The 115,343-nt window shown below is 44.9% G+C and carries 99 protein-coding genes and 2 pseudogenes (2 of these 101 cut by a window edge); 50 read left to right on the plus strand and 51 right to left on the minus strand.

Features of this window, described 5'->3' with window-relative positions; genetic code table 11:
• The 6 genes from BW947_RS08850 to BW947_RS08875 form a co-directional block, all read right to left on the minus strand.
• A protein-coding gene (locus BW947_RS08850; RefSeq protein WP_076498617.1) for a catalase crosses the window boundary here: on the minus strand, positions 1-1,012 show its 5' portion. The gene continues 446 nt to the left of window position 1, outside the view; 1,012 of the gene's 1,458 nt are visible here — the first part of the coding sequence; it begins with the start codon at positions 1,010-1,012; its stop codon lies off the left edge, out of view.
• 456 nt (positions 1,013-1,468) lie between these two features.
• Positions 1,469-2,356: a radical SAM protein gene (locus tag BW947_RS08855; RefSeq protein ID WP_076498619.1), complete on the minus strand. Its 888-nt coding sequence runs from the start codon at positions 2,354-2,356 to the stop codon at positions 1,469-1,471.
• 29 nt (positions 2,357-2,385) lie between these two features.
• A complete protein-coding gene (locus tag BW947_RS08860; protein WP_076498622.1) occupies positions 2,386-2,712 on the minus strand; it encodes a putative quinol monooxygenase in 327 nt (108 codons plus the stop codon).
• Positions 2,713-2,786: 74 nt separating this feature from the next.
• Positions 2,787-3,242, minus strand: coding sequence for a GNAT family N-acetyltransferase (locus tag BW947_RS08865; protein ID WP_076498624.1), 456 nt, complete (start codon positions 3,240-3,242; stop codon positions 2,787-2,789).
• Between the two features lie 168 nt (positions 3,243-3,410).
• The gene (locus BW947_RS08870) at positions 3,411-5,015 is read right to left on the minus strand and encodes a DHA2 family efflux MFS transporter permease subunit (RefSeq protein WP_076498626.1); all 1,605 of its coding nucleotides are present in this window, start codon (positions 5,013-5,015) and stop codon (positions 3,411-3,413) included.
• A 1-nt stretch (position 5,016) separates the two neighbouring features.
• On the minus strand, positions 5,017-6,075 hold the full coding sequence (locus BW947_RS08875; RefSeq protein ID WP_076498629.1) for an HlyD family secretion protein: 1,059 nt from the start codon (positions 6,073-6,075) through the stop codon (positions 5,017-5,019).
• 94 nt (positions 6,076-6,169) lie between these two features.
• Here BW947_RS08875 and BW947_RS08880 point away from each other — a divergent pair, with 94 nt between their 5' ends.
• Together BW947_RS08880 and mscL are read left to right on the plus strand one after the other, a co-directional pair.
• Positions 6,170-7,114, plus strand: coding sequence for a LysR family transcriptional regulator (locus BW947_RS08880; protein ID WP_076498632.1), 945 nt, complete (start codon positions 6,170-6,172; stop codon positions 7,112-7,114).
• A gap of 193 nt (positions 7,115-7,307) precedes the next feature.
• The gene (gene mscL, locus BW947_RS08885) at positions 7,308-7,718 is read left to right on the plus strand and encodes a large-conductance mechanosensitive channel protein MscL (RefSeq protein WP_076498634.1); all 411 of its coding nucleotides are present in this window, start codon (positions 7,308-7,310) and stop codon (positions 7,716-7,718) included.
• A 71-nt stretch (positions 7,719-7,789) separates the two neighbouring features.
• On the opposite strand, the gene BW947_RS08890 is transcribed toward mscL, so the two are convergent.
• From BW947_RS08890 to BW947_RS08920, 7 genes are all read right to left on the minus strand, one after another.
• Complete coding sequence (locus BW947_RS08890; protein ID WP_076498637.1) at positions 7,790-8,113, minus strand: antibiotic biosynthesis monooxygenase family protein; 324 nt, start codon at positions 8,111-8,113, stop codon at positions 7,790-7,792.
• Positions 8,114-8,284: 171 nt separating this feature from the next.
• A complete protein-coding gene (locus tag BW947_RS08895) occupies positions 8,285-11,491 on the minus strand; it encodes an efflux RND transporter permease subunit (protein ID WP_076498640.1) in 3,207 nt (1,068 codons plus the stop codon).
• Positions 11,492-11,521: 30 nt separating this feature from the next.
• Positions 11,522-12,793, minus strand: coding sequence for an efflux RND transporter periplasmic adaptor subunit (locus tag BW947_RS08900; RefSeq protein ID WP_076498643.1), 1,272 nt, complete (start codon positions 12,791-12,793; stop codon positions 11,522-11,524).
• Between the two features lie 10 nt (positions 12,794-12,803).
• Positions 12,804-14,282, minus strand: a complete 1,479-nt coding sequence (locus tag BW947_RS08905; protein WP_076498646.1) for a TolC family protein — start codon at positions 14,280-14,282, stop codon at positions 12,804-12,806.
• Between the two features lie 328 nt (positions 14,283-14,610).
• Positions 14,611-15,054: a hypothetical protein gene (locus BW947_RS08910; RefSeq protein WP_076499051.1), complete on the minus strand. Its 444-nt coding sequence runs from the start codon at positions 15,052-15,054 to the stop codon at positions 14,611-14,613.
• Positions 15,055-15,277: 223 nt separating this feature from the next.
• Positions 15,278-15,487: a DUF3012 domain-containing protein gene (locus BW947_RS08915; RefSeq protein ID WP_076498649.1), complete on the minus strand. Its 210-nt coding sequence runs from the start codon at positions 15,485-15,487 to the stop codon at positions 15,278-15,280.
• A 36-nt stretch (positions 15,488-15,523) separates the two neighbouring features.
• On the minus strand, positions 15,524-15,889 hold the full coding sequence (locus tag BW947_RS08920) for a SpoIIAA family protein (protein ID WP_076498652.1): 366 nt from the start codon (positions 15,887-15,889) through the stop codon (positions 15,524-15,526).
• A 151-nt stretch (positions 15,890-16,040) separates the two neighbouring features.
• Between BW947_RS08920 and arfB the strand changes: the two genes are divergently transcribed.
• The 4 genes from arfB (at position 16,041) to BW947_RS08940 (ending at position 18,400) form a co-directional block, all read left to right on the plus strand.
• A complete protein-coding gene (gene arfB, locus BW947_RS08925) occupies positions 16,041-16,457 on the plus strand; it encodes an alternative ribosome rescue aminoacyl-tRNA hydrolase ArfB (RefSeq protein WP_076498654.1) in 417 nt (138 codons plus the stop codon).
• A gap of 220 nt (positions 16,458-16,677) precedes the next feature.
• Positions 16,678-17,118 (plus strand): type II 3-dehydroquinate dehydratase, encoded by a 441-nt coding sequence (aroQ, locus tag BW947_RS08930; protein ID WP_076498656.1) that lies wholly within the window; start codon positions 16,678-16,680, stop codon positions 17,116-17,118.
• 36 nt (positions 17,119-17,154) lie between these two features.
• Entirely contained in the window at positions 17,155-17,634 is a 480-nt protein-coding gene (gene accB, locus BW947_RS08935) for an acetyl-CoA carboxylase biotin carboxyl carrier protein (RefSeq protein WP_076498659.1), read from the plus strand.
• Positions 17,635-17,722: 88 nt separating this feature from the next.
• The gene (locus tag BW947_RS08940; protein ID WP_076499052.1) at positions 17,723-18,400 is read left to right on the plus strand and encodes an SDR family NAD(P)-dependent oxidoreductase; all 678 of its coding nucleotides are present in this window, start codon (positions 17,723-17,725) and stop codon (positions 18,398-18,400) included.
• Between the two features lie 86 nt (positions 18,401-18,486).
• Here BW947_RS08940 and BW947_RS08945 read toward each other — a convergent pair whose 3' ends face one another.
• Together BW947_RS08945 and BW947_RS08950 are read right to left on the minus strand one after the other, a co-directional pair.
• Positions 18,487-19,728: an MFS transporter gene (locus BW947_RS08945; protein WP_076498661.1), complete on the minus strand. Its 1,242-nt coding sequence runs from the start codon at positions 19,726-19,728 to the stop codon at positions 18,487-18,489.
• A gap of 140 nt (positions 19,729-19,868) precedes the next feature.
• Positions 19,869-20,660 carry a hypothetical protein gene (locus BW947_RS08950; RefSeq protein ID WP_076498663.1) on the minus strand — a complete coding sequence of 264 codons (792 nt, stop codon included), beginning with the start codon at positions 20,658-20,660 and terminating at the stop codon, positions 19,869-19,871.
• A gap of 159 nt (positions 20,661-20,819) precedes the next feature.
• On the opposite strand from BW947_RS08950, the gene ubiD reads away from it, so the two are divergent.
• Together ubiD and fre are read left to right on the plus strand one after the other, a co-directional pair.
• Positions 20,820-22,301: a 4-hydroxy-3-polyprenylbenzoate decarboxylase gene (ubiD, locus tag BW947_RS08955; RefSeq protein WP_076498666.1), complete on the plus strand. Its 1,482-nt coding sequence runs from the start codon at positions 20,820-20,822 to the stop codon at positions 22,299-22,301.
• A gap of 111 nt (positions 22,302-22,412) precedes the next feature.
• Positions 22,413-23,123 (plus strand): NAD(P)H-flavin reductase, encoded by a 711-nt coding sequence (gene fre / locus BW947_RS08960; protein WP_076498668.1) that lies wholly within the window; start codon positions 22,413-22,415, stop codon positions 23,121-23,123.
• Positions 23,124-23,512: 389 nt separating this feature from the next.
• On the opposite strand, the gene BW947_RS08965 is transcribed toward fre, so the two are convergent.
• Positions 23,513-24,181: a hypothetical protein gene (locus BW947_RS08965; RefSeq protein WP_143562222.1), complete on the minus strand. Its 669-nt coding sequence runs from the start codon at positions 24,179-24,181 to the stop codon at positions 23,513-23,515.
• Positions 24,182-24,756: 575 nt separating this feature from the next.
• Between BW947_RS08965 and BW947_RS08975 the strand changes: the two genes are divergently transcribed.
• From BW947_RS08975 to BW947_RS08985, 3 genes are all read left to right on the plus strand, one after another.
• Positions 24,757-26,313 carry a cryptochrome/photolyase family protein gene (locus BW947_RS08975; protein WP_076498674.1) on the plus strand — a complete coding sequence of 519 codons (1,557 nt, stop codon included), beginning with the start codon at positions 24,757-24,759 and terminating at the stop codon, positions 26,311-26,313.
• Positions 26,314-26,424: 111 nt separating this feature from the next.
• A complete protein-coding gene (locus BW947_RS08980; protein ID WP_076498676.1) occupies positions 26,425-27,132 on the plus strand; it encodes an SDR family oxidoreductase in 708 nt (235 codons plus the stop codon).
• Between the two features lie 460 nt (positions 27,133-27,592).
• Positions 27,593-29,929 carry a M4 family metallopeptidase gene (locus BW947_RS08985; protein ID WP_076498679.1) on the plus strand — a complete coding sequence of 779 codons (2,337 nt, stop codon included), beginning with the start codon at positions 27,593-27,595 and terminating at the stop codon, positions 29,927-29,929.
• 181 nt (positions 29,930-30,110) lie between these two features.
• Here BW947_RS08985 and BW947_RS08990 read toward each other — a convergent pair whose 3' ends face one another.
• The 6 genes from BW947_RS08990 to BW947_RS09015 all read right to left on the minus strand — a co-directional run bounded on the left by BW947_RS08990 (position 30,111) and on the right by BW947_RS09015 (position 35,416).
• A complete protein-coding gene (locus BW947_RS08990; RefSeq protein ID WP_076498681.1) occupies positions 30,111-30,662 on the minus strand; it encodes a response regulator transcription factor in 552 nt (183 codons plus the stop codon).
• A 47-nt stretch (positions 30,663-30,709) separates the two neighbouring features.
• Positions 30,710-31,972, minus strand: a complete 1,263-nt coding sequence (locus tag BW947_RS08995) for a sensor histidine kinase (protein ID WP_076498683.1) — start codon at positions 31,970-31,972, stop codon at positions 30,710-30,712.
• Positions 31,973-31,980: 8 nt separating this feature from the next.
• Positions 31,981-32,895, minus strand: coding sequence for a dTDP-4-dehydrorhamnose reductase family protein (locus BW947_RS09000; protein WP_076498685.1), 915 nt, complete (start codon positions 32,893-32,895; stop codon positions 31,981-31,983).
• 383 nt (positions 32,896-33,278) lie between these two features.
• A complete protein-coding gene (locus tag BW947_RS09005) occupies positions 33,279-33,716 on the minus strand; it encodes a hypothetical protein (protein WP_076498686.1) in 438 nt (145 codons plus the stop codon).
• 148 nt (positions 33,717-33,864) lie between these two features.
• Positions 33,865-34,782: a pseudouridine synthase gene (locus BW947_RS09010; protein ID WP_076498688.1), complete on the minus strand. Its 918-nt coding sequence runs from the start codon at positions 34,780-34,782 to the stop codon at positions 33,865-33,867.
• A 58-nt stretch (positions 34,783-34,840) separates the two neighbouring features.
• Positions 34,841-35,416 (minus strand): LON peptidase substrate-binding domain-containing protein, encoded by a 576-nt coding sequence (locus tag BW947_RS09015; RefSeq protein WP_076498690.1) that lies wholly within the window; start codon positions 35,414-35,416, stop codon positions 34,841-34,843.
• Positions 35,417-35,889: 473 nt separating this feature from the next.
• Between BW947_RS09015 and BW947_RS09020 the strand changes: the two genes are divergently transcribed.
• From BW947_RS09020 to BW947_RS09035, 4 genes are all read left to right on the plus strand, one after another.
• Positions 35,890-38,283 carry a TonB-dependent receptor plug domain-containing protein gene (locus BW947_RS09020; RefSeq protein ID WP_076498692.1) on the plus strand — a complete coding sequence of 798 codons (2,394 nt, stop codon included), beginning with the start codon at positions 35,890-35,892 and terminating at the stop codon, positions 38,281-38,283.
• 136 nt (positions 38,284-38,419) lie between these two features.
• On the plus strand, positions 38,420-38,881 hold the full coding sequence (locus BW947_RS09025; RefSeq protein WP_076498694.1) for a NanQ anomerase/TabA/YiaL family protein: 462 nt from the start codon (positions 38,420-38,422) through the stop codon (positions 38,879-38,881).
• 134 nt (positions 38,882-39,015) lie between these two features.
• Positions 39,016-39,936, plus strand: a complete 921-nt coding sequence (locus BW947_RS09030; RefSeq protein WP_076498696.1) for a manganese-dependent inorganic pyrophosphatase — start codon at positions 39,016-39,018, stop codon at positions 39,934-39,936.
• Between the two features lie 213 nt (positions 39,937-40,149).
• On the plus strand, positions 40,150-40,767 hold the full coding sequence (locus BW947_RS09035; protein ID WP_076498697.1) for a DedA family protein: 618 nt from the start codon (positions 40,150-40,152) through the stop codon (positions 40,765-40,767).
• 11 nt (positions 40,768-40,778) lie between these two features.
• On the opposite strand, the gene BW947_RS09040 is transcribed toward BW947_RS09035, so the two are convergent.
• From BW947_RS09040 to BW947_RS09050, 3 genes are all read right to left on the minus strand, one after another.
• Complete coding sequence (locus BW947_RS09040) at positions 40,779-41,000, minus strand: DUF6500 family protein (RefSeq protein WP_076498699.1); 222 nt, start codon at positions 40,998-41,000, stop codon at positions 40,779-40,781.
• Between the two features lie 185 nt (positions 41,001-41,185).
• A complete protein-coding gene (locus tag BW947_RS09045; RefSeq protein ID WP_076498700.1) occupies positions 41,186-42,628 on the minus strand; it encodes a thioesterase in 1,443 nt (480 codons plus the stop codon).
• Between the two features lie 155 nt (positions 42,629-42,783).
• Positions 42,784-43,029, minus strand: coding sequence for a YgjV family protein (locus BW947_RS09050; protein WP_076498702.1), 246 nt, complete (start codon positions 43,027-43,029; stop codon positions 42,784-42,786).
• Positions 43,030-43,329: 300 nt separating this feature from the next.
• Between BW947_RS09050 and rraA the strand changes: the two genes are divergently transcribed.
• From rraA to hemB, 12 genes are all read left to right on the plus strand, one after another.
• Positions 43,330-43,815: a ribonuclease E activity regulator RraA gene (gene rraA / locus BW947_RS09055; protein ID WP_076498704.1), complete on the plus strand. Its 486-nt coding sequence runs from the start codon at positions 43,330-43,332 to the stop codon at positions 43,813-43,815.
• Positions 43,816-43,944: 129 nt separating this feature from the next.
• Positions 43,945-45,009, plus strand: a complete 1,065-nt coding sequence (locus BW947_RS09060) for a formimidoylglutamase (protein WP_076498707.1) — start codon at positions 43,945-43,947, stop codon at positions 45,007-45,009.
• 244 nt (positions 45,010-45,253) lie between these two features.
• Positions 45,254-46,009, plus strand: a complete 756-nt coding sequence (ubiE, locus tag BW947_RS09065) for a bifunctional demethylmenaquinone methyltransferase/2-methoxy-6-polyprenyl-1,4-benzoquinol methylase UbiE (RefSeq protein ID WP_076498710.1) — start codon at positions 45,254-45,256, stop codon at positions 46,007-46,009.
• Complete coding sequence (locus tag BW947_RS09070) at positions 46,009-46,629, plus strand: ubiquinone biosynthesis accessory factor UbiJ (RefSeq protein ID WP_076498712.1); 621 nt, start codon at positions 46,009-46,011, stop codon at positions 46,627-46,629. The genes ubiE and BW947_RS09070 overlap by 1 nt, the downstream gene beginning before the upstream one ends.
• A complete protein-coding gene (gene ubiB, locus BW947_RS09075) occupies positions 46,626-48,275 on the plus strand; it encodes a ubiquinone biosynthesis regulatory protein kinase UbiB (protein WP_076498715.1) in 1,650 nt (549 codons plus the stop codon). The genes BW947_RS09070 and ubiB overlap by 4 nt, the downstream gene beginning before the upstream one ends.
• Positions 48,276-48,334: 59 nt before the next feature.
• Positions 48,335-48,574 (plus strand): Sec-independent protein translocase subunit TatA, encoded by a 240-nt coding sequence (tatA, locus tag BW947_RS09080; RefSeq protein WP_076498716.1) that lies wholly within the window; start codon positions 48,335-48,337, stop codon positions 48,572-48,574.
• A gap of 6 nt (positions 48,575-48,580) precedes the next feature.
• Positions 48,581-49,054 carry a Sec-independent protein translocase protein TatB gene (gene tatB / locus BW947_RS09085; protein ID WP_076498718.1) on the plus strand — a complete coding sequence of 158 codons (474 nt, stop codon included), beginning with the start codon at positions 48,581-48,583 and terminating at the stop codon, positions 49,052-49,054.
• A gap of 3 nt (positions 49,055-49,057) precedes the next feature.
• Complete coding sequence (gene tatC, locus BW947_RS09090) at positions 49,058-49,810, plus strand: twin-arginine translocase subunit TatC (RefSeq protein WP_076498720.1); 753 nt, start codon at positions 49,058-49,060, stop codon at positions 49,808-49,810.
• 46 nt (positions 49,811-49,856) lie between these two features.
• Complete coding sequence (locus BW947_RS09095) at positions 49,857-50,369, plus strand: hypothetical protein (protein ID WP_076498722.1); 513 nt, start codon at positions 49,857-49,859, stop codon at positions 50,367-50,369.
• Positions 50,369-51,172, plus strand: coding sequence for a TatD family hydrolase (locus BW947_RS09100; protein ID WP_076498724.1), 804 nt, complete (start codon positions 50,369-50,371; stop codon positions 51,170-51,172). Before BW947_RS09095 ends, BW947_RS09100 begins: the two co-directional genes overlap by 1 nt.
• Positions 51,165-53,036: a sensor domain-containing diguanylate cyclase gene (locus BW947_RS09105; RefSeq protein ID WP_076498726.1), complete on the plus strand. Its 1,872-nt coding sequence runs from the start codon at positions 51,165-51,167 to the stop codon at positions 53,034-53,036. The genes BW947_RS09100 and BW947_RS09105 overlap by 8 nt, the downstream gene beginning before the upstream one ends.
• A gap of 9 nt (positions 53,037-53,045) precedes the next feature.
• Positions 53,046-54,053, plus strand: a complete 1,008-nt coding sequence (gene hemB / locus BW947_RS09110) for a porphobilinogen synthase (protein ID WP_076498728.1) — start codon at positions 53,046-53,048, stop codon at positions 54,051-54,053.
• Positions 54,054-54,217: 164 nt separating this feature from the next.
• On the opposite strand, the pseudogene BW947_RS09115 reads toward hemB, so the two are convergent.
• Positions 54,218-54,565 (minus strand): annotated as a pseudogene (locus BW947_RS09115) (transposase); the annotation flags it as partial.
• Positions 54,566-55,253: 688 nt separating this feature from the next.
• On the opposite strand from BW947_RS09115, the gene BW947_RS09120 reads away from it, so the two are divergent.
• Positions 55,254-55,652: a hypothetical protein gene (locus BW947_RS09120; protein ID WP_076498733.1), complete on the plus strand. Its 399-nt coding sequence runs from the start codon at positions 55,254-55,256 to the stop codon at positions 55,650-55,652.
• Between the two features lie 92 nt (positions 55,653-55,744).
• On the opposite strand, the pseudogene BW947_RS09125 reads toward BW947_RS09120, so the two are convergent.
• A pseudogene (locus BW947_RS09125) lies at positions 55,745-58,308 on the minus strand (putative bifunctional diguanylate cyclase/phosphodiesterase).
• A 350-nt stretch (positions 58,309-58,658) separates the two neighbouring features.
• Positions 58,659-59,723 carry a uroporphyrinogen decarboxylase gene (hemE, locus tag BW947_RS09130; protein WP_076498735.1) on the minus strand — a complete coding sequence of 355 codons (1,065 nt, stop codon included), beginning with the start codon at positions 59,721-59,723 and terminating at the stop codon, positions 58,659-58,661.
• A gap of 458 nt (positions 59,724-60,181) precedes the next feature.
• Between hemE and rsd the strand changes: the two genes are divergently transcribed.
• Positions 60,182-60,667, plus strand: a complete 486-nt coding sequence (gene rsd, locus BW947_RS09140; protein WP_115406853.1) for a sigma D regulator — start codon at positions 60,182-60,184, stop codon at positions 60,665-60,667.
• 129 nt (positions 60,668-60,796) lie between these two features.
• On the opposite strand, the gene acnB is transcribed toward rsd, so the two are convergent.
• Positions 60,797-63,394 carry a bifunctional aconitate hydratase 2/2-methylisocitrate dehydratase gene (gene acnB, locus BW947_RS09145; protein ID WP_076498739.1) on the minus strand — a complete coding sequence of 866 codons (2,598 nt, stop codon included), beginning with the start codon at positions 63,392-63,394 and terminating at the stop codon, positions 60,797-60,799.
• Between the two features lie 429 nt (positions 63,395-63,823).
• On the opposite strand from acnB, the gene hxpB reads away from it, so the two are divergent.
• Positions 63,824-64,489, plus strand: coding sequence for a hexitol phosphatase HxpB (hxpB, locus tag BW947_RS09150; RefSeq protein WP_076498741.1), 666 nt, complete (start codon positions 63,824-63,826; stop codon positions 64,487-64,489).
• 137 nt (positions 64,490-64,626) lie between these two features.
• Here the strand turns inward: hxpB and BW947_RS09155 are convergent, their stop codons facing one another.
• From BW947_RS09155 to ampD, 9 genes are all read right to left on the minus strand, one after another.
• Positions 64,627-66,669, minus strand: a complete 2,043-nt coding sequence (locus BW947_RS09155) for a M13 family metallopeptidase (protein WP_076498743.1) — start codon at positions 66,667-66,669, stop codon at positions 64,627-64,629.
• A 237-nt stretch (positions 66,670-66,906) separates the two neighbouring features.
• The gene (locus BW947_RS09160) at positions 66,907-69,120 is read right to left on the minus strand and encodes a patatin-like phospholipase family protein (RefSeq protein ID WP_076498746.1); all 2,214 of its coding nucleotides are present in this window, start codon (positions 69,118-69,120) and stop codon (positions 66,907-66,909) included.
• A gap of 225 nt (positions 69,121-69,345) precedes the next feature.
• Complete coding sequence (locus BW947_RS09165; RefSeq protein ID WP_076498749.1) at positions 69,346-73,791, minus strand: EAL domain-containing protein; 4,446 nt, start codon at positions 73,789-73,791, stop codon at positions 69,346-69,348.
• A 140-nt stretch (positions 73,792-73,931) separates the two neighbouring features.
• Complete coding sequence (lpdA, locus tag BW947_RS09170; RefSeq protein WP_076498752.1) at positions 73,932-75,359, minus strand: dihydrolipoyl dehydrogenase; 1,428 nt, start codon at positions 75,357-75,359, stop codon at positions 73,932-73,934.
• Between the two features lie 147 nt (positions 75,360-75,506).
• On the minus strand, positions 75,507-77,507 hold the full coding sequence (aceF, locus tag BW947_RS09175) for a pyruvate dehydrogenase complex dihydrolipoyllysine-residue acetyltransferase (RefSeq protein WP_076498755.1): 2,001 nt from the start codon (positions 77,505-77,507) through the stop codon (positions 75,507-75,509).
• 12 nt (positions 77,508-77,519) lie between these two features.
• A complete protein-coding gene (gene aceE / locus BW947_RS09180) occupies positions 77,520-80,186 on the minus strand; it encodes a pyruvate dehydrogenase (acetyl-transferring), homodimeric type (protein ID WP_076498758.1) in 2,667 nt (888 codons plus the stop codon).
• An 82-nt stretch (positions 80,187-80,268) separates the two neighbouring features.
• Entirely contained in the window at positions 80,269-81,021 is a 753-nt protein-coding gene (gene pdhR / locus BW947_RS09185) for a pyruvate dehydrogenase complex transcriptional repressor PdhR (protein ID WP_076498761.1), read from the minus strand.
• A 325-nt stretch (positions 81,022-81,346) separates the two neighbouring features.
• Positions 81,347-82,198 carry a beta-lactamase regulator AmpE gene (gene ampE / locus BW947_RS09190; RefSeq protein WP_076498764.1) on the minus strand — a complete coding sequence of 284 codons (852 nt, stop codon included), beginning with the start codon at positions 82,196-82,198 and terminating at the stop codon, positions 81,347-81,349.
• 78 nt (positions 82,199-82,276) lie between these two features.
• On the minus strand, positions 82,277-82,840 hold the full coding sequence (gene ampD / locus BW947_RS09195) for a 1,6-anhydro-N-acetylmuramyl-L-alanine amidase AmpD (protein ID WP_076498768.1): 564 nt from the start codon (positions 82,838-82,840) through the stop codon (positions 82,277-82,279).
• A gap of 249 nt (positions 82,841-83,089) precedes the next feature.
• Here ampD and nadC point away from each other — a divergent pair, with 249 nt between their 5' ends.
• From nadC to BW947_RS09245, 10 genes are all read left to right on the plus strand, one after another.
• Positions 83,090-83,971: a carboxylating nicotinate-nucleotide diphosphorylase gene (nadC, locus tag BW947_RS09200; RefSeq protein WP_076498771.1), complete on the plus strand. Its 882-nt coding sequence runs from the start codon at positions 83,090-83,092 to the stop codon at positions 83,969-83,971.
• Positions 83,972-84,493: 522 nt separating this feature from the next.
• The gene (locus tag BW947_RS19040; RefSeq protein ID WP_076498774.1) at positions 84,494-84,925 is read left to right on the plus strand and encodes a pilin; all 432 of its coding nucleotides are present in this window, start codon (positions 84,494-84,496) and stop codon (positions 84,923-84,925) included.
• A gap of 66 nt (positions 84,926-84,991) precedes the next feature.
• Positions 84,992-86,704, plus strand: coding sequence for a type IV-A pilus assembly ATPase PilB (gene pilB / locus BW947_RS09210; RefSeq protein WP_076498777.1), 1,713 nt, complete (start codon positions 84,992-84,994; stop codon positions 86,702-86,704).
• Positions 86,705-86,881: 177 nt separating this feature from the next.
• Entirely contained in the window at positions 86,882-88,150 is a 1,269-nt protein-coding gene (locus BW947_RS09215; RefSeq protein WP_076498780.1) for a type II secretion system F family protein, read from the plus strand.
• 43 nt (positions 88,151-88,193) lie between these two features.
• Complete coding sequence (locus BW947_RS09220; RefSeq protein WP_076498783.1) at positions 88,194-89,120, plus strand: prepilin peptidase; 927 nt, start codon at positions 88,194-88,196, stop codon at positions 89,118-89,120.
• 162 nt (positions 89,121-89,282) lie between these two features.
• Complete coding sequence (gene coaE, locus BW947_RS09225; RefSeq protein ID WP_076498786.1) at positions 89,283-89,900, plus strand: dephospho-CoA kinase; 618 nt, start codon at positions 89,283-89,285, stop codon at positions 89,898-89,900.
• Positions 89,893-90,627 (plus strand): cell division protein ZapD, encoded by a 735-nt coding sequence (zapD, locus tag BW947_RS09230; protein ID WP_076498788.1) that lies wholly within the window; start codon positions 89,893-89,895, stop codon positions 90,625-90,627. Before coaE ends, zapD begins: the two co-directional genes overlap by 8 nt.
• A gap of 90 nt (positions 90,628-90,717) precedes the next feature.
• Positions 90,718-90,927 (plus strand): DNA gyrase inhibitor YacG, encoded by a 210-nt coding sequence (yacG, locus tag BW947_RS09235; RefSeq protein WP_076498791.1) that lies wholly within the window; start codon positions 90,718-90,720, stop codon positions 90,925-90,927.
• A gap of 79 nt (positions 90,928-91,006) precedes the next feature.
• On the plus strand, positions 91,007-91,399 hold the full coding sequence (mutT, locus tag BW947_RS09240) for an 8-oxo-dGTP diphosphatase MutT (protein ID WP_076498794.1): 393 nt from the start codon (positions 91,007-91,009) through the stop codon (positions 91,397-91,399).
• Between the two features lie 212 nt (positions 91,400-91,611).
• On the plus strand, positions 91,612-92,148 hold the full coding sequence (locus BW947_RS09245; RefSeq protein ID WP_076498797.1) for a thioredoxin family protein: 537 nt from the start codon (positions 91,612-91,614) through the stop codon (positions 92,146-92,148).
• Positions 92,149-92,206: 58 nt separating this feature from the next.
• On the opposite strand, the gene BW947_RS09250 is transcribed toward BW947_RS09245, so the two are convergent.
• On the minus strand, positions 92,207-93,133 hold the full coding sequence (locus BW947_RS09250) for a Ppx/GppA phosphatase family protein (RefSeq protein WP_076498800.1): 927 nt from the start codon (positions 93,131-93,133) through the stop codon (positions 92,207-92,209).
• A complete protein-coding gene (gene rhlB / locus BW947_RS09255) occupies positions 93,134-94,450 on the minus strand; it encodes an ATP-dependent RNA helicase RhlB (RefSeq protein ID WP_076498803.1) in 1,317 nt (438 codons plus the stop codon).
• Positions 94,451-94,604: 154 nt separating this feature from the next.
• Here rhlB and trxA point away from each other — a divergent pair, with 154 nt between their 5' ends.
• The 5 genes from trxA to BW947_RS09280 all read left to right on the plus strand — a co-directional run bounded on the left by trxA (position 94,605) and on the right by BW947_RS09280 (position 100,385).
• The gene (gene trxA, locus BW947_RS09260; protein ID WP_076498805.1) at positions 94,605-94,931 is read left to right on the plus strand and encodes a thioredoxin TrxA; all 327 of its coding nucleotides are present in this window, start codon (positions 94,605-94,607) and stop codon (positions 94,929-94,931) included.
• Between the two features lie 208 nt (positions 94,932-95,139).
• Positions 95,140-96,405 carry a transcription termination factor Rho gene (gene rho / locus BW947_RS09265; protein ID WP_076498808.1) on the plus strand — a complete coding sequence of 422 codons (1,266 nt, stop codon included), beginning with the start codon at positions 95,140-95,142 and terminating at the stop codon, positions 96,403-96,405.
• A 476-nt stretch (positions 96,406-96,881) separates the two neighbouring features.
• On the plus strand, positions 96,882-97,607 hold the full coding sequence (locus BW947_RS09270) for a fumarate reductase cytochrome b subunit (RefSeq protein WP_076498810.1): 726 nt from the start codon (positions 96,882-96,884) through the stop codon (positions 97,605-97,607).
• A gap of 40 nt (positions 97,608-97,647) precedes the next feature.
• Complete coding sequence (locus BW947_RS09275; RefSeq protein ID WP_076498812.1) at positions 97,648-99,654, plus strand: fumarate reductase flavoprotein subunit; 2,007 nt, start codon at positions 97,648-97,650, stop codon at positions 99,652-99,654.
• Positions 99,654-100,385, plus strand: a complete 732-nt coding sequence (locus BW947_RS09280) for a fumarate reductase iron-sulfur subunit (RefSeq protein ID WP_076498815.1) — start codon at positions 99,654-99,656, stop codon at positions 100,383-100,385. The genes BW947_RS09275 and BW947_RS09280 overlap by 1 nt, the downstream gene beginning before the upstream one ends.
• Before the next feature lie 88 nt (positions 100,386-100,473).
• On the opposite strand, the gene BW947_RS09285 is transcribed toward BW947_RS09280, so the two are convergent.
• The gene (locus BW947_RS09285; RefSeq protein ID WP_076498817.1) at positions 100,474-101,040 is read right to left on the minus strand and encodes a phosphoribosyltransferase; all 567 of its coding nucleotides are present in this window, start codon (positions 101,038-101,040) and stop codon (positions 100,474-100,476) included.
• Positions 101,041-101,394: 354 nt separating this feature from the next.
• Between BW947_RS09285 and BW947_RS09290 the strand changes: the two genes are divergently transcribed.
• The gene (locus BW947_RS09290; protein WP_076498820.1) at positions 101,395-101,820 is read left to right on the plus strand and encodes a CBS domain-containing protein; all 426 of its coding nucleotides are present in this window, start codon (positions 101,395-101,397) and stop codon (positions 101,818-101,820) included.
• Positions 101,821-101,883: 63 nt separating this feature from the next.
• Here BW947_RS09290 and BW947_RS09295 read toward each other — a convergent pair whose 3' ends face one another.
• The 3 genes from BW947_RS09295 to BW947_RS09305 all read right to left on the minus strand — a co-directional run bounded on the left by BW947_RS09295 (position 101,884) and on the right by BW947_RS09305 (position 105,068).
• Complete coding sequence (locus BW947_RS09295) at positions 101,884-103,245, minus strand: MATE family efflux transporter (protein ID WP_076498822.1); 1,362 nt, start codon at positions 103,243-103,245, stop codon at positions 101,884-101,886.
• Between the two features lie 340 nt (positions 103,246-103,585).
• Positions 103,586-104,365, minus strand: a complete 780-nt coding sequence (gene lgt, locus BW947_RS09300) for a prolipoprotein diacylglyceryl transferase (RefSeq protein WP_076498825.1) — start codon at positions 104,363-104,365, stop codon at positions 103,586-103,588.
• A gap of 217 nt (positions 104,366-104,582) precedes the next feature.
• Positions 104,583-105,068 (minus strand): cupin domain-containing protein, encoded by a 486-nt coding sequence (locus tag BW947_RS09305; RefSeq protein WP_076498827.1) that lies wholly within the window; start codon positions 105,066-105,068, stop codon positions 104,583-104,585.
• 329 nt (positions 105,069-105,397) lie between these two features.
• Here BW947_RS09305 and BW947_RS09310 point away from each other — a divergent pair, with 329 nt between their 5' ends.
• The gene (locus BW947_RS09310) at positions 105,398-106,306 is read left to right on the plus strand and encodes a GGDEF domain-containing protein (protein WP_076498830.1); all 909 of its coding nucleotides are present in this window, start codon (positions 105,398-105,400) and stop codon (positions 106,304-106,306) included.
• Between the two features lie 133 nt (positions 106,307-106,439).
• Here the strand turns inward: BW947_RS09310 and BW947_RS09315 are convergent, their stop codons facing one another.
• The gene (locus tag BW947_RS09315) at positions 106,440-108,629 is read right to left on the minus strand and encodes an OsmC domain/YcaO domain-containing protein (protein WP_076498833.1); all 2,190 of its coding nucleotides are present in this window, start codon (positions 108,627-108,629) and stop codon (positions 106,440-106,442) included.
• Positions 108,630-108,871: 242 nt separating this feature from the next.
• On the opposite strand from BW947_RS09315, the gene BW947_RS09320 reads away from it, so the two are divergent.
• Entirely contained in the window at positions 108,872-109,057 is a 186-nt protein-coding gene (locus tag BW947_RS09320) for a DUF6435 family protein (protein WP_076498836.1), read from the plus strand.
• Between the two features lie 57 nt (positions 109,058-109,114).
• On the opposite strand, the gene BW947_RS09325 is transcribed toward BW947_RS09320, so the two are convergent.
• The gene (locus tag BW947_RS09325; RefSeq protein WP_076498838.1) at positions 109,115-110,281 is read right to left on the minus strand and encodes a methyl-accepting chemotaxis protein; all 1,167 of its coding nucleotides are present in this window, start codon (positions 110,279-110,281) and stop codon (positions 109,115-109,117) included.
• A 489-nt stretch (positions 110,282-110,770) separates the two neighbouring features.
• Positions 110,771-111,001 (minus strand): hypothetical protein, encoded by a 231-nt coding sequence (locus BW947_RS09330; RefSeq protein WP_076498840.1) that lies wholly within the window; start codon positions 110,999-111,001, stop codon positions 110,771-110,773.
• Positions 111,002-111,552: 551 nt separating this feature from the next.
• On the opposite strand from BW947_RS09330, the gene BW947_RS09335 reads away from it, so the two are divergent.
• Complete coding sequence (locus BW947_RS09335) at positions 111,553-112,359, plus strand: sulfite exporter TauE/SafE family protein (protein WP_076498843.1); 807 nt, start codon at positions 111,553-111,555, stop codon at positions 112,357-112,359.
• A 173-nt stretch (positions 112,360-112,532) separates the two neighbouring features.
• Here BW947_RS09335 and BW947_RS09340 read toward each other — a convergent pair whose 3' ends face one another.
• Positions 112,533-112,940 (minus strand): ribosome recycling factor family protein, encoded by a 408-nt coding sequence (locus BW947_RS09340; protein ID WP_076498845.1) that lies wholly within the window; start codon positions 112,938-112,940, stop codon positions 112,533-112,535.
• Between the two features lie 206 nt (positions 112,941-113,146).
• On the opposite strand from BW947_RS09340, the gene BW947_RS09345 reads away from it, so the two are divergent.
• Positions 113,147-113,392, plus strand: a complete 246-nt coding sequence (locus tag BW947_RS09345; protein ID WP_076498848.1) for a DUF3297 family protein — start codon at positions 113,147-113,149, stop codon at positions 113,390-113,392.
• 174 nt (positions 113,393-113,566) lie between these two features.
• On the opposite strand, the gene BW947_RS09350 is transcribed toward BW947_RS09345, so the two are convergent.
• The 3 genes from BW947_RS09350 to BW947_RS09360 all read right to left on the minus strand — a co-directional run.
• Entirely contained in the window at positions 113,567-113,758 is a 192-nt protein-coding gene (locus BW947_RS09350) for a CsbD family protein (protein ID WP_076498851.1), read from the minus strand.
• Positions 113,759-114,201: 443 nt separating this feature from the next.
• Entirely contained in the window at positions 114,202-115,254 is a 1,053-nt protein-coding gene (locus tag BW947_RS09355; protein WP_076498853.1) for an alpha/beta hydrolase, read from the minus strand.
• Between the two features lie 10 nt (positions 115,255-115,264).
• On the minus strand, positions 115,265-115,343 hold the 3' end of the coding sequence (locus tag BW947_RS09360) for a cyclophilin-like fold protein (RefSeq protein ID WP_076498856.1). 401 nt of this gene lie beyond the right edge of the window; 79 of the gene's 480 nt are visible here — the last part of the coding sequence; its start codon lies off the right edge, out of view; it ends in the stop codon at positions 115,265-115,267.

Below are 115,343 nucleotides of genomic sequence, written 5' to 3' on the forward strand. Positions count from 1 at the left end.
AAGAGAACAAACGCCCTTGCAGCATTTTATCGGGCGAAAAACCGATGCCTGGTACAATGTTAGCGGGGTTAAATGCGGCTTGTTCAACTTCAGCAAAATAGTTATCTGGGTTACGGTTAAACTCGATTTCACCGACCTCAATTAAAGGGTAATCGCCGTGCGGCCACACTTTAGTTAAATCAAATGGGTTGTATGGTACGGTAGCCGCATCTTTCTCTGGCATGACTTGCACATACAAGGTCCATTTCGGAAACTCACCGCGCTCAATCGCTTCATACAAATCGCGTTGATGAGTTTCGCGACATTCGCCCGCTGCTTTTGTGGCTTCAGCATCGGTCATATTCTTAATGCCTTGCTGAGTACGCCAGTGGAATTTCACCCAAAAGCGCTCATTATTGTCATTGATAAAGCTAAAAGTATGCGAGCCAAAACCGTGCATATGGCGATAGCTGCTAGGGATACCGCGGTCACTCATCACCACTGTTACTTGATGCAGTGCCTCTGGTAACGATGTCCAAAAATCCCAGTTATTTTTTGCACTACGCATATTGGTGCGTGGATCGCGTTTTACAGCATGATTAAGATCGGGAAATTTTAGCGGATCACGTAAAAAGAAAACTGGCGTGTTATTACCCACTAAATCCCAGTTGCCTTCTTCTGTATAAAATTTCAGGGCAAAACCACGAATATCACGCTCAGCATCGGCGGCGCCGCGCTCGCCAGCAACGGTAGACATACGGCTAAATAGTGCGGTCTTTTTACCGACTTGGCTAAATAACTTGGCGCGTGTGTATTGGGTAATATCCTTGGTGACGGTAAAAGTGCCATAAGCGCCAGAACCTTTGGCGTGCATACGTCTTTCAGGGATTACTTCTCGGTCAAAATGCGCCAGTTTTTCCAGAAACCAAACATCCTGCAATAGCTGCGGACCGCGTGGCCCGGCCGTCATAACGTTCTGGTTATGCGCAACAGGACAACCAGCATTAGTGGTTAATTTTTTCTTGTCAGTCATGATTTTCTCCTGTGGGGTGGTACATCTTGGCTAAGTTTTTTTGGAGCGGTGTTAATCCGTCCTAAGTGCTCACCGCAAACCAGTTGAACTCACTGTTTTAATTGAAAAATAACACTAGCTACAATGACAAGCCTCAGTTTTTGATAAAACGGACTCTCTGCTTTGATTCGCTGTAATAGATATCAAACGTCAACTTTGAAGGGGTATTTATGCGAGATATAAATAACCATTAATATAAACAATAACGTTCATAGCCCTATTTCGCTACACACTTATTTACTGAGTTAGTTATCCTGCGATGGTTATTTCGCAAGATAGCGGCGATCAATATGCACCACCTGTAGACAATTCATATCTTTTTTAATGAGTTATGTGAAGGTCGTCCATAATTCACAGCCCCTTTACCTAGATTAACGTTTGATTTAGCTGACAGTGCTAGGGTTAAACTGCCGCCCCTTAAAGCCCACGCTGCCATTCTTGTCTTAAGGGAATGCTGAGTGGTGTATTAATGGCAAGTTCGACCTGAGCCAGTAATTTCGCCTTGTCCTTACCGAGCACGCCTTTGAGCACTAAATAATTGGAGGCATGGTCTGATCTAAAAATCGTCTGTTCTAATTCTAAATGACTGAGCAGAGTATGCATTTCTTGGAACAAGCCCTGTTGATCTGGCAACTGAAATTTACCGCCAAATACTGCGTCCATTCGCTCTGTGCCTAGTGGTAAAGTGACCACTAAGGTAGAAAGATAATCCGGCTGAGCAGCATTCATTAGCTTAGCTGAATTAATCGCATGTTGATGGGATAACTCAATGCCGCCTAAGCCATTGAGGATCATTACCGATGACTTCATCCCCGCCGCACGTAACTTAAGTAATGCCGCGAGTGATGACTCAAAAGTTTCACCTTTTTGGATTTTATCTAGCACTAGATCATCGCCACTTTCACAGCCAATATAGAGTAAAGACAGCCCACGCTCGCGTAGACGTGCAAGTTGTTCTGGGGTTTTATTATTCAGATTACGCGGCAAACAATAACTGCTAATACGCGTAACCTGCGGCAAGTGAGTGTTGATCAACTCACAAATAGCTTCGAGGCGAGCAAAGGGCAAGCTCATGGCATCGCCGTCGGCCAAAAATATCCGCGAAACGGGGGCGCCAGAACGTGCCACGGCCAGAATATCCTGTTCAACCTTGTCAAACTTTTGCGCTCGAAAGGCTTTTTGCGGTTGGGTATACATGTCACAAAAGCTGCATTGGTTCCAACTGCAACCATTAGTCACTTGCAGTATCAATGACTTCCATTCAGATGGAGGTCTAAATACTGGCTCAATATAGTTAATCAACACTGCAAGTTCCTTATATTTTTATCGCATGGTTAAACAATGATTTGGTGATAGGTTTCCACATGGAAGGATTCAACCAACTCGGGCATAATTTGGTGAAAATAGTGCTGAATCGCGTCTTTAGCGCAGTGCTCATCAAAAGCAGCAATATCGACAAACTTTTCTACAAACGTCATGCGGCGTGGTTCATCACGGCTCACATTGAGCTCGTAACGAATACAACCCGCTTCGCGGCGCGTGTCAGGTATAAGGCTCGCGAGCGCCGCTATCAGCGCTTCGGTTTTACCCTCTTTAGCCAAAAAACTCGCCACGCAGACAATTTGCTGTTGATTGATTTTATAATCCGTTGAAGTCGACATCTCGGTTCCTTATTGGGTTTAACGTTGAATGCTTAGCGCATAGCTTATGTTGATAGCTCATATTGATAGCTGACTTAAATACCTTGATAGCGCATATCTAAATGGGGGATACCATCTTCTAAATACATTTGCGAGCAGGCTTTAAACCCCAGCTTTTGATAGAAAGCTTTAAGGTAATCTTGGGCACCAATTTGAATACCCGCATCGGGCCAAGTCGCCAGTGCCGATTCGATGGAGTGTTGCATTAAAGGCATAGCCAGCCCTTTACCTCGCGCTGATGGCGATACTACCACGCGGCCAATACTCGCCTCAGGATAACTCAGCCCCGGCGGTAAAATGCGCGCGTAACTAAGGAGTTCACCCGCTGGCGACAAGCCAATTAAATGCTGGGTTTGTGGGTGCCTATCCTTATCATCAAGCTCAGGGTACGCGCAGGCCTGCTCCACCACAAACACATCAACTCTTAGTTTTAATATGTCGTATAGCGTATTAGCATTTAATTGATTAAATGTAAGATTTTGCCACTGCAAGCGTTTACCCTCCGCACATCATTGAAAAATGACCTTGAGTCTACCACAGCATAAAGACCATGAAAAAGCGCCTTAATCCACTAGGACTGAGGCGCAAAACTTGTTGAATGGATTAAATAAATTTGGGGGATTTATGCTATTCAACAAGATCAACTAACAACTTCGTCTTTATTCGACCATAGCATCGTGGGATGCAGGTTCTGTGGGTTTACGAATGAGCAATACCGCAAATACGGCAATGAGTAATAGCGCGCCCATAATATAGAACACATCGTTATAGGCCTGAATATAGGCTTGCTGGCTCATGGTTTTAGCTAATAAGGCTTTTGCTTGTAAAGCCGCAGTGTAAGGGTCTGAACCTCCCGCTTGCAACATACTAGCGCTTTGAGCTAAATAATCCTGCGCTTGTGTGCTCACTGCGGGTAAAGATTCTTTAATATGCGCCAAATGTGCGCGCGACAAGGTATCAGACAGGGTCGCAACTAACGCAATACCAAAAGCGCCACCTAAGTTACGCATCACATTTAATACCGTTGATGCCGAGGCATTTTCATGGGGTTTTAAATGCATGGTCGCGAGCATCCCAATCGGCACTAAGATAAACGGCTGGCCCAGAGCTCGTACTATTTGCGAGGCGATCATCTGCGGGCCGGCATAATCTGCGGTCATCTGACTATTCATGTAATAGCTAATGGCGAACATTAAAAAACCAAACGCGGCAAGATAACGGCTATCGAAACGCTCCATTAATTTGGGCACTAAGGGCAAGACTAATAACTGCGGAAATCCCATCCACATAATTACGCCACCGATTTCTAACGGGGTGTAATCATGCACTTGCGATAGATACAGCGGGATTAAATAGATAGCACCAAACAGTGCCGTACCAAGTAAAAAATAGGCCACGGTGGAGAGCAAAAAGTCACGCTTACCGAGTAGACGCAAATTGACTAATGGCTCTTTACGCCTTAGCTGGATCCACACAAACAACACTATATTAATAGCGGCAATAATCGTTAAATTACGAATAAGCTCCGAGCCAAACCAGTCTTTACGGTTACCTTCTTCGAGCACTACTTCAAGGCAACCCATGCCTAATGCCATAGTGACGATGCCCGCTAAATCGACATTTTTCAGTTTATCCCAAACAACCGATTTTTTTTCTAAACCGTAGGCCAACATCGCCATCACCAACAAACCTGGTGGCACGTTGATATAAAACAGATAATGCCAGCTAAATTGCTCGGTCAACCACCCGCCTAAGGTCGGGCCGATTGAAGGGGCAAAGGTAGCGGTAACACCAAATAACGCCATGCCGACGGCACGTTTGTTATCGGGTAAAAACTCCAGAATCAGCCTAAAAGCCAGCGGAATAAGCGCGCCACCAAAGAAACCTTGCAGCGCCCGAAAGGCGATCATCGCCTCTAAATTCCACGCTAAAGAGCATAAAATTGAAGCAAAAATAAAAGCGGCGGTAGTCCACAGTAAATAACGTCTGACCGACAATCCAGTACTGAGCCAACCCGAGAGCGGGATAGCAATCATTTCAGCCACCAGATACGCGGTTGAAATCCAACTGCCTTCTTCGAGTGTTGCGCCTAGGCTGCCTTGAATTTCCTTCAACGATGCGTTGGTAATTTGGATATCGAGGATCGCCATAAAGGCGCCAATCAAACCACCAAATACAGCAATCCATGAGCGGCGACTACCGCGCTCATAATCAACAGGCTTAGGTATATCAACAGGCGCAGCGATAGAGCCAGTAGCGCTCATTTTAACGACCTGTATTTGTAGCGATTGCCGATGTAACTGGGCCTGACGCCGTATCCACTTTCACGACCGCACTTAACCCCGGTAGCACATGCGTTTCTTCCGCAGACAAGTCTAAGCGAATACGCACAGGAATACGTTGCACGATTTTAGTAAAGTTACCGGTGGCGTTTTCTGCTGGCAATAAACTAAATTTGGAGCCGGATGCTGGTGACAGACTGTCGATAACACCGATGAAGGTTTTATCAGGAAACGCATCAAGACTGACCTGTACCGACTGCCCTGCTTGCATATGTTGGATTTGGGTCTCTTTAAAATTCGCCGTGATCCACACAACCCCATCCGGAACCAAACTATACAGTGCTTGGCCGGGCTGCACATATTGCCCCACCATAGCGCCACGTTTACCAATCACCCCAGAAAATGGCGCGGTAATGCGAGTATCATTTAATTGGATTTTCGCCAGTTCTAAGGTGGCATTAGCCTGTTCAACCACAGAGTCCACTTGATTTAACTGGGCATTAAAAACCGCTAACTCACGTTGTTTTGCCACCAGCACGGCTTTAGCTTCATCGAGGCGGGCAGCAGCAGAATCAAATCCGGCTTGCAGCTGGTCAACATCATCTTGGGAGCTGTAATTACTGATTTTAAGCTTTTGCGAACGGCTCAATTGTTGCTGTGCCCGTATTTTATCGGACTGAGCTGCCACAACACCCGCACTGGCTTGGGTGATTAACGCACGTTGCAGCTCAACCTTAGCAGCTAAGGTTTGCAGGTCCGCCTTTGAACTGGCAAGTGATGCTTCGGCCTGGCTCACTTTAGCAGTAAATTGGTTATCTTCGAGCTGCGCTAATAGCTCACCCTTTCGCACATGTTGGTTATCGGTTACGCCACTTAACACCACGTAACCAGGCACTTTCACACTAACATGGGAAATATCCGCATCGACATAGGCGTTATCTGTGGTTTCAAGAAAACGAACCTGTGTCCACCAGTAATAACCGCACGCCGCAACTGCGACAAGTAATAGTGGGGCGGCGATAATGAGTTTACTTTTGGACATGAATGGCTCCTTGATTAGTGATATCTAGTGTACTACTGTCTCACTAAGTTTATTAGTCAGTAAGAAATCAACTCACTGTTTCACAGGTGTAACAATGATAGACCTCAATCGTGTGCAAATTTTCGCTCAAGTGGTCGAGCAAGGCAGCTTTACTGGCGCCGCAAAGGCCCTTGGGATCACTAAAGCTACCGTCAGTCGTAAAATTGCTGAACTCGAGGCCGATACTGGTACACAACTGCTATTTCGTACTACTAGAGCCCTAAAACTCACCGAGGCGGGTTCAAGTTATTACAATCGTATTAATAAGATCCTTACCGATTTGCAAAGCGCCGAACATCAACTCAGCGACCAACAAAAATTGATCAAAGGTAATCTTAAAATTGTCTGCCCGATTGAGTTAGGTCAACTGTTTTTAGGGCCAATTTTCGCCCAGTTTTTAACACGTTATCCTGATATTACTATAGACGCCGAGCTGACAAATCGTAAAGTCGATGCAATAGAAGAAGGTATCGATTTGTTATTTCAAATTGCCGATTCAAGCGATACGCGCCTGCAAAGCTATGCCTTAGTTAATGCCCATAAATCACTCATGGCAAGCCCAGCTTATTTAGCCCAGCACGGCACCCCCAAAGTGCCACAGGACTTAACCCTGCATAAAGCTATCCGTTTGCAGTCGGCGCACATTGAAGGAGCATGGAAGTTATTCGATGGTAAAAGTTGGATTATTGCTGAGCCCATGACGCAACTGACGGTCAACAATGTCACTCTAGCCCGCGAGGCCGCCATCGCAGGGCTGGGGATAACTGCTGTGCCCTCAATCATCGCTCAAGTCGCATTAGAAAAAGGCTACTTAATCCCGCTACTTGATGACTATCCTATGGTCCAAACTAAGGTCGTGCTCAGCTACCCACAACGGGCATATTTACCGCGAAAATACCGCGTCTTTATTGAATTTATCTATGCTGCTTTATTTAAGCGTTGGGGATCACAAGTATTAGAGGTACCCGATTTTATCGGCCAAACCGATGCTAGCATGTAAAAACTTAACCGTTATTGGTAACAATTATAACTTTTCGGGCTTTAAAACACGGAATAGCTCAAGCTCATAATTGCCTTAATCCACAAGCCACTATAAGCTTACTAAGGTAGCAAACAGCAAAATTTATTCGGCTTTGCAGATACAGTTTTTATAATAACATTTAACATTTAATCTTAATTTTGGAGAAACACCGATGAGCTTACTTAAAGAGTTCAAGGCTTTTGCGTCACGCGGCAATGTTATCGACATGGCTGTAGGTATTATCATTGGTGCCGCATTCGGAAAAATCGTGTCGTCTTTTGTAGCCGATATCATCATGCCACCGATTGGTATTATCCTAGGCGGGGTTAATTTTAGCGATTTGAGCATAGTGCTGCAGGCCGCTCAAGGTGATGCACCATCAGTTGTTATTGCTTATGGTAAATTTATTCAAACTATTATCGACTTTACGATTATCGCCTTCGCCATTTTCATGGGTGTTAAAGCGATTAACCGCTTAAAGCGCAAAGAAGAAGCGGCGCCTACTGCACCGCCAGCACCAACCAAAGAGCAAGAGTTACTGTCTGAAATCCGTGACTTACTGAAAGCTCAGCAAGAAAAATAATCTACAATCTTAACGCTGATATAAAAAAACCATCGATTTCGATGGTTTTTTTATGCCCGTTAGATACGCAATTACTCAGCTTCAATGTGTATCGTTTCACTGTAATCTTGTACCACTTCGGCAACACGAATACGGTAAGAGTTAAACAAGCAAGGCATTATGCCCGCTTGCTCAGCAATGCTGTGTGCCATTTGATTACGCCACTGGGTAATAGACGCTTGGTCTTCCCAAAACGACAGACTCAGCACTTTGCCATCGTCAGTTAAACTCTGAAAACGTTCGATCGAAATTAATCCCTTGCGGCCTTCTAAATATTGGCGCATTTCAGCCGCCACGTGCAGATACTCATCCTTCCCTTCTTTGGTAGGGATGACTTCAAAAATTACAGCGATCATAACGCTCTCCAGAAATTAACGTCCTTAAATGTCGACTTTAAGATTAGCCTAACCACGGCGCGATAGCTCGCTGATTTTTAGACTTTTAGTCAATGTGATAACTCTGTCTAAAATGTGGGCAATAACCCGAAATATAACAAGTTATTGCCCACGATAACGGCTTATCTGAGGTTAATCGAGTTCATCGATGCGCTTGTCGCCACGATATAGCCAGCGATATAAGGTCGGCAAGACCAGCAAGGTCAGCGCCGTCGAGCTAAACAAGCCACCGATAATCACCACTGCCAGCGGCTTTTGGATCTCACTGCCAACCCCCGATGACAATAAAATCGGGATCAAGCCTAAGGCTGAGGTCAATGCCGTCATCAACACAGGGCGCAAACGCCCAACCGTGCCCTCATAAACACAATCATAAAGAGCTTCGCCGCTTTGCCTGCGCTGATTAATCGAATCTACCAGCACCACGCCGTTGAGCACGGCCACTCCAAATAAGGTGATAAAACCAATTGAGCTAGGCACTGACAAATAAGTGCCACTGACATACAGGGCCACTATGCCGCCAATCAAGGCTAAGGGCACGTTCGCCATGATGAGTAACACTTGCTTGAATGACCCAAAGGAGAAGTACAACAGCAAGGCAATCAAGGCGATAGAAATCGGCACCACTAGCATCAGCTTTTGCTGCGCCCGCTGCTGATTCTCATACTGGCCGCCAATGATCACTGTATATCCCGCGGGTAAACCCGCCTGTGGCACTAAAGCATAAATGTCTTTCACCACAGAGCCCATATCGCGTCCCGCCACGTTGGCCTGCACTACAACACGGCGCTGCACATCGTCACGGCGAATATTTGGCGGCGCCATTTCCACTTCGACGCTGGCGACTTCGCCTAAGCGCACAGTGGCGCCATTCGTGCCGCTGAGTAACAAGTCCTTAATCGCATCAGGACTAGTGCGAAACTCGGCCGCGAGGCGCACATTGATGTCGTATCTAGCGTTGCCGTCGATCACTTGACCTGCACTCCCGCCGCCAATGCCTTGGCTGACAAGGCTCATCACTTGATCGACACTAATGCCGTAGCGTGCCAATAACTCGCGTTTTGGCCGCACAACCAATTGCGCTTCTCCACTCACTTGCTCTAATGAGACATCCACGGCACCGGGAATTTTCGCGACAAGATCGGTGAGCGCTTGGCCTTTCTGTGACAATACTGCTAAATCTGGGCCGAAGATTTTGATCGCTAACTGGGCTTTTACCCCCGAGAGCAATTCATCTACCCGAGTCGCAATCGGTTGCGAGAAAGTCAGCAAGAGTCCGGGGAACACACTGAGTTTTTCCTCCATCAGGCGTTGCAGCTCTAAGCGCGAGCTTGCCGATTGCCATTCAGATATTGGCTTAAGTCCAATATAAACCTCGATATTACTCACAGGCTCAGGATCGCCACCAAGCTCAGGCGCACCAATGCGGCTCAGGGCATATTCCACCTCGGGAAACTCCAGCAAGATAGCTTCAAGCTTGGGCGCGACCGCTAAAGACGTGCCCAAACTCGCGGTTGGTGCCAGCGTGACCCTGAGGTTAATCGTGCCTTCCTCCAGCTCGGGCACAAATTCAGTGCCAAGCCTTGGCAGTAACAATAAACTTAAAGCAAACATCAATAAGGCACTGAGCATCACTACCTTTGGCCTAGCAAGTGTTGCCGTCAGTAGCTTACGATAAGCGGCATCCAGCGGCGCTAAGACCACGCTTTGTTTGAGTACCACACCCCGCTTGAACAGATACACAGCAAGGGCTGGCACGGCAATCAAGGCCACCAGCAGCGCTGATATCATAGCCAGAATGATACTGACCGCCATCGGCTGGAACAGCTTGCCTTCAACGCCTTCGAGGGCAAACAAGGGCGCAAATACCACTATGATGATCGCCGTCGCAAAGAAGATTGGGCTACACACCTCTTTGGCCGCGAGCATGATGCGCACAGCCATATTGGCCTGCTGACCACCGTCATCATCGCTATGATATGGGTCTGCCTCACCATCGGCGCGCGTTCTCGCCTCCAACAAATGTCGACGATCCGGCTGAGTTAAGTGTTTGAAAATGTTCTCCACCATCACCACAGAACCATCGACTAACATACCAATCGCCACCGCTAAACCACCGAGCGACATCAGGTTTGCCGACAATCCATAGTAGGACATCACCATGAGCGCGAGTCCGATAGACACAGGAATAGACAAGAGCACCAGCAAGGTCGCACGGATATTGACGAGGAACAGCGCCAAGATCACTACGATAAACACAAAGGCCATTAACAACGCATCGCGCACTGTGGTCACGGCCTTATCGACCAGTTCCGCTTGATCGTAAAACACTTCAAAAGACACGCCATCGGGCAAGGCCTGCTCGATAAGACTCACCCGCGCGCCGATATCATCGATAGTCGCTTTAGTGTTGGCGCCCATGCGTTTAAGCACGACCCCCGCCACCACTTCGCCGAGGTTTTGTACGTTGCCAGCCTCATCGCGGCGCGTCATAGTCACAGCGCCAACACGGATTTCACTGCCAAAATCCACCTGAGCGATATCGCCCACCCGCACGGGCGTGCCTTTATCCTCCGTAAGCGGGATCTGCGCTATCGCCGCTAAGCCTTGTTCTCCTGCGGGCAACATGCCGTAGCCGCGTACCACAAGTTGCTCTTGGCCTTGGTCCATAAACCAACCGCCAGCGTTGCGGTTATTGCTCTCTAATGCCTCGGTAACTTGCGCCATCGACAAGCCATAGGCGCGCAGTTTATTCGGGTCTACCTGCACTTGGTATTGGCGCACATCGCCACCAAAAGACAAGACTTCAGTCACGCCGCCAACGGGCATCATGATAAGTTTCACAAGGTAATCGTTCAAACTGCGCAGCTCGGCGGCATCAATACCTGAGCTAGGTTCAGCGCGCAGAATGTACTGATAAATCTGTCCTAATCCCGAAGTATTCGGGCCGATCTCGGGCACACCGACGCCGCTTGGGATCATCTCCCGCGCCGCTTGCAACTGCTCAAACACTTGCTGACGGGCGAAGTAAATATCCGTCCCTTCGGCAAATACCACAGTCACAATCGACAAGCCAGTGCGCGACAAGGAACGTACCTCTGTCACCGCCGGCAAGGCGTACATGGCCGATTCCACCGGATAACTGATGAGTTTTTCCACCTCTTCTGCGGCTAACCCTTCGGCCGCAGTATTGATGGTCACTTGTACGTTAGTCACATCGGGAAAGGCATCGAGATTCAATTTAGGCAGCATCACCACGCTTGCCACTATCATGGCGAACAAGGCCAACACCACTAACAGCCGATTTTTAATCGCGGCTTCGATTAACTTTTGCAACATAGAAAATTCCTCAAGCGTTCAGTGGCGACATTAATGGTTATGGATATCAAAGCCTGCTTTCGCCTGCTCGGACGCCAAGAAAAATGCACCAGCCACCACCACCTTGAGCTTTGCCTGCTGGGCTTTTTCAAGCTCAGCGCCGCGCACTAAACTCAAGCCGCGCTGACGCTGCACCACTTCTACCTCAATGGACTCGAAGCCATCTTCATCTTGAATAAAAATCTGCCAGTCGCCATCGCCGCTGCGGGTGAGCGCCGCATCGGGCAACACGATTCCACCAGCCTTATCAGCAGAGTTGGCGACAGTATTGGCAAAGTAGAGTTCGGCAAATTGCCCCGCATGCAGCACATGATCAGGATTGGGCATACTCACCAGCACTTGCTCGGTGCGCGTCACGCTATCGAGTTCATGGGAGCGGCCTATGATCTTGCCCGCCAGCGTTTTATCCTCCACTTGCACTAAGGCCGCACTGCCGACAGTGATATGCGCGGTTTGGGTGGGCGTTAACTGCGCCTCAACCCATAAATAAGACTCGTCGGTCAGCTGCATTAACGGCGTGCCCGCACTAAATACTTGGCCTAACATGGCGATATCTTGCTGCACTCGTCCGTCAATCGGCGCTAAAAGTTGATAACTGCCGATGGCTTCGGGCGTCAATTCCAGTGCGCGAATTTGTGTTGACGTCATCTTAATCGCCTCTAAAATCGCGCGTTTAAGTTCGGCATCCACCTGCGCCTGCATACGGCGGCTGACACTCACGGCGCCTTCGCTCATGCGCTTAACTCGGCTCCATTCGGCAGCGGCATTGATGTAATCCGCCTGTGCCTGCGCAACGGCTGAGCCGCCCAAGGTCAGTAAAGGCTCACCTTTTTTGACTTCTTGTCCCGGCACCACGTGGCGCGCCAACACGCGCACATCGAGCTGTGGTGCAAGGGTGGCAGTTCTATCGCGATCCACCACTAAGGTTGCCGTCGCCCTAATATCGAGATTCAAATTGGCGAGGTTCAAGCTATCGCTCGACAAAGGTAACAAGCTAATCCCCGCCAAGGCTTGCTGCGCTTCGGTCAATTTCAACGCCTGTTCGCCGTGTGCATCCGTCGGCGCCGTTTGCGTTACCGAATCCCCGCTTTCCTTAACGACAGGAGCGTGATCACCGCCAGCCAATACGGGCTGAGCGAGAAATGCCAGCGTGCTCAGCACGAATAATGCGAGCGCAATTTTTGATAGGTTAAACCGACGCTTTTCAGACGTCGTTACAGCATCCAGTTGAAGGACATTTTCGTGGTGAGTATTTGAATTCATTATTGTGACCTCATGGGTTTACTGTGCGTGCGGTGGTATTAGATGTTATCGAAGGGACTGAGTTGAGCTTTTCGATAAAAGGCATAAGCTGGCCGCTTTCGCCCATCCAAGTTAACCAACTTTGATAGATAGCCGTTTCTAGGTTTAAGCCCACCAAATAACTGGCGGCTAACTGACGACGGCTCTGTAAGTACTCGCTAGTACTCACATCCCCCGCCTGCCATTGTTGGCTTAAGGATTTAGCGGCTTTAGCACCTGACACTTGCACTAACTCACGCCAGTCTTGGTAACGTTCAAGTAAACGCGGTAACGCATAGAGGAATTGTTTCTGCTTAGCGGTAAGCACTCGCTCACGGGCAAGATAGCCTTGCTCCGCGATAGCGATGCCCTTATCGGCCACTGCCTGTAACTCACTGTAGTTATTGCGAACTTGTAGAGGAATCGACACGCCGACACCGAGCTTATTGTCCGTGCCTTCCTTTTCAGCGCCTAGGCTAATAGTCGGGTCAGCCGAAGCTTCCGCTTTGACTTGCATGACATTAACTCTGGCGAGCAGCACTTGCTGATAAGCACTCGCCAGTGCTGGCAAGGCTGATGTAGAGGTGCCCAACTCGGCCGCTGGCGCTTGCTTAGCCTGAGTCACAAAGAAATGGATCTCTTTGATAAACTCACTAAAAGCGAAATTATTATCCCCAAGTAATTCAATTACTTTGCCATCGGCCACTAAGGCCACCTGCTCGGCTAAGGCGTAGTCGGCAGTATTAGAGGCGACTTCGAGTTGTATCAATTGCAGCTCGACGTTAGACAAATCCCCCGCCGCCAATCGCTGCTCAGCAATATTGAGCTGCGCCTTGGTAAACCTTAATTGCTGCTCGGCAAAGGTCAGCGCCTTACGGCTTTGCGCCTGTTCTGCCAAGGCCAGTAAGCGTTCGGCCAACATTTGGCTACGCTCTAACCCTATGTCTGCTAAAAGGATTTGCGCTTCAAGCTCGGCACGCTGTGTCGCCACGCCGCGCTTGTCACCCCAATCGAGGGTTTGACTCAGCCCTAAGCTATAAGCATCTGTATCAGCATTTTGATAATTAAGCCCAAGTTCTGGGTTATACACAGCGCGATCTGCCGCCTGAATGGCCAGTTTGGCTTGTTGCTGCCTTACTAGTTGCACCTGAACTTCAGGTAACTGATTGAACTGTGTAAGTAACTCAGGCAACCATTGGCCAAAGTTGACATGTGCCGTGTCGGTTTCTTTGGCGGGTAAACCCAGTGATTGCGCCTTAAATGCCTCAACTTCAGAGGCATTGATTTCAGGGGCATTAGCCTCAGAGGCTTTGGTTTCAAGGACCTTGACTTCAAGGACGTTGACTTCAAGAGAATCATTTTCTGCCGCGAGGGCAAAGGCTACCAATCCGGCGGCCAATACTAATCCGCAGCTAAACAAGCCCGATCTAAACAGACAAACTAAAGTACGGGCGAGAATCGTTTTTTTCATCGCAAATCCTAACAATATCGAATGTGGATCGGCTGACTTTTGCGCCCAAAGCGAAACGGCTAGATGTGAGCTTCATTTACATAGCTCAATGCAAAGCAATCATATCGTTCTGGGCATGGCAAATAAGCGCCGATCGAATCATCCCGCCAAGCAATACAGTAACGGCTAAAAAGCCAATGACGGCTCCAACAGTTAACGCTGCGAGCATCAGTTCAAGCGTATCTTTTGGGGGATGAACATAACGGACTTATCACGCGGCAAAATAGAATGAGATCCAATCAGATGAATCAATCGTCCTAGGCCGAGAAATAAGCCGAATATTGGAGAATTAAGCGATAGGAGGGCGGTATTTAGGTAAATTTTCAGGCGGGAAATAGGATACATCGGTAGGCAGATAGACGCTTTCTAACGCCTGTACAGGCTGACTCACTGCCTGAGATAACAACGCCACATGACCGCCATGGCATTGGCAGTCGAGGCATAGGTCAAAATCTTGTATTTCAGTGGTTTTCACTAAGTGGGAATGCAATCCGCTGCTTTGGTTTTCACCCGCGTGATGACTGGTGACACCCGTGGAGTCCGCAAAGCCTAAGGCTTGCTCGCTTGGACAAACGCAATCGACACATTGGGCCAAAGTGGTCACTTGAGCGCTAAATTGCAGATGGGGATGATTCTCAGCTTCTTCCGCACCATTGCCCGCATGTAACTGATGCGCACCCATATTCGCGCCAGCAAATTGCAGCACGATAATGGCTATCAGTAGGGTCACCATTCGAGTAAAAAATGGCTTAGCGGTAGAATTCAAATATCACCTATAGCAAATAACGGATAACGGATAACGGATAACGGATAACGGATAACGGATAACGGATAACGGAACATCTGACCCGTATGATAAACATAAGTTCACAGCTCGCAAGCAAAGTCTTTCAAGCTGTGATCTCTAAAGGCTAACGCTGACTTAAACACTCAGTGCTTATTTAAATGCACAGCACTTATTTAAATACACAGTGCTTAGCATAATCAGCGGCTTCGTTAGCAGTCCAATCGCCAGACGGCTTATTTTTCATCTGTTTACACCAAGCATCACTGCCCACTTCTGGCGCGCAGGCACTCAGTCCAGCGGTAAATGCCAACACTAACGCAATCGCACTGACCTTAGAAACTGTCAGCGAAGAAACAGAGCCCGATTTCAATAATGACATACTTAATTCCTTGTAAATATGGCCTAAATTAGACCATTAAATATTCGAACGCTTAGTGATCCAAGCAATCGCTTTGGCTTTCTGTTCGAGTGGAAACCAAGCCACTTCGCCCTGCATAAAAGGCCCGAGTAAGCGCACCGCATTTCCTACCCAATCAGGGCCGCCCACAAACACTAAGGCTTCAAAATTCGGTAACTGGACTTCACCACTACCTGTCAGTGACTCAAATTCCCAGCCTTCGAGCAGTACATCGGCCTCAATATACAGACAGACCTGCCCCCAATCTTCACGATAACTTTTAATCACCGGCTGTAAACGAGTACGATAATCGGAGGAAGACAATCGACCACTGGCAAAAAGACTGATAACACCCTTAGCAATATCGGGGATTTGGCATAACATAGAGGCACTCCGAATCGAGAACACTTTTCGCAAGCACAGATCTTGGTCCATGCCTTGAAAAATAATGCGCCGATGATAACAAATCTATTGGAAAGCGATAAGCAGTTATTGATGACTTCTCAATCTACGCTGAAAGAAGCCTAAGTTTGCCATGATAACAATCTCAAACCGTGTGGAACTTCAGGAAAATGAAATCGAGTGGCAATTTATCCGCTCAAGTGGCGCGGGTGGCCAGCACTTAAATAAAGTCTCCACCGCCGCACAGCTGATTTTCGATATTAAAAACTCATCATTACCTGAATTCTATCAAGAACGCTTGCTCAATAAGGCGGATCACCGCATCACTAAAAGCGGCAAAATTATTATAAAATGCCAAGCCAGTCGTAGCCAAGACTCCAACCGCCAGACAGCTTTAGAACAATTTATTGCCTTAGTGGCGAGTGTCGGTGAAGTACAAAAAAAGCGTATCCCGACCCGCGCCACTAAGGGCAGCCAAACTCGGCGCTTAGACACAAAAAAACAAAAAGGCGCGACTAAAGCCATGCGTCAGCAAAAGACTGATTATTAGCTTTAATCAGAATGAGTAGCGCGACTACTTTAGCTAAGCATGAGGCCGCAGTTAAAATCGGCCAATAATGGCGCAAAATTTTAATGGCATAATCGGCTCACACATAATCGATTAACAGATAATGCAAAATAGATTTGAACAGGTTAAGTTAGTGACCTATCTACAAAACTAAAAAATGCCTCCCAGCTTTAATCCAAGGCACTAGGTAAAGGAAAGCGCAATGAGTCACAAAATTTTACTCGTCAATGGCCCTAATCTGAACCTTCTAGGCCGCCGTGAGCCCAGCGTTTACGGTCATCAAACCTTAGCTAGCATAGTGACAGAGCTACACCAGCATGCAAAACAAGCTGGAGTCGAGCTGGAACATATTCAGTCCAATGCCGAGTTTGAGCTTATCAATGCGATTCATGCGACTGATGCACAACTGATTATTATCAACCCCGCCGCTTTTACTCATGCCAGCGTTGCGCTGCGTGATGCCTTACTTGGGGTCGATATTCCTTTTTATGAAGTGCATTTATCTAATGTGCATGCCCGTGAGGCCTTTCGCCAGCATTCTTATTTTTCCGATAAGGCAATAGGCGTGATCTGCGGCTTTGGCGCACAGGGTTATGAGTTTGCACTCGCAGCCGCCGTTAAGCGATTAAATCAACCACAATAAATCCTATTCAATAGCGTACTTTGCAAGGGCAAAACAATGGCAATGGATCTTCGTAAAATTAAAAAGCTCATTGAATTAGTCCAAGAATCGGATATCGCAGAGCTGGCGATAACCGAAGGCGAAGAGTCGATTCGTATCACCCGCTATAGCCCTATGCCAGCGACTATTTCCACGCAGCCATCGATATCCGCAGCGCCGATAAGCCCACAGGCAAAGATGACTAACCAGTATAATGTTTCATCAAGTGTGGTTTCACAGGTATCAAGCCCGCCAAATACCGAAGGTTTTGTGCAAGTATCGCCCATGGTCGGTACTTTTTATGCGGCGGCAGAACTCGATGATGTGCCGCTGGTAAAAGTGGGCCAAAGGGTTAGCCAAGGTGAGGTGATTTGCATTATCGAAGCGATGCGAATGATGAATCCGATTCAGGCTGAACGCGATGGCGTAATCCGCGCTATTTGGGCAAAAGACGGTGATGAAATCGTATTTGATCAACCGCTATTTAGCTTAATCTAACCGCTCGTCTTAGCATGAATTGAAGCGCACCGCTGAGCTGAGTTTAAGCTGCAATTTTCAAGCAAAGGCAGTATTAACCGAGGTCACTATGATATTAATTACCGGCGCCAGCAGTGGTTTAGGCGCGGCGCTAGCATCACTCTACGCCAAAGAGAATGAACCACTTACACTCACAGGCCGCAATACCGAGCGTTTGTATACTGTTGCTAATACATTAACGCCATTTTCCACACACTCTATTACTGCGATCGCTGCCGATCTCACCAGTGAAACAAGCCTCGAAGCGCTATTTGATGGTCTTACTGCGACACCAAAAACCGTTATCCATTGTGCGGGCAGCGGCTATTTTGGCGCGATTGAAACCCAAGGCGTACGCGATATTCAAAGCCTACTCAATAACAATGTTACCTCAACCATTTTGTTAGTGCGCGAGTTAGTTAAACGCTATAAAGATCAAGCGGTCACTGTAGTCATCGTCATGTCCACCGCTGCGCTCGCAGCCAAGGCGGGTGAGTCAACTTACTGCGCGGCAAAATGGGCGGTGCGAGGATTTGTTGAGTCGGTACGATTAGAGCTTAAACAAAGCCCAATGAAGTTGATTGCCGTGTATCCCGGCGGTATGGACACCGGCTTTTGGCCAAGTAGCGGTAAAACATTAGATACCACAAATTTTATGTCGGCCGATGAAGCGGCAGGCATGCTTAAACAAGCATTAATCGCCACCCAACATGGTTATATCGCCGATATCACCATACAAAGGGGTTAGCGAAAACCAAGAGGATAATGCAATGATAGATTCGAGATGCAAGATAACATGCTGCACCTCGAATCTTAGAACTCAGCCCATGCTCCCTAGTCACTACACTTCGCAGGGCTTGGGTTCAAATTTACCTTTAAGCTAACCGCTCGGCGGCTTTCTCTGTGGGTCAACCACCACATCACCAGACCACCTAAAGATAACAATGCCGCAGCATATCCTGTGGCTGCAATACCTTGTCCCGACAAAATCACTAGACTACCGACCCAAGGGCCAATCGCATTAGCAAGATTAAAGGCGCATTGCACTAAAGCACCTGTCATAGTCTGCCCATCGGGTGCCACATCCATTAATCTAGCCTGTACTATCGTCGCCAACCCTAAGCCACAACCGATGAAAAATACCACAGGGATTAACGCCCAATAATTGCCCGTGACACTCGGATAAATGGCCAATACTACTGTGCTTAATACTAACGACCAAAATGCCGCCGCTAAGGCTGATTTATCCGCAGCCCAACCACAGACTAAAGTGCCGAGCGTCGCGCCAATACCAAATACCGCCATCATGATAGGTATTTTGAAGGGTTCAACTTGCGTCACTTGGATTAAGGTTTCGGCCAGATAGGTATACACGCAAAAAATACCGCCAAAGCCAATAGCGGCGATCCCTAGTGTTAACCACACTTCACGATTTTTAAGGGTTTGTAACTCCTTTTTAGGGCTAGCATTATCCGCTACTGCTTGATTAGGCGCTAAAAAATACACCATTAGCGCGGTAATCGTCGCGAGTATCGCCACAATCCCAATACCCGAACGCCAACCTACTGTTTGTCCCATCCAAGTTGCAAATGGTACACCGATAATCGTTGCCAGCGTCAACCCAATAAATACCCGCGATACCGCCCGCGCCTTCATTTCTGGCGGCACTAAAGAAGCGGCCAGTAACATAGCAACACCAAAATAAGCACCATGGGGCAAGCCACTCAAAAATCTGAAAAAGATTAACCAATTCAATGAGGGCGCTAACGCACTTAAACCATTGGCTAACGCCATTAAAGTCGCTAAAGCAATCAGTAATGTCCGTCGCCTGACTCTCACCGCTAGCACCATAATAATGGGTGAACCGATCACAACTCCCAGTGCATAGGCGCTAATGGCATAGCTCACTTGAGCAACATCAACCCCTAAATCACTGGCGATGTAAGGCACTAAGGTCATGGAAGCAAACTCTGTGGTGCCTAAAGCAAATGTCCCGAGCGCTAAGGCAAGTATCACCCAAAATATGCTGGCGCCTTTATGCTGATTTTGAACTACTTGTTTTCGAACAGTACTCAAACGTCTTCTCCGCTATGTTATAAAGTGACAACTAACCTGAACTTGGAATAAATAAAAAATTAAAAGGTTAAAAATAAATTGGAGCCCACAATGGGGCTCCAATTTTTAAATCACTGTTTCAGCCACTCAGTGATGTAAGCCTACCTACCTAACTGCTCCTGATAGGTTTGACTATTCCAATCGTAGGCATAAAGTGCGCCTTGCCACTCGTAAAGTGTTCGGCCATCCTGCTGCACAACTTTGGCATTACTCGGCAAACTCGACACACTGTGCGCCACGCGCTGACGGGGCGTTGCGGCATTATTACCTGCTGTAACGCCGTCTGCATTGTCACTATAACTCTGCACCGTTGGTGCCGTCGGGTTTGCAGGCACGCTTGTTGGCATACTCGATACCATGCGGCCTTCACTTGCGGAATACTGCATGCTGGTAGTAACACGCACTGGTTCAGATATAGCCACAGGTTCGTCGTCGCGCATAGGGATCGATAAGCCTATGCCAGAATAAGGCGAGTTCCAGTAATTACGTGCATAAGCGCGCGAATTCCAGCCCCAATCATTATTCCAATTTGTGTTCACGCCATAACCGACATTCCAGCCAGAACCCCAGCCCGTTGCAAATCCTAAACCTAAACCCCATGGGTAATAAGGTCGATAATAGGGACGATAGTAACGCTGATTAACGGCGTGCGCGTAACGATTGTCATAGCGATTGTTGTAATGACTGGCGCCACGACTATGGCTATCGCGATGACCGCATTGCTCCGAATAGCTTCTATTGGCGGCAACTGCGGCAGTCGACACACCCAGCACGCTCAAGAGCGATATTCCTACAGCCAGCGACATAACCAAGCATGTTAGCGGCCGTTTATACACGCTAGCTGATTGACTTTGAACACACTTTTCGTGAGAAAAACCTGTAGAAATATTCATATAAACCTCGAAATAAAGGGCGTAAGCGAGATAAATCGTGACTTACTGATAATCATTTTACGCTTCCTAAGTCTGAAGATCACTGAATTGGTTAACCCTAAAACATAAAAATGTTATAGTGCGCGCCACATGGATTTTCACTGCAGAGGCTATTTCCACATGAGTTTTAAGGATTTACGCAGCTTTATTGATCACTTAGAAGCCAACGGCGAACTCAAACGTATTCGCTATCCAGTTGATCCTCATTTAGAGATGACAGAGATCGCCGATCGCGTATTACGCGCCAAAGGCCCTGCGCTGTTGTTTGAAAATCCCAAAAATCACTCAATGCCGGTGTTGGTTAACCTGTTCGGTACGCCCAAACGGGTGGCAATGGCGCTCGGCAAAGATGACCCCTTAGCGCTGCGCGAAGTGGGTGAGCTGTTAGCATTTTTAAAAGAACCCGAGCCACCACGGGGTTTTAAAGACGCGATCGCTAAGATCCCCATGTTCAAGCAAGCCTTGAATATGCCGCCAAAAACGGTTCGTAATCCCCCTTGCCAACAAATCGTTAAAACCGGTGATGAGGTCGATTTAACCCAGTTACCCATTCAGCATTGCTGGCCTGGCGACGTTGCGCCATTAGTGACCTGGGGCTTAACCATCACTAAGGGTCCACGCAAGAGTCGCCAAAATTTAGGCATTTATCGCCAGCAGTTACTCGGTAAAAACAAGCTGATTATGCGCTGGTTATCCCACCGTGGCGGCGCGCTCGATTTTGCTGATTTTAAACAACAATTCCCCGGTGAGCGTTATCCGGTTGTGGTCGCTCTTGGCGCCGATCCTGTGACCATTTTAGGCGCCGTGACCCCAGTCCCCGACTCTATGAGCGAATACGCTTTTGCCGGTTTGTTGCGCGGTGAACGTACCGAAGTTTGCAAAGCATTAAGTTGTGACTTAGAAGTGCCAGCCACCAGCGAAATCATCCTCGAAGGTTATATCGATCCTGAGGAACTAGCCGAAGAAGGCCCCTACGGCGATCACACGGGTTACTACAACGAAACCGATAAGTTTCCGGTATTTACCGTGACCCACATTACTCACCGTAAAGATGCTATCTACCACAGCACCTACACAGGCCGTCCACCCGATGAGCCTGCTATGCTTGGGGTGGCGTTAAACGAAGTGTTTGTGCCAATTTTACGTAAGCAATATCCTGAAATTGTTGATTTTTATCTACCGCCAGAAGGTTGTTCATACCGTATGGCAGTGATCTCGATTCGCAAACAATATCCGGGACACGCCAAACGGGTGATGATGGGCGCATGGTCTTTCCTACGCCAATTTATGTACACCAAGTTTATTGTTATCGTCGATGAAGATGTGAACTGCCGCGACTGGCAAGATGTGATCTGGGCAATCACCACCCGCATGGATCCTAAACGCGATACTGTGATGATCGAGAACACTCCGATTGATTACCTTGATTTTGCTTCACCCGTTGCCGGTTTAGGCTCAAAAATGGGCTTAGATGCCACCAACAAGTGGGAAGGCGAAACCAACCGTGAATGGGGCACGCCCATTGTGATGGACCCCAAAGTAAAACAAAAGATCGACTCAATCTGGGATGAGTTAGGCATAGACGACAGCCCAACCCTATAATTCAACTTAAGCCGTTGCTCAAGTAACCCTTAAGCCAAGAAAATAGGCCAATAATCGGCCGCTAAGCGCCACCTAGTCAACAACATTGAAGCAAGGTGCAAAGGAAGTTTGATGAAAACCATACGTTGTAAGATAGAGAAAGTCAGCCCATTTAACGATGCCGTATATCAAGTATTGTTAAAGCCAGAAACCGCCTTCGATTTTCAAGCGGGGCAATACCTATGTGTTGTCATGGGCGAAAAAGATAAACGCCCCTTCTCTATCGCGTCAGCCCCCAACGCCGAGTTCATCGAACTGCACATTGGCGCCGCTGTAAGTGAAAGCTACCCAATGCAAGTGGTTGAGCACTTAAAAGCCTGCGCCATTGACGGCAGCACTATCGACATCGAAGCCCCCGGCGGCGATGCCCACCTGCGCCACGACAGCCTACGCCCTCGCCTGTTAATCGCCGGTGGCACTGGGTTTTCTTACATTAAGAGTATCGTCGAGCAACAAATTGCCCTAGACCAACAGGTTGAAACCATGCTGTATTGGGGTTGTCGCACCCAAGATGCCATGTACTTTGAAACCATCGCTCGCGAGTGGCACGACGCTCATCCTTGGTTGCACTTTATCCCTGTCATCGAAGAAGCCCCCGCTAATTGGCAAGGTAAAACTGCCAATCTGTTAGCGCAAATCAAACAAGATTTTGTCAGCTTAAATGGCTACGACATCTACATCGCCGGCCGTTTCGATATGGTAGGTGCGGCACGGGAAATCTTCCGCGAGATTGGTGTAGAGGAAGCGCATCTCTACGGTGATGCGTTCGCGTTTATCAAATAACGCATTGATTTGTTAGCTGTGTTTGGCCTTGGTTAGCAAACCTTTGCCAGCATAGGCTCAAATAATAAACCCCAGTTTTCACTGGGGTTTTGTTTTATACGTCACGCCGTAGCTTACTGTGAATACGGCCTGACAACCAAGAAATTCTACATACCCAAACTTTGTTTGTTATTTTAAATCAAAGTCAACGTCGTGGGGCATCCATGCCTCGCTCACGCAACGAACGCAAATGTCCTTCGACAACTCTGAACTACTGTGGTCTCAGCGTCGGCTGTTAATCCCAAAAGAGTTATGCCTGTTCTATCTTTCTCGAAAATCACTGATTTTCATTCGCCATACACCTGCGAAAGCTAGTTCGCCATCCATGCCGAGACTCACGCAAGGACCTGCTATTTCAAACCTGATGCTGACTCCACAAATTCAAAAAGCTTTGTGCGCAATTCATTTAGCATTTGCCTTTCAGCTTCAACTAAATATTCAAATTCGGCCCACTCTTGTCGTGCCTCCCGACTTAACTCATCCATATTAGACTCTAATTGGCCTATCAACTCGATTACTTCATTGGGAAGAATTGGTTTATATACATTTTTTAGAGTAAACATATGATTATTCATACTTTCTTTACACTGTCGCCACTTCGAGCCCACATTTTTCGCTTCGAATTTCAACGCTGAAATTGCCTTTTCATCATAGTCATCATAGTCATCATAGTCATCAGTACGTTCCAGGCTAAAGTGTAAATTCATAAACTTATCATTGAGATTTAGCACTTCAGATATATTCAGCAATAGATCGAAGATTAAATTTTTACGTATCTCCCAGCTCCTAGCCCTTTCTTGAGCATTAAGGCCACTGATATGAACTAATACAGCGACAATAGTTGCACATGCAATAACCATATTAGTTACTAGGCCATAATCTAACTTGTTTGTAGACTTCAAGATAAATATAAGCCCAAAAGTAACCCACCCAACCATCACCCCTACAAGTACTGGCCCCATTAAATCACTACAAAATTCTTGTATACGAATTACTATTCTTCTAATCATACCAAACACAAAATCCGGCCATCCATTTTAGATCAACAACATAATGCACTTTCAGTTTGCCTACAACCTACTCTGGCTAATATGGCTTGAATGAGCAATTTAACGAGCCATATTGTTAAATATCTAAAAGTGGTAGTAAGCATTACTCGGTTTGCTTTGCATGACTTGCAAACAACACAAAAGCTGAAGGAGTTCACCTTCCCCTCGGAGTTGCCGCAGGGCATTTGCGTTCGCTGCGTGAGCGAGGCGTGGATGCCGAGATAGCGTCAGTCGAATCAGGGACGAGCGTCTGACGCGATAGCATAAGGACGCTAAATGGCCAAGGGGATTTCAACTCCGTTAGGGGCGGCAAGGGAGATCCAAGAGGGAATTGCTGTTGATCCCCTCTTGGTCGGGTGTGGGGTGAAGCCCCACGACTTTGATTTTGATTTTGAAATAATTTAACCTGCTTAAGTGTTCTAATAAGTTAACCAATCCAAAATCGCAGCCATAAAACGTCCTCGTAAAGCTATCTTCAGATTGATCCCAAGCACTCGTATCACCGTAATCTTCAATTGCAAATATCGTTAATCAGAGTCCACTCAATGCAATTCCAAACAGTGCGGTTAATTTTAGGCGATCAACTCAATGCGCAGCATTCTTGGTTTAACCGTGTTGATGATCACGTGCTGTATGTGATTGCAGAACTGCACCAAGAAAACACTTATGTGACCCATCATGTGCAAAAAATATGTGCCTTTTTTGCGGCAATGGCGCAATTTGCCCAAGCGCTGCGCGCGCAAGGGCATCAAGTGCTTTATTTAACCCATGATGGCACCTTCAATAACACCCAAGGCTATAGCGATCTACTGGGGCTAATTCAACATCAAGTGACACAAGTTGGCGCGCTTAAGTTTGAATGCCAAAGGCCAGATGAATACCGTTTGCTTGAGCAATTGAGCCAACTTAAGCTTAACGCTGCCGTGGTGAACTGTGTCGATACTGAGCACTTTCTATTGCCGTTTGATGAAATCGATAACCAGTTTCCCGTCGGCAAGCACATTATGATGGAGCACTTTTATCGCCGCATGCGTAAACGCTTCAATATCCTTATGCATGAAGGTAAACCCTTGGGTGGACAATGGAACTTTGATGCTAGCAACCGTCAAAAACTAAAAACTCAGGATATTAAAACCTTGCCTGAGCCATTGATATTTAGCTTCGATGTAACGGATATTCTCGCTAGGCTTGAGCGTCACCACATTCCGACCATGGGCCATATTGATGCCCCTTTGTTGTGGCCGATAAATCGCGAGCAAAGCCTTAAGCTACTGACGTATTTTTGTCAGGTTTGCTTACCTTCTTTTGGTCGCTTCCAAGATGCCATGACGCAGCAACATCCAGCTAAGTGGAGCCTGTACCATAGTCGGCTATCTTTCAGCCTTAACAGTAAATTAATCAGCCCGTTAGAAGTCATTAATGCGGCCATCGACAGTTATCAAACAAATGCTGAGATTGATATCGCCCAAGTTGAAGGCTTTGTACGGCAGATATTAGGTTGGCGAGAATATGTTCGCGGTATTTACTGGGCCAATATGCCGCAGTACGCCAGTATTAATGCCCTCAATGCAACCATGACGCTGCCCGATTATTTTTGGCATGGCGACACTAAAATGAACTGCATGCGGCAAGCATTATCCCAATCATTAGACTTTGCCTACGCCCACCACATTCAACGTTTAATGGTGATTGGTAATTTTTGTTTATTGACCGAAATCGACCCAAATCAAGTCGATGAGTGGTATTTAGGTGTGTACGTGGATGCTATCGAATGGGTTGAAATGCCTAATACTCGTGGTATGGCATTGTTTGCCGACGGCGGTATTGTGGGCACTAAGCCCTATGCGGCTAGCGGTTCTTACATCAATAAGATGAGCGACTACTGCAGCGGTTGTCATTACAAAATAAAAGAACGCAGCGGGAACATGGCCTGTCCGTTCAATAGTTTTTACTGGCGTTTTATGGACAAACACCGCGCGAGGCTGTCACAAAATCCAAGAATTGGCATGCTGTACAACACATGGGACAAAATGGACGAATCCGTACGGCACGCCATATTAGCTACCGCCGAATATAATCTCGCTCATTTGGACAAGTTGTAGTGATGAGCTTGTATCAAAGTTCAGTGATTAAAGCTCTGCCATATAAAGTTCAGCACTTAAAGCTCGGTGATAAATATTCGCTAATGAGGCGTTGGTAATGGAGCATTTTAAATGAAGATATTGATCGTGGGTGGCAATGGCGGCATTGGTCAAGCTATGGTTAAACAAGTCCAAGTGGCATATCCAACGGCTACCTTGCACGCGACCTATAGGCAAAACCGTCCAACAGACATGCAAGGTGTAGTTAACTGGCATCCACTGGATGTAACCAGCGAGGCCGAGATTAAGCAGCTTAGTGAACAACTAACTGAATTAGATTGGATTATTAACTGTATCGGCATTCTGCACACCCAAGATAAAGGGCCAGAAAAGAATCTACAGTCAGTCGATATCGACTTTTTACAGCACAATATTAGCCTTAATATGCTGCCCAGTGTGATGTTAGCCAAACACTTTAGCCATGCATTAAAACAAAGTGTCTCGGCAAGATTTATCGTGATATCGGCGAAAGTCGGCAGCATTAGCGATAATAGATTAGGTGGTTGGTACAGCTATCGTGCCTCAAAAGCAGCGTTGAATATGTTTTTAAAAACACTATCAATTGAATGGCAGCGAACAATGAAACACTGCGTGGTATTGGCGCTGCATCCGGGCACGACAGACACGCCACTATCCCAACCCTTTCAGCAAAGCGTACCTAAAGACAAACTGTTTACCCCGCAATATGTCGCTAATTGCTTATTGCCCATTATCGCCAATGCCACGCCGGCACAAACGGGAAGTTTTTTAGCCTACGATGGCGCACTGCTACCTTGGTAAACCATAGCCGCAATGTTCAGTTGCAGCTTACCCATCACATGCAACTTAACGCACTAACGCTAGCATGCGGCATTATGGTAATCAAAATCTTGCTCAAACCGTTGAAAACGTAATATTAAATCTATTTTCAACAATGAAAAATCACAATTCACCTCTGTATTCTTTCGTAATTCATCAGCCCTAGTACAAATTTAAATGAGTCTAAATGACTACAAAAGATAGTGCATTTGTACGATTGTCAGTGTTATTACATTTAAATAACATCTAAATTCTGCGTGGTGATCCACCACCGGTACAGTGTTAAACGCAATGAATTTCTACAGGAGCAACAACTTATGCTCTGCGGTTATGGCAAAGCTGTCGCTTACCTCAATAGAAATCACGCTACACACGCTCGCTAGAGCCAGTTAAGTCGTATGGCATTTCACGTTATTTATAAAACGGAAAAAGGATTTCAAGCATGATGCTAAACAAAAAACTGTCGCTACTCTTCATTGCAGTATCAGCAACATTAGGCACATCAGCGTTTGCCGCCGATGTTGTCGATGTTGGTACACTCAGAAGCGCGTCTTCAAGCAACAACTTAGTGTCTCAGTTCAACTTAGACGCGGGTAGCCAACTCAAAGTTGAGAAAAAACTCGACCTAGGTAAAGGCAAGCAAAAACAGCGTTTACAACAATATTTCCATGACGTACCCGTTTATGGTTTCTCTGTTGCAACATCACAATCAAGCATGGGTTTTTACAACAATATGTCTGGCCGCGTATTAAAAAACATTGAAAAGTCGGCCGATTTTGTCAAACCCACATTAACGGCGAACAAAGCGTTAGACATTGCCATTCGTGGCAAGTCTGAAAAAGCAGTTGCCGGCCTAAAAGCTGAAAACAAACAAGCTAAACTATGGCTTTACCTTGATGACGCAGCTAAAACTCGCCTCATTTATGTGACATCTTTTGTTGTATATGGCGATGAGCCAAGCCGCCCATTCACTATGATTGATGCGCACTCTGGTGAAGTGATTAAGCGTTGGGAAGGGATTAATCACGCAGCAACAGGAACAGGGCCTGGCGGTAATATCAAGACGGGTCAATATGAATACGGCGTTGATTTTTCTAACCTAGACGTTGAAGTGAGCGGTGATAAATGCACCATGAACTCAGCCAATGTGAAAACGGTTAACCTAAACGGGGCGACAACTGGTTCAACGGCATTCTCTTATACTTGCCCACGCAATACCGTAAAAGAGATCAACGGTGCTTACTCGCCATTAAACGATGCGCATTACTTTGGTAACGTCATCTACAACATGTATAGCGAGTGGTTCAACACTGCGCCGTTAACATTCCAGTTAACCATGCGGGTTCACTACAGCAATAACTACGAAAACGCCTTTTGGGACGGCAGTGCTATGACCTTCGGTGATGGCGCAACGACCTTCCACCCATTAGTCAGTTTAGATGTATCGGCACACGAAGTGAGCCACGGTTTTACTGAGCAAAACTCAGCGTTAATTTACGAATCAGAGTCTGGCGGCATGAACGAAGCTTTCTCTGATATGGCGGGAGAAGCGGCTGAATTTTACATGCATGGCACGAACGACTGGTTAATTGGTGCTGATATATTTAAAGGTGCTGGTGCATTGCGCTATATGGCTGACCCAACCTTAGACGGTATGTCAATCGGCCATATCGATGATTACTATGATGGCATTGACGTTCACCACAGCTCAGGTGTATTCAACAAAGCTTTCTACACGCTAGCCAACTTACCCGGTTGGAATACCCGCACTGCATTCCAAACATTTGTTGTCGCTAACCAATTATATTGGACTGCTGACAGTTTATTTTGGCAAGGCGCTTGTGGTGTTAAATCAGCAGCGACTGATTTAGGCTTAAATGCTGCCGATGTCGTCACTGCGTTTGCTGCAGTAGGGATCACGCCTTGTGAAATGCCACCACCACCGCCACCACCACAAGCAACTGAGCTAAGTAACGGTATTGCTGTAACTGGGTTAAGTGGCTCGTCAGGCTCTAAACAGTACTACAAACTCGACGTAGCAAGCGGTGCAACTAACTTAAGCTTTAATATGTCAGGCGGCACTGGTGATGCCGACATATATGTTAAATACGGCCAAGCTCCAACCTCTAGCAGCTATGATTGCCGTCCTTACAAAGCCGGTAATAACGAGAGCTGCTTGATTGACCCCGCCCAAACAGGTACTTATTGGGTGATGCTCAGTGGCTATAGTAGCTACGCCGGCATTAACTTGGTCGGTGCTTATGACGCTGGCGATGCAACGCCAAATCAAGATCCTATCGCAAGCTTTACAGCCAGTTTTGCTAATGGTAACGGCAGTTTCACCAGTACCAGCACTGACAGCGATGGCGATGTGATGTCGTGGAGCTGGGATTTTGGTGATAGCACAAATGCTTCAGGCGCGAGTGTCAATCATCAGTATGCTCAGTCTGGCAATTACACAGTCACACTAACTGTGACCGACAACGATGGCGCAACAGCAAGCACTGCCACAGAATTTACGGTTGAAGTGCCAGAAGTCGCGTTAGAGATGGCAGTGAAAAATGCCAACAAGTCTCGTCACGGTAGCATACGTGTTGCGCTGGCATGGGATGGCAGTAATGCGAATGCATTCACTATCTTCCGTAACGGTGTTGCCGTGGGTACCTCAAGCGGTTCAGCGTTTATTGATCGTTTCAGCGATCTTGCGGGTTCGAGCTTCACCTATAAAGTATGTGAAACTAACGGTCCTTGCTCAAATGAAGAAACCGTTAATTTTTAATTACATAGTTTAATTGTAACGTGGCGCTAACCTAAAACCCTAGCGCCTACTCATCGATGAAACTCTTGTTTCTTGTTAATGCCACTTAGCCTTTTTGAGTGGCATTTTTTATGCTCAAACAACTTACTCCCGAATTCAAATCTTCGAGCGGGGCAACAGCCCCAAATGCCAAAAATAATGGTTACTTCAAATATCCACTTTCACCCACGGGTTTTTTGAGCAACTTACGTTGTAACGTTCGGCGGTGCATCCCGAGCTGACGGGCAGTGGCAGACACATTGCCTTGGTTAGCATTGAGCACTTGCTGAATATGTTCCCACTCTAAGCGCTTAGGATTGAGTGGCGAGTCATCGATATCATCTTGTTGCAGTGTATGGAAATAACCTTCCATTTCTAGTGCGGCGAGTAGGGTTTGAGTATCCACAGGTTTAGCTAAATAATTATCGGCACCGAGGCGAATAGCCTCCACTGCAGTGGCAATGCTGGCGTAGCCTGTGAGTAATACCATAGTCACTTTGGGCAGTAAGTTACGCAGCGGCACAATTAAACTTAAGCCATTGACTTGGGTAAGTTTCATATCTAACAGAATGTGACTCGGACAAAACTCCCGCGCCACCAGCAAAGCCGCGCTCGCATCATGGGTTAAACGGCATTCAAAGCCGTGGCGGGTTAACCGTCGCCCTAAAATATTAGCAAGGGAAAGGTCATCTTCTACAATCAACAAACGTTTCATGATGTTATCTCGTCAGGTGCCTGAGTCTTCTGCTATAACGCTGGCTCTTAGTTGGTCTTTAAAATAGTAAAGCGGATTTGTGCGACTGTGCCGCCTTGGGGATGATTAGCCAGAATCAACTCTGCCCCCAAACGCTCCAAACTCGCGTGGCTAAGTAACAACGCAGCACCTAATCCTTTAGGACTCTGAACTAATAAAGTCCCCAGTTGTGGCATTAAAGAAGGAGCAATACCAGCGCCATAATCGCGGATCTGTAAATACAGCTGATCTGCATTTGGCGCTATATCCAAACCAATATCCACCTGCGGGATATTAATGGTTTCAGCACTGGCGCGGGCAGCATTTTCAATTAATGCCATGATCGCTGGCGTCAGGCTCATGTCGGTCAAAATACTCAGCTCAGACAATTGTTCAGGCGCACAGTTTATATGCCAGTTCAGTTCGGTTTGTGGCATTAACAGTAAAATCTTTTGTTTTAAGCCTTCAATTATCTCTATTATTTTTTGTGGACGTTGGCGACGATCGCGAATGGATTCTGTCGCTAAACGTAATTCGTTGAGGGTGTGCTCGCAACGACTTAAAGCGGTCTCCATTTCAGTAATCGTTATTGATGTGCCATTCATGTCGTCTTTTACTTCATCGAGTAATAATCGCAAACTCGAAAGCGGTGTCGCCAGTTGGTGCGCCATTTGTGCCGACACTGTACCCAGCGCTAATAATTGTTCTTGGCGCAATTGTCCTTCACGCATATAAGCTAGCAGTGCGTCTTGGCGATGCATACGCTTAGTGATTAACGCCACACTGGTTGTGATCACCAGAGCCGAAATGACAAAGTTCAACCACATGCCTAAATAATGAGAGTTCATGCCCATGCCATGGTGTTGCATGGGGGATTTAAGCGCAGTAAAAATCATCACACTGTAAGCTAATGTTGAAATAGCTGTCAGTACCCAAGGCGCCCAGATAGGTAACGTCACCGCAGCAAGCGCTATCGGTAATAGCAATAAAGAAATAAAGGCATTGGTAGCGCCACCGGAAAAGTACAGCCAAGATATCCACAATAGGGTGTCTAAGCTTAACGCAATAAAAAGACCTCCCTCTTTAATAAACAAAGGTTTGCGTAGTGCTAATGTGAATGACAGGTATAGTACCTCCAGCACAAACACATACACCAGAGGCTCCATTTGCAAACTAAGACCAAAGGTATCGGCAGCGAATAGGGTTAAGCTAATTTGTAGCAATAAACCTAAAGTTCGCAGCAATGCAACTTGGTCTGCAGCGGGTAGGCTGGTGCCTAAAATCTTAGCCATAGCGATTCCTACAGTGTGAGTCCCAGCGCGGTAAGTGCGCCGCTCGATTGCGTTAATGCTTGGCGCACGCCAGCAGCAAAATTGATCTCAGAACGAATGCCAATCGCAGCTAATCGCGTACAACTCAAGCTACAATCTTTTGGTCGCTGGGTATTATCCATCGGTGTAGATTCAGGTACTAAGTGCGCGGTGCTGAGCTGTAACATTTCCCCTAAAACCAGCAGCATTTGATACTTAGTCATAGCCTCTGCCGCGCTAAAATGATAAATCCCCTGCACGAGAGAACGGTCAATATGCTTTGCTATCATCTTATCTATGCCATGGGCAATATCGGCGGTCGAAGTTGGGCTGCGTATCGCCCAGTGATCGACAGCGTGAGAGCGACGCTCAATCAATGAGTGAACTAATACTAACACCGCCGACTCACTTAACTGCTCTACTTGGCCGTAAAGGATTGGCAAGCGTAGTACGGCAAAGTCAGAGCTGGTGTTTAACACTATCTCTTCGCCCTTTAACTTAGATTCACCATAAAAATTAACCGGATGAGTGGCCGCATCCTCAGCGTATTTAGGAAATACGCCATCAAATACATAGTCGGTGGAAATATAGATAAGCCAAGCATTATTAGCCTTAGCTGCCATCGCGAGCGTTTGGCTAGCAGTTAAGTTAAGCGCCAATGCCGCCTGCGGATGTTGCTCTGACACATCGGGGCGACGCTCAGCGGCGCAGTGCACTATGACTTGCGGTAACTCGCGGGCGATAAATGCCTCTACATCAGTAGGGGCTGTAAGGTCGAGCTTATACACTCGCTCACTGGCACGGTTAAAACCGGTGGCAACGACTTCATGCCCCGCTAATTTAAGTTGCTTTACAACCGCTCTGCCGAGTAGCCCAGTCGCGCCCGTCACCATGATTTTAGCCATATCACCCTTTTAGTTTCACTTCATGTTTATGGCCGACAATTCTAAAAGCTTTTTATATTCAACGCACTTTTTTACTTTTATACACCACAACTTAAACCTTTATACCTCGTAACTTAAATCACTGGCAGTATTTAACTTCCCCCACTAATCGTAAGTAACTGTCGCAGCGCAATAAAAAAGAGCACAAAAAACGAGTAAACGAGTAAACGAGTAAACGATTGAGCGTGTGAGTGATTCATTTTGGTCACATCGACATAAAATCCGATTATTAACAGTCGCTTGGGAGTGAGTATGGTATTTAAATATGAGTGCTAGGCCGACGAGCGCTAGCGGATATTAACGCGATAGTGTGAAATCTTGTGTATCCCCGAATAAGCCAGAGATTAAAAAGAATCCTGTTTTGCTGGCTCAGATAAAGTCGTGTTTGCACTTGGCTCTATAGTGGGCACATTTTTTAATAAGGGGGCATTGGTTTTCGTTTGCTTTGGTTTAACCGGAGCGATTGGGAAGTTCGGTACGATTGAAGCTTTCGGAATGACAATCTGCGCTTCTAATGATGATGACGAATGTGACGATGTATTATTCAGCATTTGATCCCAAACCATCTTAGGATACGGGTCCACTGCATCATGTTCTTCAATCGCTAACGCCTCTGATATCGCAGATGAACTCGGTGTTTTTGGTTTAACCACAGCGCTTGCCTTATGGATCTCGCTAGTCAGCTCCTTTACGTAAGAATACCGAGTCCAGTCACCAAAATACGTAGCGCCCACCAACACAGTGGCGCACAGCAAGATAGAAATCATCGAAGATTTAGTCATGGCACGCTTCCCTCAAACAATCGTTACACACTCCCTATTACAGAGATTAAAATGTGGGCGATACTATTGATATCATCGCAACGCCAATCACACAATTGTGTACGACGATTCCTTTTACGTAATGAGTGGAAATAATGCTTTGCACAAATTAAAACGCCAATCCCTCACATTGAATATCGTGCGAAATACCGCTCACAGGATCAATAAACCGTAAACGTTGCGCCATTAACTTCAATGGTGCTGCAAAGTTATCAGGCCCCCTATCGAGTAAGTTTGGATAAAAGCGGTCATTTAATAGTGGCATAGCTAAACTTTGCATATGCACCCGCAGTTGGTGGGTTTTACCTGTGATAGGGCTTAAATGAAATAAACCAAGATCGCCCTTTATCGCTACCAGACTGATTTCAGAGTGGGTGTTTGCCTCACCTGTCACGATTTTCATGGTAAAGCTAGGCTCACTTGGCTGCATACGGTTTTTGATTGTCCAATGCAGCGGTAAAGTTAAACTACCATCTTGATATTGTTTAATAATATCAGGGGTGACCTTTGCAATCGCTTGATAATCTTTACGTATAGCACCATCGATAAAAAGTTGATGATAACGGGCACGGGTTTCAGGACAAACGGTCATTAAGATCACACCTGCGGTTTCACGGTCGAGTCGATGAGCGGGTCCAATCGTGTCTATGCCGGTTCGCAATCTCAACCTATGCACCAGACATTCGTTCACATAGTTACCACTTGGGGTAACGGGTAAAAAGTGCGGTTTATAAGCCAAAATAATATTGTCATCTTGAAACAGGATCTGTTCCACAAAGGGGATTTTTGTCTCAACAGGGACTTCACGATAATAATACACCCGCGCAACGGGGCGATATTGGGTGTCCAATGCAATCAAGCTACCATCGCGCCAGTGCACTTTCCCGTCCAAAATGCGTTGGCGCCATACCTCTTCACCTATGCGGGAAAAGTGCTGTACGAGGAAGGCAAACACTGTGGTTTTATCAGTGATATCCACAGGGAGCACAATGTGAGATGGTTGGGCGGCGCGAGCTGATGCGGTCATATCATTAAAAATAGCGGCTACTGACTGTTAGTCACTATTCTACCTTTTATAGGGTTTTTCAGTCCACATGGGACTTAATAAGCTGCAGTACAAAGTCCAAGGTTTTATGACAATCAGGTTGATTAACCAGCACGAGTTTGTCTTTGTTATACATAGGTAAGACTTCAAGCCAACGCTGGCTGACCCAAGCCGCATCTTTTAAATACACTTGGGAGTACAGCTCAAATAAATCGGGGTTCACCTGATAAAACTGCTCTAATGCAGCACTGATCAGCTCAAACTCCCCCTTAATCGGCTCTTGTTGCCAGTTACGGCAGGGTAATGTTCGTGCTATCCATAATTTATCTTTGGCCTGCACAGCCGAGAGAATACTAATACGTTGGCGGCCCTCAAGCACAAGACTCAGTGAGCCATCTTCAAGCTGATCAAAATCAATAATGTCGCACTGCGTGGCGGTGGGGTAACAGGGTGGACTGCCACGGGAGCGCATGGCCGCAAATGCCAACGCATATTTTCCCTTAAAGACATCGGCCACCATCCGCAAATGACCGGGGTCGGCAATACGCACCTCCACCCGCCCCTGTGGCAACAACAAACCATCGCGCATCAGTAACGCCATTTCTCGTGTTTGCATTGCAACCTCCTGCGCCTTAAATAGAAGGAAACGAACCTCAACACATTCGCACTCCCTATTAGCTTAGAAGTGTAGCAGCTGAAATAATTTCCTTCCTAAAGCCACCAAGCACAACCCGTAAACGAACAGGCCGATACAAACTCAGTCCAACTAACCCAGCCGCGAGTCGCTCCATTATATTGCCCCTAACAGTAACCTCGACAAGGCATGCACTCAAGGCAACTGATGGCTCGTCAATGCTGTGAGCAGCACCATTACATACGCCGCGCCGCATCACGCGGTTTAATATGATCCTTATCCTCCCGACTTGATTTTAAAGGCGATTAATAACGCTGGGCTCTTAGTTAGCACATATCCGTCTAAATGTAACAATTGTTACAGTGTTAACCTTATCGACCTTAAAGTTTTACTTTGTGTTAAATAAGTACTCATGAGTTAACGCTCTGAGATAAACACGTTATTGAGAGGTTTTTATGCGCGTAGCTATTATCGCATTAGCAGTGTCAGCCACACTGTCTATTCCTGCAGTCCAAGCCGAAGAACCCCAAGCGGCCTTCGAGAAAATTGAAGTGATTGGATCGCGTATTGCCCTGCGCACCGCAACCGACAGTGTTGCGCCAGTAGATATCATTACCGCTGAACAACTTGAATCCACAGGGATGACGGAAACCGCCAAAGCATTACAATTTGCGGCGCCAAGCTATAGTTTTCCATTTTCCTCGGTTACCGATGGATCAGATGCGGTGCGCCCAGCAAGTTTACGCGGTCTGTCACCAGACCATACCTTAGTGCTAGTCAATGGCAAACGTCGTCACGGTTCAGCACTTGTGCATTTAAGTGGCACTGTAGGCAAAGGCTCATCTAACGTCGACTTAAACGCCATTCCGATGACTGCAATTAAGCGCATCGAGATTTTACGCGACGGTGCCTCAGCGCAATACGGCTCGGATGCAATTGCGGGCGTGATTAACGTGGTGCTCAAAGACAGCGATCAAGGCGGTAGCGTATCAGCCCAAGCGGGACAGACTTATATGGGAGATGGTGAGCAATGGCGTGTCGGCGTGAACCACGGCATCAGTTTAAGTGATGATGGTTTTGTCAATGTAGCCCTAGAAGCACACCACAAAAACAGCACCAATCGCGCCGGATTAGACCCACGCCAGCAGTATGCTAAACAACCTGACGGTTCAGATGATCCCCGCGAAGCCACATTTAATCGTAAAAGCCACCAAGTGGGTGATGCCGAATATGACAACCTAGGCTTGTTTATCAATGCGGCACAACCTCTTGCCGGTGACAGTAAACTCTATGCATTTGGTGGTATTAGCCAGCGCGAAACGAAGTCTGGCGCCTTCTATCGCCGCTCACTTGATGACCGTAATTTAACCGAAATATATCCTGATGGTTTTTTACCAGAAATCAACCCTAAAATTATCGACTCTTCCTTAGTTGTGGGTTATGAAACTAACCTCGGCGAGTGGAATATCGACACCTCTGCAGGTTATGGCGCTAACTCGTTTAAATACAATATTGTTAATAGCTTGAATGCCTCTTTAGGCCCAGATAGCCAAACCGAGTTTGATGCGGGCACCCTATCCACCAGCGAGACCAATCTCAATATTGATGCTTCACGCTACTTTGCCTTCGTTAATGATTCAGAGATTCTGTTTGCGACAGGTGTTTCATGGCGCCAAAATGGCTATGAAATTGAAGCAGGTGAGGAAAACTCTTATATCAATGGTGGTTACGATAATCGCGCAGGAGGTAGCCAAGGTTTCACGGGTTTTACTCCAGAATCAGAAGTCGATGAAACCCGTGATAACACGGGCGTTTATGCGGAGCTAGAAAACCAGTTAACGGATAAGTTTTACTGGGCAGCAGCACTGCGTTACGAAAACTATTCGGACTTTGGTGGCAACACCAGCTGGAAATTAGCAGGCCGTTACGATTTTACCGACAACTTAGCCCTGCGCGGAACAGTTAATACCGGCTTTAGAGCCCCGAGCGTGCAACAGTTGTACTTCAGTAATATCTCGACGCTGTTTAACCCAGATCCTGTTACGGGTCAGCTAGAGCCAGTTGAATCAGGCACTTTCAATACCCTGTCACCCGTCACTAAGGCACTGGGAATTAATAAATTAGATCCTGAGTTATCTCAGTCCTTTAGCTTAGGCTTGGTGTATACCAATGACACAGGGTTAGCAGCAACTTTAGATGCGTATCAGATCTCCATTGATGATCGCATTATTCTGTCAAGCTCTGTTACCGCCGATGATTCACCCGCCGTTGCTGCTGCGCTAGCAGGAACCAATGCGGAGTCGGCACGCTTCTTTATCAATGCGGTCGATACCCGTACCCGTGGAGTTGATCTTGTCGTAAGCCAAGATTTTGATATCGGTTCTTGGGGTAACTTACGAGCAAACTTAGCCTATGCCTACAATAAAACTGAAATCCAAGATATTCATTTCCCACAAATTTTAGATGATTTAGGCCCAGAACTGTTTGATTCTATCGAACAAACTCGTATGACCTCGGCAACACCTAATAACACGGGCAACTTAGGCTTGACCCATGAGTTAGGTGACTTTAAAACCAATATTCGTCTGAGTTATTTTGGCGATTACACTGTGGGTTATTCAACGGGTGATGTGAACTATAGCGACCAGTGGGTGATGGATCTGTCTGTCAGATATGCTGCGACTGACGCGCTAAGTTTCACCGCCGGAGTACAAAACTTATTTGATGTTTATCCAGAAAAACGTCCTGATGACAACAACTACAATGGTATCTTCGTATACCCATTAACTAACACGCCATTTGGCTTTAATGGGGGTTACTACTTCTTAGAAGCTAAATACACTTACTAAGCTATTTTACCTAAGATAGTGATACTTGATGCAATAGCAGGCCATTATGTGGCCTGCTTTTTTATGTCTTAATAGCAGTAATCTGATTATAATCCTTACCATGCACTCCTTTCACTTTTGCCATATCGAGTAATCCATGATTGTTGATACCTTAGCTAACCGTCATATTTATCAGTCTTTAAGTCCTCGCCTTGCTACTGCGTTAGCCCATTTAGCAACAACCGACTTTAGTCAGTTACCCGTGGGTAATTACCCCCTCGATGGCGATAATATTTTTGTCATCGTTAATGACTATCAAACTGAACCTAAATCGACAAAACCCTTTGAAGTTCATCAAAAATATATCGATGTTCAATATGTTGTTAGCGGTGAAGAAGAGTTTGGTTACTTACCTTTAGCAGATCAAACCCCTTCAAAAGCTTATTTTGAGAAACACGATTACGCTGAGTTTGATTACCAGAGCAACAAAGCCGACGCCTCTTTTGTGCAACTTAAAGCGGGTATGTTTGCACTATTTTTTCCCGGTGACATACATATGCCCGGTGCTGGTGATGTTGCCACCGCAGTTCGCAAAGTTGTGATAAAAGTAAAAATCTAAGTCTTGAGCCGTATTTAAGCAAAATATTGTTAGCACAATAGCGACTTAAATGCGCAGTGATATGCGCTTTGGCTATTTCCGAATCGCGCTAAATATTGCTAAAATTGTCACAAATTTAAAGGAGAGTCCCTGAAATGCCCATTTACGTTGTCGGTCACAAGATCCCCGATTCTGATTCAATCTGCGGTGCTATCGCATTAGCCTATTTAAAAAACCAAATCGGTGAAGAAGCCATTGCCGCACGTTTAGGCGAATTGTCACCTGAAACCGCCTTTATTCTGCAACGTTTCGGTTTTGAAGCACCAGAATACAAAACCAGCTATGCGGGCGAGCAAGTGTATATTGTTGACCATTCAGAGCTAACTCAAGCACCGGATGATATTGCCAAAGCCACTATCGTTGGTATTGTCGATCATCACAAGCTAGGCGATCTGACCACTGACACGCCGCTAGAATGCTGGATCCGTCCAGTAGGCTGTAGCAACACCATTATTAAAATGATGTACGATTTTTACCAAGTCGCAATCCCTAAAAATATTGCGGGTATCATGATGTGCGCCATTCTGAGCGATACCGTGATTTTCAAGTCACCCACTTGCACCACAGCTGATATTCGCTGCGTTGAAGCGTTAGCTGAAATCGCGGGCATTGAAGATTTTAAAGAGTTGGGCATGGAAATGTTCAAAGTGAAATCTGCTGTTCAAGGTACGCCTGCACGCGATTTAGTAATGCGTGACTTTAAAGACTTCAACATGAACGGCCACTTAGTTGGCATCGGCCAATTAGAAGTCATTGATCTATCAGTATTTGATGATATCAAAGCCGAGTTAGAAGCCGATATCAAAGCGTTAAAAGTTGAAGGCAATCGCCACAGCGTATTATTGCTACTGACAGACATTATGAAAGAAGGCTCTGAGCTATTAATCGTATCCGATGATAGTGACCTAACCCAACGTGCCTACGGTAAACCCACCGTCGATGGCAAAGTGTGGTTAGACGGCGTATTAAGCCGTAAAAAACAAGTTGTACCGCAACTACAAGCCGCATTTGCTTGATCGCGCTAATCTAAGCACAAATAAAAAAGCCGAACTCAGTTCGGCTTTTTTATAAATGCTATTACTTGCATATCGTATCCACTGAGCTATTTAGTGCTTAGCGAGTCAGCTCAAGTAGGAATGAAACTTTATTCACGGGGCTACCCAGACGTTAAGTTTCACAGGTATGATGAGCCATTATTCTGCGAATCTTTTAGAGACTATTCAGAGGTTATGCCCGAAGCACTGCAACACATCATCACTGAACTCACACCTTGGCTGCAGGAATATGGCTATTTTTTGCTGTTTGTCGCCATCGCGGTAGAAGGGTTTGGTATTCCCGCCCCAGGACAATCGTTATTAATTGTCGCCAGTTTATTAGCGGCCACAGGACAAATGTCATTACCATTGGTACTGATCGTTGCCGCGTGCGGCGCACTCAGTGGTAATAGTTTGGGCTATTTTATCGGTTGGCGCTTTGGCGATGTGTTACTCAAAAAAGGCTGGATAAAACCGCAACTTGAAGACAAAATTCACAGCGTTATTAGTCAATATGGTATTGCGGCGTTAGTGTTGAGCCGATTTGTTGAGGGTTTAAAACAATTCATGTTTATCGGCTGCGGCCTCGCTAAAATGCCGCTTAAGCAATTTATTATTGGCAATAGTCTTGCCACCAGCATTTGGGTAACATTATTTGGCTTGGGCCCAGTATTAATCCGCGATCAAATAGCACCTATATTGGCGTTTTATCATCAACATAAATACCCCGCATGGGCCATTATTAGCTTATTACTCGCTGCATTACTGGTCTTTATTTGGCGTAAATGGCAGCTCAAAAGCGACAGTAAATAACAACTTACTGATTATTGCGCCTCATTGTTGATCATCTCGATGATTTTATGAGCTTTTACAAAATGATCTAATTGATGAGTATGGATCCACCACGTTGCAGCCTCCATCAACAATGCTGGGTTATCATTTTTATTGGCAAAAAACGCGTAAAATGAAACACCGACATTATCGCCTTTGGCTGCAATTTTTTTATGACACACCTCAATAATTTTTGCTCTCAATGTCGCCCGCATATTTTCTCGTAGCCTTAATCGAATAATGGATGTTGCTCATACCTCATCAGCACACAAGCTATAACACAGCGAACAACAGCGTGAAACCATATCACCTTTATATAACGGTCGATTTGAAAAATTAACCTCAAAAACTCAAGCGCAAATCATAGCGTTAACCGCAGATGAGGCAGAACAATGTCCCCTCACTCCGTTTCAAGCTTAGATTTAGATTGACCTTCTACAGCCTCATTTGGCTTAGATTCTGGTTCAAGTTCCAATTCTGGAGCGACTAATGCCTTTGGAGCGACTTCAATTACTCGCGGTTGAGTTGGCGGCTCTGTTGATGAGTTTTGTTCTGGCGTTGGTTCTACTGTTTGCTCAGGCAAGGGCTCGACAATCACTACGGGCTCGGCCGGCACAGCCTTTTCAGCTTCACTACTGTTATTTTCAGACTCTGGCGCTAAAGCACCTAAATCTTGGTTAGCGGGAGTTTCAACAGCATGTTTGGGGAGCTGATTTCGATACAAATCGATCATGCTCATCACCTCTGATAAGGCTTTAGCATGCGCGGGGGTCAGAATACCATTGTGCCCAGAGACAATTTCATCCGATACTGCCAGTACCCACACTGCTTGCATATTCGCGTCAGGACAGGTTTGTACGGTACGACGAGCTTGCAAGCGAGCACGAATTTTCCAGCCTGAATGTGGTAGCGTCATCATACAGCCAGGAATTTTATCGTGCGCCATCAAAGCTGAAGGCATTTTCATCGGAGTATTACAGTTGCCGCCAGAGCATCTATCGATATCATGGGTAATGGCCCAAGAATTACCGACCGCCCGCTCACCATCTTTAATATAATTAAAGGCTTCTTTTACCGCAAAATCACCCTTGGACTGCAACACCACCATACTGGGCTTTTGCCTGTCGAGGCTGACCAAGGTATCTAATGGCTGATAATCTTTAGCGGGCACGGCAGGGTTTAACAGTAAAAATAAATTAGGATTATCCTGCTGATGATCAATCGCAGCTTTAATGCGATTTTTACTGGCATGTAATACTACCGAGCCGCCCAAACTATGACCTATTACGGTATAACGCAGCAATTTATGTTGTGTTACTAAGCTGTCGAGTTTATCTAATAGCTGAGATAACCCTTCTTGGCCTATGCGTTTAGCAACACGCTTGCGCTGTAAAATAGTGGGAAAGTCTAAGGGTTCAATCCAGCTCGTCGCATCTTCGGAGCCATCAAGCCAAAAAGGATCGTATTTGTCGCCACGCCAACCAATATATAAGCCTAGTAAGTTACGTTGGACATCAGACTCTGCCATCTGCTGATAAAATTGCTCAAAAGCGATAAAGTTTTCATCCTGTGGATGCGCGCTATGGTGCCAGCCATGCACGAAAATTAGTAACTCAGGAGGCGTGCCATTATTAGGCTGTAAAATACGCGCATCTAAACCTTGCCATTGCCTTTCGTCATGGGCTTGGCCTTGATCATTAAACTCAATAACATGAAAGTTTTGCTTAGCGATATCAGGGCCAGGAATGTGATAAGCCTGATCTGGGATAAAAGGAAGTAAAACACAAAGCGATAACAACATTAAAAACAGTAGTTTGTACTGAGTAAATTTTTTCAGGCTCATTTATAACAACATAATTAACGGCCAGACTAGGCCAATATAGACGTGCTGAAAGGAACTAACAGCAAAAGTGCCGAAATTATACGCTAAGCGTGTTCTCCCAGCTAGTAACGAATTAACCGTTGATGACAAACGTTAGAGCCACAACCAAACATAACTTAAACGGCTGTAGAGTTTGCTTTAGCACGATAAATTTTGATTAAATGATAGATATTAATACCAGCAACAAATGCATTCATTCCCGCAACTGGCCAAGCCGAAATAAATACACCGTAAATAACAAACAAAGTACAACCCACAAAATTGAGCCATCGCAACCAAATAATATTTTTCATTGTCAGAGAAATAGCCACCATGATGGAAGCAAAATAACCAATAATTTCAACCGTGTTGATATCTTCCACTCATGCCCCCCGCAGGCTATTATCATCCATAAATATAATGATGTATCCACTTACCTAAGGCAAATGAAGTTAATACACTGTTGAATATACGGCCAAAATACCTCTCAAGATAGCCATAATGAGTCGTTACTGAATCACAGAGAGTAAGTCTTAGCCAGCCGCCAACGGTTTACCGTCGACGTATTAATAATCAAGTGGCAACAATACCGTGATTGATAACACTTTTCTTTTTAATAATCCCTTTTATACTGGCGTAAACTCGCTAAACTGTACGCAACGCGGATCAATAGGAGTGTAAATATGGAATACAACACCTCAGAACTATGTGACATGTACTTAGATGTCGTAGATGTAGTCGAGCCCATGTTCAGTAACTACGGTGGTTGTAGCTCTTTTGGCGGCTCTATCAGCACCATCAAGTGCTTTGAAGACAACGGCCTTATCGTCGATGTCTTACAAGAAGACGGCCAAGGTAAAGTCTTACTCATTGACGGTGGTGGTTCATTACGCCGTGCGCTGATCGATGGTGCTATTGCAGAGCTTGCGGTCAGAAACAACTGGGAAGGCATTATCGTTTACGGTTCTGTGCGCGATGTCGATGCATTGGAAGAATTAGATATCGGCATTCAAGCCGTTGCTTCAATTCCAGTCGGTGCTGATGGTAATTCAGTAGGTGAAGTCGAAATTCCGGTCAACTTTGGCGGCGTGACTTTCTTACCTGGCGATCATATCTATGCAGATAACACAGGTGTAATTTTATCACCTGAACCTCTGGACATTGAGTAATCTCACTGCCTAGCCAAGAAAGCCAGCTAAGCTGGCTTTTTTATTCACTATTTTTAGCATTTCCCATTGAATCCCCGCCCTACACTGCGCCACAATAGCTTGACTCCGGCCGAATAAGAATACTCATCTATGCCTGAATTAATTCCCTTTACCCACACCGATATAGCCTCACTCGTCAGCGTAAGAAATGGCGAAACTAAGTTAGGCCAATGCGTCCATTTGGCTAATCACGAACATCCTTTAGAGACGATTCTCGTAACGGCAAGAGCACACGGTGCACGCTTTGCCATTATTGGCGTTAGCGAAGATATTGGCCCACGTGCCAATTTAGGCCGCAGCGGCGCGACCGATGCTTTTACTGCCAGCATGCGCCAATGGCTTAATCTACAATCTAATCGCTTCTTATCTGGTACTGAATGCCTAGTATTAGGCCAAGTGAATACTGCCGATTTACAGCAACAAACCACAAGTAACACAGCAGATAAGACTGTCGTCACCTTAGGTGAATTACGCGATGCGGTTGAGCAATTAGACGAGCGCGTTATTCGCATCGTCAGTGCTATTTTAACAGCAGGTTTAGAGCCCATACTCATCGGCGGTGGCCACAACAATGCCTATGGCTTATTAATGGCGACTTACAGCCATTATCAGCGCCAAGTGGCAGCGGTAAATCTCGATCCCCACTCTGATTTTAGGCTGCTCGAAGGTCGTCACAGCGGCAATGGTTTTAGTTACGCAGCCGATCGCGACGCCTTAGGTTATTACCATGTGCTGGGTTTACACGAATTAAAAAACAGTGAAACGAATCTAAGTCAACTCACAGAATTTGGTGGTACTTGGCATAGTTTGCAGCAAATTTGGATTCGCCGCGAACTCAGCCTTAGCGAGGCTTTAGTTGATATCGCCGCCAAACTGAATGATACAGGTTTGCCCGTTGGGTTAGAGCTGGACGTCGATGCAATTGCTAAAATGCCCAGTAGCGCCTCAACCATAGCCGGTGTGCCCTTGCTCGATGCCGCGCATTATGTCAGTTATATTGCCCGTCATTGCCCTTGCGCTTATTTGCATTTAGCTGAAGCTGCACCAAGTTGCCACGAGGCAGGTATTGAAGCTGGATTAAGAGACGTAGGCCAGAGTTTAAGCGAGCTTATCTACGCCTATATACAAGCGCGCACAGCATTTTTAACACAGTAATCTACTACTTAGCATCCAACAAGACGCTAAGCTATTCACCAAATCCTGATATTGTGGTCTAATGCCAGTCCATTTATGTGGTCTATGAGCACTTCATCTAAAGCCTGATGGAGTCTGCCTTAAGCTAAGGTATTGAAGTTAGTTTATTAGCTCGATCACAGAGTGATAGATCAAAGATTCAGCAAATGCAGGCGATGGCTTACACTCGCAGCTAATACATTGCAAAACAAATAGGAACACATTGATGTCTGAGGGCGAATCTAAAAGTACCCACTTTGGTTACAAAACCGTAGAGGCTGATAAAAAAGCCGAACTCGTTGCCGGCGTGTTTCATTCTGTTGCCGCGAAATACGACATAATGAATGATGTGATGTCATTCGGCATTCACCGCTACTGGAAGCGCTACACCATTGAAGTGTCTGGCGCCCGCCCTGGCATGAAAGTGCTCGACTTAGCTGGCGGCACAGGCGACTTAACCGCAAAATTCTCTCACTTAGTGGGTGATAAAGGTGAAGTGGTTTTAGCCGATATTAACGATTCTATGTTGAAAGTCGGCCGCACTAAGCTGCGTGACAAGGGCATAGTGAACAATGTCAGTTATGTACAAGCAAACGCTGAAGCGCTGCCGTTTCCCGATAATCACTTCGACATCATTACCATCGCTTTTGGTTTACGTAACGTAACCGATAAAGATGCCGCGCTACGTTCAATGAACCGCGTCCTTAAGCCAGGCGGCAAACTATTAGTGCTAGAGTTTTCTAAGCCTCAGCATGAAATCATGCGTAAAGTGTATGATTTATATAGCTTCAAAGTTTTACCTAAGATGGGTGAGTTCATCACTAAAGATGCCGACAGCTACGAATATCTAGCTGAATCTATTCGCATGCATCCAGACCAAGACACGCTGAAGCAAATGATGGTAGATGCAGGCTTTGAGCAATGCGATTACACCAACATGACTGACGGTATTGTTGCATTACACCGTGGCTATAAATTCTAATGATGCCGCAAGAAGTGGTACTGCTCATTTGCGCCGCTATTGAAACGGGCCTGAAAAAAATTCAGGCTCAAGCCGGTGACGACTATTCGCGCCAGCGCCAACTGCATGGCAAAGTGTTTCGCATCCAATTGTCGCAGCTCAGCTGGCCAATCTATTTGATTTTTGCCAAAGAAATCCAAGTATTGAGCCGCTATGAAGGTGACGTTGATGTCAGTCTACACGCCGATGTAACTACGCTTTATCGCGTGAGTGAAGGCGCAAACCTCACCGAATTGATTAAACAAGATAAGCTCAAACTTGAGGGCGACCTCAATTTATTACAAAGCTTTAGCCATTATCTACGCGGTATTGAGTTTGACTTTGCCGAACCAATATCCCGCTATTTAGGTGATGGACCCACGCATAAGCTCATCAGTTCAGGGCGGCAAGCCAAAAACTTCGCGCTTGAGGTGTTATGTAAAACACGCTCGCATTTAGGGCAACTCGCAGTCGAAGAGTATCGCCTCGCGCCACATCGGATTGAGTTAATTCATTTTCGCGATCAAATGGATGATTTAGTTGCCGATACCCGCGCGATTGAACAACGGATAGCCCAATTAAGAGATCAAATTAAGCCATGACCTTTGCCAGTGTCCGCCGCGGCTACCACGTCATCAAGACCTTACTTCAATACGGATTAGATGACGTATTGCCGCCAAAGATGACACCTTGGTACTTTAAACTCGCCCGCAATAGCCTGTTTTGGATCCGCAATAAACATAAACAAAAACCTGGTGGCGAACGCTTAAAGCTGGCGATGCAAGAACTTGGTCCTGTGTATATTAAACTCGGGCAAATGTTGTCGACTCGCCGCGATTTACTAAGCGATGAATGGGCCAGTGAATTGGCCATGCTACAGGACAAAGTCCCACCATTTGATGGTGCTCTAGCACGCCAAGCGATTGAGGCAGAACTAAAAGCGCCAATTGAATCACTCTTCGATGACTTTAATGAAACGCCACTGGCCTCAGCCTCTATTTCTCAGGTGCATACCGCAACCTTAAGATCAAACGGCAAAGATATTGTTCTAAAAGTATTGCGCCCCAATGTGGAAGATAAAATCAAAGCGGATCTGCAGTTAATGTCGCAAACCGCCAAGTTGATTGAATGTCTCCTCGGTGAAGGTAACCGCCTACGTCCAGCTGAAGTGATTGAAGATTATCGCGTGACAATTTTAGGTGAACTCAACCTTAAACTCGAAGCCTTAAACGCCATAAAGCTGCGCAATAACTTCCTCGGCTCAGATGCGCTCTATGTACCTTATGTGTATGAGGAGTTCTGTTACCCGCGCCTAATGGTTATGGAGCGTATTTACGGTATTCCTGTGTCTGATATCGCGGCATTAACCGCGCAAGGCACCAATTTCAAGCTATTAGCTGAGCGCGGTGTTGAGCTATTTTTCACCCAAGTGTTTCGCGATAACTTTTTCCATGCTGACATGCATCCAGGCAATATCTTTATTTCCCGTGACCATCCAGAAAACCCCTATTACATCGGGTTAGACTGCGGCATTATGGGCACGCTCAGCGATGTCGACAAACGCTATCTAGCTGAGAATTTCCTCGCCTTCTTTAATCGCGATTATCACCGAATCGCCCAACTCTATATTGAATCTGGTTGGGTATCAGAAAAAACTGACCTGCAAGCCTTTGAACAAGCGGTAAAAGTGGTATGTGAACCTATGTTTAACAAACCGCTGGACGAAATCTCCTTTGGCCATGTGCTACTCGAACTATTTCGCACCGCGCGTCACTTCGATATTGTGGTGCAACCACAGTTGGTACTGCTGGAAAAAACTTTACTTTATATTGAAGGTTTAGGCCGTCAGTTATATCCACAGCTGGATTTATGGCAAACGGCTAAACCGTTTTTAGAGCAGTGGATGGCCGAGCAGGTCGGTCCTAAGGCGATGTTTAAAAAGGTATCCACCAAACTGCCATATTGGGCTGATAAACTGCCAGAATTTCCTGAACTGATTTACGATAATCTTAAGTTAGGTAGGAAATTGCTGAGCTCTCAGCAACAAATGCTAGATAAATATTTGAAATATCAACAGCAGGCACATAAGAGTAATTACTTGCTTATCACTTCTGCTATTTTATTGATCTGCGGCACGTTATTGATCAATAGAGACGCTACACTATGGACCCCTTATATATGTCTCATCTCAGGCGTTATATTATGGTTTGTCGGATGGCGATCTAGGCCAAAGAATCGCAAATTTTAGCTAGCACTAATAAATCAGAGGTTCATAATAGAACCGATATCAATTAAGAGGATACCTTTATGGGTGGTATTAGTATTTGGCAACTTCTTATCGTTGCGTTAATCGTTGTATTGTTGTTCGGAACAAAAAAATTACGCTCGTTGGGCGGTGATTTAGGTGGTGCGGTAAAAGGCTTTAAAAACGCCATGTCTTCTGAAGAAGATAAAAAGGCATTAGAAGACACCGAAGCAGCTAAAACAGCAGAAACGACTCAACAGGCGACTGAAAAGAAACCTGAGTCTAACAAAGAACAGGCGTAACTCTTTATGTTTGACGGTATCGGCTTTATGGAGCTGCTGCTGATCGGTGTTTTGGGGCTAGTGGTGCTTGGCCCCGAACGTTTACCGGTTGCGGTGCGTTCAATAACCAGTTGGATCCGTGCGATGAAACGCATGGCTAACTCAGTAAAAGAAGAACTTGAGCAAGAGCTGAAGATCGAGCAATTACATGCGGATCTTAAAAAAGCCGAAAGCAAAGGGTTATCAAATCTTTCACCTGAGCTTAAAGAATCCATTGAGCAACTAAAGCAAGCGGCGCAATCGGTGAATCGTCCTTATCAGGTTCAGGAACCGTCGAAAGACACACCAGCTCCAGAGAATCAAATTCATAGCCCAGTTGAAACGACTCAAGCTCATTCAAACCCAGTTGTAGAGGCGAGTCCAACATCAGTATCTTCCGCAGCTTCAAGTGAGTCTTCTCAGGGCGCGGATACCGGTTCTAACCCGAAAGCCAACGGATAATAAATGTCGCCACAGCAGCCACTCATCAGCCATTTGCTTGAACTTAGGTCCAAGCTGCTTAAATCGATTACCAGTGTCTTATTAGTATTTATTTGTAGCGTTTATTGGGCAAATGACATCTATCACTACATGGCAATACCGTTAATGCAGTCTTTACCTACTGGTGGCAGCATGATTGCGACAGACGTCGCCGCGCCTTTCTTCGCCCCGTTTAAATTGACCTTAGTATTATCTTTTTTCGTCGCTGTGCCTTATGTCTTATTCCAAATATGGTCTTTTGTTGCGCCAGGTTTGTATAAACATGAAAAGCGATTAGTCATGCCGCTGCTCTTTAGCAGTACCTTATTGTTTTACTTAGGGATTGCGTTCGCTTATTACATTGTATTCCCAGTCGTTTTTGGCTTTTTCGCCAATACAGCGCCCGAAGGAGTGCAAGTTGCCACTGACATCAGCAGTTATCTTGATTTTATATTGAAGCTTTTCTTTGCTTTTGGCCTATCCTTTGAAATCCCCATCGCCGTTGTTTTACTCTGCTGGGCTGGAGTGACGACACCTGAAGATCTCAAACAAAAACGCCCCTATATTGTGGTAGGCGCCTTCGTTGTGGGTATGTTATTAACCCCACCGGATGTTATCTCTCAGACTATGCTTGCTGTGCCGATGCTGTTATTGTTCGAAGGCGGTTTATTAGCAGCTCGTTTCTACAGTAAACCTGATGATCAGTCTGACGACGAAGCTGACAAAACGAACAGCTAGCGTTTTAACTGTACGTTAGAAAAATATAATAATAAGGAAGACCCTCATGCGCTTAACTTTTATTACAGTGGCAATAATGCTGGTATCAGCTCAAGCAAATGCCAGTATTGAACAGCAATTATCACAATGTGCCGATACAGCAGATAAACTAGAACGCTTGATTTGCTTCGATAAATTAGCCGCGAGTGTGCAAGAGAGCGCCCTTACGAGCCCGAGTATTCAAGAAGCACCAGCTGCAGTCGCAACAGTCGCGGCAACTACTGCTGTAGTCACCACGATTCCAAAAGTATCTGCTACTGATAACTTTGGTATGGAAGCCAAGCGTATTAATGAAAATACAGTAGATAAAATTTATTTAGAAGTTCAATCCCGTGTAGAAGATGCCTATGGTGCGATTGAAGTGACGTTTACCAATGGCCAAGTTTGGAAACAAACCGACAGCCGTAAGTTTACCTTAAAGCCTGGCGACACCGTCTATATTGAAAAAGCCGCTTTAGGCTCTTTCTTGCTAGGTACAGATGATCGCAATGCCAAGGCCCGAGTGAAACGTCTAAAATAATGCCCTCATACATAGATGTCGCAGTCAATTTACTTGGTAGTGCACTCGAAGCAGATATAGCGTTAATTATACAAGCGGCGGCGGACCAAGGTGTTTCGCCGTTAATTGTTATTGGCAGCGATTTAGCCGAGAGTGCCGCTGCGATTACCGTTTGCCAACAGTACCCTCGTCAACTTTATTGCACTGCCGGTGTACACCCTCATCACGCCAGTGGTTGGAATGCTGAGTCAAGCATACAGCAAGCGGAGCTTTGCCAAGCAGCCCAAGTCGTTGCCGTTGGCGAATGCGGTTTAGACTACAATCGTGATTTCTCACCTCGGTCGATTCAACGCCAAGCTTTTATTGCCCAGCTCGAGTTAGCGATTAATTTGCAAATGCCAGTGTTGATGCACGAACGTGATGCCCATGAAGACTTTATCGCTATCTTGCGCGAATATCGCCCGCAGCTAACGGGCGCATTATTACATTGCTTCACTGGCACTCATGAGCAAATGGAAGCCTATATAGACCTCGATTTACACTTAGGTATTACCGGTTGGGTTTGTGATGAAAGACGCGGCCAAGCATTAGCAGAGCTGGTGCCCTACATTCCACAGGATCGTATTTTAATTGAGACCGATAGCCCGTATTTGCTTCCCCGTAGCATGCGGCCGAAGCCTAAGTCGAGTAAAAATAAGCCAGAGTATCTTCCTTACATCGCTAACTATATCGCTAACTTACGCGGTGAAAATGCCGATGAATTTTCTGAGCGTTGCTACCAAAATAGCTTAGCGTTTTTTAAGTTGGACCAGATCCATGCTTAGAAATTGTTTCTCATTAATATTCTTGCTGTGGCTATGGATAGGCTCATCGCCTGCAAGCGCAATCTTACTCAGCATTGATGAGTCGACAACAACCCCTTTGAATCTGACGCCTTGGTTAATGGTGGCACATCCAGTATCGGCGAATAATTTGGCTGACATACAAGCCTTACCCAAAAATAACTGGCATAGCTTTACCAATGCAGATATTCAAAAACTCAGCGGTCACGATTTTTGGCTCAATTTTAGCTTAACTAGCCCAGACAAAATAATTTCACATATTTTAGCGTTAGATAACCCCTTGTTGGATAAGATCACTATTTACCATTTAGTCGATAACAGTCTCATCAACACTACTATTATGGGTGATGTTTTCCCCTATAGTGAACGTCCATTCTTAAGTAATATTTTTCTGTATCCTTTTAAGATTACTATGGATGAGACGCACACCTTCTATCTACACATTCAAACAGAAGGCAATGCGGCAGTACCGTTAAACCTATGGTCATCAAACGACTTAGCAAAAATAGCCGAATCTACAGCTGTCGAGCACGGTTTTCAACTCGGCATATTGGCTGCAATTGGTGTTTTCAGTCTTTTTATTGCTTTTGCATCAGGTTCATTTAGTTACAGTTACTACTCAGGTTACGTGCTCAGCATGACCTTACTGGTCGCGACGATTAATGGTTTTGCCTTCCGCCATCTCTGGCCAGACTGGCCTGTATTGCAGCAAATTATGGTGCCATTTTTACTGCCTGTTGTGATGGCATTCGCACTCATGTTCACAGAAAAAATACTGCAACTTAAATATTTAAACCGTCGTATGTTAGTTATTTGTCGTTATAGCGCTGTATATATCTTATGCGTCGGATTAGCCTCGCCTTTTATGCACTATGGTAATGCGTTGTATATTGAGATTATTTCAGTTGCTGTGCTCAGCCTAGTTCTTATGATCTTTGCCATTATTCAAGCCATCAATGGCCATAAACTCGCGCGTATGTACACCATTGGCTGGATGAGCATGCTGACAGGCACCTGCATCAGTAGCTTGTTATATTTGAATGTGATTGAATTAAATGTTAAGCCACAGACCCCAGTAATGCTGGGTCTTACCTTTGAAATCATCTTCATGTCACTGGTGCTCGCCATTCGTTATAACGATGAACGAAAATCTAAAATACGTATTCAGCAAGAAGCATTAAAGCAAGCTCAGAAAATTCGAAGTGCACGGGAAGAAGCCTTAAAAGCCGAAGCAGAAAGTAATGAGAAACTTGAACAAATGGTGCAGGAGCGGACTTTAGAACTAGAGATCACCCTCAGAGAGTTACACGACGTAAATCAAAAACTGACAGAGCAAAGCACCATTGATAGTCTCACTGGCGTTAAAAATCGTAGTGCCTTTGATAAACGTCTTATTGCAGAAAGCCGCATCAGTCGCCGCCAAGAAACACCTATCGCATTATTAATGCTCGACATTGATCGTTTTAAGTCCATCAATGACCAACATGGACATCTTGCGGGCGATCAGGCTTTACGCACTATCGCTCAAACCCTACAACAAAATTTAAAACGACCAACGGATTTCATATCACGTTTTGGTGGTGAAGAATTTGCTATTATTCTGCCAAATACAGCAGCAGAAGGTGCTATTCAAGTTGCTGAATCGATAAGAGAAGCCATTGCTGCAATTAGGTTTGAGTGGGAGGGGAAATTGATTCCCTTATCCATTAGCATCGGGGTCAGTGTTGATATCATTACCCATGAACAACACGGCACAGAATTGTTAGAACAAGCAGATAAAGCACTTTATCAGGCGAAAAATGGCGGGCGTAACCAAGTAAAATTGTACTCGCCAGCATCTAATTAGGAGTCAAATGTGAACATTATTACCAGTGCCTTTCCCCAGCGTAGAATGCGCCGCATGCGTAAACATGATTTTAGTCGTAGACTCATGGCCGAAAACCACTTAAGTGTAAATGACTTAATTTACCCAATGTTTATCATCGAAGGGACAAATCGCAGTGAAAAAATCGCTTCTATGCCCGGCATAGAACGCTACACAATTGACTTGCTGCTAAAAGAAGCCGAAGAACTTGTCGAGCTAGGTATCCCATTAATCGCATTATTCCCAGTAACGCCAGCCGAGAAAAAAACACTCCTGGCAGAGGAGGCTTATAACGCCAATGCGTTAGTGCAGCGGGCGGTACGTGAACTTAAAAAAGCCTTTCCACAGCTTGGGATCATGACTGACGTGGCACTCGACCCCTTCACCACTCATGGTCAAGACGGGATTATTGATGAAACCGGCTACATACTTAACGATATCACTACCGACATTCTAGTGAAGCAAGCCTTATCACACGCAGAAGCTGGCGCCGATATTGTTGCGCCATCGGATATGATGGATGGTCGTATTGGCGCTATTCGTCAAGCATTTGAAGCTGCAGGCTATGTAAATACCCAGATCATGGCTTATTCAGCCAAATACTCTTCAAGCTATTATGGGCCGTTCCGTGATGCAGTCGGTTCTGCGGGTAACCTTAAAGGCGGTAATAAACATAGTTATCAAATGGATCCCGCTAACAGCGATGAAGCGTTGCACGAAGTCGCGCTCGACATCCAAGAAGGTGCTGACATGGTGATGGTGAAACCGGGCATGCCGTATTTAGATATCGTCCATCGCGTAAAAACAGAACTAGCAGTACCTACTTTTGCCTATCAAGTGAGTGGCGAGTACGCCATGCACATGGCCGCAATTCAAAATGGCTGGCTAGCAGAAAAAGCGATTGTAATGGAATCACTACTTTGCTTTAAACGCGCAGGTGCCGATGGTATCTTAACTTACTTTGCAAAACGCGCTGCGCAGTGGCTTAAAGAAGCTTAGAGTATCTGTGTGGTAAGCGAGCCGTCATTAAGACTAATGCTATTCACTGTGAAGTGAATAGCATTTTTTATTAAATTACTTTACTACTTTTATACCAATCCGCATTATTTTTTGCCCATATTGGCCCAGTCTCGTATGCACAAACTTTTTACCCTGTCCCTGCGCTAAATAAATGTATTCCAAGCATTGCAACCCTGCTCAACGATATCGTTATAACCGCCAAAACACCTATTTGCCAAGCAGTACTGTCTTAGCCAATGCCATACCAGTTCTATCGGATTCAACTCTGGGGAATAGGGCGGTAATTTGAGAGCTGATAAATTACTGAATTCTTTTGCTATATCATCCGTATGCCAGCCCGCTCCATCAATGATAACAAGTGCATATCTATCCGAATCAGTTGCCTCTGATATTTGCGTTAAGTGTTGCCTCATTGCATCTTAATTAACGAAAGGCGTGACCAACGCTTTTGTTGCCCCCGTAGCTGGGCACACAGCACCAAAGAGTTTTGGGTATTTAAAACGACTTACCATAAAATTAAAGCTAACTATTTCAATGTATTATACCAATAATTTAGATGTAACGAATGCCTAACTGCTGTTCTATATATGACTGAATGTCTAGTCCGGTTAATCGCCTGCTCTGATCGGCTTGATTGGTCTATATATTGATAGAGAGCCTGCTTTTGGTGTTCGTCGAGTTTACTCGCATTGGTCGAACTCATATTGGCTTTCAAGCCACCAAGACCCAGATTTAAGTAGTTTTTAACCCATTCATTGACACTGCGACGACTGACCTTAAGTTGGCGATCGACTTGAGCAGATTGTGACATTCCAGAAAACAAGAAACAGCCAATATGCGAATGCGCATACGGGCATCTTTTTCTAACTTTGATAGTTTAATGAGCTCAACAGACGTGTAATTTTTCACAGTATGCAATGATTTGAAAATGGTAAGTGTATTAGATCACAGTTTAATACTGTTAATACGGATTGGTATTAATCCACTAATGGTGCTTCCTTCCTTCATGCGTTCGACTGATATAGATAATATGCATAGTAATCAGTTGCGGAATAGGTCTTTACGTTGATAGGATTTTATCATTTGCGTAGTACGATCACCAACTCAGTTCTGACACAACCTAATTGAGTATAAATGTATTAACGTGAATTTATATGCATAAATAAATCAGAGGTAATGATGAAAACTAGCTATTACTTTATTATTTTCACGTTAGGATGTAGTGCTTACTGTTACGCAAAACAAGACTATTCTTGCTTAACTATTGAGCGCACTTATAGGGATAACGGTGAACTTCTCGGCGCAGAAATGCAGAGTAAAAACTTTGATGCCAACATTATGAGTCAAATAATTTACACTAGTAAAGTATGCGCGCCCACTCAGGATATCGACAACCTACCCTCGCCCTCTGCTAATTCGCCCAACGTAGGTGACACCCGCAGCGTGAGTCAAGCAAGCCTAGGAGTCCAACGCGAATGGGTGCAAGAGTTTAGTGATCATGGCTGGAAGATCAAACAATATAATACAATGCTCATTGAACCCATTAAATCGCCTAAGGCGCAAACTAGCAGCAAATAACGATTTGTTTACGGAGTCGCAATGCTGAAGCCGTCATAGCATTTTGTCATTGCAGAAAGCTAAACAGATAATGATTTAGCCCGCTTACCCGCTCAGCTTAAATCATATTGCTCACAATAGTTGGCCAAAGGTTGTGGACGGCCAATTGCATAACCTTGGGCATAATTGATACCTATGGTATGCAACTTATCTATAATATCTTGATTTTCAACAAACTCAGCAACCGTCTCGATACCCATAACTTTGCACACATCCTGAATCGATTTCACTATGGCGTAATCTTTAGCATTCACGGCAAGATTCTTAATAAAGCAGCCGTCGATTTTGACATAATCTACAGGTAATTCCCGTAGATAACCGTAAGATGCGAAACCACTACCAAAATCATCCAATGCAAACGAAAAACCTCGTTTACGTAGTTGTTTGAGCATTTCCATACCACGATTACGATTTTGGATCGCGGTAGTTTCAGTAATTTCAAAGCAAATACATTGACTTGGAATATCAAAAACCTGCTGTTGCTGGATGATATATTCCACCATACCTTCAGCACCCAAACTATTACCCGAAAGATTAATTGAAATACAGTGATCAGGCCAAAGCTTGGAGTGTAAAGACAACCATAAAAAGGCCTTGCGGATCACTTCTTTATCTATATCAGGCATTAACCTAAAACGCTCGGCGGCAGCAATAAACTGTGCAGGAGGCAGAATGCGACCACAGGGCTCTTGAATGCGTAACAAGATTTCCATACGTTGCCGCAGCGAGCCACCGCTTAAACTACGGATTGGTTGGTAATAAAGGATTAGCTCATTTTCTTCAATCGCCTGTGCAATACGCACCGCCCACTTAGGCGCGTTTCGCTGGTAGGTTAGTTCTTTATCTTTATCATCATAAAAATGAATTTGATTAGCGCCCTTAGCTTTAGCGGCAATGCAGGCAATGTCGGCGTCTTTCAATGATTCTTGCGCATTAATATAGGGCGCACGACCAAAAGCAACACCTATGCTTAGACCCACCTTATAATGCGTATTCCCACTGCTCAATACCTGCAATGAGACTTGTAAAATCAATTGTTTGAGTAACTTGGCAACCGATAATGCACTGCGGTCACAAATGACTAAGCCAAACTCATCACCACCAAGGCGTGCCAATAACTCCTGCGGGCCAAGACACGACTGCATCGCTTTAGCAACCATCGCCAGCATACGATCGCCAGCCGCATGACCGCAGCTGTCATTAATCAACTTAAATTGCTCGAGATCAATATAACAAACAGCGATGGTTTGAGCTGAAGCGGTAAATTGGGGTAACTTTTCTTCAAAGGCCTGACGATTCAACAGCCCAGTAATACTGTCAAAACTAGCTTTTTTATGTAGCTGGTGCTTGAGTAATTCTTCTTGAGTGATATCCCGCAGTACCACTACCGTACCGACGATTTCTTTATCGTGACTACGTAAATTGCTGATACTGCGTTCCATAATCCGAGGGGAAGCCGTTAATAGCTTAATTTTGGCTATCTGTGGCGTTGAGTCGCCGCGGTCAATACAGCTAAATACCGCCTGATTAAGTTGCTCACCCGCCTTTAATAAACTCGCCAAACTTTGATCTATCGTCTGGTAACTGTCCACGCCCAACAGCACTTCAGCTCGCGGATTCATATAAATAACCTTGGCATTAACATCAGTTAAAATTACTGCTTCGGCTATTGATTCTAAAGTAATTTTAGCGCGTTCTTTTTGCTGATAAATTCTGGCTAACAGGCGATTAACTCTACTAGCAAGCAGGATGAACTCCTCAACCCCTTCACCCACTACGGGTTGATAGACACTTGCCATAGGATCAACTTGCGCCAATTGCCGCATTAAGTTCTTAAAAGGCTTAAGTAAACCTGCGCGCAGCCAAATATAACCAAGGGCAACAATAAGCACTCCAAGTAAAATAAATCCAAGTGATACCCAATCGAGTTTAAATTTAACCTCTTGAAAAGGACTGTCGGAGAATTGTACTTGAAGATAAACCGGCGCTTCTTTTAACAGACTTGGGATTTCAATCGCATCATTATAAGTACCATCAACCTTTGTCGGAGCTATATTGACATGGCTTATCGCAACCTTAGCCACCAAGGAGGCTTGAGCATATTTAAGTAAGTCACTCTCTGTCAGTTGTCGAACTAACAGTACATATTCATTGGGTGCAGAAGCCACTGCGGTGACCACATAAGCCTGAGCATCAATCACATAAGCGCCTGCAATACTTTGTTGGCCAGCACTACTGATAGCGCTGGCAATTCCCTGCAATTTATCCTTACTTAAAGGATGTTGATTGGGGAAAAACTCTGCAGTTCGCCATCGCGCAAAATATACCAACCAAGATTGGCCGATATAGCACTCTCGTGCCACGAGGACTCCAATTTTTTAAGCTGATCTTCATCAAATTGAGATAAAGGTAAAGCGTAGATATTATTGAGAAAGGTTAAGCGGCTGACATCAATTTGAAACTGTTGCTGAATATTAGCAAGCTCATGCTTAGCACTGTCTTGACGTAATAAATCGATGCGATGGTCGTACCAACAACCCAGACAATAGGAGACAATCACGACCGCTGGGAGACAAAAACCCGCAATAAACGCCAATATTTTCTTGCCAATGTGCATTTCATTCCACAGCTTATGATGACTAAATTAATTCACGATTTTGCATACCACTAGATAGCGCCACGCAACATATCTCAATTACGCTTAATATTAAACATCACTTCGCTTTACTCGTTGTAAAAGTAAGCAATAGCATGCAATTAAATCAACATTTCATCCTTGATTTAAAACATTAATTATCTCAATAACGGCTTATGAGGGGTCATTCTATTTCGATGATGCAGGTAATATTTGATATGGTAATAACGTTAAATACGCCGATGAGTTACATCGTACCTACCGCATAATAATCAAATTGAAGACCAAAATAAAACAGGCCCGCAAGCGGGCCTGTTTTATTAAAGTGAAGCTTATTTATGATACTGCTTAGATTGCGCATGCACAGCTTTGATAAAGGCACCGGCATGTTCTGGATCTACATGCTGATGAATACCGTGGCCTAAGTTAAATACATGACCAGTACCTTCACCGTAACCGGCTAGAATATGACCGACTTCTTCTTCAATACGAGGAATCGGTGCATATAACATAGATGGATCCATGTTGCCTTGTAGTGCCACTTTATGACCTACACGACGACGGGCATCGGCAATATCCACAGTCCAATCTAAACCTAATGCATCACAACCCGTTTCTGCCATGGCTTCTAACCATAAACCGCCACCTTTGGTGAACAAAGTCACTGGGACTTTACGACCATCGGCAAAGCGAGTCAGACCGTCGATAATCTTCTGCATATAACGCAGCGAAAATTCACGATAAGCACTGTGCGATAACGCACCGCCCCACGAGTCAAAAATCATCAAAGATTGTGCACCGTTGGCAACTTGGGCATTCAAATACAAAATAACTGAATCAGCCAGCTTATCTAACAGCATGTGTAGTGCCATTGGTTCTGCGTAGGCCATCTTTTTAATTTTTTCGAAAGTCTTGCTCGAACCGCCTTCAACCATGTAAGTGGCCAGTGTCCAAGGTGAGCCTGAAAAACCAATTAACGGTACAGCGCCATTCAGTTCGCGGCGAATAGTGCTCACCGCTTTCATCACATAACCTAACTCATCTTCTGGATCGGGAATATGCAGCTTTTTAATTGCATCGATGGTGTTAGTGGGACGCTGAAAACGTGGGCCTTCACCCTCTTCAAAATATAAACCTAAGCCCATAGCATCTGGCACGGTCAGAATATCGGAAAACAAAATTGCTGCATCAAGGTCATAACGACGTAAAGGCTGTAGCGTGACTTCACAGGCAAGATCATGATTTTTACACAAAGACATGAAGTCACCCGCCTGCGCGCGAGTCGCTTTATATTCAGGAAGATAACGGCCAGCTTGACGCATCATCCACACAGGGGTCACATCAACAGGCTGTTTTAGTAGCGCGCGTAAGTAACGATCGTTCTTTAATTCTGCCATTGGGCTTAGTTCCTAGTCTTATTGAAATCCGCAGGGTCGGTAGTTTAGCATTTACGCGAATAATGTAACCTTTATGTGCAAATTTATGTGACCCAATCGCCATCGTTGATGGCGATTCAATCACATAATGCGCAAAATGCTATGCAGATAACATACTGCAGTGTTTATTCGTAACAAAGTCACACTCAGATAGAAAAAAGTTGCGCCCGTTCCCTGCCTTTGGTATAAAAAGTCTGCGCTAGCAAGAACAATCAAGAAGCTCCTATAATCGAGCCTGCTATAAACGTTACTCGCCCAACGATAGGTTTCTATCGTTGGGCTTTTTATTTGTATTTTTTTAGACAAAACAACTGGTTTGTCCATTTACCATTATTCTCAATCTACATAATAACAGTTGATCGAATAGCAACTAGTCCCTACATTAGAGTGATGTATAGGCACTTCAAATGGAATGCATCATGCTGAGAAAACTTGAGAAAGCAGAACAAAAATGGGGCGGTTCTAATAAGCTGATTGATCAATGGCTAAAAAGTCGTCGCAAATTGTTAGTGCATTACTGCCAAATTGCCGGGCTCCCTCCCTACGGGAAATCAGAAAAATCTCTTCCTTCATTTGAAAAAGTTAAAATTTTCTGTGATTTATTAGTCGACTATGTCTCCGAAGGACACTTTGAGATCTACGACACCGTCGTCAATGCCTGTAGCGAATACGGGGAGTCGAGCAAAACTCTGGCGCAGCAAATGCTACCGAAGATCACGCCAACGACTAATATTGCATTAGATTTCAACGATAAATATGCCGAGACTCAAGACGATCAGGTATTTTCCCAACTCGATAAAGACTTATCTGAGCTTGCTCATAATATGGAAACTCGTTTTGAACTCGAAGATGAATTACTTGAAATGCTGTACCGTAAGCATTCTGAGAATAGCCAACAAGCCTAAGTTATTTTATCAGTAGACTTAGCCAGCATTGGTCTTTACTCTAAAAATCAAAATGTTTATTGTAAAATAGATAACAAAAAGCCAGCTTTCGCTGGCTTTTTTACATCAGATTACCTTAACGGTAATCGATTACACAGCTGTCTGGAAAATCACTTCCGCAGCTTTTTTAGTGTAAGACTCAATTTGATCGAAGTTCAAATAACGGTAAGTGTCAGCGGCTGTCGCATCTAACTCTTTAGCGTATTCTTGATACTCTTCTGGTGATGGCAAACGACCTAACAACGCAGCAACCGCAGCCAGTTCAGCAGAGGCTAAGTAAACATTAGCGCCTGTACCTAAACGGTTAGGGAAGTTACGGGTAGAAGTCGATACCACAGTTGAGCCTTCAGCTACACGTGCTTGGTTACCCATACACAGTGAACAACCTGGGATCTCGATGCGCGCGCCTACACGACCAAAAATCGCGTAGTAGCCTTCTTCAGTCAGCTGGTCTCTATCCATCTTAGTCGGTGGAGCAATCCACAAACGCGTTGGCAGTGTTTTAGCAAACTTGTCTAACATTTTACCGGTGGCACGGAAGTGACCGATGTTAGTCATACAAGAACCGACAAACACTTCGTCAATCTTAGTTTGCGCAACCGATGACAACAATACTGCATCATCTGGATCGTTTGGCGCACACAGGATTGGCTCTTTGATGTCGTTTAAATCGATTTCGATAACCGCAGCATACTCAGCATCTTTATCGGCGCTCATCAGCTCAGGGTTAGCTAACCAATCTTGCATCGCTTTGATACGACGCTCGATTGTACGACGATCGCCGTAACCTTCAGCAATCATCCACTTAAGCATAATGATGTTTGAGTTCAGGTATTCAATAATCGGTTCTTTGTCTAACTTAATCGAACAACCCGCTGCAGAGCGCTCAGCCGATGCATCAGACAGTTCGAAAGCTTGTTCAACTTTTAACGTTTCAAGACCTTCGATTTCTAGTACACGACCAGAGAAGATGTTCACTTTACCTTTCTTCTCAACGGTCAACATACCCAACTCAATGGCTTTAAGTGGGATAGCATGCACCAGATCACGCAATGTGATGCCAGGTTGCATTTTACCTTTAAAGCGCACTAATACTGACTCTGGCATGTCGAGCGGCATAACACCCGTCGCCGCAGCAAATGCCACTAAGCCAGAACCGGCAGGGAATGAAATACCAATAGGGAAACGTGTATGTGAGTCACCACCAGTACCAACGGTATCAGGTAGTAGCATACGGTTTAACCATGAATGGATAACACCATCACCTGGACGCAGTGAGACACCGCCGCGGTTCATGATAAAGTCTGGCAGTGTGTGATGCGTGTTCACATCGATTGGCTTTGGATAAGCCGCCGTGTGACAAAATGACTGCATCGTTAAATCAGCACTGAAACCTAAACAGGCTAAATCTTTCAGTTCATCACGGGTCATAGGACCAGTAGTATCTTGTGAACCCACTGAAGTCATCTTAGGTTCGCAGTATTGGCCAGGACGCACGCCATCTACGCCGCATGCTTTACCAACCATCTTCTGCGCCAGCGTATAACCTTTACCGGTATCAGCCATATCTTGTGAACGCACAAATACGTCTGATATGTCCAAACCTAACGTTTCACGGGCTTTGTCAGTTAAACCACGACCAATGATCAGTGGAATACGGCCACCAGCACGCACTTCGTCTAACAGCACTTCAGTTTTTAGGCTGAACTCTGAAATCACTTCGTCGCTATCGTGGCGCTTGACTTGGCCTGCATATGGGTAGATGTCAATCACATCGCCCATTTCCATCTTGTCGACATCAAGCTCGATTGGCAGTGCGCCCGCATCTTCCATAGTGTTGAAGAAAATCGGTGCAATTTTACCGCCAAGGCAGAAACCGCCCGCGCGCTTATTGGGCACAAATGGAATATCATCACCCATAAACCACAGCACTGAGTTAGTGGCTGATTTACGTGATGAACCCGTACCGACAACGTCACCCACATAAACCAATGGGAAACCTTGAGTTTTTAATTCTTCGATTTTTTTAATCGGACCAACAACACCTGCAACATCAGGCTCAATGCCATCACGGGCATTTTTCAGCATAGCCAACGCGTGTAATGGAATATCTGGACGTGACCATGCATCAGGTGCAGGAGATAAGTCATCGGTGTTGGTTTCACCAGAGACTTTAAATACTGTTAGCGTCACTTTATCAGCCAGTTTAGGACGGCTTAAATACCAATCCGCATTAGCCCATGCTTCAACTACTTGCTTCGCAAATTCATTACCCGCTTCCATCTTCTCCACCACATCGTGGAAAGAATCAAACATCAGCAAAGTATGCGATAAAGCTTTAACCGCTAATGGCGCTAATGCTGGGTTATCCAACTGCACGATCAGTGGTTCGATGTTGTAGCCGCCTTGCATGGTGCCTAATAACTCAGTCGCACGCTCAGCAGATAAAATCGGTGACGTTGCAGTGCCCTTGGCAACCGCATCTAAAAAAGCAGCCTTAACATAAGCGGCTTCATCAACACCTGGTGGAATTCGATTTTCTAGCAGGTCGAGAACGAAAGCCTCTTCACCTGCGGGTGGATTTTGAATTAACTTAACCAGTTCAGCCACTTGATGTGCATCTAATGGCTTAGGGACTACGCCCTCTGCAGCACGCTCTGCGACGTGTTTACGATATGCTTCTAGCACGGCAACATTCCTCTTTTTTTGGCGCTCTAACAACAAACTGTATGTCTTCTCAATAGAAGCAGACAGTCCGACATGATCGACCCGTATTTCTGGCCTGCAGTATACTACAGCTTTGCAAAAGTATGAATCTGGTCACACTCGGCAGAAGGCAAAATAAGGACTAAATCCGCCGACGATGGTTAACTTACTCGAATATTAAAACGAGTGAAATTAGACAATAGTTTGAAAACAGTTAAAAAATCATATCTCACAACTGCTTAACGAGATTTACTAAATTTAAAATCAAACCGCTGTTTTTCTGTATTCGCACTCAAATATATGTAAATTTTCTTATATTGCGGCCTCTTGGCTTTTAAGATCCTAAGCAAAAACTTACACTCGGGTTCAATAAAAGATATTCATTCCTATTACCTCAGCAGCGGAGTACCCATGACATCCCTAAGTCTTCAAGCAGTTATTTTTGATATGGATGGCGTTTTAATCGATTCTGAGCCCCTGTGGCAACAGATAGAGTTGGAAGTGTTATCAGCCTTAGGCGTCCCGGTTACGATAGAAGCAATTCACCAAACGACTGGCTTGCGTATCGACCAATGTGTCGATTATTGGTATCGCAGAGCGCCTTGGCCTCATTATGATAACGCCAAGGTCAGCCAAACGATTGTAGATAAAGTAGCGCGGGAAATTTCACGCAGCGGCGAAGCCATGCTCGGTGTGCACCAAACGATGGCACACTGCCAAGCGCTGGGGCTAAAAATCGGTTTAGCAACCTCCTCATCCACACCGCTCATTGAAGCGGTATTATCAAAACTGGCACTGGGCGATAAATTTATGTCGGTGCAATCTGCCGAAAATCTTACCTATGGTAAGCCGCATCCTGAAGTGTATTTAAACTGTGCGAAAGCGTTAAATGTCGATCCTCGCTACTGCTTAGCCATTGAAGACTCTTTTAATGGTTTAATCGCTGCCCGCGCAGCCAATATGCAAACGGTTGCGATTCCTGCGCCAGAGCAACAGGGTGATTCAAAATGGGTCATCGCTCACCATCAAGCGCATAGCTTGCTAGATTTACCTGCTATTTTGGCAAATTATGTATAACGATGTGCCATAAAAACACGGCAACAAATCTGCTTATCAATAAATAACCTGAACTCCGGTTAAATAATTTCACCCTCAAAAAAGCCAGACAATGTCTGGCTTTTGCGTTTAAATTGAAGCTTAGATAATCGCTTGCGTTACCAAATTTTCACCCGATCATTTGGTGTTAAATACATTTGGTCACCCTCTTTCATCTCGAAGGCTTTATAGAAGGCTTCCACGTTACGTGGTGTACCCATAGCGCGATAATGACTCGGTGAATGCGGATCTGTGAGCAAACGGCGGCTCAACTCCTCATCACGGTAGTTACGGCGCCATACCTGCGACCAACCCACAAAGAAGCGTTGCTCACCCGTTAAGCCATCGAGCACTGGTGCGGGTTTACCGTTGAGGCTCATTAGATAAGAACGTGCCGCAACAGTTAATCCACCCAAGTCACCGATGTTTTCGCCAAGGGTTAAATCTCCATTCACAAATTGCCCAGGTAGCGCTTCGTAGCCCGAATATTGGGCTGACAATTGCTTGCCACGCTTTTGGAACTCTTCGCGATCTTTATCCGACCACCAATCACGTAGGTTGCCATCACCATCGTATTTGGCACCTTGGTCGTCAAAGCCATGGCTAATTTCATGTCCAATTACCGCGCCAATGCCACCATAGTTGACCGCATCATCGGCATCCATGTTAAAGAATGGCGGTTGCAAAATCGCGGCTGGGAAAACAATCTCGTTTTTCACCGGACTGTAATAGGCATTGACCGTTTGTGGCGTCATGCCCCATTCAGTACGGTCGATTGGCTGACCTAGCTTGTTAATCATGTCTTGATATTCAAACTGGGCGTAACGCATATAGTTACCGACTAACTCGTCAGCCTTGATATCTAAACCCGAGTAATCCTTCCACTTATCTGGATAACCAATTTTATAGGTAAATTTGGACAGTTTTTCTTGGGCAGCAATTTTCGTTTCTGGCGTCATCCACTCAAGTTCATTAATGCTGACTTCAAAACCTTTTATCAGGTTTTTGATCATGGTTTCCATGCGTGCTTTGGCTTCAGGTTTAAAATATTGTTTAACATATTCTTCACCCACCAGCTCACCAATCACTTGGTCGGCACCATCCACGGCTTTTTTCCAGCGCGGTTGCTGCTCTTCAATCCCCATTAGAGTTTTACTCTTAAAGGCGAAGTTCAAATCGACAAAGTTTTTACTGAGCAGCTCTGCGTAGCTATCGACCAAATGGAAGGTGAGATAATCCTGCCAAGCTGCAACGGGAAAACTGTCAAAATTAGCACCAAGCTTTTCAAAGTAAGAAGGCTGACGCACAATTATGTCTGTTACTTTATCGTCTAAGCCTGCACTTGCGGCAAAGGCATTGATATCAAATTGACCCGTTAGCTTTTGCAGCTCAGCGCGATCTAACTTGTTATAAGCCTTATTGGCATCGCGAGACTCCACACGGCTCCACTGGCTTTTTGCAATCATCATTTCAATATCGGCGACACTTTTAGCCGCACGTTTGGCATCTTTATAACCCGCCTCGGTCAATAAGTCGGTGACATATTTCGCCATTGCTTGGCGGTTAGCGGCAAACTTAGGGTCATCTTTAAGGTAGTAATCGCGATCTGGCAGCGTCAGCCCAGATTGACTTAAATACACCGCATATTGTGTTGAGTTTTTGGCATCATTATTAACGTAAAAACCAAAAGGAATACCCGAGCCATGAGTCAACAATGCTCCCATGACCCCGGGTAAATCGCGATGTGTTTTCACCGAGGCTATATCGGCAAGCAATGGTTCGAGAGGAGCTGCGCCTAAGGTTTCTAGTAAATCGGTATTCATAAAGCTGGCATTGAAATCACCGATTTTCTGCTCATTAGAGCCTGCTGCGGGATTCTTTTTAGCCGCCGCTTCGTCGATGATTTTTTTCAATGCGTCTTGGCTTTGATCGTACAAAACTGAAAATGCGCCGTAGTTCGACTTATCTGCAGGAATAGGCGTATTGGCGAGCCATTTACCGTTAACGCTGTAATAAAAATCGTCTTGATGGCGAACTGAGGTATCAAAGTTTTGTAATTCAATACCAGATACGGCGGCGACTTCAGTTTTAGGCTCAGTACTACAAGCCGCTAAACCTAAACCCAAGGCGATGCCTAGTGCTAGTGTGCTTATCTTTTTCATAGTTTTCCCCAGCTTCCATTGAGAGTGTTATTATTTTTCCAGTAAAACCTTAACATTTTGCATGCATTGCCTGTAGTCTCATTTTGTAAATGGTTATGACTTTTTGTAACAACGTCAGCTTGCATTCACGAAGTTGAGTTAAACAGACTCTTTAAACGTTGATTGGGATAAAACAAAATTAAAGGCATCAATATTGATGCCCTTAATTTTAATACGCGGTAAATGTTTGAACAAAATTTAGAAGTTTTTACCCACAAATAAATAAAATGATTTATCACCTAGATCGGAAACACCAAAGCCTAAAGCCGCAGGTCCCATGGAGGTATCGGTACCAAAATAAATACTTGAGGCATAAATTAAATCAGTGAGAGACACATCACTGCGGACATCCCACACATTACCCGACTCTAAACTCCAACCTAAATACAGAGGATAATCTGTCATGCCAAGCACATCACGCCCCAAATCATATTGATATACAAAAGCACCAAATACTTTATGTGCACCCATCAAAGAATCTTTATGGTAACCCGATAGATTTAAAAAACCACCGAGCTCAGACAAATGCAAGGTACTGAAATCATCGTTAATGGTCGCGAATGAGGCTTTACCCACAAAGGCATGATTACCCACACTTAACGCGCCTTTCCAATCAGCTTCAATTTGCACACTGTAGCCATTTTTGCCATCGTCGAGAAGATAATCAAGATCTTCATTACGCACATAAACGTTTAAGGTCACACGGTTTCCCGATGTTGGAAAACTAATACTATCTAGACTATCGTAACCAAATTTAAAATAAGCGCCGTAGGAGCTAAAATCTAAGTCCTCGGTTAACCAAGCATCATTAACGATAGCGCCTTTTTCTGCGACAACGCCTAACTCAATACGCCCTTGCAGGGTGTAGTTGTAACCGATCCCAGACTCAACACTATGCGTTTGTTTATCTAACACTAAGACACGACTATTATTATCGTAGAGATCCCAGTTTTTATTTTCATATTGGTAACGCGCACGCGTGTAAAATTGCTGATCTCTGTCTAAGGGTTGGTAGAATTCAGTTGCAAATAACTTTTCAAAACCGAGTTTAACTTCGTTGCGCCACTCGCCGCCATTAAAGGTCAAGTCAGTCATGGTATAAGCCATATCGAAACTGATGGCAGATTCGGAGTTAAAATCATCTTCCCAATTAAAGCCTAGCTGAAAATAATTTGGCCCCCACGACTTAGCCTTAGTCGTTACCGTTAGTATGCGGCCCTCCTCACCTTGGGCAAACTCAGCATCAACACGCTCAAATTTATTGATAGAGTAAATACGTTTTAGTGCCTCATTGAGCTCTTCTTTAGTAACTGATTGCCCTTCTTGCAGATTTAATGCTTCTTTTAACAGGTTTAAACTCACCTTGGACTGGTTATCAAAAACAATTTCATCAATAGGATGGCTGACATCAGCCATTAAGGTTTTACCTTTGGCTCTTTTCGCCTCGACGTAGGCGGCATAATCTTCAGCGCTTATGCTCATAGCACTCAACTTATTCAGCTGATTATTAGCGGCGTCTTTCCCAAGGGTTAATGCTAACGGCATGATAGTGAAATCTGTGGTACTTAAAGCATCAATAGCGGGCCTAATCAATACATCTTTTTCTGTCAGTAACTGCTTTTGCCTTGCCGTACTCGCGTTGGTCAAAAAGTTAGAGAGTTGGTCTAACACAGCGATGGTACTGTCTAATTTATCTTGTTTCACTAAAGGTGAGCCAATGTCCACCGCAATAATAATATCAGCCCCCATTGCCTTAACGACGTCGACGGGCATATTGTTAGCAATACCTCCATCGACTAATAACTGTCCGTCGATGAGTGTAGGCTGAAGCGCACCCGGCACAGTTGCAGAGGCTTGCATGGCGTTCACCATACTACCGTGACTTAACACTACAGGTAAGCTGGTTTCTAAGTCGGTTGCTACGGCACGATAGGGAATCGCCAAATCATCAAAATTGCCAAATTGCTGCACTAAATCGGTAGACTGACGTAACAGCTGCGACATACTCTGGCCACGCAGTACCCCACTAGGGGCTCTCACCGCACCGTCGTTATAACCAATATTTAGCGGAATGTTATAACGATCGCGTAACTGCTTATCCCGATAGGTCAAAATATTGCGAGGGATTGTATCCGAATAGCCACTGTCCCAATCGAGGCCCATCATGATTTCTTCTACTTCACTAGCGCTGTATCCAAGAGAATACAGGCCTGCGACATAGGCGCCGATGCTGGTTCCGGCAATATAATCAACGGGAATGTTGTGTTCTTCTAATACTTTGAGCACACCCACGTGGGCAGCCCCTTTGGCGCCACCGCCACTAAGAACCACCCCGATTTTAGGCCGCTCGGCCGCGATTAAAGCCGTGGTCAACAAACACAAAAAACAACAAATGAATAATTGGCGCATCATAGTGAGGCTACTTTTTATAGGATGAAAATCTGAATGATATTAACAAACTTATCGATTTAACCGTCAATCATATTTGATTTAACCGGCGCTGGTAAGACTTTGCAACCTGACTCAATCCCCTTATCGAGCATCTGTAATTCAAAGGCGAGTGATTTGTGATGAAACGCCAGTATTGCGTCACCATAGAACTCAGCCCTCTAACCTAGTAGGTTCTACTGAGATAACCTAGTGCTTGATCTGTAAATAATCTTCAAAATCTTTTTTGCACATAGGCTTAGCAAAATAATATCCTTGAATAATATAACAACCACGGCTAAAAACCTGCTCCAGCTGTTCAATGGTTTCAATCCCTTCGGCAACCACATTAAGTTTCAGGTTGCGTGCCAGTTCAATGATACTGCTCACAATCGCTTGATCAGCGGCATTAGTAGCGATATCAATCAAGAAAGAACGGTCTATCTTGAGCGTATTCACTTCAAAATGGCGTAAATAAGCGAGAGAGGAATAGCCGGTTCCAAAGTCATCAATGGCAACCTCAATACCTAAAGATGTTAACTTCGTTAAGTGATTTTTAGCGACTTGCAGTTCCTTCATCAATACGCCTTCGGTAATTTCTAACCCCAAAAATGCAGCTGGCATATGTGTTTCTAATAAAACCTGTTGAACGCCTTCAATAAAATCGACTTGGCGAAAATGTATCGCTGAAATATTTACCGATAGCTTAAACGGCTCAGAGTAGGATTTAGCCCAAATTGCGCCTTGTATACAGGCTTGGCGTAGCACCCAGCGATCGATCTCAATAATCAGTCCACAGGCTTCAGCAACCTTGATAAAAATATCTGGTCGAATAAATCCTTGCTGCGGGTGGTTCCAGCGAATTAACGCTTCCATACCGACAAATTTGTCGTTACGTAAAATATCCACCTGTGGTTGATAATAAAGTTCAAACTCTTCACGCTCTATGGCTTTACGTAAATCGGCCTCTAAGCGTAAATGGTATAAAGCCTGCGCATTACGTTCAGACGAATAATATTTAAAATTACCGCGCCCCTCCTCTTTGGCGTGATACATGGCTAGGTCGGCATTTTTAATAAAGACTTCTGGCTGAACCGCGTCATCGGGCCAAATGCTGATCCCAATACTGGTCGAAATATAAAACTCGCGGCCAAACAAGCTAAACGGAGTGACAATTTGTGCTAATAGCCGCTCTGCAACATGATTAATCTCATCAATACTGTCGGCATTGCGTAATAGAATCACAAACTCATCACCACCAAAACGGCATAATAAGTGTTCACTACTAATGCAGGCTTGTAATCGATTAGCAGCTTCGACTAACAAAGCATCCCCCATGCTATGGCCGTAGGAGTCATTAACATGCTTGAATCTGTCTAAATCTAAAAACAGCAAAGCCAGTTTTTCATCGGTTTGCTGCGCAGTTTGTATTGACTGTATTAGCTTAGTGGTAAATAAAGACCGATTTGGCAATCCCGTGAGCACATCATAATTAGCTAGGCGGCGTAAATCGGCTTCGGTACGTTTACGCTCCGTAATATCAGAAAAAACCACCACATAGTAACTGACTTTATCATTAGCGCTTTGCATCACAGAAACGTTGAGCCATATCGGACATAAGCCATTACGGCCGACCAACTCGCGTTCACCAGTCCAAGAACTGCCTTGCTCTAACAAGAGGTTTATTTCTGCCGATAAATCTGCTCTTTCTTTCAAAAAGTTTGACAAAGGTTGCCCGACTAATTCATCTGGCGTAGCCCCAATAATTTGTTGAGCGGCATAGTTGGCGACTTTAATATTTTCATCTACATCTAAAATCAATACACCTTCTGACGTGTTTTCAAAAGCTTGTGCAAGCAGCTTAACTTCATCTTCGAGCTGACGCTGCACGGTAATATCACTATAAATCCCCGCCACTCGCTCAATCTCATTGGTATGTTTATTGCGAGCAATAGGACGCCCTCTTACCCGCAGCCATCCCCAAGTACCATCTCGACGATAATAACGATATTCAGCCTCAAAACGGTCAATTTCGCCGGCAAGCATATTATCCCACTCGGCAAGCACTTTATCTTTATCCTGCGGATGAACCGGTAATTCATCCCGCGGAACTATAATTTCGGCTCTGTTTTCACCAAACACTGCACTACGATTATCAAGGTGAAAGAATCCGGTCTCTTTACGCCATTCCCATAGATCAGAATCGCTACCTCGAAGTGATTGCCTTAAACGGTCGTCACTGTCTATCAGCGCTTGGTTCATTTGCATAAACACGCGCGTTTGCCTTTGTCGATACCAAGCAACACTTAATAGTGCAGCCGAAAAAAATAATAACAACACCCCTTTAAAGCCCTGCGTTAACCACCAGTGCTGACCAACGTAAAATGAATATAAAAATGGTTTAGTTGACCAAATTCCGTTGACTTGGCTCAATATATCCAGCACATAATCGCCAGCAACTAGCCCTGCGAGGTTTATCTGGGATTCACCTTGTAGCAGGACATATTTTTCTTCTTCACCCTTATAACGTAGCCGATATTTAAGTTGAATTGGCGCAGCATCAAGGTAATCAAGATTGGTGATTTGTAAACTCACCATATTAGCGTCGGGCTTAATAACCATCATAGGTTGAGGCAGCAGCGATACCTCGGTAGCGTTATCGTAGTATACCGAAACCGATTCAAGCATCACCCGATCGTTGTTTGTTCGGTTAGCTAACTTATCAGCATTAAGTCGCATAACCCCTTCTGGGGTACCTAAATAAAACCCCGTGTCAGGTGAGTAAAAATAAGCGCCCTCATTTATCTCGTCGGAGATAAAACCATCGAGTTGATTAAATACACTGACTTTTCCTGTTTTTGTTTCGTGTTGGATCAGTGAGTCGGCGCAGCCAATCAGATCTGCATTAACGGTTTTTTGAATAAAAAATACCGCGCTACAACTGACTCGCCACTCAGAGGTCAAATTATGTAACGGCTTACCTTGCTGATATTCAAATAGTCCATTTTCGTAGGTGCCAAACCACACAGTCCCTGAGGACATTTCTTCGATATGGGTAACCGTTGGTGATGATGCAAAAGAGTTAAATAAGCTACGCTGATTATGAAACTCATTTTGCTCATCAATATAACCAAACACCATTTTGCCACCCAGCCATAATTTACCGTCAGAGGCGCGAAAAATAGTGCGAACAGTCGGCCGCTGTGGTTCAGCCGTCGGGGTGGCTTTATCAATATTAAAAGACTGCGGTGCAGTAAGGCCTGGCTCCCAAAAATAAAGCCCCGCTGCCGTTGTTATCCAAACACGCCCCTTGAGTAATGGGTCGAGATAAGTTTTAAAGACAATTTTATTTTTAAATACATCATCACCCTTAACCCAATCCGAAAAACGCATGCCTTTAAGGGTTAACTCATCAATAACGAACAGCCCTGAAGTCGTGGATAGCAACAAAAGATCATGATTAAAACGGGTAATATGGTAGATATACTCATGGGATTCAAAGCCCTCAATAGGAATATCAATAGCTATTGCATCGTCTTTACCAATAAAAGCTAAATGTGAAGAACCCAACCAAACACCGACATCATCCTTATAAACTGACCACGTCATTGTATCGCTGAGTTTATATGGCGCGGCGGCGGTATAACTATCAAGAATAAAATCTGGCTGCGAGGCAAGTAAGGCTAAGCCATCACCAGAACCTCCCACCCACATCAAACCCGCATCATCAAATAACATGGCCTTAAGTATTTCCATATTGGCCTGCGCTTTTAACTCCTGCTGATAATTCTCCACTCTACGCGTTGTGGGTGACCACTTAACTAAGCCTGCTCGACTGACAAACCAGAGATAACCTTTTGCATCTTCAGTAATCAAACTGCTCCAATCGGGTAATTCAGGTATCGCTGTAATTTGCTGGCTATCGGGCTCAAGTTGGTAAACGCCTCGCCCTGTCGCAACCCAAACTCGCTGCGACGAATCGACCATTATATCGAGAATATTACCCTTCGCTTCATCCCATGGGTATCGGATATCTAATGTGCCATCAGAGTTAAGTCGTTCGAGTTGCAGTTGCCCTGCTAAGAGTATTTTACCGCTTGGCAGCAACTGTAATTTTCGCCATGGTAAATCGCGATTAACGGTTAATTGTGTGAGTAAGGCCAGTTTGGGGTTTGTAGGGGTAAATTCATAAATACTGCCATTGTTGGTTAACAGTAACCAAGTATGCTCATCTTTGCGGGTAGCAGAGATCAGTGCACCACCGTTATAGTCGGCAAATAGATGGGCAGAACCAAAAGCGGTGAAGGTATTTTTAGCAATATCATACAAATAAAGCGCGGACGCGGTGCTTGCTAACAAAAGATCGTGGTCAACATTGACAACTGATGTTACAAAATCATCGGCGATACGGGATTCGTTGCCCACCTTGTCAATGCGCCGCACCTTAGAATTACTGACACGATATAAGCCTTGTTCTGTCGCCACCCACACAAAGCCATAATCATCTAAGGTTAACCCACGGACACTACTTGCCGCTAAACCGTCTTTGTCGGTAAAAACACGCTGCACAAAACTACCCGCCCAAACAGTGTCTAGGCTAGTTAACAATAAGATGAAACATGTCAGAATTATTTTAATTATTTTTTGTGTTTGCATGTGACTACTTACTTCATACCAGAGCCTAACTGTAGCAGTTCAAAAGTTGCAATTCACCAGCTTGTTTACATAACAGCTACATTTTTTACCGAAGCAATAAAAAAGCGCTCCAATGAGCGCTTTTTTAATCTACAGCTAAATTACTTTTTCTTTGCCTTTGGGTTTGGCAAATCAGTAATTGAACCTTCATACATTTCAGCCGCTAAGCCTACTGATTCATGTAATGTGGGGTGTGCGTGAATGGTTAATGCTAAATCTTCAGCATCACAACCCATTTCAATCGCTAGGCCGATTTCGCCTAACAATTCGCCACCGTTAACACCCACAATAGCACCACCGATAACGCGGTGAGTGTCTTTGTCGAAAATCAGCTTAGTCATACCTTCGCTACAATCAGAAGCGATAGCACGGCCACTTGCAGCCCATGGGAAAGTTGCGGTTTCATAAGCAATACCTTGCTCTTTCGCTTCTTTCTCAGTTAAACCAACCCAAGCGACTTCTGGGTCTGTATAAGCAATCGATGGAATAACTTTTGGATCGAAGTAGTGCTTCAAGCCAGAAATCACTTCGGCAGCCACATGGCCTTCGTGCACACCTTTGTGTGCCAACATAGGTTGACCCACGATATCGCCGATAGCATAAATGTGCGGTACGTTAGTACGCAGTTGCTTATCAACCTTGATAAAGCCACGCTCATCAACGTTAACACCTGCTTTTTCAGCATCTAATGACTTACCATTTGGTGAACGACCAATCGCGACTAATACGGCATCGTAACGAACCGCTTCTGCTGGTGCGCTCTTACCTTCCATCGAAACATAAATACCGTCTTCACGGGCTTCTACCGCTGTGACTTTAGTTTCAAGGATCAGGTTGAATTTCTTTTTAATTTGCTTAGTGAATACGCGAACCACGTCTTTATCAGCCGCAGGGATCACTTGGTCGAACATTTCAACCACGTCAATCTGGCTACCTAAAGAAGCGTACACAGTACCCATTTCTAGGCCGATAATACCGCCGCCCATTACTAACAATTTGCCAGGAACTTCTTTCAGTTCTAATGCGTCAGTCGAATCCCAAATACGTGGATCTTCATGGGGAATGAATGGCAGTTTAATTGGACGAGAACCCGCAGCAATAATCGCTTGCTGGAAATGAACCACTTGAGTCGTACCGTCTTCGGCGGTGACTTCTAACGTGTTAGGGCCGGTAAATTTACCAAAACCATTCACGACGTTAACTTTGCGCATTTTGGACATTCCGCCCAAACCGCTCGTTAATTGAGTGATTACTTTTTCTTTAAAGCCACGTAACTTATCTAAATCGATAGTTGGCTCACCAAAAACGATACCATGGGCAGCAACGGCTTTGGCTTCTTCGATGACTTTAGCAACATGCAATAGCGCTTTAGATGGGATACAACCCACGTTAAGGCACACGCCGCCTAAAGTGCTAAAACGTTCAACAATAATAGTTTCCAGACCTAAGTCCGCAGCACGGAAAGCCGCAGAATAACCTGCAGGACCTGCACCTAATACCACTACTTGAGTTTTGATTTCGTTACTCATGTTTTCCTCTAATTCTCATTCAATCCGTTGGAGGAGTTAGCCTACCAACCGAATATGCGCCAGCGCGTAAGGTGGGCGCATTTTAACCTGTGTTTGATACTGATCACAATAAACAAAAGGCTACTCAAGATGAGTAGCCTTATATGTTTACAGCACCAATGTGCGAATATCGGACAGAATTCCTGACAGCGTCACGCTAAAGCGTGCAGCCATTGCACCATCGATCACTCGGTGATCGTATGATAGCGACAGTGGCAGCATCAATTTAGGCTCGAAATCTTTACCATTCCACTTAGGCTTAATTTCAGACTTAGACACACCTAAAATCGCCACGTCTGGGTAATTTACGATAGGCGTAAACGCCGTACCGCCAATGCCACCTAAACTCGAAATAGTGAAACAGCTACCTTGCATATCAGCAGATTTCAGCTTGCCATCACGGGCGCGGATAGAGATATCAGCCAGTTCACGAGATAACTCGATAACACCTTTTTTATCCACATCACGCACAACAGGCACAACCAAACCGTTTGGCGTATCAACCGCCACACCGATGTGGAAATACTTCTTCATCACCAGTGATTCGCCATCGGCACTTAAGCTCGAGTTGAATACCGGGAACTGTTGCAACGTCTTCGCTACCGCTTTGAGCATAAATACTAAAGGCGTGATCTTGTAATCGGCCTTTTTCTTCGCTGCGACATCATTTTGCTGCTTACGGAACTCTTCCATTTCAGTGATATCAGCTTCATCGAACTGCGTCACATGTGGGATCGTTACCCAGTTGCGGTGTAAGTTAGGGCCAGAAATCTTCTGGATACGGCTTAATGGAACTTCTTCCACTGCACCAAACTTACTGAAATCAACTTTAGGTGCCGCAATCACTTGCAAGCCACCGTTACCTGAGCCAACAGAGGTTGCCGCATTAGCTTTAGGACGCGACAGTTCGTATTTCACATACGCCTGCACATCTTCTTTCATGATGCGACCTTTACGGCCAGAACCCGTCACTTGGGTTAAATCAACACCAAACTCACGGGCTAAACGGCGCACTGCAGGTGATGCATGTACCGCACCTGTAGATATTGGCGTACCCGCACTTGGGTGATGTGGCACCGGTGGACGGCTCATCGGCGTCGGTGCAACTTGTGCAACTGGCGCAGCAGCTTGCTGTGCTGGAGCGGCTTGTACTACTGGCGCCGCGCCTTTAGTAACAGTTTCAATAGTGGCAATTAAGCTACCTTGCGATACTTTATCGCCCACTTTAACAGTCAAAGACAGCAGTTTACCGGCGAACGGCGCTGGCACTTCCATGGTGGCTTTGTCAGTTTCAAGCGTGATAAGACCTTGGTCAACGGTGATTTCATCACCGACAGATACCAGCACTTCGATAATATCGACATCGCTAGCATCGCCAATATCAGGCACATGGATTTCTTTCACTTCAACGACGTCGCTAGCAGGCGCCGCTGCTGGCGCTGGCGTAACCGCTGCTGCAGGTGCTGCCTGAGAGGCTGTAGTTGATTGCGCTTTTGCAGGTGTGGCAGCTGGAGCTGCACCGCCCACTTCAAGCATAATCACCAATGAACCCTGCGACACTTTATCGCCCACGGCCACTTTAACGTCTTTAACCACACCCGCGAAAGGTGAAGGTACGTCCATGGTCGCTTTATCGGTTTCAAGGGTTATCAAACCAGTATCAACGTCAATCTTGTCGCCAACGGCCACCAGCACTTCGATAACTGATACATCGGTGTCACCACCGATATCAGGCACAGTCACTTCAACAACTTTTGTTTCAGTCGCTTGCGTTGGCGTTGCGACTGGAGCCGCTTGAACCGGCGCCGCAGCTGGCGCTGCTTGAGCAGGTGCCGCTTGAGCAACCGGTGCAGGAGCAGCTTGCGCCGCGCCCGCTGCTTGCATCATAGCAATCAAAGTACCTTCAGAGACTTTATCGCCTACAGCCACTTTCAACTCGGTTAACACGCCAGCAAAAGGCGCTGGAATATCCATAGTCGCTTTATCGCTTTCAACGGTAATAATCGACTCTTCCGCCTCAAGGGTATCACCCACAGCAGCACAGATTTCGATAACCTGTACTTCATCACCGCCGATATCAGGAACAAAAACTTCTTTTAATTCAGCCATTTTTATTACCTCTTACGCGTACTGTGGATTGATCTTGTCAGCATTAATACCATATTCTTTAATGGCTTTTGCTAACACATCAACAGGCAGTTCTTTACGATCAACCAGTGATTTCAGTGCCGCGATAACGATGAACTTAGCATCAACTTCAAAGTGGTGACGTAAGTTTTCGCGGCTATCGCTGCGACCAAAACCGTCAGTACCTAACACTTTGTAATCGGTTGGCATGTAAGCACGTAATTGTTCGCCGTAAATCTTCATATAGTCAGTAGCAGTAATGGCAGGCGAATCGCTTGAAATCACTTGGCTGATATAGGCTTGTTTTGGCGTTTGCGTTGGGTGCAGCATGTTCCAGCGTTCAACCGCTTGACCATCACGGGCCAGTTCGTTAAAGCTCGTTACGCTAAATACGTCGGCAGTGATACCAAAGTCTTTCGCCAGTGCTTGCGCCGCTTTACGGGTTTGTTCCAAAATGGTGCCACAGCTCAATAACTGCACCTTGCCCTTACCTGAACCTGCAACGGTTTCTAACTTGTAGATACCTTTGACTATGCCCTCTTCCGCGCCTGCTGGCATGGCTGGTTGCTCATAGTTTTCGTTCATTGTGGTCAAGTAATAGAAGATATCTTCTTGATTTTCACCGTACATACGACGAATACCATCTTGCACCACCACGGCGATTTCGTAACCGTAAGTTGGGTCGTAAGTAATACAGTTAGGGATAGTGTTCGCCAATACATGGCTGTGACCATCTTGATGCTGTAATCCTTCGCCGTTTAGCGTAGTACGGCCAGACGTTCCGCCCACTAAGAAACCACGAGCACGGATATCACCTGCCGCCCATGCCATGTCGCCAATACGCTGGAAACCAAACATAGAGTAGTAGATATAGAACGGGATCATCGGCACATCGTTAACCGAATAACTGGTCGCTGCCGATACCCATGATGACATTGCACCCAGCTCGTTAATGCCTTCTTGCAACACTTGACCGGTTTTATCTTCGCGGTAGTAAGCCACTTGGTCAGAATCTTGCGGTACGTATTTTTGGCCTTCGTGAGCATAAATACCCACTTGGCGGAACAAACCTTCCATACCAAAAGTACGTGCTTCATCAGGAATAATTGGCACAATCTTCTTGCCAATTTTCTTATCTTTCAGCAGCGCAGTCAGCACACGGACAAATGCCATCGTCGATGAAATTTCACGGCCATTTGAGCCCTGTAAAATTGAATCGAAAATTTTCAATGATGGGATTTCTAACTCTTCAGTAAACTTTTGACGACGTTGTGGCACGCTACCATGCAGCGCTTCACGACGGCTCATCATGTATTTTACTTCTTCAGAATCAGGACCCGGATGATAGAAAGGTAAGTCTTCTAACTGATCATCTGGAATAGGGATATTGAAACGGTCGCGGAAGTAGCGAATTGATTCAGCGCCCATTTTCTTGACGTTGTGAGCAATGTTCTTACCTTCACCCGCATCACCTAAGCCATAACCTTTAACAGTTTTAGCTAGGATAACCGTTGGGCGACCCTTCGTTTTTTGTGCATGTTCTAAAGCGGCATACACTTTAACAGGATCATGGCCACCACGGTTTAAGCGCCAAATGTCATCATCTGACATATTAACAACCATTTCAGCGGTTTCTGGGTACTTACCAAAGAAGTGTTCGCGAGTATAAGCGCCACCTTTGGCTTTACAGTTTTGGTATTCACCGTCAACGGTTTCTTCCATCAACTGTAATAATTTACCGCTGGTGTCACGGGCCAATAATGGATCCCAGTAACGGCCCCAAATAACTTTAACAACTTCCCAGCCTGCGCCGCGGAATTCGCCTTCAAGTTCTTGAATAATTTTACCGTTACCACGCACAGGGCCATCAAGACGCTGTAAGTTACAGTTAACAATAAAGACTAAGTTATCTAATTCTTCGCGGGCAGCTAAACTAATTGCGCCTAAGGCTTCTGGTTCGTCACACTCACCATCACCTAAGAAACAGTAAACCGTTTGTGCTGAGCAATCTTTAATACCACGGTCAGTCAGGTACTTTAAGAAACGCGCCTGATAAATCGCTTGAATTGGTCCTAAACCCATAGAAACCGTTGGGAACTGCCAATAGCTCGGCATCAGTTTAGGATGCGGGTATGAAGATAACCCTTTACCATCAACTTCTTGACGGAAGTTAGCCAGTTGCTCTTCCGTTAAACGACCTTCTAAGAATGAACGAGCATAAATACCAGGGGCAATATGGCCTTGGAAATACACTAAATCGCCACCGTCTTTTTCATTTGGTGCACGGAAAAAGTGGTTAAAGCAGACGTCATAAATGGTTGCGCTAGATGAGAAGCTCGCGATATGTCCACCAAGTTCTAAATCTTTCTTAGAACCACGCAGTACCATAGCTAACGCGTTCCAACGGATGATAGCGCGAATGCGACGTTCCATCTCTTGGTTGCCGGGCATATGCGGCTCTTGACCCGCTGGGATGGTGTTTAAATAAGCCGTCGTCGCTGTGTAAGGTAAGTGTGTACCATTACGGCGCGCTTTATCGATCAGCTTTTCAAGTAAAAAATGTGCGCGCTCAGGACCTTCTTGTTCCAATACGGCTTGCAGGGCATCAACCCATTCCTGAGTCTCTAGTGGATCTACGTCTTGTAGCATATCTTCAGACATGACACTGTCCTTCTCTATATACATGATAATGAATGGTGTTTGCGGCATATTCCGATTTAGCGAAGGGCTAAATCACAGGAACTTAAGCGCCACTTTTTAAGCGGCGCAAGCTTCGCTGCAACCGGCTATCTTCTTCCCGCACAGATAACATCACCTCTTCGATATAACTTAAATGTTCGTTCGAGGCTTCTCTGGCGGCTTCGGGATCACGACGAACGATGGCAGCGAGCAAAGCCCGTCTGTGTTCGTTAGCCTTGGTAGAAGCTTCTTCGCGGCGGCTTAAAAGCTCCAGGTTTTGCGCCACATTTTGATGCAGCACAGGGGTTAAACTAAGAACAAGATGTAACATAGCCACGTTATGCGAGCCTTCGGCAACCGCACGATAAAAATGCACAATGGCGGCAGCTTGTGTTTCGATATCGGTGGACGCTTCCACCTCGAGGATCATACGTTTGATATTTTGCATATCAGCGTCAGTACCGCGCAACGCTGCATAATACGCCATCATGCCTTCGGTAGCATGACGGAACTCCAGCAAGTCATATTGACTCTCTGTGTCAGAATTCATAAGTTCAACAATGGGATCGGCAAGGCTCTGCCAGAGTTGCTCTTTAACATAAGTGCCACCGCCTTGGCGGCGCATTAATAGCCCTTTGGCCTCAAGCTTTTGAATCGCTTCACGCAAAGAAGGCCGAGAAACTTCAAACTGAATTGACAGCTCGCGTTCTGGCGGTAACTTCTGACCAGGCTGTAAACTGCCCTCAAGGATCATTCGCTCTAATTGCGCCATGATCACATCAGAAATCTTTGGCTGACTAATTTTACTATATGCCATCACGCGCTCTGCTCCGCTGTAAATTGGTCTTACCAATTTTTTTGAGTGAGCGCACTTTATCAAATCGCTGTTTTGATGTCCAGATTGAAATTAGTTGCTACAAATCGATCTAGATCATTAAGGCTCACGCTGAAACAGCATAGCCGAAAAAAAGTTTTATGGGGTCAGACCATTTGACAGAACCGCTGCAATATTGGCGCTGATGATCACTTTAAGCTAACGCGGCAATGACTAAAAACAAATCTAAGGTTTAAACCTGAATGTAAGGCACTCAGGTTTAAACGCATCACAGCATAAAACATCAAGGTTAAACCGCAATACTGCTTTAGTTCACTAAACCTAATATCGTCAGTAACGCCAGTATTGCCACAATAAGTGTAAAGTTACGTTTACTCAGTACTAATAACGCTAAGGTCGACTGTACACATATAGGTGCAGTTGCGACTTCTGGCAACGGTTGCGCCGCTAATGCTGTTTCAGTAACCACAGTACGGGCACTGCTATTTAAGCTCAAACTATAACGGCGCCATGCGGTTAAGCCTTCGCTAAATTGGCCACTTAACGCATAACCAAAGGCAAAAATACGGCTGGGTAACCAATCCAGTAAAGTAATCACCTGATTAACTAAAGGCAGTTCAAGGGATTTACGCGCACTTTCCTCAGCATAAAAGCGCACCGTGCAATAAAGCATTGCACCTACTGGGCCAAAAAAAATAAAAAACAGCGCGACGGCGCCATAATAACGATAGTTAGTCCAAGCCACACTCTGGCCAACTTTAAGGCCAAGCTGGCTCTCCGACACCGCATCTAAACACTCACTGCAATCGAGCTCTGCCGCATAATGGTAGCAAGCCTGAACATCGGAGCGGCAAGCCGCCTGCATGTACTTTTTAAAAATATCACGCTGTTTTTGATGGTTAAAACAAATAGCCGCCACTAAAATCCATAAGGCTAAACTCAATAGTCCCCAAAACATCCCCGCCGCTAACCAGCTTAAAATATAGATAAGCAAAGCGGGCAACACTAACGCCAACGCCATCATCGGCTTTGTTAGTGATGCCTTATCCCCAAAAAAAGTCGCTTGGTAAGATTGCAATAATCGGTCGCATTGCCACGATGCAGGCAAAAATTTAAGTCGCTCCACAAAAATAGCGACCAAGAGTGAAAATAATGCCATGGGCTGTCCCTCTATAATTTGTCCATAAATAACTTAGGTTTGTGGGAAATATTCTAAGGTTTAGCGGCTAAAAATAACCTAAGAGCGCATGGTCTCAGTATATTCTTTTAGCTTGCTTAAATACCTCTCCCACACAAAACTTTGTCCCGGATCCGTTTTACGTATTGGCGCAATATCACAATGCCCCACAATACGATCGATGGTTAATAATGGATACTCAAGCAATAATGCCTGTGTTAGTTCGATAAGCGACTGATATTGTTCGTCAGTATAAGGCACCGTATCGGTGCCCTCTAACTCAATACCTATCGAAAAATCATTACAGTTATCCCGTTCACCATAGCGCGATAAACCCGCATGCCAAGCCCTGTCGTCACAACTCACATATTGCACGCACTCGCCATTACGGCGAATTAAAAAGTGCGCCGAAACCTGTAACCCCTGCAGCGGTGCAAAACTCACATCGGCATTGATATCTAAACAGCCTTGAAATAATTGATCAATATAAGGTAAGCCAAAGCAACCTGCGGGCAAGCTAATATTGTGGATCACCAGTAAACTCACTTCAGCCAAGGGGCGTTGATTAAAATGCGGCGACTCAAAGCGCACTGCCCCATCACACCAACCTGAATCAAACTGCATATCTGCTTATCCTCTGCATCGCACTATTAAACAGGGTTACTCTACCAGCATTCATCCGCGCAAAGAACAAACACGCGATATACAGAGCAATGAAAACACTGCAAAAAAGTACACTTATCAATACTACACCCTCAGCATAAGCGTCGCCGCCACAATTTAAGTACAAACCGGCAATGTGTTCCGCGAGGCCCTAGGCCGTGGTAATCTTAAGACAAAATATACATAGGCAGTCATGTAAGGATCCCACTCATGTTAGAAAATGATATTCGTCACGCAGTCAAATCCGCCTTAAATGAAGACTTAGGCGGCACCGAAATCAACGACCAGACTAAAGCCATTGCCTATGGTGATATTGCCGCGTTATTAATTCCTGCGGATAAACATGCCCAAGCCATGCTAATCACCCGTGAAGAAGGCGTTTTTTGTGGTAAAGCCTGGGCAGAGCAAGTGTTTAACCAACTGGGCGGCGAAGTCGCATTACATTGGCATGTCGATGATGGCGATTTGGTGTTACCTAACCAGCTGTTGTGCGAACTCTCAGGCCCTGCGCGCATTATTCTCACCGGCGAGCGCACCGCAATGAACTTTATCCAAACCTTATCTGGCGTGGCCACCTTAACCAAACATTATGTTGATAAGTTGGCTGGCACTCACACACGGTTATTAGATACGCGCAAAACCATTCCAGGCCTGCGCACCGCGCAAAAATATGCCGTCACCTGCGGCGGCGGTAAAAACCACAGAATGGGTTTATATGATGCTTTTTTAATTAAAGAAAACCACATCATGGCCTGTGGCAGTATTCGCCAAGCGGTAGACACCGCCCGCAGCTTATACCCCAATAAACCCGTTGAGGTGGAGGTCGAATCCCTCAACGAACTCGACTTAGCACTCAGTGCAGGCACTGATATCATCATGTTAGATAACTTTGACGTGACTATGATGCTCGAGGCCGTTGACATGAATAATCAATACAAAGCCAAAGGCCACGGCGCTTTGCTTGAAGTATCTGGTAATGTCACGCTAGACACCTTAGCCGAGTTTGCCAAAACTGGAGTGGATTACATTTCCGTTGGCGCGCTCACCAAACATGTACGCGCCTTAGACCTATCGATGAGATTAAAAGCCTAAACTCTATCAATGAGGTTAAAAGCCTAAATTTTCCGATAATCGGATTTATTCAAGCAAAACAATCATTGTTAAGTTTTTGTTATGAATTAATGGCTAAACATCGAGCGCTTTTACGTAAAAGCGATGCAAAAGCATAATTCATTAACGCTTTATACTTAATAGTTGTTTCATTTAATGTAACTTTGTACTAACTTTCACAAAGGTGGACAGACCATTAAGTCAACTCCATCTGATGTCAGCACTGGAATGTCATTTCAATAGCCAATACGTATACGTTGTGACGCAGCGGCCATTCCAGAACAGCGGTGCACTGTTAAATGTTGCAAGGATTAAAATAAGTTATACAAATGGATTTGTTAACATAAACAGTAACAAAGTTTGACAAGGTTAAGCCTTTATGGTGTAACACAATAGTCGTGTTTAATACCGTATTCAACAAAGGGTTACTAGCGAGTGCGTATCATAGGGTCAGCATATGAACCACAACCAATAGTGACTACACATTAGTGAGTGGAGAGAAAAATGAAAGCGATGAATTTAAGTAAAAAAGCCCAGGGTTTTACCCTAATTGAATTAATGATCGTTGTCGCCATTATCGGTATTTTGGCAGCAATCGCATTGCCTGCTTATCAGAACTACACAAAGAACTCACGTTTCTCAGAAGTAACAACTGCTGTTGGAGCCTTGAGAACGGCTGTTACTGTTTGTGCACAAGCTGGAGGCACTGCATGTGCAACTCCAGGATCTGACGGCATTCCTGCCAACATTACAGCTGCAACAACTAATCTAGCATCACTTGCATTAACAGGTTCTAATGCTGCACCTGTTATTACTGGCACTGGTACTACAGCTGCAGGTGGATATACATATGTAATGACTGGTGCTAATAATGCAGGAGTTATCACATGGACACCTACAGGAACCTGTATTGCTGCTGGAGCATGTAAATCGTAAACACTTAATTGATGAGGCGGTTGATCCGCCTCTGTCCATTAACAATAAAATAATTGGTTCAAACTAATGCCAACAACTGGCCTCCATCTCGGTTTATCCACCCTATTTATCCGTAAAGGCCTGCTAACTGAAGAGCAGATGGCCAGTGCCATCACTAAATCCCGCCAAAACAAACATGCACTGGTGAGCACCTTAGTACAAAGTAAACTCATCTCCGCCCGTGCGATTGCCGAACTGTGTTACGAGGAATACGGCACGCCGCTACTGGATTTAAATGAATTTGATTTAGGCTCCATCCCCGAAGAGTTCCTCAATAAAAAACTAATCGAAAAACATCGCTGTCTGCCATTATTTAAACGCGGTAATCGCCTTTACATTGGCACTTCTGACCCCACCAATATCGCAGCCCTAGAGGACTTTCAATTTAGTGCCGGCCTGCACGCCGAAGCGATTCTAGTAGAAGAAGATAAGCTAGCGAAAGCGTTAGAGAAAATCCTCGAAGAAGATATCAGCGGCCTTGATTTAGGTGGTATGGATGAAGCAGCGCTTGCTGCAATAGAAATTACCGATACTAACAATCGCCGCGATGAGCCCACAGGCGAAGCCAGTGATGACGCGCCGATTGTGATTTATATTAATAAAATTTTAACCGATGCGATTCGTAAAGGTGCGTCGGATTTACACTTTGAACCCTATGAAAAGCGTTATCGCATTCGTTTTCGTATTGACGGCATATTGCATGAAGTATCAGAGCCGCCCATTAGTTTAGCGGGACGTTTATCTGCCCGTTTAAAGGTGATGTCAAAGCTTGATATTGCCGAGCGCCGCGTGCCGCAAGATGGCCGCATTAAAATGAAACTGTCGCGCACTAAGTCTATCGACTTTCGGGTCAGCACTTTGCCAACCCTGTGGGGCGAAAAAATTGTAATGCGGATTTTAGACTCCTCCTCCGCACAATTAGGCATCGAAAAACTCGGCTACGAGCCCGACCAAGAAAAGCTCTACCTTGAAATGCTGGCAAAACCCCAAGGGATGATTTTAGTCACAGGCCCAACGGGTTCCGGTAAAACGGTATCACTCTATACTGGGTTAAATATTCTCAATACCGAAGAGCGCAATATTTCGACCGCTGAAGATCCGGTTGAAATTAACCTTGAAGGCGTTAACCAAGTTCATATTAACCTAAAAGCAGGGCTGACCTTTGCCTCGGCGCTACGCTCATTTTTACGCCAAGACCCTGATGTAGTAATGGTCGGTGAAATTCGCGACTTAGAAACCGCCGAAATTGCCATTAAGGCAGCGCAAACAGGCCACTTAGTATTATCCACCTTGCACACGAACTCGGCCGCTGAAACCTTAACCCGTTTAATCAACATGGGCGTACCCGGATATAACATCGCCAGTTCAGTGAATTTGATTATTGCCCAGCGCCTTGCCCGCCGTCTCTGCCCCGAATGCAAACAAGCTGAAGTTGTCCCAGAGCATGAATTACAACGTTTAGGCTTTAGCCAAGCGCTGATTACCCAAGGCTTTACCACCTTTAAACCTGTGGGCTGTGAGCATTGCTCTGGCGGCTATAAAGGCCGAGTCGGTATTTACGAAGTGATGAAAATGTCCGATGAAATAGCCCGCACGATAATGGAGGGCGGTAACTCCTTACAAATTGCCACCCAAGCTAAGGCGCAAGGCATGCGGGATTTACGCCAATCAGGATTATTAAAAGTGATCCACGGCGTCACCAGTATTGCCGAGGTCAACCGCGTAACCAGTTTTGGCTAAACCATCCTTGCGTGACAATAGTATTAAGTTAACGCTAGATTTTAGTAACGCCTATGTTTCAGCTAATATTAGCCATAATCGATACGTCGCCGGCCTTAACCCACATGCATCATTACTGTTATCAATGTGGTTTGCCGTTAATGGTTATTAACACATTTTATTTTATAGGGATCATTTATGGCAACGGCAACCACGGGCAGAAAGCCTCGTGCTAAAAAATCAGATAAAAATATCCCGCCTAAAATCTATATCTTCGAATGGAAAGGCATTAATCGCGACGGTAAAAGAATATCCGGTGAACTAAAGGGCGCTGTTGCGGCTGAAATTCGCAGCCAGCTTAAATCACAAGGGGTTATCCCTAAAAGCGTACGTAAGCAATCTTCCCCCTTATTTCAATTAGGCAACGCTAACATATCTCCGATGGATATCGCCATGATGACCCGCCAAGTTGCGACTATGCTCGCAGCGGGCGTGCCCTTGGTGACCACCATTGAACTGCTTGGTCGTGGCCATGAAAAAGCCAAAATGCGTGAGCTATTGAGGACTATCCTCACTGAAATCCAATCGGGCATTCCCTTATCCGATGCCCTGCGCCCCCATAGGCGCTACTTTGATGAACTCTATGTTGACTTAGTGGCCGCAGGTGAACACTCAGGCTCATTAGATTTAGTGTTTGATCGCGTAGCGACCTACAAAGAAAAAACCGAAGCACTTAAATCTAAAATTAAAAAAGCCATGTTTTATCCCGCGGCTGTGGTCATAGTAGCTATATTAGTAACCTCGTTATTACTACTTTTTGTAGTACCACAATTTGAGGATATTTTTAAAGGCTTTGGCGCAGAACTGCCAGCCTTTACTCAGCTCATTATTGGTATTTCGCGATGGATGCAGGCCGCTTGGTATATCATATTGGCGGCTGTTGTGTTGGCGATATGGCTATTTGTAAGGGCCCATAGAAACTCACAAATGGTGCGCGATAGAGTCGATGAAATTATTCTTAAAATTCCCGTTATTGGTAATATTTTACATAAAGCGGCCATGGCGCGCTTTGCCCGTACCTTAGCCACTACCTTTGCCGCAGGTGTGCCCCTAATTGATGGTTTAGAATCTGCTGCGGGCGCATCGGGTAATGCGGTTTATCGCAAAGCGATATTAAAAATTCGCCAAGAAGTAATGGCGGGGATGCAGATGAACGTTGCGATGCAAACCACGGGGCTATTCCCCGATATGATGGTGCAAATGGTGATGATCGGTGAAGAATCAGGCTCCTTAGATAACATGCTAAATAAAGTTGCCAACATTTATGAGATGCAAGTTGATGATGCCGTGGATGGTTTATCCAGCTTGATAGAGCCTGTGATGATGGTGGTAATTGGTACACTGGTAGGTGGCTTAATTGTTGGTATGTATCTGCCTATCTTCCAAATGGGAAATATCGTAGGCTAGCGCCTCGCTTTAATTGCAGCAATTTTAATAATAAGAACCGTTAATGAATGAATTTATCTCTCTTTTTAGCCAATCTCTAAACCAGAACCCTTGGCTATTTATTACTTTAAGCTTTATTTTTGCCGCCACCATTGGCAGTTTTTTAAACGTGGTAATCCATCGCTTTCCGGTGATGATGAAGCGCGAATGGCAGCAGGAATGTAACCAGTATTTGCAGGAGTATCACGCCGATATCGTTACGCAAATCGGCATTGATAAACTTAATAAACCTATCGATAGTTTCCCCGATAAATATAATCTGGTTGTGCCAGGCTCGGCCTGCCCTAAGTGTAAAACGGCTATCAAACCTTGGCATAATTTACCCATTTTAGGCTGGCTATTGCTAAAAGGTAAATGCGCAGCTTGCAAAGCGCCAATCTCTGCCCGTTACCCCATTGTTGAGTTAATCACAGGTTTATTGGTAGCAATACTCGCTTGGCATTTTGGCCCAAGCTGGCAATTTGTGTTTGCTAGCATACTCACCTTTGTACTGGTAGCGCTCACGGGGATTGACCTTGATGAGATGCTACTTCCTGACCAAATGACCTTGCCCTTGCTTTGGCTAGGTTTAATTATTAATTTAAATCATACCTTTGCCAGCCCAACCGATGCCATTATTGGCGCAGCGGTAGGTTATTTAAGTTTATGGTCTATTTTTTGGTTATTTAAAATAATCACGGGTAAAGAAGGTATGGGCTACGGCGACTTTAAGTTGTTGGCCGTATTCGGAGCTTGGTTAGGTTGGCAAATGCTGCCGCTGGTGATTTTACTCTCGTCCCTTGTCGGCGCTGTTGTTGGCGTGACTATGATTGTCAGCAAACGCCTCAAGCAAGGAAACCCTATCCCATTTGGCCCTTATATTGCGGCGGCGGGTTGGATAGCACTGCTCTTTGGTCAACAAATTGTTGATTGGTATTTAGGAACCCTATAGAGCGGACTTCGCCCTTCTCGGGTGCTGCAAAAAACGCAGCGGCTAGAAAATGTAGAACGGGCTTTGCCCTTATAAATACTCGCAGGACAAAGTCCTGCCTTAGCAGCGAAGCGCTCTAGCTCCTAGTAGAGATGCGTCCTTCTTGGCTTTTAAGAGAAAGTTATGTCCAAATTTATTGTTGGTTTAACGGGTGGGATTGGTAGCGGTAAAACGACTGTCGCCAATTTATTTGCCGCACAAGGGATTACCTTAGTCGACGCCGATATCGTTGCCCGTGACGTTGTCGCTCAAGGTTCTGTCGGACTTAAAGCGATTGAGGCCCATTTTGGCGCTGAGATATTAACCCCAGAGGGCGATCTCGACCGCGCCAAACTGCGACAACAAATATTTAATCATCCAGACGAACGTGAATGGTTAAACCAATTACTCCATCCGATGATCCGCGCAGAAATGCTCGCTCAAGTCGAAAAAGCCACCTCAGCCTACGTAATTATGGTAGTGCCCTTGCTATTTGAGAATGGGTTAGATAGGTTAGTCAATCGGACTTTAGTGGTGGATATTTCACCTGAGTTACAAGTCAACCGTACTGTAAAACGGGACAATGTTGATGTGTCGCAAGTTAATAACATCATCAATAGTCAGTGTAGTCGTAGCGAAAAGCTCGCTAAAGCCGATGATATTATTGATAATCAGGGAGAGATATCCAGCTTAAAACGACAGGTGCTCGCCTTGCATCAGCATTATTTACAATTATCGGGTAATGATAACGCCTATGACTGAATTAGTTTACGAACAGCCCTTAAACGAGAAAATTCGTAGCTACTTGCGGCTTGAATATCTCGATAAGCAGCTGCAAAGTAACCTAAGCCACGACCACCAACATCGCTGTTTTTATCCGCTGTTTTCCCTGTGTGAATTATCTGAACGCTGTGATTACCGCAATGAAATATTAAAAGACATTGAGCGGCACTTGCTGCAACTCAATAAATGGCAAGAGTTAGACAGCGCCGACCACCAGCAAATTAATATTTATATCAACGCCCTCACCCAAGCTCGCGAACATCTACAAAAACCTGAACGCTTTGGCAGCCAATTAAAACAAGACCGCTTTATCTCGGCACTACGACAACGTTTTGGCATGCCAGGCGCTTGCTGTAATTTCGACCTACCGCAATTACATTTTTGGCTCTCCAAGCCATGGGAAGAAAAACAGCAGGATTATCGCGCTTGGATAGCGCATTTTGAGCCTTTACTCACACCCATAGCACTATTACTGCAATTAACTCGTAGCACCGCCCATTATGACAATGCCATTGCCCATGCAGGCTTTTATCAAGGCGACAGCGCCCAAGCGCTCGCCTTAGTGCGGGTTAAAGTCAATGCAGCCCACGGTTGCTACCCTACGATTAGCGGCCATAAAAACCGTTTTGCCATCCATTTTGTGCAGTTTGAACATCAACGCCACTCTGACCGTTCGATTGATTTCCTACTGGCTACCTGTGCATGAAGCCTTTACACTAACGGCCTGAAAAATATTCGTTTGGATACGCATCATTGCGGTAACCCCAGAGAATAGCCGTAAACCAAGAGAGCCATTATGCCATTAACTGTTAACTGCCCGATTTGTAAAACTGCCGTTGAATGGGTACCACAATCGGCCTTTAAACCCTTTTGTAGCGAACGCTGTAAGCTAATTGATCTCGGCGATTGGGCTTCAGAAAAACATGTTATTCCGGTTAAAGCAGAATTTGATCCCGAGGCATTTGATGAGTTCGATCTCGATGAAGGCGACTTTTTCAAAGAATAATTTGTAGCATGATGCAGCGACACTCAGCTTAAATCCTCACTGTGATGACTTTTCCACCCCTAATCAATAGACAAACATTATGACTAAGCGCATCCATGTGGCCGTAGGTATTATTACTAATTCGGCCGGTGAAATACTGTTAGCAAAACGACCAGAGCATTTACATCAAGGTGGCAAATGGGAGTTCCCGGGCGGAAAAGTTGAAGCGGGAGAAACCGTTACGCAGGCGCTAACACGTGAATTAAAAGAAGAAGTGGCTCTGGACGTCACAGATAGCCGCCCCTTTATGGCGCTGAGCTTTGATTATCCCGATAAACAAGTGCTACTTGATATCCATTTGGTTACCGAGTTTAACGGCATAGCCCAAGGGCTAGAAGGTCAACTCATTGCTTGGGTGACTAAAGCCGATTTAATAAAATACAACTTCCCCGATGCTAATAAGCCGATTCTAGAAAAGCTTCTCGCACTCTAATCTGTAGAGTAATCAGCACTGCAGAAGTAAACTCAAGTGCGCGACCACATAGCCACTGCGCCCTCTATAGAGCTACGTGACTAAGCCAGTTGGTGAGTTTATATAAGTAATGCGTGATCTTGCTTGCAGCAAATTAATAATCGGCTTTTATCACATAGAGAATAATGTTTGAATCAAATCTCATTCTTTCTCTTCGATTTTAAGGGCGCATCATGCACAATAACATTAAGGCATTTATAGCCACTACCGCCTTGTTTTTTAGTTGTCAGGTACTTGCCAACGGTGGCTGTGGATTTGAAGAACAACAACAAGGTTTAATTGCCACCTGCAGTGAGGAGAAACAAGAAGTGATATTAACTGGCGTAGTAGAAGCACAACATTTAGTCACAGATCTTAATGAGTTTGCCGACGGCTATAAAAGCTATCAAGTCGATACTGCAGCCATTGCCCCGCTAAAAACCGTTACCGAACCGACTGAGATTATTGTAATCATTGGTACTTGGTGCCCAGATTGTCACCGTGAAACACCGCGCTTTATCCGTATCATGGAAGAAGTCGCTAATCCCAATATTAAAGTGACTTATATTGGTGTCGATCACAGCAAACAAGATCCTCAAGGTTTGGCGGCTAAATACGAATTCACTCGTATCCCAACCTTTATTGTGCTGCAGCAAGGCAAAGAAATTGGTCGCATTGTAGAGCGTCCAACCGTTTCCTTAGAAAAAGATTTAGCTGAAATTGTAAAATAATCAACTCAGTAAAAACAACAAAGGCCGCTATGCGGCCTTTAATATTTTATCCATCAGGCTAGTTAGCCTCGTCAATAATCCGCTGAGCTAACATTACCAATACCCCTTCACGCAATGCCCCGCCCGATAAAGCTAACTGTTCAATACCCAATAACTCAAACAAAGCCAATAAGATAGCGACACCTGCGGTAAAAGTTGGTGCCCGTTCACTGCAAAGCCCTAAAATACCTGTTAGGCCAATATCATCTTGGATAAGAATTTCAGCCTTTAGCTGATGTAACACATCAAGGGTTATCGTCTCAGACAAACCACGGTGAAGTAGCACTTCGACCACAGATTGCACCGCACCAGAAGCCCCCACAACACAGTGCCAACCGAGATCGCGTAAAGTATGCCTATGCTCAGCTAGTGTTGTTAACACCTGCTGTTTAGCATCATCAAAATCAAGCTGTTGCAACGGCATACTACTGAAAAACTGGCGGTTATAAGTTACGCTACCAAAAGGTAAACTGGTTTTGAACAATACTTGCTGCCCATCACCAATAATAAACTCAGTACTTGCGCCGCCAATATCAATCACTAAACGTCGGCCATGACCGCGAGTCGTTGCCACCATACCTTGATAGATAAGCTCAGCTTCACGCATACCAGAGATAATTTCGATCGGATGACCAAGCAGTGGTAATGCACGTCGATTAAACTCATCGGCATTACTAACATTACGTAGAGTCGCGGTGGCAATCACTGCGACATGATTTGCCTCTATCTTATGTTGCACTAACATCTGGGCAAACATGCTCAAACAGTCGAGACCGCGTTGCATCACGTCATGGCTTAATAAGCCATCATCGCCAATGCCTTCGGCAAGCCTCACTTTTCGTTTATATTTCGCAATAATATGTGGCTGATCACCACGGGTTCTGGCGATCAGCATATTAAAACTATTTGAGCCTAATGTTATGGCTGCATAAGCGGGTGTTGGCATTTACGAATGTCTACGAGTCCTGTCATGACGAGGAGGACGCGTCCCGCTCCGTGGCGCACCAGGACGACCTGTTCCTGAACGATCACGCAAATTACGAGTGCCGCTAGGATGCTTACGGTGGATTTTTGCAGGAGTGGGTATATCGGCCAGCAAAGCGTCAGCGTCGTAATTGCTCACTGGAATCGAATGATTAATATAGCTTTCGATAGCTGGCAAGTTCAACGCATATTCTTCACAGGCAAAACTTATCGACATGCCTTTATTGCCCGCACGACCAGTACGACCAATACGGTGTACATAATCTTCGCAATCATCAGGTAAATCATAGTTATACACATGTGATACGTCAGAGATATGTAAACCACGCGCAGCAACATCGGTCGCCACTAATATGTCTAACTGACCACTGGTAAATTGCTCAAGAATACGGATACGTTTCTTTTGTGGTACATCACCGGTCAATAACCCCACGCGATGACCATCACCTTCAAGCCATGACCAAAGCGTTTCACAGCTGTGCTTAGTGTTGGAGAAAACAATGGCTTTTTCTGGCCAATCTTCTTCAATTAAGGTCAACAGTAAACGCATTTTGTGTTCTTGCGAAGGATAGAAGATTTCTTCTTTAATATTTTTAGAGGTTTTTTCTTCAGGCTCGATTTCAACCTTAACCGGCTCGTTCATATGATCATAAGCCAGCTCTTGCACTTTCATCGACAAGGTTGCTGAAAATAGCATATTCAGACGTTGATTAGCCTCTGGCATACGTCTAAACAAGAAACGGATATCTTTGATAAACCCCAGATCGAACATACGATCAGCTTCATCTAATACCACGGCCTGAATTGAATTTAAGCCAATAATGCCTTGGCGAACGTAATCAATAATACGGCCAGTGGTGCCAATCAAGATATCAACACCTTGATCCAACACTTTACGCTGCACGTCGTAACTTTCACCGCCGTAAACAATACCCACCTTTAAGTGTGTGTGTTTAGCGAGTAAAATAGCGTCTTTAGCAATTTGAATCGCTAATTCGCGAGTCGGGGCCATTATGATGGCGCGAGGCTGATTTATCAGTCGACCTTCAGGAATGGGCATAGATAGCAAGTGGTTAAACGTGGCGACCAAAAAGGCCATTGTCTTGCCTGTGCCCGTTTGTGCTTGACCAGCGATATCTTTCGATTGAAGTAATACAGGTAGTGATAACGCCTGAATCGGCGTACAAAATTCGAAGCCGTTCTCGGCAAGAGCCTGTTTAACCTCAGGATGTAGAGGTAGGTCGGCAAACCTTTGGGTAGATAGATGTGTTTCGCTCATAGCGCAAGCTTACCTGTTGAGGTTGCAATAAGATACTCGATCGTTTGAAATAGCCACATTGTAAAAAAAGGTAACTTGAAAAGCTATTTTTCAACCCCAATATACATGGTAAGCCATTAACAAACCAGCAATGGCAGCCAAACTGGAGAACATCATGAGCGATAAAATTATATACCTGAGTGACGACAGCTTCGAAAGCGACGTATTAAAGTCTGATTTGCCAGTATTGGTAGACTTCTGGGCCGAGTGGTGTGGTCCTTGTAAAATGATCGCTCCAATTTTAGACGATGTGTCTGAAGAATATGCAGGTCGCCTGACTATCGCTAAATTGAACGTTGACCAAAACAATGTTTCTCCTGCGAAATATGGCGTCCGTGGCATTCCAACATTACTGCTATTCAAGAACGGTGAATTAGCGGCGACTAAAGTTGGCGCGCTATCAAAAACACAATTGAAAGAGTTTATTGACGCGCAAATCTAATTTAATCGCGTAATGAGTGACCTCCGGCACAGGCAATAAATTAATTGTGTCGGAATCTCCCTAAATTTCTGGACGCCCCGCTTTGTTAGTGCTACTTTAATAACCAGATTCTTTCTAATAACCTCTTTCTCGCTCGTCAATCACTATTCTGAATTACATCCTTACTGATTGAGCGGTAAGCTTTGTCGCGTAACACAAGACCCCCAAAATGAACTTAACTGAATTAAAAGACACGCCGATTTCTGACCTAGTCTTACTAGCTGAAAATATGAAGCTCGAAAATATGGCCCGCGCTCGTAAGCAGGACATCATTTTCTCAATCCTTAAAGCCCACGCAAAAAGTGGAGAAGACATTTTCGGCGGCGGAGTATTAGAAATACTCCAAGACGGCTTCGGCTTCTTACGCAGCTCAGACGGTTCTTATTTAGCTGGCCCAGACGACATTTATGTCTCGCCAAGCCAAATTCGCCGCTTTAACATGCGCACGGGTGATACCATTTTTGGTAAAATACGCCCACCAAAAGAAGGCGAGCGTTATTTTGCCCTATTGAAAGTCAACGAAGTTAACTTCGATAAACCTGAAAACTCTCGTAATAAAATCCTCTTTGAAAACTTAACGCCACTCCACGCAGAAGAACGTATGCGTATGGAGCGCGGTAACGGCTCAACAGAAGATATTACGGCACGTATTCTGGATTTATGCTCACCGATTGGTAAAGGTCAACGTGGTTTGATTGTTGCACCACCAAAAGCCGGTAAAACCCTATTACTTCAAGGTATTGCTCAAAGCATCAGCTACAACAACCCAGAAGTAGTGTTGATGGTATTACTGATTGATGAACGCCCAGAAGAAGTAACTGAGATGCAGCGCCTTGTTAAGGGTGAAGTTATCGCATCAACCTTCGATGAGCCAGCCAGCCGCCACGTTCAAGTTGCCGAAATGGTGATTGAAAAAGCAAAACGCTTGGTTGAACACAAGAAAGACGTAGTTATCTTACTCGACTCTATTACTCGTCTGGCCCGTGCCTATAACACAGTCATCCCGTCATCGGGCAAAGTGTTAACTGGTGGTGTCGATGCTAACGCCCTGCACCGTCCAAAACGCTTCTTTGGTGCAGCACGTAACATCGAACACGGCGGCAGCTTGACCATTATCGCTACTGCGTTGGTCGATACGGGTTCGAAGATGGACGAAGTGATCTACGAAGAATTTAAAGGTACAGGTAACCAAGAGCTACATTTGTCACGTAAGGCGGCAGAAAAGCGTGTGTTCCCAGCCATTGATTTCAATCGCAGCGGTACGCGTCGTGAAGAAAAACTGACGACGCAAGATGAACTGCAAAAAATGTGGATCCTGCGTAAGATTTTACATCCTATGGATGAAGTCAGCGCAATGGAATTCTTAATCGACAAATTGGCGATGACCAAAACTAACGAAGAATTCTTCACTGCGATGAAACGCTCTAAGTCTTAGGCTCGCACTAAAGCTTAGTTCGAAGCATCAATCTAAAAGCCGCATAATGCGGCTTTTTTGTTAGCAACGCTTTTCACTCCAAAAATTTATTGAACTCCCCCACAATGGCTTGATTAATATCTCACTTAAATCTCACTCAATCATTGCCAAAACTTGATCTCCCCACCAAGGTGCTACTCGCAGCACCGCATATAACATAAACAATATACGGCACGGCAATTGCTGCCATATGATTAGCATCAAAAAACGAATTAACTGTTTCATTTATAGATATAACACACTGAAATACATTGGTTAACTTGTCTTACCTTTGTTTGTTTTTAACGTTGCTTTTGTGATCATCTTCTAAGAGTTGCACTCTGTCTGGTGAGTTAGCTCACGCTTTAAATCTGTGCTGCTGACCACTGATTTACGTTACTGCTATCGTGTAAGTTGCCAAGCAGTGCCCAACGATAAATGACATAGGTGGAACCAAAATGACTGATGTGACTCGAGTTAAGAAAAAGGTGAGTTCGCCACTGAGTCACCCATGGTCAGCAAAGGCTGATTGGCTACAAAGTGCCACGGGAATTCTGCTCGGTTTGTTTTTACTGCTGCACATGCATTTTGAATCTAGCATTTTGCTCGGCAAAGAAGCGTTTTATCAAGTAGTGCAATTACTTGAAGGCGGAATATTTAGCAGCTCTGGACATGGCTTTCCTATCGTTACACAAGTGTTTTCAGTGTTCATGTTACTGGTGGTGATGCTGCATGCAGCGCTAGCGTTACGGCGTTTTCCTACACAATTAGGCCAATGGCGTGCCCTACGCACACATATGCACAATATCCCTCATAGGGATACTCACGCATGGTTTTGGCAGCTAGTCACAGGTTTTATCTTATTTTTCCTTATACCTGCGCACCTATTTACGATGATATTAAATCCCGAAATTGGCCCGCATTTATCGGCCGAACGGGTGTATCACGATAATGCTTGGCTACTGTATGCCCTGCTGCTACCTGCGGTTGTGATACACGCCATGATTGGTTTGTATCGCGTTGCGCTGAAATGGGGTTTATCTAGCCGACGCGCGGCCCTAGGTAACGTCGCTAAAATATTGATTATCTACCTATTATGCCTGGGTGCTGCCAGCCTGATTACCTATTTATTTATTGGCAGTGAACTTGGCACACCAATCCAACCCTTTGTACCGAAACAATAATTAAGCTGACAATAACAACAGATCCCATTAAGGAGCAGGCGTGAAACTGATTTATACCGATTCATTAGTGGTAGGAGCTGGACTGGCGGGGTTAAGGGTGGCCATCGCTTCAAAAGAGCGTGGACTTGATACCTTAGTGCTATCGCTCATCCCTGCTAAACGCTCTCACTCTGCTGCCGCTCAAGGTGGTATGCAGGCAAGCTTAGGTAATACCGTTAAAGGTATGGGTGATGATGAGGATGTGCATTTTCAAGATACGGTAAAAGGCTCTGACTGGGGCTGCGATCAAGATGTCGCGCGCATGTTTGCCCATTGTGCGCCTAAAGCCGTGCGCGAGTTAGCTAATTGGGGCGTACCTTGGTCGAGGGTGAGTGCAGGACCAAGACAAGTAATTGTTAACGCACAAAAAGTGACCTTGCAAGAAGCACAACAAGCCCATGGACTGATTAATGCCCGTGACTTTGGCGGCACAAAAAAATGGCGCACTTGCTACACGGCCGATGGTACCGGCCATTCGCTGTTATACGCTATGGATAACAAAGCGATTGCTATGGATATTCCCGTGCATGAGCGCATCGAAGCGCTGGCACTTATTCATGATGGCAAACGTTGCCATGGCGTGATTGCCCGCTGCTTAATTACTGGCGAACTGAGAGCCTATGTCGCTAAATCGACCACTATCGCTACGGGCGGATATGGTCGTATTTATGAGGTCTCGACCAACGCGATAATCTGCGAAGGTATTGGTCAAGCATTAGCCTTAGAAACTGGCGTAGCAAAGCTTGGCAATATGGAAGCAGTGCAATTTCACCCCACAGCTATCGTTCCTGTGGGCATTTTAACCACTGAAGGTTGTCGCGGTGATGGTGGATTACTGCGCGATAAAGACGGCTATCGCTTTATGCCCGACTATGAGCCTGATAAAAAGGAATTGGCATCGCGCGATGTGGTATCGCGCCGTATGACTGAACATATACGTAAAGGTAAAGGGATTGATAGTCCTTACGGCGCGCATTTGTGGCTGGATATTACCCTGCTAGGTCGCAAACATATTGAAACCAATCTGAGGGAAGTGCAGGAAATCTGCGAAAACTTTTTAGGCATCGATCCCGCTAAAGATTGGATCCCCGTGCGCCCAACCCAGCATTATTCTATGGGGGGTATTAGAACCAATGCCACCGGTGAAAGCCCACAGCTTAAAGGTTTATTCAGCGTCGGCGAAGCAGCGTGTTGGGACATGCATGGTTTTAACCGATTAGGCGGTAACTCACTGGCTGAAACCGTGGTTGGCGGTATGATTATCGGTAAATATGTCGCCGATTTTTGTGAGAACAATAGCCTAGAAATTGACACTCAACTTGTCGAGCAATTTATGCAGCAAGTACAGAGTGAAATTGATGTGTTGATCGAAGGCGATGGTATTGAAAGTGCCTTTACGCTCAAACACGAAATGCAGCGCATCATGATGGATTATGTCGGTATTTTCCGTAATGGCCCTGAGCTTGATAAAGCCGTCGCTGAGCTTAAAGTGTTGCTCGAGCGTTCGCGCAAACTTGGGCTCAAGTGTAAGAAACGTCACGCTAATCCTGAACTAGTCGAAGCCCTGCGGGTCAAGCGCATGCTAAAAGTGGCATTAACTGTAGCTTGCGGCGCCGCCGCGCGAACCGAGAGTCGTGGTGCCCACGCCCGTGAAGACTTTCCGCAGCGAAATGACCGCGATTGGCTAAATCGCACCTTAGCCAGTTGGCCCGATCCCGATGCGCTCGAACCTGTGCTCAATTACGAAGCGCTTGATGTGATGAAGATGGAACTACCACCGGGTTATCGAGGCTATGGCATTAACAACGCTATAGCCCATCCCGATACCGCAAAGCGTGAACAGCAAATTACTGAGATTTTAGCTGAGCTAGGCGATGATGCCGACCGTTATCAACGCCAGCGCGCCATTATGCCCTTTGAGTTACCCGAAAGTTTACAACCCAATAATGAGCGGCTGAGTGATACGTTAACCAGCCCGTCCGCCAATGCGTTAGGAGAAAAATCATAATGAGCCAAGGTCGCCAGCTCAGCTTTAATATCTTTCGTTATGATCCGCAGGAGCCAGACGATAAGCCCAAAATGATCCGATATCAGCTTACTGAAACGCCGGGGATGACAGTATTTATCGCCCTCAATAAACTTAGGGAAGAACAAGATACCTCGCTGCAGTTTGATTTTGTCTGCCGAGCAGGTATTTGTGGCAGTTGCGCTATGGTGATTAACGGTTTTCCGACGTTAGCTTGCCGTACCTTAACCGCCAAATATCCTAAGGGCGACATCACCTTAATGCCACTGCCAGGCTTTGAGTTGATTGGTGACCTATCGGTGAATACCGGCAAATTTATGCGCGAATTAGCTGAGCGTTTAAAGTTGTGGTTACACCCTAAGGCTAATGATAGCGATGTGCATCGCCTTGAGGACCCAATGGACCCAGTTGAAGCTGCACGTCTGTACGAGCTAGAGCGCTGTGTTGAGTGTGGCGTATGTGTTTCGGCTTGCGCGACCAAACAAATGCGTGACACCTTTGTTGGCGCCGTAGGTATGATGAAAATCGCTCGTTTTGAAATGGATAGTCGCGACGCTCGCACCGCAGAAGATTTTTACCACGTGATTGGTAATCAGGATGGGGTGTTTGGTTGCATGACTTTGCTCGGTTGCCAAGATAACTGTCCTAAGGATTTACCGCATATGCAGCAAATCGCTTACCTACGGCGCAAAATGGCCATGACATTAATTTAGCCCATTTTATCAATCATAAAAAAAGCGCCAATAAGTTTGGCGCTTTTTATCAAAACTCGTCCTAAATATCAGCTTTGCTGTAAACGACCTATTTAAATAGATGCTGGATATTTTTTAAATCACCCTTACCTTCAGCAATTTCTTCAGGCGTTAGCCCCGTCACTTCATGTGGAAACACCAACCAGTCCTCAGAAGCGTGGATGTAATAATCAGGCTTTAAAGGTACAGCGGTATTTTTAGGTTTGTAATATGGGCAAGCGATACGGATATCTGTTGGCATATTTAGGCGCATGAGTTGGCCTAATTTCTCTTTTAATGCGTGGATGCTACGGCCAGAGTCAAATACATCATCAACAATCAATAAACCGTCGCTCGCGTTAGCGTTTTCAACGATGTAATGCAGGCCATGGACTTTAATTTCTTTGTTTTGTTTGTCGGTGCCAATTCCATAATAGGAAGACGTACGCACGGCAATATGATCGGTTTCGACTTGTTTAAAATCAAAAAACTCCTGTACCGCGATCCCGATTGGAGCGCCGCCACGCCAAATACCCACGATAAACTGCGGCCGAAAGCCACTCTCATAGACCTGCGAAGCTAATAAAAACGAATCTTCTAACAGTTGTTGGGCGGTTACAAAATACTTTTCTGACATGACACAGTCCCCATCACATTGATTTTATTTTTAGGTCGTTAAAGCAAAAGCTTGTAACCCTGTAAGGTCTGTTCGGCGGGTAATTAATCCCAAAACAGCTTTGCCTTAGCAAGTGTAGGCAGCCACCGAATTTGGGAGCGAATTTTATACCAAAAAAATATGATGTGCTGCAGTAATAATGAGAACTAGCCCGAGAATAGGCATTTATTTTGTATTTTTAAGCCCAAGATAACAAAAAAACTCACCGAACTTGTACCGCGCTACCACAGCCCACACCTAAGCTGCTACCATCGGCTTAGGTTAACGTAAGGCATTAAACGCATCCCCGAAAACCGTAAAAAAGGAATTTATACCATGAAAGTCAGCGATATTATGAGTCACCAAGTCATCTGTATTAGCGATGGCGCCAGTTTGAAAGATGCCCATCATCTGATGCAAACCCGTGGTGTACGCCACTTACCGGTAATTTCTGAAATCGATGGCACCCTCGTTGGTGTACTAACCCATAAAAAGATGATCGCCAGTGTAATGTCGATGCTAAACAAATACGGCCAAGGTGCGCTTGACCGTAAAGAGCGTTACACACCGATTGATACCGTGATGGATAAAGACTGCCAGCATCTGACCGCCGATGAGCCTTTAACTGTGGTAGTGGAATATTTTATCGAGAATAAGCTAGGCTGCTTACCCGTTGTTGATGCCGATAAAAAGGTACTAGGTATTGTCACCTCATCGGACTTTATTAAACTGTGCCGCACTTTATTACAGCAAAAAAACTAACATTATTATCAAGAATGCGCAGCCGATGTGCGCTGCGCTATCATTGAGTGCACTCAAAAATCGCTAAAGCGAATTCACACTAGGAATGCGATTAAAACGCTGCCAACGACCGGAGCGCCAGCGATACACCATAATCAAACCACGCACCCATTCATCGGCGGCCACGGCAAGCCAAGCGGCAAGTACGCCATAGCCTAAGTGAAGGCCAAATAACCATGCCAATAAAACCCCAATACCCCACATACTCAAGAGCCCAACCCGCACCGGAAACGCCACATCACCGGCACCTTTTAGTGCCGAGATAATCACTAAATTAAATACCCGTCCAGTTTCAAGCGCGATAGAGCCGGCCAGTAATACCGCCGTTAATTGGATGACTTCCTCATTTTCACTCAACCAGCCAATAATAGTGAATCGCTGCCAATAAAAAATTAACACTATGGCTAACGAAGTGATAAAACCCACCAAACAGTAACGCTGCACCCGCGTGGTGATTTCATCAAACCATTGTTTACCAACATAGTACCCAGTCTGAATTTGCGTCGCTTGCCCAAGTGCCACCGCAAAACAATAGATAAATCGGCTAATGTTCAACCCATAGGTGTAAGCCGTAAGCGATAAAGTACCCATCTGGCTGATAAAATAGATGATGGTCATCTGCGCGACATTGTAAGACAGCATCTCACCAGCATTAAGTAAGCCAATACGCATCACGCTCCAATAAGTGCTGCGCGGTAATAATTTAAGGCGACGCAGTGGCAGCGGGATTTTTTTATAACGGATCACCAGTAACATAATCACAGCGCCGATAATCTGGCTGGTCACTGTGGATATGGCTACCCCAGTCACGCTATAAACGGGTAAATCAAAGGGAGAATACAGGGCAATATAGTTACCGATGACGTTCATCAAACCTGTACTTGACGTCACTAACATGGCTGAGCGAGTAAAACCGTAACTCCTTAAAATTGCAGCAAAAGCAATGTTCATCACTAGGCCAATACTCAAGCTGCCGCAAATCACTAAATAGTCATAGCCAAAACCTGCTACATCGTGTTCCAGCGCAAACAGGCCGATAATTCCCTCAGCGCCGAAGAACATTGACGAGCCCATAATCAGCGCAAGTAACAAACTCAATGCAATACTTGCCACCCCTATATCGACAGCCTGCTGCGACTGACCAGCACCGTTATTTTGGCTAATTAAAATGCTCGCGCCTGTGCTCACCATCATCGACATGACCATCATGAAGAACATCAACTGAGTCGTGAGCCCCACCGCCGCTACCGCGTTATCGGAATAATGGCTGAGCATAAAAATGTCGCTAATCCCAAGCAGCGATTGCAACAAGGTCTCGACAAAAATCGGCCAAGTTAGGGCAACGATGCTCATGCGCTGCTGCAATGTTTTGGGTGTTTTAGCCACGAAGAATTCCTGCAAATAGAGAACGAATAGCGAGTGTGAACGCTAGGTCAATGAATCTATCTAAACAGTATATTGGCAAGGCGACTGAGTAAAATACTGAAAGATAGTTTCATAAAAAGCCATAAATCATAATCAAACGTTGAATAAAGGCGAAAAAACAAGCGAAAACACCCTTAGCCCCAATTTTACTGGTAATTTTATTACAATATTATGCGCCACTCAATTGGCAAAGTGACCAATGTCGTAAAAACGTTAGACAACTCTCAATGATGTGCATTTATCAATAAAAAAAGGCTCTCTATTGAGATAGAAAGCCTTTTTAGCACATCAATATTAGGACTTAAGCGCGCTTATTTCGATACGCCAAAAACAACAAGACGATGCCTACAGCGAGGAAAGGTAGGCTGAGTAATTGGCCCGCGCTTAAGAGTGTTTCAGAGTAAGCCGCTTGGCTGACTTTAATTGACTCAATCGCAATACGCGCACTAAATACCGACACTAGGAACAGGCCAAAAATAGCCCCGTGCCGTTGTTTAATTTGAGTATATTGATACAGAACATACAGACCAATAAAGATAGCTAAATACGCAAACGCCTCATAGAGCTGCGCCGGATGCCTTGGTAACATATCAACACGGGCAAAGATAATGCCCCAAGGTTGAGTCGTTGGGTCGCCTAAAATCTCTGAGTTGGCAAAGTTTGCCATCCGCACAAAAAAACCAAAAATGGCGGTGGCAATCGCCAGTCTATCCAACAAAAATAAGAAGGGTAGCTTCACTTTACGTTGGTAATAATACAGCGCCAGAATCGCGCCTAGCCCACCACCGTGACTCGCCAACCCCCCCTCCCAAATCGCTAGAATCTTCAGTGGGTGGGCAAAGTAATAATCCGGATCGTAAAAAATACAATGGGCCAAACGGGCGCCGACGATAATGCCGACAACACAATAAATGAGTAAATTATCGAGTGACTCAACATCGAGATTTTCTTGAATATAAATTCGCTTCATCACCTGAAAACCTGCGGTGATAGCGACAGCAAATAACACGCCATACCAATGTATTTTGAGCCCCATAAACGAGACTAATACAGGATCGAGTTGCCACACTAAGTGTTCCAAATTCAATTACTCCATAACACTGGGTACATGAGCTACGCCAAAAAATATGTTTTACGTGGTTAATACCGATTAAACAAGGTCTGTCGTGCAGAACACTTTACATCGAGCACAATTGCTTAAATTTAAGACATTTTCAGTGCGATTGGCGCCACTAAATGCCAAATCCGCCATCGATATCGGATTGCGTTATCGGCTAATCCAGCAGAGGTTAATAAAATTAAACCTCGGTTTGTTTTCGGCTTAATCGTTGGATAATTTCACTATGCTGCGGATATTGCTCTAACAGTGATTCTTGGCTAAATAACTCAAAATCGTCGAAGGTAAAACCTGGCGATACCATGCAACCCACTAATGAAAAGCCTGCATGATTCAAAGCTGAGCCAAAAATACAGCCCTTAGGTACTAAAAATTGTGGCCGCTCACCGGCTGCTAAATCGAGCCCTAACTGCGCAGTGGTTAATACTCCTTCAGGATCAATCATATAAATCGTTAGGGATTGTCCAGCTTGGAAATACCACATCTCATCAGCAGTCAAGCGGTGAAAATGGGAAACCTCATCTGTGCGCAACAAAAAATAAATGCTGCTCCATAACGCCCGAGTTGAGTCAAATGACGTCTCAGAGCGGTAAGAAGATCGATAATAACCACCTTCAACATGCTGCTCTAGTGCTAAATGTTCAATAAAATCATCGGCGGTTTGCATAGTAAGAATACCTGTATCAGTCAATTGGCTTCGAAATTCAAGCCTGTGAGTGTACTCGAAAAACCGTCACTCTCTAAGTGTGCTGATAGCATTTTATGATTTAGGCCACTACGACAATATGATTAATACAGACTTAATGCAGATTAAATGCAGATTAAATCAGCATGGCTACGATTTCATTTGCTAACATAAACAGTAAGATAAAAGTGCCTTCCGTGACTCAAAATCACCAAATTAATCTGCATTAATAAGATTTATTTGTCGCTAACGCTGATGACAATTAAGATACACACTGCTGGATAAGCTGAGTTTCCACAGGGAACCTATAAATGATCAACATTGAACAGATGGCTTTAGTACTTGATGCATTGCCAGATCCTACTTTTGTATTATCAAAAAGTGGAAAATATATCGCCGTATTTGGCGGTAAAGATGGGCGTTATTATCATGATGGTAGCGGCTTAATCGGCTTATACCTTGCTGATGTGTTAAAAACTGACAAACTCAATTACTTTTTAACGACGATCGAGATGGCATTAAGCAGCCATAAATTGTTGATTGAAGAATATGAACTTAGTAGTAAAGATGTCAAAGGCTTACCCGATATCGGGCCAGAACACCCCATTTGGTTTGAAGGTCGAATTCAAGCGCTGGATTTTCTTGTTGATAACGAGCCCGTTGTGCTTTGGGTCGCCAGTAATATCTCACAACGGCACGAACTTGAAATCCAACTACGCCAATTTAGCGATACAGATCAACTGACAGGATTATTTAATCGCCGCAGATTAGATCAGGATTTAACCGAACAATTTGAGATCTCTCAGCATAATCATACTTCGGCCTCCATTTTGGTCCTCGATCTCGATCATTTAAAGGCCATTAACGACAATTTAGGCCACCATATCGGTGATAAAGTAATTATGACAGTGGCTGACACCTGCCGAAAACAGCTAACAGCAATAGATAATGCCTATCGTTTTGGCGGCGATGAGTTTGTGATAGCCCTTCCAGGGCAACAACTAGAACAAGCTTTAGCCTTTGCAGAACATCTCTGCCAATGTTTATACATTGAATTGCAAAAGCATATCGTTGATGGGGTATTTGCAACTATGAGCATAGGTGTGGCGAGTATCCATCCGCGCGATAAATCCTATGAAGAAACATTAAAACGCGCCGACGCCGCTCTCTATCAAGCTAAACGTAGCGGCAAAAACCGAGTGATAGCAAAACATATTTAAATACTGCCTGCTCATACTCACGATAAAACGTTAATATCCGCGATAAAAAATAGAATTATGCCGAATAAAAAAGCGAGCCATAAGGCTCGCTATTAAAGTGGTTCGATTACATCAAGCTATTAAATTAACATTATCACTTCGTTTCAGCAGCGGCTTTACGGGCTTGATGCAATTTTTTATAGCTTTCAATTAATCTTAAATGCGGCTCAATCCCCTCAAGCTGCATGCTAGTCTTCGTTAGACCGTAAAAACGCACTTTACCTGTGACTGAACCAACAACATTCTCCATCACTTCGACGCCAAACATGCGGTTGAAGTTGTGCATAAAGTCATCCAGCACTAATTCGTCATCTAAGGTGATTTCAAGCACAGCATTAACTGCTTGATAAAACAAAACACGCTTCACAGTGTTGTCGTTAAATTGCAGGAACTCACCGACCAACTCTATTGCATCTTCATGTGCGCCTAATGCCAAATAAATCAAAATCTTAAGTTCAATGATCGTTAGCTTACCCCACACAGTATTTTCATCAAATACAATGCCAATCAGGGTGCGGATATCCGTGTAATTATCGAGCTGGCTTTCTTCTAAGCGATTGACCAAGTTGACTAACTGCTTTGTGCTCAACGAGTGTAGATTTAAAATATCTTCACGATAGATAAGTGACTTATTGGTGTTGTCCCAAATCAAATCATCAACCGGATAAACCTCAGAGTAATCAGGTACTAAAATTCGGCATGCCGATGCACCTAAAGAGGTAAATTCAGCAATATACACCTCTTTACCTAGCGTTTCTAAAATACCAAACAGGCCGCTAGCTTCTTGCTCGGTTGTGCCAGAGAAATCCCATTCACAGAATTCATAATCGAATTTACTGCTAAAGAAACGCCATGAAATCACCCCTGTTGAATCAATAAAATGCTCAACAAAGTTTTCAGGCTCACTCACCGCCATGCTATTAAAAGTCGGCTTTGGCACATCGTTTAAGCCTTCAAAACTGCGGCCTTGCAGTAACTCAGTTAAGCTACGCTCTAATGCCACTTCAAAGCTTGGATGCGCGCCAAAGGAGGCAAATACGCCGCCCGTTTTCGGGTTCATCAAGGTTACGCACATCACGGGGAATTGGCCGCCGAGTGAAGCGTCTTTGATCACCACAGGGAAACCTTGTTCTTCTAAGCCCTTGATACCGGCAAGAATGCTTGGATACTTTTCCAACACCTGCATAGGTACATCTGGCAGCACAATTTCTTGCTCGATAATTTGACGCTTCACCGCGCGCTCAAAAATTTCCGACAGACACTGCACATGCGCTTCTTGCAAATTATTGCCCGCACTCATGCCGTTACTTAAAAATAAGTTTTCAATCAGGTTCGATGGGAAGTAAACCGTTTCACCATCGGATTTACGCGTATAAGGGATGGCGCAAATACCGCGAGCTTTGTTACCTGAGTTGGTATCTATCAAGTGCGAGCCACATAGCTCATCGTCTGGGTTATAAATCTCTAAACAATAGTCATCTAACATACCCGCTGGCAGGGCATCGTCTTCTTCTAACGCAAACCACTTTTCATTGGGATAATGCACAAATTTGCTATTGGCGATTTCAGTCCCAAAGAATTGATCATTATAGAAAAAGTTGTTATTTAAACGCTCAATAAACTCACCGAGCGCCGAGCACAGCGCACTTTCTTTAGTCGCACCTTTACCGTTGGTAAAACACATTGGCGAAGCGGCGTCACGAATATGCAGTGACCAAACATTGGGTACGATATTGCGCCATGAGGAGATTTCAATCTTCATCCCAAGGTCAGCCAACATACTCGTCATATTGGCAATCGTTTGCTCTAGCGGTAAATCTTTACCCAAAATAAAGGTGCTAGAGGCATCCAACGGCTGCCCCATCAACATCGCATTGGCATCTGCATCGAGGTTTTCAACGGTTTCAATCTTAAATTCTGGCCCAGTTTGTACCACTTTTTTAACGGTACAACGGTCAATTGAGCGCAAAATACCTTCGCGATCTTTAGCCGAAATATCATCGGGTAGCTCAACCTGAATCTGAAAAATCTGGTTGTAGCGATCTTCTGGATCGACAATATTATTTTGCGACAGCCTGATATTATCCGTTGGAATATCGCGAGCTTTGCAATAGACCTTCACAAAATAGGCCGCGCAAAGTGCTGATGATGCTAAAAAATAATCGAACGGACTAGGGGCAGAACCGTCACCTTTATAGCGGATCGGTTGATCGGCGGTAACGGTAAAATCATCAAACTTGGCTTCAAGTCTAAGATTGTCGAGAAAATTAACTTTGATTTCCATTGAATATGATTTCCACTAAATAGGCGAGTCTGTAGCCGCCCAGTTACCAAGGCACGTCATTGGTAATGAGTCGTTAGGGGGGAATTATCGGTGTTTTTAGCCCATTAGTCTTGGGTTAATTATGTTAACAACGACAATGTTGGCATTTGTAGCGCAAGTTATGCTTTTAGTCAGCACCTTAGTAAACCAAAAAACGCGCAACAACGTATTACACATAACTAATCAACTGAGTAGAAATTACGATGTTTTCAATATTTAAATCAAACCCGTTAAAAAAGCTCAACCAGCGTTATGCCGCCAAACTTGAGCAAGCTATGCACGCACAAAGAAAAGGCGATATTAGAGCTTATTCAATGCTAACAGCTGAAGCGGAGCAAATTGAAAATCAAATAAAGGCAGTAGAGTTAACTAATAAATCAGGCAGTTAATACCACCTGATTATTATAGTTGCCTTAAACCACGGCTCAGTATTTGATAGGTTGTAATTACTGGGTTTTAAACATACCGAGTTGCACGACTATTTTTTCTGTTACTTGGCTCAAATGTTGGCCCTGCTGCTCAAGCTCAGCGCAGTCATTTGCATTAGAGCTTGAGAGTTCTTTTAATACCTCAATTTCTTTTGCGACATGGCCAACAAGTTGATTAATATATTGAATATCAACATTATCATTTTTATTGCCCTGCCCGATAAGCGTTAATATCCCATTGATATTCTCACAGGCTAACGCTAATTCTGACTGACTTGCGGTGGTGTAATCCGACAGCGAAGTGATAGCAATTGATTGCGATCGCATTTGTTCACCGGCATCCAGCACAGCCTCAGTGATGCCAGCAATAATTTGGTTAATCTCATCAAGACTGGCTTGGGTCGATTTAGCCAGATTTCTCACTTCGTCGGCAACCACGGCAAAACCGCGTCCATGCTCACCCGCTCTGGCTGCTTCAATCGCGGCGTTTAAAGCCAGTAAGTTAGTTTGATCAGCGAGGTTGTCGATAACTGACACTACGGTTTCAATTGATTTTGTCTGTTCCGATAAGGCATTAAACTTATTTTGCAGCCTATCATTACTCTCAATATATGAGCCTAAATCGGTCACCATTCGGCCCATAGTATGGTTAGAACGTAGTAAACCCGCTTGGGTTTTTTCAACCTGTGTACGGGTTTCTTCGGCTTTAGATTGTAACGTAATCGACGTTCTATCGAGGTTTTCAACTTGATCGGTTAAAAAGCTGACCCGATTATCTTGCTGCTGAATTCTGCGCGAAATATTTTGAGTCTTAGCTTTAAGTTGAATAGAAATCTCGTCGGAGGCGCTGGCTTGCTGTTGAATATCAATGAGCGCTTTTTTCACATTCTCCCGAAAGGCGTTAATCACACTCAATACTTTGCCCATCTCACTATTATATTGGCTATTAACTTCGCAGGGGACCGACAGATCTTTTCTTTCAAAATGCTTCATATAAAGGGTGACGTTTTTCAGTGAATCTACCCCCCAAAACTTTTCATCAATGTCATGGATAATTAAGAAAGCCACCACAATAAACTGGATAATTTGCGAGAATAAGGTATCAGTAAAAAATGCCGCATTAATAAAAAGTGCAATGGCGCCTAACCAGTGGATAAACCTCATTCGAATAAAGAGTGAACGCATGTAATTTGCCGCCTGTTAATTAAAAGTGAATGAATTAAGCTGAATATCAAAATTTAGGCTTACAATCTGAGCACACCCTGTTAAAAAGATCCCTTGTCATCATCGCTCATAAAGAGATAACTATTTATGAGTAGATTTACGGCCTATTTTTTTATAAAAAATACTCATCAGAAAAATAGCGCATCTCGCATATTCTTTAAGTAAACCGTAGCGTTACGTAAAGAATCGCGTGCACCTTATTATACCTTTTTGCTCCCTGATGTTGCACTACAGCCCAATCGTTATGGAATGAATGGTGAGTTTAAACGAGGTGATGCCAGTAATAAAATCGATGGAATAACAGGTATTATCAGCTACTTATAATCAACTAAATTATTTACAAAAAATAATCAGCATAGTTAACTTCTGGATGAAAACTCAAAAGAGATTTAGGTGTAAAAAAACCTAACGCCTCACCAAACTGACCATAAATCGAATAGCTTATACGAGCTAATCATGGTGCTCGGTTTCGCGAATAACGAGCAGATATGTGAGATACATTTTTGTTGGCAATGACAGCACCATCCCCAAAGCGACACATGCCGCACTAATCATTATGCCCTTAACACCCATTGCATCAATCGTTTCACTATAGTTATGTAAATAAATACCAAGTAATATCAGGCAAATGCCTATAGTGATGCAGATTTTTAAGATGAAAATTAACTTTTTATCCGTCATGGTTAGCACCTTAACTAGCAGAATAATCGACTCACAGATGAGCCAATAGATCCCTTTGGTTTGCTCATAAACTGGCTATCACCATAACGGTATCACAAATGTACAGTGCGCTATATTAAGATATGCTAAAGCTAAACGGCTATTGCGTTGCACAATATTGACAGCGGATAATCCAAAGGCGTCCGATTAACCCTTGTACCATTAGGTAAATAAACACACATAATGCGGGTGAGTGAAATTGAACAGCTTGGTTGTCACATTACAGCATTGAATACCTTACTGGCACCTCTTGCCGAGTTGCCCCCCAAAGAGGTATATCGCATATTTTGAAATCTTCGGAACATCAATCACATCCTTTCAAGTAAGCAAGCTGATAACATAAACTGGGTTTAACACATCAAATTAATAACAACTTTATTGAGTCGTATTATTAAAATTATGACTAATTGATAGGCTTTTGATGACGACAAATGAATAATAGAGTCACATCTCGACGGTAAAATAGTCATAGCGACTGCATCACAAAAAATAAACACATTAAGGTAGAAAAAATGGAAATTGAATGGGTGTTGGCGTTTGTATCCTTAGGACTTTTTGCCGGCTTTATGGCGGGGCTACTCGGCATTGGCGGCGGCGGGATTATGGTTCCTATACTTACCAGCATATTTTTGGCGCAAGGCATAGCACCGCAATATGTGGTGCATTTAGCACTGGGTACCTCAATGACATCGATTGTGATGACGTCAATATCGAGTACGCGGGCGCACCATGCTAGAGGCGGTGTGTTATGGCCCATTGTTAAAGCCATGGCGCCGGGCGTAGTGCTTGGCACCTTTTCGGCGACATTTTTAGCCGCGCGTATCAGCTCATTATATCTCGCCATCTTTTTTGCCCTCTTTATGGGTTACGTTGCGCTGAATATGCTGCGCCCCAAAAAAGCGGTTATCGTCCAGACAAAAGACATTAGTAACACAGAACTGCTCGCCGTTGGCGGCGGTATTGGTGCGATATCGGCATTAGTGTCAATTGGTGGCGGCTCGCTAACTGTGCCCTATTTAAACTCGCGAAATATCGAGTTAAAACGAGCCATTGGCACCTCTGCGGCGGTAGGTTTGCCTATTTCAGCAGCTGGAGCAATAGGTTACTTAATCAATAGCCAACCCCAACTAGAGTTACCTTTTGCAGTTGGTATGGTTTATCTGCCTGGTGTAATTTTGATTTCTATCGCCAGCTTTTTAACTGCACCACTGGGCGCTAAGCTCGCACATAAATTACCGGTCGCTATTTTGAAAAAGGTGTTTGCCGTATTGCTTATCTTACTGAGCGTCAAAATGATGTTGTCGGTAATATACGCCTAACTCTGGTTTAGGCGGGGTTTAGCAGAGAGGTTTAGACGGAGGGTTACGCGGTGATGTGGTTTAAGTGAGGGTTTGACCTAAAGCCTAAGCGAGTGCAATCAATCCGTAAAAATACGCAAAATATTAGCCGCGTGCTACTAAGTCTTACCGACTAATAGCCAATCAATAGTCGACTACCAAGAGTCGGCGTTAAAGCGTGCCAATCTGGCTTCTGTGATAGTGCATTGAGTCAACTGCATTAATTCACCCAAGGTGATTGCAGGGTTTTCAGTGATCAGTCGAATGAGCTTAGCCGCTAATGGCTCAAGTTTATCGGTATGTTGCAGCAGCGCCGTTGTCAGCTTTTGGATAAGGTAGCCAAACGCCCGCTCTGCTGTTTGGTTTGTTAATTGCTCAGCTTGTAGATGGGCGGTGCAAGATTGAATGTTAATCGCGCCGCCTACAATGCACCAATTCCTTGAACGACGAACGCGCTTAAGCTCGCAATCATATTGTTTGGCTATCGCTTGGGCTTGTTTAACTGTATCGCGCCCAATTCGATGAATAAGCGAAGGCAGCAAAATAGTAATATTGTCGGTCATGGAAGTATCGGTATAGCCTGCTCGCTAAAAACAATGCGCCAAAGTGTAGCCTGCCGTTAGCGGTTCTGAAACTAAAGAAAATAATCACCCCTCACACTATGACTAACACGGTTTATTTCGTGCAGTTAACGTCTTGAGCATCACGCTGCTATTGCCTACAATAGCGCACGCATTTTTTTCACGATAGATAACGACAGACCACGACTATGAACGACACAACTGCACAACCGACTTTACCCGATCGCCTTTCTGTTAACCCACGTAGCCCACATCATGTGGCTGAAATTTTCGAGTACGAAATTGGGATTAAGCTCAACGGCAAAGAACGTTTTGATGTCGAAGAATATTGCATAAGTGAAGGCTGGGTAAAAATCCCAACAAAATCATTAGACCGTCGCGGCCAACCACTAACCATGACAGTAAAAGGCACAGTTGAAGCGTTCTATCGCTAATACAAGTGTTATTACTGTTGATGTAGTGGCTAATAACATTAGGTCACTACTCTCAGGTTTCTCCAGCATTTTGGGCAGTCAAGTGTCACATGTAACGAGGGATTGGAGATATTAGGCGGGATTGATGAGGGGCCAAATAATAGCCCCTCGTTTTATAAACTTACAATGACATAATTATAAGTTTGACTTTTCAAACTCTTTTTTCGCTTCATCTTTAGCCATGCCATACTTTTCTTGCATCTTGCCTTGAAACTTTTCGAGATTACCATCAATTTCAAGTAAATCGTCGTCAGTTAATTTACCCCAATTCGCTTTAAGCGTACCCGAAACCTGTTTCCACTTACCTTGCACTATATCGTTATTCATAATGTTGATTCCTTGGTTAGTTAGAAAAATGCTAATGTTACCTTGTACTAAACATTTACACCTAAAAGCTAATCAAGTCCCATGCCAAAACGTAAACTACAGATTTATATGTAAAAATTTTGGCAACGCGAAAATGTAAACCTATTTCACGGTAATGGTTACATACAGGCGGGTAATTGTTTCAAATAGTCATTTGGCAATGATTAGTGCTGCTCGTCATTAGTCATAATAATGTCATCTAACAACCCGCCACTTTGATTGCAATGGTTTTTATTGAGCCCATTTGATAACAGAAATATAAACTCACTAATATTATTTACTTTAGATCCTCACTGGCAGTGCTTACACAAAAACGAAGAAAAACCGTGGTTAAAGTAATAAAGCTACAATCACTTAATGTTGAACCAATCGATTGCATGTTGCGGAGTAATCCGATAAACGATTTATAAGTTTTTGCTAAAAAAATCCGTCAATTTATCCCATGGAATAAGCGCGGTTCTGTCATACAAATCAACATGGCCGGCACCTTTAACATAGTAAAGTTCCTTTGGTTCACCCGCTAATCGGTAAGCGTCTTCACTAAACTCCTTTGAATGCGCTTTATCGCCAGTAATAAACAACATTGGCCGTGGTGAGATGGTTTCAATGTCGTTAAACGGGTAGAAGTTCATAAACTTTATATTGCTGGTCAGCGTTGGGTGAGTGGTTAACTGTGGTGACGAGCTTGCTGGCGTATATTCGCCCCGTGGCGTGCGATAAAAATCGTAAAACTCGCGCTGGATTGGATGGGTATCCTTATCTAACTGATGCACAGTCCCGCTGGTATATTGAATTTCACCGCCGCCGAACTCAACGTCACGCTGTTTCGCAGCGGCTATGATAAGCTTTTTACGTTGTTCAACAGTTTGTGAGTGGTTTAGGGCATGACGATTTACTGCGCCCATGTCGTACATGCTCACGGTAGCGATAGCTTTCATGCGCGGATCAATCTTGGCCGCACTAATCACAAAACTGCCACTGCCACAAATACCCAACACGCCGATGCGAGTACGATCTATCAGCTTATTTGTGCCCAGATAATCGACCGCAGCACTAAAATCCTCGGCGTAAATATCGGGCGAAACCGCATTACGGGGTTGGCCTTCACTTTCGCCCCAAAATGACAAGTCTAGCGATAAGCTAATAAACCCTTGTTCCGCCATTTTTGTGGCATATAAATTAGCACTTTGCTCTTTTACCGCGCCCATTGGATGACCGACGACTATCGCTGGATGAGTCATTTTTTTGTCGAGTTTTTTGGGGATAAACAGATTGCCCACAACCTCCATATTATATTGATTTTTAAATGTCACTCGCTGCATAGCCACGCTATCGCTTTGGTAGAAATTATCGGCGCCATTAGACATATCCTGCGCGAATGCAGGCAGGCTTGCCGTTGATAACAGGCCTAGCATGATTATTGTCTTAGTGATTTTATTTAAATTTTTCATATACATTGTAGGTTTCCTATTCTGAATCATCGCTATTTTGAGCTTGCTCTATTCGTACTTTGATATCACTGTCACCCATGAGGGCATCAACACTT

This window comes from Shewanella morhuae (genome assembly GCF_900156405.1).
GTDB lineage: Bacteria > Pseudomonadota > Gammaproteobacteria > Enterobacterales > Shewanellaceae > Shewanella > Shewanella morhuae.

Excerpts from the sequence above, each read along its gene's own strand:
- accB (WP_076498659.1), top strand. The coding sequence starts at position 17,155 with ATGGCAATGGATCTTCGTAAAATTAAAAAGCTCATTGAATTAGTCCAA.
- BW947_RS09030 (WP_076498696.1), top strand. The coding sequence starts at position 39,016 with ATGCCCATTTACGTTGTCGGTCACAAGATCCCCGATTCTGATTCAATC.
- BW947_RS08905 (WP_076498646.1), bottom strand. The coding sequence starts at position 14,282 with ATGAAAAAAACGATTCTCGCCCGTACTTTAGTTTGTCTGTTTAGATCG.
- BW947_RS09320 (WP_076498836.1), top strand. The coding sequence starts at position 108,872 with ATGTTTTCAATATTTAAATCAAACCCGTTAAAAAAGCTCAACCAGCGT.
- BW947_RS08860 (WP_076498622.1), bottom strand. The coding sequence starts at position 2,712 with ATGTCGACTTCAACGGATTATAAAATCAATCAACAGCAAATTGTCTGC.
- tatB (WP_076498718.1), top strand. The coding sequence starts at position 48,581 with ATGTTTGACGGTATCGGCTTTATGGAGCTGCTGCTGATCGGTGTTTTG.
- BW947_RS09040 (WP_076498699.1), bottom strand. The coding sequence starts at position 41,000 with ATGCGGGCGACATTGAGAGCAAAAATTATTGAGGTGTGTCATAAAAAA.
- BW947_RS09340 (WP_076498845.1), bottom strand. The coding sequence starts at position 112,940 with ATGACCGACAATATTACTATTTTGCTGCCTTCGCTTATTCATCGAATT.
- BW947_RS19040 (WP_076498774.1), top strand. The coding sequence starts at position 84,494 with ATGAAAGCGATGAATTTAAGTAAAAAAGCCCAGGGTTTTACCCTAATT.
- BW947_RS09155 (WP_076498743.1), bottom strand. The coding sequence starts at position 66,669 with ATGAAAAAGATAAGCACACTAGCACTAGGCATCGCCTTGGGTTTAGGT.
- BW947_RS09250 (WP_076498800.1), bottom strand. The coding sequence starts at position 93,133 with ATGCCAACACCCGCTTATGCAGCCATAACATTAGGCTCAAATAGTTTT.
- BW947_RS09100 (WP_076498724.1), top strand. The coding sequence starts at position 50,369 with ATGCCCTCATACATAGATGTCGCAGTCAATTTACTTGGTAGTGCACTC.
- BW947_RS09285 (WP_076498817.1), bottom strand. The coding sequence starts at position 101,040 with ATGTCAGAAAAGTATTTTGTAACCGCCCAACAACTGTTAGAAGATTCG.
- ubiE (WP_076498710.1), top strand. The coding sequence starts at position 45,254 with ATGTCTGAGGGCGAATCTAAAAGTACCCACTTTGGTTACAAAACCGTA.
- BW947_RS09315 (WP_076498833.1), bottom strand. The coding sequence starts at position 108,629 with ATGGAAATCAAAGTTAATTTTCTCGACAATCTTAGACTTGAAGCCAAG.
- BW947_RS09290 (WP_076498820.1), top strand. The coding sequence starts at position 101,395 with ATGAAAGTCAGCGATATTATGAGTCACCAAGTCATCTGTATTAGCGAT.
- BW947_RS09305 (WP_076498827.1), bottom strand. The coding sequence starts at position 105,068 with ATGCAAACCGCCGATGATTTTATTGAACATTTAGCACTAGAGCAGCAT.
- BW947_RS09045 (WP_076498700.1), bottom strand. The coding sequence starts at position 42,628 with ATGAGCCTGAAAAAATTTACTCAGTACAAACTACTGTTTTTAATGTTG.
- BW947_RS09310 (WP_076498830.1), top strand. The coding sequence starts at position 105,398 with ATGATCAACATTGAACAGATGGCTTTAGTACTTGATGCATTGCCAGAT.
- BW947_RS09000 (WP_076498685.1), bottom strand. The coding sequence starts at position 32,895 with ATGGCTAAAATCATGGTGACGGGCGCGACTGGGCTACTCGGCAGAGCG.
- BW947_RS09025 (WP_076498694.1), top strand. The coding sequence starts at position 38,420 with ATGATTGTTGATACCTTAGCTAACCGTCATATTTATCAGTCTTTAAGT.
- BW947_RS09105 (WP_076498726.1), top strand. The coding sequence starts at position 51,165 with ATGCTTAGAAATTGTTTCTCATTAATATTCTTGCTGTGGCTATGGATA.
- BW947_RS08975 (WP_076498674.1), top strand. The coding sequence starts at position 24,757 with ATGCAATTCCAAACAGTGCGGTTAATTTTAGGCGATCAACTCAATGCG.
- BW947_RS08900 (WP_076498643.1), bottom strand. The coding sequence starts at position 12,793 with ATGAATTCAAATACTCACCACGAAAATGTCCTTCAACTGGATGCTGTA.
- BW947_RS09160 (WP_076498746.1), bottom strand. The coding sequence starts at position 69,120 with ATGATGCGCCAATTATTCATTTGTTGTTTTTTGTGTTTGTTGACCACG.
- BW947_RS09355 (WP_076498853.1), bottom strand. The coding sequence starts at position 115,254 with ATGTATATGAAAAATTTAAATAAAATCACTAAGACAATAATCATGCTA.
- tatC (WP_076498720.1), top strand. The coding sequence starts at position 49,058 with ATGTCGCCACAGCAGCCACTCATCAGCCATTTGCTTGAACTTAGGTCC.
- BW947_RS09270 (WP_076498810.1), top strand. The coding sequence starts at position 96,882 with ATGACTGATGTGACTCGAGTTAAGAAAAAGGTGAGTTCGCCACTGAGT.
- BW947_RS09245 (WP_076498797.1), top strand. The coding sequence starts at position 91,612 with ATGCACAATAACATTAAGGCATTTATAGCCACTACCGCCTTGTTTTTT.
- lpdA (WP_076498752.1), bottom strand. The coding sequence starts at position 75,359 with ATGAGTAACGAAATCAAAACTCAAGTAGTGGTATTAGGTGCAGGTCCT.
- rraA (WP_076498704.1), top strand. The coding sequence starts at position 43,330 with ATGGAATACAACACCTCAGAACTATGTGACATGTACTTAGATGTCGTA.
- ubiD (WP_076498666.1), top strand. The coding sequence starts at position 20,820 with ATGAGTTTTAAGGATTTACGCAGCTTTATTGATCACTTAGAAGCCAAC.
- trxA (WP_076498805.1), top strand. The coding sequence starts at position 94,605 with ATGAGCGATAAAATTATATACCTGAGTGACGACAGCTTCGAAAGCGAC.
- BW947_RS08875 (WP_076498629.1), bottom strand. The coding sequence starts at position 6,075 with ATGTCCAAAAGTAAACTCATTATCGCCGCCCCACTATTACTTGTCGCA.
- aroQ (WP_076498656.1), top strand. The coding sequence starts at position 16,678 with ATGAGTCACAAAATTTTACTCGTCAATGGCCCTAATCTGAACCTTCTA.
- arfB (WP_076498654.1), top strand. The coding sequence starts at position 16,041 with ATGATAACAATCTCAAACCGTGTGGAACTTCAGGAAAATGAAATCGAG.
- BW947_RS08910 (WP_076499051.1), bottom strand. The coding sequence starts at position 15,054 with ATGGTGACCCTACTGATAGCCATTATCGTGCTGCAATTTGCTGGCGCG.
- mscL (WP_076498634.1), top strand. The coding sequence starts at position 7,308 with ATGAGCTTACTTAAAGAGTTCAAGGCTTTTGCGTCACGCGGCAATGTT.
- ampE (WP_076498764.1), bottom strand. The coding sequence starts at position 82,198 with ATGGCATTATTTTCACTCTTGGTCGCTATTTTTGTGGAGCGACTTAAA.
- BW947_RS08880 (WP_076498632.1), top strand. The coding sequence starts at position 6,170 with ATGATAGACCTCAATCGTGTGCAAATTTTCGCTCAAGTGGTCGAGCAA.
- BW947_RS09280 (WP_076498815.1), top strand. The coding sequence starts at position 99,654 with ATGAGCCAAGGTCGCCAGCTCAGCTTTAATATCTTTCGTTATGATCCG.
- hemE (WP_076498735.1), bottom strand. The coding sequence starts at position 59,723 with ATGGCAGAATTAAAGAACGATCGTTACTTACGCGCGCTACTAAAACAG.
- BW947_RS08990 (WP_076498681.1), bottom strand. The coding sequence starts at position 30,662 with ATGAAACGTTTGTTGATTGTAGAAGATGACCTTTCCCTTGCTAATATT.
- rhlB (WP_076498803.1), bottom strand. The coding sequence starts at position 94,450 with ATGAGCGAAACACATCTATCTACCCAAAGGTTTGCCGACCTACCTCTA.
- BW947_RS08890 (WP_076498637.1), bottom strand. The coding sequence starts at position 8,113 with ATGATCGCTGTAATTTTTGAAGTCATCCCTACCAAAGAAGGGAAGGAT.
- BW947_RS09095 (WP_076498722.1), top strand. The coding sequence starts at position 49,857 with ATGCGCTTAACTTTTATTACAGTGGCAATAATGCTGGTATCAGCTCAA.
- BW947_RS09345 (WP_076498848.1), top strand. The coding sequence starts at position 113,147 with ATGAACGACACAACTGCACAACCGACTTTACCCGATCGCCTTTCTGTT.
- tatA (WP_076498716.1), top strand. The coding sequence starts at position 48,335 with ATGGGTGGTATTAGTATTTGGCAACTTCTTATCGTTGCGTTAATCGTT.
- BW947_RS09330 (WP_076498840.1), bottom strand. The coding sequence starts at position 111,001 with ATGACGGATAAAAAGTTAATTTTCATCTTAAAAATCTGCATCACTATA.
- rsd (WP_115406853.1), top strand. The coding sequence starts at position 60,182 with ATGCTGAGAAAACTTGAGAAAGCAGAACAAAAATGGGGCGGTTCTAAT.
- aceF (WP_076498755.1), bottom strand. The coding sequence starts at position 77,507 with ATGGCTGAATTAAAAGAAGTTTTTGTTCCTGATATCGGCGGTGATGAA.
- BW947_RS09060 (WP_076498707.1), top strand. The coding sequence starts at position 43,945 with ATGCCTGAATTAATTCCCTTTACCCACACCGATATAGCCTCACTCGTC.
- BW947_RS08995 (WP_076498683.1), bottom strand. The coding sequence starts at position 31,972 with ATGGCTAAGATTTTAGGCACCAGCCTACCCGCTGCAGACCAAGTTGCA.
- hxpB (WP_076498741.1), top strand. The coding sequence starts at position 63,824 with ATGACATCCCTAAGTCTTCAAGCAGTTATTTTTGATATGGATGGCGTT.
- coaE (WP_076498786.1), top strand. The coding sequence starts at position 89,283 with ATGTCCAAATTTATTGTTGGTTTAACGGGTGGGATTGGTAGCGGTAAA.
- BW947_RS09335 (WP_076498843.1), top strand. The coding sequence starts at position 111,553 with ATGGAAATTGAATGGGTGTTGGCGTTTGTATCCTTAGGACTTTTTGCC.
- yacG (WP_076498791.1), top strand. The coding sequence starts at position 90,718 with ATGCCATTAACTGTTAACTGCCCGATTTGTAAAACTGCCGTTGAATGG.
- ampD (WP_076498768.1), bottom strand. The coding sequence starts at position 82,840 with ATGCAGTTTGATTCAGGTTGGTGTGATGGGGCAGTGCGCTTTGAGTCG.
- BW947_RS09005 (WP_076498686.1), bottom strand. The coding sequence starts at position 33,716 with ATGACTAAATCTTCGATGATTTCTATCTTGCTGTGCGCCACTGTGTTG.
- BW947_RS09220 (WP_076498783.1), top strand. The coding sequence starts at position 88,194 with ATGAATGAATTTATCTCTCTTTTTAGCCAATCTCTAAACCAGAACCCT.
- pilB (WP_076498777.1), top strand. The coding sequence starts at position 84,992 with ATGCCAACAACTGGCCTCCATCTCGGTTTATCCACCCTATTTATCCGT.
- BW947_RS09120 (WP_076498733.1), top strand. The coding sequence starts at position 55,254 with ATGAAAACTAGCTATTACTTTATTATTTTCACGTTAGGATGTAGTGCT.
- BW947_RS08920 (WP_076498652.1), bottom strand. The coding sequence starts at position 15,889 with ATGTTATGCCAAATCCCCGATATTGCTAAGGGTGTTATCAGTCTTTTT.
- BW947_RS09015 (WP_076498690.1), bottom strand. The coding sequence starts at position 35,416 with ATGCAAACACGAGAAATGGCGTTACTGATGCGCGATGGTTTGTTGTTG.
- BW947_RS08950 (WP_076498663.1), bottom strand. The coding sequence starts at position 20,660 with ATGAATATTTCTACAGGTTTTTCTCACGAAAAGTGTGTTCAAAGTCAA.
- BW947_RS09215 (WP_076498780.1), top strand. The coding sequence starts at position 86,882 with ATGGCAACGGCAACCACGGGCAGAAAGCCTCGTGCTAAAAAATCAGAT.
- BW947_RS09165 (WP_076498749.1), bottom strand. The coding sequence starts at position 73,791 with ATGCAAACACAAAAAATAATTAAAATAATTCTGACATGTTTCATCTTA.
- mutT (WP_076498794.1), top strand. The coding sequence starts at position 91,007 with ATGACTAAGCGCATCCATGTGGCCGTAGGTATTATTACTAATTCGGCC.
- BW947_RS08870 (WP_076498626.1), bottom strand. The coding sequence starts at position 5,015 with ATGAGCGCTACTGGCTCTATCGCTGCGCCTGTTGATATACCTAAGCCT.
- BW947_RS09035 (WP_076498697.1), top strand. The coding sequence starts at position 40,150 with ATGCCCGAAGCACTGCAACACATCATCACTGAACTCACACCTTGGCTG.
- nadC (WP_076498771.1), top strand. The coding sequence starts at position 83,090 with ATGTTAGAAAATGATATTCGTCACGCAGTCAAATCCGCCTTAAATGAA.
- zapD (WP_076498788.1), top strand. The coding sequence starts at position 89,893 with ATGACTGAATTAGTTTACGAACAGCCCTTAAACGAGAAAATTCGTAGC.
- pdhR (WP_076498761.1), bottom strand. The coding sequence starts at position 81,021 with ATGGCATATAGTAAAATTAGTCAGCCAAAGATTTCTGATGTGATCATG.
- BW947_RS09010 (WP_076498688.1), bottom strand. The coding sequence starts at position 34,782 with ATGACCGCATCAGCTCGCGCCGCCCAACCATCTCACATTGTGCTCCCT.
- fre (WP_076498668.1), top strand. The coding sequence starts at position 22,413 with ATGAAAACCATACGTTGTAAGATAGAGAAAGTCAGCCCATTTAACGAT.
- BW947_RS09070 (WP_076498712.1), top strand. The coding sequence starts at position 46,009 with ATGATGCCGCAAGAAGTGGTACTGCTCATTTGCGCCGCTATTGAAACG.
- BW947_RS08940 (WP_076499052.1), top strand. The coding sequence starts at position 17,723 with ATGATATTAATTACCGGCGCCAGCAGTGGTTTAGGCGCGGCGCTAGCA.
- BW947_RS08980 (WP_076498676.1), top strand. The coding sequence starts at position 26,425 with ATGAAGATATTGATCGTGGGTGGCAATGGCGGCATTGGTCAAGCTATG.
- aceE (WP_076498758.1), bottom strand. The coding sequence starts at position 80,186 with ATGTCTGAAGATATGCTACAAGACGTAGATCCACTAGAGACTCAGGAA.
- BW947_RS08915 (WP_076498649.1), bottom strand. The coding sequence starts at position 15,487 with ATGTCATTATTGAAATCGGGCTCTGTTTCTTCGCTGACAGTTTCTAAG.
- BW947_RS09020 (WP_076498692.1), top strand. The coding sequence starts at position 35,890 with ATGCGCGTAGCTATTATCGCATTAGCAGTGTCAGCCACACTGTCTATT.
- BW947_RS08895 (WP_076498640.1), bottom strand. The coding sequence starts at position 11,491 with ATGTTGCAAAAGTTAATCGAAGCCGCGATTAAAAATCGGCTGTTAGTG.
- BW947_RS09350 (WP_076498851.1), bottom strand. The coding sequence starts at position 113,758 with ATGAATAACGATATAGTGCAAGGTAAGTGGAAACAGGTTTCGGGTACG.
- ubiB (WP_076498715.1), top strand. The coding sequence starts at position 46,626 with ATGACCTTTGCCAGTGTCCGCCGCGGCTACCACGTCATCAAGACCTTA.
- BW947_RS08985 (WP_076498679.1), top strand. The coding sequence starts at position 27,593 with ATGATGCTAAACAAAAAACTGTCGCTACTCTTCATTGCAGTATCAGCA.
- rho (WP_076498808.1), top strand. The coding sequence starts at position 95,140 with ATGAACTTAACTGAATTAAAAGACACGCCGATTTCTGACCTAGTCTTA.
- BW947_RS09325 (WP_076498838.1), bottom strand. The coding sequence starts at position 110,281 with ATGCGTTCACTCTTTATTCGAATGAGGTTTATCCACTGGTTAGGCGCC.